Annotated in this window: 101 protein-coding genes and 1 tRNA gene (2 of these 102 cut by a window edge); 48 read left to right on the top strand and 54 right to left on the bottom strand. The window is 65.9% G+C overall.

What is annotated here, in order from left to right; translation table 11 throughout:
• Nucleotides 1-212, bottom strand: the beginning of a protein-coding gene (locus tag WQQ_RS13445; protein WP_007185753.1) for a hypothetical protein. Its footprint begins 415 nt before the window's first position; the window shows 212 of its 627 coding nt (coding positions 1-212); its start codon is at nt 210-212; the stop codon falls past the left edge of the window.
• On the opposite strand from WQQ_RS13445, the gene scpC reads away from it, so the two are divergent.
• On the top strand, nt 211-1,737 hold the full coding sequence (gene scpC / locus WQQ_RS13450; RefSeq protein WP_007185752.1) for a succinyl-CoA:acetate CoA-transferase ScpC: 1,527 nt from the start codon (nt 211-213) through the stop codon (nt 1,735-1,737). The genes WQQ_RS13445 and scpC overlap by 2 nt on opposite strands.
• 105 nt (nt 1,738-1,842) lie before the next feature.
• Here scpC and WQQ_RS13455 read toward each other — a convergent pair whose 3' ends face one another.
• The 7 genes from WQQ_RS13455 to WQQ_RS13485 form a co-directional block, all read right to left on the bottom strand.
• The gene (locus WQQ_RS13455) at nt 1,843-2,616 is read right to left on the bottom strand and encodes a lysophospholipid acyltransferase family protein (protein ID WP_050997690.1); all 774 of its coding nucleotides are present in this window, start codon (nt 2,614-2,616) and stop codon (nt 1,843-1,845) included.
• The gene (locus tag WQQ_RS13460; protein ID WP_083844551.1) at nt 2,616-3,425 is read right to left on the bottom strand and encodes a GNAT family N-acetyltransferase; all 810 of its coding nucleotides are present in this window, start codon (nt 3,423-3,425) and stop codon (nt 2,616-2,618) included. Before WQQ_RS13460 ends, WQQ_RS13455 begins: the two co-directional genes overlap by 1 nt.
• 132 nt (nt 3,426-3,557) lie before the next feature.
• Nucleotides 3,558-6,068 carry a glucans biosynthesis glucosyltransferase MdoH gene (gene mdoH / locus WQQ_RS13465; protein ID WP_007185757.1) on the bottom strand — a complete coding sequence of 837 codons (2,511 nt, stop codon included), beginning with the start codon at nt 6,066-6,068 and terminating at the stop codon, nt 3,558-3,560.
• 94 nt (nt 6,069-6,162) lie between these two features.
• Nucleotides 6,163-7,683, bottom strand: coding sequence for a glucan biosynthesis protein G (locus WQQ_RS13470; protein ID WP_040454454.1), 1,521 nt, complete (start codon nt 7,681-7,683; stop codon nt 6,163-6,165).
• 93 nt (nt 7,684-7,776) lie between these two features.
• On the bottom strand, nt 7,777-9,051 hold the full coding sequence (locus WQQ_RS13475; protein WP_040454140.1) for a bifunctional diguanylate cyclase/phosphodiesterase: 1,275 nt from the start codon (nt 9,049-9,051) through the stop codon (nt 7,777-7,779).
• A gap of 197 nt (nt 9,052-9,248) precedes the next feature.
• Nucleotides 9,249-11,840, bottom strand: a complete 2,592-nt coding sequence (gene mutS, locus WQQ_RS13480; protein WP_007185760.1) for a DNA mismatch repair protein MutS — start codon at nt 11,838-11,840, stop codon at nt 9,249-9,251.
• A gap of 52 nt (nt 11,841-11,892) precedes the next feature.
• The gene (locus tag WQQ_RS13485) at nt 11,893-12,426 is read right to left on the bottom strand and encodes a hypothetical protein (protein ID WP_007185761.1); all 534 of its coding nucleotides are present in this window, start codon (nt 12,424-12,426) and stop codon (nt 11,893-11,895) included.
• 188 nt (nt 12,427-12,614) lie between these two features.
• Here WQQ_RS13485 and WQQ_RS13490 point away from each other — a divergent pair, with 188 nt between their 5' ends.
• Entirely contained in the window at nt 12,615-17,492 is a 4,878-nt protein-coding gene (locus WQQ_RS13490; protein ID WP_157534690.1) for an NAD-glutamate dehydrogenase, read from the top strand.
• A gap of 256 nt (nt 17,493-17,748) precedes the next feature.
• A complete protein-coding gene (locus WQQ_RS13495; protein WP_007185763.1) occupies nt 17,749-18,069 on the top strand; it encodes a 2Fe-2S iron-sulfur cluster-binding family protein in 321 nt (106 codons plus the stop codon).
• Between the two features lie 103 nt (nt 18,070-18,172).
• Here WQQ_RS13495 and WQQ_RS13500 read toward each other — a convergent pair whose 3' ends face one another.
• Nucleotides 18,173-18,658: an SET domain-containing protein gene (locus WQQ_RS13500; protein ID WP_007185764.1), complete on the bottom strand. Its 486-nt coding sequence runs from the start codon at nt 18,656-18,658 to the stop codon at nt 18,173-18,175.
• A gap of 114 nt (nt 18,659-18,772) precedes the next feature.
• Between WQQ_RS13500 and WQQ_RS13505 the strand changes: the two genes are divergently transcribed.
• A complete protein-coding gene (locus tag WQQ_RS13505; RefSeq protein ID WP_007185765.1) occupies nt 18,773-19,663 on the top strand; it encodes a LysR family transcriptional regulator in 891 nt (296 codons plus the stop codon).
• Nucleotides 19,664-19,754: 91 nt separating this feature from the next.
• On the opposite strand, the gene WQQ_RS13510 is transcribed toward WQQ_RS13505, so the two are convergent.
• Nucleotides 19,755-20,216, bottom strand: a complete 462-nt coding sequence (locus tag WQQ_RS13510) for a flavodoxin family protein (RefSeq protein ID WP_007185766.1) — start codon at nt 20,214-20,216, stop codon at nt 19,755-19,757.
• Between the two features lie 8 nt (nt 20,217-20,224).
• The gene (locus tag WQQ_RS13515) at nt 20,225-21,046 is read right to left on the bottom strand and encodes a D-hexose-6-phosphate mutarotase (RefSeq protein ID WP_007185767.1); all 822 of its coding nucleotides are present in this window, start codon (nt 21,044-21,046) and stop codon (nt 20,225-20,227) included.
• A 177-nt stretch (nt 21,047-21,223) separates the two neighbouring features.
• Here WQQ_RS13515 and WQQ_RS13520 point away from each other — a divergent pair, with 177 nt between their 5' ends.
• From WQQ_RS13520 to purL, 4 genes are all read left to right on the top strand, one after another.
• On the top strand, nt 21,224-23,293 hold the full coding sequence (locus tag WQQ_RS13520) for a pilus assembly protein TadG-related protein (protein ID WP_007185768.1): 2,070 nt from the start codon (nt 21,224-21,226) through the stop codon (nt 23,291-23,293).
• 70 nt (nt 23,294-23,363) lie between these two features.
• Nucleotides 23,364-23,699, top strand: coding sequence for a DUF1820 family protein (locus tag WQQ_RS13525; protein WP_007185769.1), 336 nt, complete (start codon nt 23,364-23,366; stop codon nt 23,697-23,699).
• Entirely contained in the window at nt 23,696-24,472 is a 777-nt protein-coding gene (locus WQQ_RS13530) for an MBL fold metallo-hydrolase (protein WP_007185770.1), read from the top strand. Before WQQ_RS13525 ends, WQQ_RS13530 begins: the two co-directional genes overlap by 4 nt.
• A gap of 76 nt (nt 24,473-24,548) precedes the next feature.
• Entirely contained in the window at nt 24,549-28,376 is a 3,828-nt protein-coding gene (purL, locus tag WQQ_RS13535) for a phosphoribosylformylglycinamidine synthase (protein ID WP_040454457.1), read from the top strand.
• Nucleotides 28,377-28,446: 70 nt separating this feature from the next.
• Here purL and WQQ_RS13540 read toward each other — a convergent pair whose 3' ends face one another.
• From WQQ_RS13540 to WQQ_RS13565, 6 genes are all read right to left on the bottom strand, one after another.
• Complete coding sequence (locus WQQ_RS13540; RefSeq protein ID WP_237715061.1) at nt 28,447-29,259, bottom strand: MlaA family lipoprotein; 813 nt, start codon at nt 29,257-29,259, stop codon at nt 28,447-28,449.
• Between the two features lie 34 nt (nt 29,260-29,293).
• Nucleotides 29,294-29,551, bottom strand: a complete 258-nt coding sequence (locus WQQ_RS13545; protein ID WP_007185773.1) for an STAS domain-containing protein — start codon at nt 29,549-29,551, stop codon at nt 29,294-29,296.
• Nucleotides 29,551-30,192: an MlaC/ttg2D family ABC transporter substrate-binding protein gene (locus tag WQQ_RS13550; protein ID WP_007185774.1), complete on the bottom strand. Its 642-nt coding sequence runs from the start codon at nt 30,190-30,192 to the stop codon at nt 29,551-29,553. Before WQQ_RS13550 ends, WQQ_RS13545 begins: the two co-directional genes overlap by 1 nt.
• On the bottom strand, nt 30,189-30,731 hold the full coding sequence (gene mlaD, locus WQQ_RS13555; RefSeq protein ID WP_007185775.1) for an outer membrane lipid asymmetry maintenance protein MlaD: 543 nt from the start codon (nt 30,729-30,731) through the stop codon (nt 30,189-30,191). Before mlaD ends, WQQ_RS13550 begins: the two co-directional genes overlap by 4 nt.
• Before the next feature lie 203 nt (nt 30,732-30,934).
• Nucleotides 30,935-31,702, bottom strand: a complete 768-nt coding sequence (gene mlaE / locus WQQ_RS13560; protein ID WP_007185776.1) for a lipid asymmetry maintenance ABC transporter permease subunit MlaE — start codon at nt 31,700-31,702, stop codon at nt 30,935-30,937.
• A complete protein-coding gene (locus tag WQQ_RS13565; protein ID WP_040454144.1) occupies nt 31,699-32,523 on the bottom strand; it encodes an ABC transporter ATP-binding protein in 825 nt (274 codons plus the stop codon). The genes mlaE and WQQ_RS13565 overlap by 4 nt, the downstream gene beginning before the upstream one ends.
• A 110-nt stretch (nt 32,524-32,633) precedes the next feature.
• On the opposite strand from WQQ_RS13565, the gene WQQ_RS13570 reads away from it, so the two are divergent.
• Complete coding sequence (locus WQQ_RS13570; protein ID WP_007185778.1) at nt 32,634-32,876, top strand: hypothetical protein; 243 nt, start codon at nt 32,634-32,636, stop codon at nt 32,874-32,876.
• A 14-nt stretch (nt 32,877-32,890) separates the two neighbouring features.
• Here WQQ_RS13570 and lipB read toward each other — a convergent pair whose 3' ends face one another.
• From lipB to WQQ_RS13615, 9 genes are all read right to left on the bottom strand, one after another.
• Nucleotides 32,891-33,538, bottom strand: coding sequence for a lipoyl(octanoyl) transferase LipB (gene lipB / locus WQQ_RS13575; RefSeq protein ID WP_040454461.1), 648 nt, complete (start codon nt 33,536-33,538; stop codon nt 32,891-32,893).
• Nucleotides 33,539-33,560: 22 nt separating this feature from the next.
• Nucleotides 33,561-34,715 (bottom strand): D-alanyl-D-alanine carboxypeptidase family protein, encoded by a 1,155-nt coding sequence (locus WQQ_RS13580; protein WP_007185780.1) that lies wholly within the window; start codon nt 34,713-34,715, stop codon nt 33,561-33,563.
• Nucleotides 34,716-34,834: 119 nt separating this feature from the next.
• The gene (locus WQQ_RS13585) at nt 34,835-35,731 is read right to left on the bottom strand and encodes a septal ring lytic transglycosylase RlpA family protein (protein ID WP_007185781.1); all 897 of its coding nucleotides are present in this window, start codon (nt 35,729-35,731) and stop codon (nt 34,835-34,837) included.
• Entirely contained in the window at nt 35,731-36,762 is a 1,032-nt protein-coding gene (locus WQQ_RS13590) for a lytic murein transglycosylase (RefSeq protein ID WP_007185782.1), read from the bottom strand. The genes WQQ_RS13585 and WQQ_RS13590 overlap by 1 nt, the downstream gene beginning before the upstream one ends.
• Nucleotides 36,762-37,898, bottom strand: a complete 1,137-nt coding sequence (rodA, locus tag WQQ_RS13595; protein WP_007185783.1) for a rod shape-determining protein RodA — start codon at nt 37,896-37,898, stop codon at nt 36,762-36,764. The genes WQQ_RS13590 and rodA overlap by 1 nt, the downstream gene beginning before the upstream one ends.
• On the bottom strand, nt 37,895-39,916 hold the full coding sequence (mrdA, locus tag WQQ_RS13600; protein ID WP_007185785.1) for a penicillin-binding protein 2: 2,022 nt from the start codon (nt 39,914-39,916) through the stop codon (nt 37,895-37,897). Before mrdA ends, rodA begins: the two co-directional genes overlap by 4 nt.
• Before the next feature lie 68 nt (nt 39,917-39,984).
• Nucleotides 39,985-40,479, bottom strand: coding sequence for a rod shape-determining protein MreD (gene mreD / locus WQQ_RS13605; protein WP_007185786.1), 495 nt, complete (start codon nt 40,477-40,479; stop codon nt 39,985-39,987).
• Nucleotides 40,479-41,591, bottom strand: a complete 1,113-nt coding sequence (gene mreC, locus WQQ_RS13610) for a rod shape-determining protein MreC (protein ID WP_007185787.1) — start codon at nt 41,589-41,591, stop codon at nt 40,479-40,481. Before mreC ends, mreD begins: the two co-directional genes overlap by 1 nt.
• Nucleotides 41,592-41,786: 195 nt before the next feature.
• Entirely contained in the window at nt 41,787-42,824 is a 1,038-nt protein-coding gene (locus WQQ_RS13615) for a rod shape-determining protein (RefSeq protein ID WP_007185788.1), read from the bottom strand.
• A gap of 196 nt (nt 42,825-43,020) precedes the next feature.
• Here WQQ_RS13615 and gatC point away from each other — a divergent pair, with 196 nt between their 5' ends.
• From gatC to hslO, 4 genes are all read left to right on the top strand, one after another.
• A complete protein-coding gene (gatC, locus tag WQQ_RS13620; protein WP_007185789.1) occupies nt 43,021-43,308 on the top strand; it encodes an Asp-tRNA(Asn)/Glu-tRNA(Gln) amidotransferase subunit GatC in 288 nt (95 codons plus the stop codon).
• A gap of 85 nt (nt 43,309-43,393) precedes the next feature.
• Complete coding sequence (gene gatA / locus WQQ_RS13625; protein ID WP_007185790.1) at nt 43,394-44,848, top strand: Asp-tRNA(Asn)/Glu-tRNA(Gln) amidotransferase subunit GatA; 1,455 nt, start codon at nt 43,394-43,396, stop codon at nt 44,846-44,848.
• 12 nt (nt 44,849-44,860) lie between these two features.
• Nucleotides 44,861-46,318, top strand: coding sequence for an Asp-tRNA(Asn)/Glu-tRNA(Gln) amidotransferase subunit GatB (gatB, locus tag WQQ_RS13630; RefSeq protein WP_007185791.1), 1,458 nt, complete (start codon nt 44,861-44,863; stop codon nt 46,316-46,318).
• A 234-nt stretch (nt 46,319-46,552) separates the two neighbouring features.
• On the top strand, nt 46,553-47,434 hold the full coding sequence (gene hslO, locus WQQ_RS13635; RefSeq protein WP_007185792.1) for an Hsp33 family molecular chaperone HslO: 882 nt from the start codon (nt 46,553-46,555) through the stop codon (nt 47,432-47,434).
• A gap of 3 nt (nt 47,435-47,437) precedes the next feature.
• Here hslO and WQQ_RS13640 read toward each other — a convergent pair whose 3' ends face one another.
• On the bottom strand, nt 47,438-47,833 hold the full coding sequence (locus WQQ_RS13640; RefSeq protein ID WP_007185793.1) for an SET domain-containing protein: 396 nt from the start codon (nt 47,831-47,833) through the stop codon (nt 47,438-47,440).
• The gene (locus WQQ_RS13645; RefSeq protein WP_007185794.1) at nt 47,833-48,390 is read right to left on the bottom strand and encodes an SET domain-containing protein; all 558 of its coding nucleotides are present in this window, start codon (nt 48,388-48,390) and stop codon (nt 47,833-47,835) included. The genes WQQ_RS13640 and WQQ_RS13645 overlap by 1 nt, the downstream gene beginning before the upstream one ends.
• 36 nt (nt 48,391-48,426) lie before the next feature.
• Here WQQ_RS13645 and WQQ_RS13650 point away from each other — a divergent pair, with 36 nt between their 5' ends.
• The 8 genes from WQQ_RS13650 to WQQ_RS13685 all read left to right on the top strand — a co-directional run bounded on the left by WQQ_RS13650 (nt 48,427) and on the right by WQQ_RS13685 (nt 57,083).
• On the top strand, nt 48,427-49,215 hold the full coding sequence (locus tag WQQ_RS13650) for a DUF1295 domain-containing protein (RefSeq protein WP_237715062.1): 789 nt from the start codon (nt 48,427-48,429) through the stop codon (nt 49,213-49,215).
• Nucleotides 49,216-49,252: 37 nt separating this feature from the next.
• Nucleotides 49,253-50,293: an SAM-dependent methyltransferase gene (locus WQQ_RS13655; RefSeq protein WP_007185796.1), complete on the top strand. Its 1,041-nt coding sequence runs from the start codon at nt 49,253-49,255 to the stop codon at nt 50,291-50,293.
• A gap of 10 nt (nt 50,294-50,303) precedes the next feature.
• Nucleotides 50,304-51,074, top strand: a complete 771-nt coding sequence (locus WQQ_RS13660; protein ID WP_007185797.1) for a hypothetical protein — start codon at nt 50,304-50,306, stop codon at nt 51,072-51,074.
• Between the two features lie 24 nt (nt 51,075-51,098).
• Nucleotides 51,099-52,409 (top strand): thioredoxin family protein, encoded by a 1,311-nt coding sequence (locus WQQ_RS13665; RefSeq protein ID WP_083844555.1) that lies wholly within the window; start codon nt 51,099-51,101, stop codon nt 52,407-52,409.
• Nucleotides 52,410-52,598: 189 nt separating this feature from the next.
• A complete protein-coding gene (purU, locus tag WQQ_RS13670; protein WP_007185799.1) occupies nt 52,599-53,468 on the top strand; it encodes a formyltetrahydrofolate deformylase in 870 nt (289 codons plus the stop codon).
• Nucleotides 53,465-53,938, top strand: a complete 474-nt coding sequence (locus WQQ_RS13675) for a DUF4442 domain-containing protein (RefSeq protein ID WP_007185800.1) — start codon at nt 53,465-53,467, stop codon at nt 53,936-53,938. The genes purU and WQQ_RS13675 overlap by 4 nt, the downstream gene beginning before the upstream one ends.
• An 81-nt stretch (nt 53,939-54,019) precedes the next feature.
• Nucleotides 54,020-55,120, top strand: a complete 1,101-nt coding sequence (locus WQQ_RS13680) for an SMP-30/gluconolactonase/LRE family protein (RefSeq protein WP_007185801.1) — start codon at nt 54,020-54,022, stop codon at nt 55,118-55,120.
• A 106-nt stretch (nt 55,121-55,226) separates the two neighbouring features.
• Nucleotides 55,227-57,083, top strand: coding sequence for an amidase (locus tag WQQ_RS13685; protein ID WP_007185802.1), 1,857 nt, complete (start codon nt 55,227-55,229; stop codon nt 57,081-57,083).
• 710 nt (nt 57,084-57,793) lie between these two features.
• Here WQQ_RS13685 and WQQ_RS13695 read toward each other — a convergent pair.
• The 8 genes from WQQ_RS13695 to WQQ_RS13730 form a co-directional block, all read right to left on the bottom strand.
• Nucleotides 57,794-59,209: an ATP-binding protein gene (locus WQQ_RS13695; RefSeq protein WP_237715063.1), complete on the bottom strand. Its 1,416-nt coding sequence runs from the start codon at nt 59,207-59,209 to the stop codon at nt 57,794-57,796.
• Between the two features lie 31 nt (nt 59,210-59,240).
• Nucleotides 59,241-59,939 (bottom strand): response regulator transcription factor, encoded by a 699-nt coding sequence (locus WQQ_RS13700; protein ID WP_007185804.1) that lies wholly within the window; start codon nt 59,937-59,939, stop codon nt 59,241-59,243.
• Nucleotides 59,940-59,979: 40 nt separating this feature from the next.
• Nucleotides 59,980-60,270 (bottom strand): hypothetical protein, encoded by a 291-nt coding sequence (locus WQQ_RS13705; protein WP_040454150.1) that lies wholly within the window; start codon nt 60,268-60,270, stop codon nt 59,980-59,982.
• Between the two features lie 36 nt (nt 60,271-60,306).
• Nucleotides 60,307-60,975 (bottom strand): glycine zipper 2TM domain-containing protein, encoded by a 669-nt coding sequence (locus WQQ_RS13710; RefSeq protein ID WP_007185806.1) that lies wholly within the window; start codon nt 60,973-60,975, stop codon nt 60,307-60,309.
• A gap of 132 nt (nt 60,976-61,107) precedes the next feature.
• A complete protein-coding gene (locus tag WQQ_RS13715; RefSeq protein ID WP_007185807.1) occupies nt 61,108-62,475 on the bottom strand; it encodes a DUF1329 domain-containing protein in 1,368 nt (455 codons plus the stop codon).
• Nucleotides 62,476-62,524: 49 nt separating this feature from the next.
• Nucleotides 62,525-63,628 (bottom strand): M48 family metallopeptidase, encoded by a 1,104-nt coding sequence (locus tag WQQ_RS13720; protein ID WP_007185808.1) that lies wholly within the window; start codon nt 63,626-63,628, stop codon nt 62,525-62,527.
• Between the two features lie 8 nt (nt 63,629-63,636).
• Nucleotides 63,637-64,452, bottom strand: a complete 816-nt coding sequence (locus tag WQQ_RS13725; protein ID WP_007185809.1) for a TIGR00266 family protein — start codon at nt 64,450-64,452, stop codon at nt 63,637-63,639.
• Between the two features lie 44 nt (nt 64,453-64,496).
• Nucleotides 64,497-65,132, bottom strand: coding sequence for a TetR/AcrR family transcriptional regulator (locus WQQ_RS13730; protein ID WP_007185810.1), 636 nt, complete (start codon nt 65,130-65,132; stop codon nt 64,497-64,499).
• Nucleotides 65,133-65,283: 151 nt separating this feature from the next.
• On the opposite strand from WQQ_RS13730, the gene WQQ_RS13735 reads away from it, so the two are divergent.
• The 3 genes from WQQ_RS13735 to WQQ_RS13745 all read left to right on the top strand — a co-directional run bounded on the left by WQQ_RS13735 (nt 65,284) and on the right by WQQ_RS13745 (nt 68,869).
• Nucleotides 65,284-67,014: a vWA domain-containing protein gene (locus tag WQQ_RS13735; RefSeq protein WP_007185811.1), complete on the top strand. Its 1,731-nt coding sequence runs from the start codon at nt 65,284-65,286 to the stop codon at nt 67,012-67,014.
• Between the two features lie 108 nt (nt 67,015-67,122).
• Nucleotides 67,123-67,641, top strand: coding sequence for a sigma-70 family RNA polymerase sigma factor (locus WQQ_RS13740; RefSeq protein ID WP_007185812.1), 519 nt, complete (start codon nt 67,123-67,125; stop codon nt 67,639-67,641).
• Nucleotides 67,631-68,869, top strand: a complete 1,239-nt coding sequence (locus WQQ_RS13745; protein ID WP_007185813.1) for a hypothetical protein — start codon at nt 67,631-67,633, stop codon at nt 68,867-68,869. The genes WQQ_RS13740 and WQQ_RS13745 overlap by 11 nt, the downstream gene beginning before the upstream one ends.
• A gap of 12 nt (nt 68,870-68,881) precedes the next feature.
• Here WQQ_RS13745 and WQQ_RS13750 read toward each other — a convergent pair whose 3' ends face one another.
• Genes WQQ_RS13750 through pspA form a run of 3 tightly spaced genes read right to left on the bottom strand, consistent with a single transcriptional unit; the run spans nt 68,882 to nt 70,258 of the window.
• A complete protein-coding gene (locus tag WQQ_RS13750; RefSeq protein WP_007185814.1) occupies nt 68,882-69,301 on the bottom strand; it encodes a PspC domain-containing protein in 420 nt (139 codons plus the stop codon).
• The gene (gene pspB, locus WQQ_RS13755) at nt 69,294-69,518 is read right to left on the bottom strand and encodes an envelope stress response membrane protein PspB (RefSeq protein ID WP_007185815.1); all 225 of its coding nucleotides are present in this window, start codon (nt 69,516-69,518) and stop codon (nt 69,294-69,296) included. Before pspB ends, WQQ_RS13750 begins: the two co-directional genes overlap by 8 nt.
• Nucleotides 69,519-69,571: 53 nt before the next feature.
• Nucleotides 69,572-70,258 carry a phage shock protein PspA gene (gene pspA, locus WQQ_RS13760; RefSeq protein WP_007185816.1) on the bottom strand — a complete coding sequence of 229 codons (687 nt, stop codon included), beginning with the start codon at nt 70,256-70,258 and terminating at the stop codon, nt 69,572-69,574.
• Nucleotides 70,259-70,485: 227 nt separating this feature from the next.
• Here pspA and pspF point away from each other — a divergent pair, with 227 nt between their 5' ends.
• Both pspF and WQQ_RS13770 read left to right on the top strand, forming a co-directional pair.
• Nucleotides 70,486-71,538: a phage shock protein operon transcriptional activator gene (gene pspF / locus WQQ_RS13765; protein WP_007185817.1), complete on the top strand. Its 1,053-nt coding sequence runs from the start codon at nt 70,486-70,488 to the stop codon at nt 71,536-71,538.
• A gap of 101 nt (nt 71,539-71,639) precedes the next feature.
• Nucleotides 71,640-72,533: an alpha/beta fold hydrolase gene (locus WQQ_RS13770; RefSeq protein WP_157534691.1), complete on the top strand. Its 894-nt coding sequence runs from the start codon at nt 71,640-71,642 to the stop codon at nt 72,531-72,533.
• 103 nt (nt 72,534-72,636) lie between these two features.
• On the opposite strand, the gene WQQ_RS13775 is transcribed toward WQQ_RS13770, so the two are convergent.
• The 3 genes from WQQ_RS13775 to WQQ_RS13785 all read right to left on the bottom strand — a co-directional run bounded on the left by WQQ_RS13775 (nt 72,637) and on the right by WQQ_RS13785 (nt 78,431).
• Nucleotides 72,637-73,233, bottom strand: coding sequence for a DUF6438 domain-containing protein (locus WQQ_RS13775; protein ID WP_007185819.1), 597 nt, complete (start codon nt 73,231-73,233; stop codon nt 72,637-72,639).
• A 96-nt stretch (nt 73,234-73,329) separates the two neighbouring features.
• Nucleotides 73,330-77,652, bottom strand: coding sequence for a M36 family metallopeptidase (locus tag WQQ_RS13780; RefSeq protein ID WP_007185820.1), 4,323 nt, complete (start codon nt 77,650-77,652; stop codon nt 73,330-73,332).
• A 215-nt stretch (nt 77,653-77,867) separates the two neighbouring features.
• On the bottom strand, nt 77,868-78,431 hold the full coding sequence (locus WQQ_RS13785) for a TetR family transcriptional regulator (protein WP_237715076.1): 564 nt from the start codon (nt 78,429-78,431) through the stop codon (nt 77,868-77,870).
• Between the two features lie 268 nt (nt 78,432-78,699).
• Here WQQ_RS13785 and WQQ_RS13790 point away from each other — a divergent pair, with 268 nt between their 5' ends.
• The 10 genes from WQQ_RS13790 (at nt 78,700) to WQQ_RS13835 (ending at nt 89,263) form a co-directional block, all read left to right on the top strand.
• Nucleotides 78,700-79,818 carry a ferredoxin reductase gene (locus WQQ_RS13790; protein ID WP_007185822.1) on the top strand — a complete coding sequence of 373 codons (1,119 nt, stop codon included), beginning with the start codon at nt 78,700-78,702 and terminating at the stop codon, nt 79,816-79,818.
• A gap of 20 nt (nt 79,819-79,838) precedes the next feature.
• Nucleotides 79,839-80,921, top strand: a complete 1,083-nt coding sequence (locus WQQ_RS13795) for a fatty acid desaturase family protein (RefSeq protein WP_007185823.1) — start codon at nt 79,839-79,841, stop codon at nt 80,919-80,921.
• Nucleotides 80,922-80,945: 24 nt separating this feature from the next.
• The gene (locus WQQ_RS13800; RefSeq protein ID WP_007185824.1) at nt 80,946-81,164 is read left to right on the top strand and encodes a hypothetical protein; all 219 of its coding nucleotides are present in this window, start codon (nt 80,946-80,948) and stop codon (nt 81,162-81,164) included.
• Between the two features lie 287 nt (nt 81,165-81,451).
• Entirely contained in the window at nt 81,452-83,860 is a 2,409-nt protein-coding gene (locus WQQ_RS13805) for a catecholate siderophore receptor Fiu (RefSeq protein ID WP_040454157.1), read from the top strand.
• A gap of 70 nt (nt 83,861-83,930) precedes the next feature.
• Nucleotides 83,931-84,611, top strand: a complete 681-nt coding sequence (locus WQQ_RS13810; protein ID WP_040454159.1) for a Fe2+-dependent dioxygenase — start codon at nt 83,931-83,933, stop codon at nt 84,609-84,611.
• 35 nt (nt 84,612-84,646) lie between these two features.
• Nucleotides 84,647-85,273, top strand: a complete 627-nt coding sequence (locus WQQ_RS13815) for a PepSY-associated TM helix domain-containing protein (RefSeq protein ID WP_040454485.1) — start codon at nt 84,647-84,649, stop codon at nt 85,271-85,273.
• 41 nt (nt 85,274-85,314) lie between these two features.
• A complete protein-coding gene (locus WQQ_RS13820) occupies nt 85,315-85,899 on the top strand; it encodes a DUF2271 domain-containing protein (RefSeq protein ID WP_040454487.1) in 585 nt (194 codons plus the stop codon).
• 34 nt (nt 85,900-85,933) lie between these two features.
• A complete protein-coding gene (locus WQQ_RS13825; protein WP_007185829.1) occupies nt 85,934-86,767 on the top strand; it encodes a DUF4198 domain-containing protein in 834 nt (277 codons plus the stop codon).
• A gap of 45 nt (nt 86,768-86,812) precedes the next feature.
• The gene (locus WQQ_RS13830) at nt 86,813-87,829 is read left to right on the top strand and encodes an FAD:protein FMN transferase (protein ID WP_007185830.1); all 1,017 of its coding nucleotides are present in this window, start codon (nt 86,813-86,815) and stop codon (nt 87,827-87,829) included.
• A gap of 114 nt (nt 87,830-87,943) precedes the next feature.
• On the top strand, nt 87,944-89,263 hold the full coding sequence (locus WQQ_RS13835) for a sulfite reductase subunit alpha (protein ID WP_040454491.1): 1,320 nt from the start codon (nt 87,944-87,946) through the stop codon (nt 89,261-89,263).
• A 132-nt stretch (nt 89,264-89,395) separates the two neighbouring features.
• On the opposite strand, the gene WQQ_RS13840 is transcribed toward WQQ_RS13835, so the two are convergent.
• Genes WQQ_RS13840 through WQQ_RS13850 form a run of 3 tightly spaced genes read right to left on the bottom strand, consistent with a single transcriptional unit; the run spans nt 89,396 to nt 91,308 of the window.
• Nucleotides 89,396-89,860: an ExbD/TolR family protein gene (locus WQQ_RS13840; RefSeq protein ID WP_007185832.1), complete on the bottom strand. Its 465-nt coding sequence runs from the start codon at nt 89,858-89,860 to the stop codon at nt 89,396-89,398.
• A gap of 12 nt (nt 89,861-89,872) precedes the next feature.
• Nucleotides 89,873-90,601, bottom strand: coding sequence for a MotA/TolQ/ExbB proton channel family protein (locus WQQ_RS13845; protein ID WP_007185833.1), 729 nt, complete (start codon nt 90,599-90,601; stop codon nt 89,873-89,875).
• Between the two features lie 29 nt (nt 90,602-90,630).
• Entirely contained in the window at nt 90,631-91,308 is a 678-nt protein-coding gene (locus WQQ_RS13850; RefSeq protein ID WP_007185834.1) for an energy transducer TonB, read from the bottom strand.
• Between the two features lie 201 nt (nt 91,309-91,509).
• Here WQQ_RS13850 and WQQ_RS13855 point away from each other — a divergent pair, with 201 nt between their 5' ends.
• Nucleotides 91,510-93,081: a long-chain-fatty-acid--CoA ligase gene (locus WQQ_RS13855; protein WP_007185835.1), complete on the top strand. Its 1,572-nt coding sequence runs from the start codon at nt 91,510-91,512 to the stop codon at nt 93,079-93,081.
• Nucleotides 93,082-93,108: 27 nt separating this feature from the next.
• On the opposite strand, the gene WQQ_RS13860 is transcribed toward WQQ_RS13855, so the two are convergent.
• The 3 genes from WQQ_RS13860 to flgA form a co-directional block, all read right to left on the bottom strand.
• Nucleotides 93,109-93,501: a hypothetical protein gene (locus WQQ_RS13860; protein ID WP_007185836.1), complete on the bottom strand. Its 393-nt coding sequence runs from the start codon at nt 93,499-93,501 to the stop codon at nt 93,109-93,111.
• Between the two features lie 8 nt (nt 93,502-93,509).
• Complete coding sequence (flgM, locus tag WQQ_RS13865) at nt 93,510-93,824, bottom strand: flagellar biosynthesis anti-sigma factor FlgM (RefSeq protein ID WP_050997693.1); 315 nt, start codon at nt 93,822-93,824, stop codon at nt 93,510-93,512.
• A 253-nt stretch (nt 93,825-94,077) separates the two neighbouring features.
• The gene (flgA, locus tag WQQ_RS13870) at nt 94,078-94,767 is read right to left on the bottom strand and encodes a flagellar basal body P-ring formation chaperone FlgA (RefSeq protein ID WP_007185839.1); all 690 of its coding nucleotides are present in this window, start codon (nt 94,765-94,767) and stop codon (nt 94,078-94,080) included.
• A 219-nt stretch (nt 94,768-94,986) separates the two neighbouring features.
• Between flgA and WQQ_RS13875 the strand changes: the two genes are divergently transcribed.
• Genes WQQ_RS13875 through WQQ_RS13900 form a run of 6 tightly spaced genes read left to right on the top strand, consistent with a single transcriptional unit; the run spans nt 94,987 to nt 99,515 of the window.
• On the top strand, nt 94,987-95,919 hold the full coding sequence (locus WQQ_RS13875; protein WP_007185840.1) for a chemotaxis protein: 933 nt from the start codon (nt 94,987-94,989) through the stop codon (nt 95,917-95,919).
• 57 nt (nt 95,920-95,976) lie between these two features.
• Nucleotides 95,977-96,378, top strand: a complete 402-nt coding sequence (gene flgB / locus WQQ_RS13880; protein ID WP_007185841.1) for a flagellar basal body rod protein FlgB — start codon at nt 95,977-95,979, stop codon at nt 96,376-96,378.
• A 1-nt stretch (nt 96,379) separates the two neighbouring features.
• Nucleotides 96,380-96,787: a flagellar basal body rod protein FlgC gene (flgC, locus tag WQQ_RS13885; RefSeq protein ID WP_007185842.1), complete on the top strand. Its 408-nt coding sequence runs from the start codon at nt 96,380-96,382 to the stop codon at nt 96,785-96,787.
• A gap of 19 nt (nt 96,788-96,806) precedes the next feature.
• Entirely contained in the window at nt 96,807-97,481 is a 675-nt protein-coding gene (locus tag WQQ_RS13890; protein WP_007185843.1) for a flagellar hook assembly protein FlgD, read from the top strand.
• A gap of 52 nt (nt 97,482-97,533) precedes the next feature.
• On the top strand, nt 97,534-98,754 hold the full coding sequence (gene flgE / locus WQQ_RS13895; protein WP_007185844.1) for a flagellar hook protein FlgE: 1,221 nt from the start codon (nt 97,534-97,536) through the stop codon (nt 98,752-98,754).
• A gap of 23 nt (nt 98,755-98,777) precedes the next feature.
• Entirely contained in the window at nt 98,778-99,515 is a 738-nt protein-coding gene (locus WQQ_RS13900) for a flagellar basal body rod protein FlgF (RefSeq protein ID WP_007185845.1), read from the top strand.
• 308 nt (nt 99,516-99,823) lie between these two features.
• Here WQQ_RS13900 and WQQ_RS13905 read toward each other — a convergent pair whose 3' ends face one another.
• Nucleotides 99,824-100,768, bottom strand: a complete 945-nt coding sequence (locus WQQ_RS13905) for a hypothetical protein (RefSeq protein ID WP_007185846.1) — start codon at nt 100,766-100,768, stop codon at nt 99,824-99,826.
• A gap of 437 nt (nt 100,769-101,205) precedes the next feature.
• Between WQQ_RS13905 and glgC the strand changes: the two genes are divergently transcribed.
• Nucleotides 101,206-102,477, top strand: a complete 1,272-nt coding sequence (glgC, locus tag WQQ_RS13910) for a glucose-1-phosphate adenylyltransferase (protein WP_040454497.1) — start codon at nt 101,206-101,208, stop codon at nt 102,475-102,477.
• Nucleotides 102,478-102,530: 53 nt separating this feature from the next.
• Here the strand turns inward: glgC and WQQ_RS13915 are convergent, their stop codons facing one another.
• From WQQ_RS13915 to WQQ_RS13935, 5 genes are all read right to left on the bottom strand, one after another.
• A complete protein-coding gene (locus tag WQQ_RS13915) occupies nt 102,531-103,616 on the bottom strand; it encodes a phytase (protein ID WP_007185848.1) in 1,086 nt (361 codons plus the stop codon).
• Nucleotides 103,617-103,618: 2 nt separating this feature from the next.
• Nucleotides 103,619-106,426: a TonB-dependent receptor gene (locus WQQ_RS13920; protein WP_007185850.1), complete on the bottom strand. Its 2,808-nt coding sequence runs from the start codon at nt 106,424-106,426 to the stop codon at nt 103,619-103,621.
• A gap of 172 nt (nt 106,427-106,598) precedes the next feature.
• Nucleotides 106,599-106,943: a hypothetical protein gene (locus tag WQQ_RS13925; RefSeq protein WP_007185851.1), complete on the bottom strand. Its 345-nt coding sequence runs from the start codon at nt 106,941-106,943 to the stop codon at nt 106,599-106,601.
• 169 nt (nt 106,944-107,112) lie between these two features.
• The gene (locus WQQ_RS13930) at nt 107,113-107,874 is read right to left on the bottom strand and encodes an ABC transporter permease (protein ID WP_040454499.1); all 762 of its coding nucleotides are present in this window, start codon (nt 107,872-107,874) and stop codon (nt 107,113-107,115) included.
• Between the two features lie 2 nt (nt 107,875-107,876).
• The gene (locus tag WQQ_RS13935; RefSeq protein ID WP_007185853.1) at nt 107,877-108,839 is read right to left on the bottom strand and encodes an ABC transporter ATP-binding protein; all 963 of its coding nucleotides are present in this window, start codon (nt 108,837-108,839) and stop codon (nt 107,877-107,879) included.
• Between the two features lie 232 nt (nt 108,840-109,071).
• On the opposite strand from WQQ_RS13935, the gene mltA reads away from it, so the two are divergent.
• From mltA to tssG, 4 genes are all read left to right on the top strand, one after another.
• Nucleotides 109,072-110,943, top strand: a complete 1,872-nt coding sequence (mltA, locus tag WQQ_RS13940; RefSeq protein WP_007185855.1) for a murein transglycosylase A — start codon at nt 109,072-109,074, stop codon at nt 110,941-110,943.
• A 130-nt stretch (nt 110,944-111,073) separates the two neighbouring features.
• Nucleotides 111,074-111,148 (top strand) — tRNA-Arg (locus tag WQQ_RS13945).
• Between the two features lie 273 nt (nt 111,149-111,421).
• Nucleotides 111,422-113,257: a type VI secretion system baseplate subunit TssF gene (gene tssF / locus WQQ_RS13950; protein WP_007185856.1), complete on the top strand. Its 1,836-nt coding sequence runs from the start codon at nt 111,422-111,424 to the stop codon at nt 113,255-113,257.
• Nucleotides 113,258-113,444: 187 nt separating this feature from the next.
• Nucleotides 113,445-113,994: the 5' portion of a type VI secretion system baseplate subunit TssG gene (gene tssG / locus WQQ_RS13955; RefSeq protein WP_007185858.1), read on the top strand. Its footprint extends 545 nt past the window's final position; 550 of the gene's 1,095 nt are visible here — the first part of the coding sequence; it begins with the start codon at nt 113,445-113,447; its stop codon lies beyond the right edge, outside the window.

Consider the following 113,994-nt stretch of genomic DNA (forward strand, 5'->3'; position numbering starts at 1 on the left):
ACCTCGTCGGATTGGTAGAGCTTCAGGCCCAGGGGCCGATAGACGAAACCCGCCGCAGACGCGCTCGAGAAACAGAGCGCGAGCAGCAGCATCCAAAACACCGAACGAGGCCTCAAAGCGAAACGATGAAGACCTAGACCAAAGTGGGCTACCACCTCATGGATGCGCGGCCGAACATCGCGGTCTTCGTTTTTGTCGTCCGGAGCCGGCATGTATCTCGATCGCATCAAGAATCCTTCCTTGTGGGCCAAAGTGGTGTCGGCCGAAAGCGCGGCCCAGCTCATCAAGGACGGCATGACCGTGGGCATGAGCGGCTTTACGCGTGCAGGTGAAGCCAAAGCCGTGCCGATGGCGCTGGCCGAACGCGCGCGTCACGATCCGGTCGGCATCACATTGATCACCGGCGCCTCGCTCGGCAACGATCTCGACCGCACGCTCGGCGAAGCCGGCGTGATCAAGCGCCGCATGCCGTTCCAGGCCGATCCGGGCCTGCGCAAGCTCATCAACGACGGCAAGGTCATGTTCGTCGATCAGCATCTGTCCGAAACGGTCGAGATGCTGCGCTCGGGCCAGATCGGGCCGATCGACGTCGCCATCGTCGAAGCCGTCGCGATCAAGGAGAACGGCGAGATCGTGCCGACGACCTCGGTCGGCAACTCGGCCACATTCGCGCTGCTCGCGAACAAGATCATCGTCGAGCTCAACATCGGCCACAGCGCCTCGCTCGAAGGCCTGCACGACATCTACATTCCGACGCGTCGTCCGTATCGCGAGCCGATTCCGGTCACCTCGCCGCAATCGCGCGCCGGTTTGCCGTTCATTCCGGTGGATATTTCGCGCATCGCCGCGATCGTCATCACCGACCGTCCGGATTCCTGCGCGAGCGTCAGCGATCCCGATGAAGGCACGGCCGCGATCGCGGGCCATCTGACCGAATTCCTCGGTTACGAGGTCAACAAGGGCCGTCTCGGCCTGAGCCTCGCGCCGCTGCAGGCCGGCATCGGCTCGATCGCGAACGCGGTCATGCACGGATTCATCGACAGCCGCTTCAACAACCTGAGCATGTATTCCGAAGTGCTGCAGGACAGCACCTTCGATCTGTTCGACTCGGGCAAGCTCACGTTCGCCTCGGGCTCGTCGATCACGCTGTCGCAGGCCAAGATGGACGTGCTCAAGAATCTGGAGCGCTACAAGAGCCGGCTGATCCTGCGTCCGCAGGAAATCTCGAACCATCCCGAAGTGATCCGCCGCCTCGGCCTGATCGCGATCAACACCGCGCTAGAGGCCGATCTCTACGGCAACGTGAATTCCACGCACGTGTCCGGCACGCACATGATGAACGGCGTCGGCGGCTCGGGCGATTTCGCGCGCAACGCCTACCTGTCGGTGTTCGTGACCAAGTCAATGGCCAAGGACGGACGCATTTCGTCGATCGTGCCGATGGTCACGCACGTCGATCACTGCGAGCACGACGTCGACCTGATCGTCACCGAACACGGCCTGGCCGATCTGCGTGGGCTCGCACCGCGCGAGCGCGCGCCGCTGATCATCGAGAACTGCGTCGATCCGAGCTACCGCGCGCTGCTGTCCGATTACTTCAAGGATGCGTTGAAGCTCGGCGGCCAGACCCCGCACGTGCTCGACAAGGCCTTCTTCATGCACGCCGCGTATCGCGACAGCGGCAGCATGCTGCCGCAGCTCGCGAAGCCGAAAGCCAAGGCGGCAGTCGCGGCTTGATGGGATGCAGGGTGGGCTGGCCGAAGGCGCAAGCCGCCGTTTGCACGCCGACCGAGGCTCCATCGGTGGGTGACGTCGCGGCGCGGCTACGCCACTGACATCGGCTTACGCAGCCAGGCGGCGCCCAAGCGCGACTTGCGGCTTTGCGCTGGCCGGCGCAAGCAAGGCCTTCTCGATCACAGTGCGCGTCGCGGCTGCGAGCCCATCGCGCTCAAGCGCACCGGCCGGAATCGCCGGCAGATAGAACACATCGGCTTCGAGTCCCGGATTGCGCAGCAGCTCGACGATGTTGTCGAACAGCACGTCCTCGCCGACGTAGGGGGCGATGTTGCGCCCGTCCGCAGCGAGCCCGTAGCGGATCGCCACCGGCTGCACCGGGCGATTCGATTCGATCGCCGCGGCGAACAGGCGCGAGTGAAACGGCAGCACCGATTCGCCGGTCGTCGTCGTGCCTTCGGGGAACAGCGTGAGGCTGCCGCCGCCTTGCAGGTACGGCACGAGCTGGGTGATCAGCGGACGGCTGCCGCCACGTCCACGCTTGAGATAGAACGTGCCGGCCGCGGTCGCGAGCGAGCCGACGATGGGCCAATGGCGCACTTCGGATTTCGACACGAAACGCGTGCGCTCGCACGAAGCGATGAGGCAGATGTCGAGCCAGGACACATGGTTCGACACCGTGAGATGCCCGGCATCGACCGGCTGCCCGTGAATGCGGATGCGCAGATCGAAGATCGTGAACAGTCGCTGATTCCACCACTGCGTGAGCGGCTCAGGCCGGATGCGACCGCGCGCCAGGCCGACTGCGCCGACCAGCAGCATGCCGAGCAGCAGGTGCGCTACGAGCCGCACGCAGCGCAAGGCCAGAAGCACCTGCGCCATCAGGCGTGACCGACCACGGTCTGGGCGGGCTGGATACCGAGGAAGTGACGCGCGTAGCGCGGGCAGATGTCCGACACGTTGAGCAGCATGAATACGTCGGCGCAGTTGAAGTCGCGATCCCAGTAGGCTTCGCCGCAGGCTTTCGCGCCGAGGCTCACGTAGGCCTTGAGCAATGGCGGCATCTTCGCTTTCTGCGCGGGCGTGCCGTCCGGCAGCGGCAGCGGATAAAGCGGACGCACGCGCTGGTAGCCCGGCGCCATGTACTTGTCCTGCACCTGGCGCAGGATCGAATGTGCCTGCGCGCCCCCGTCTTCCAGGCCGATGCTCGCGCAGCCGAACAGATAGTCGAAGCCGTGCTGGGTGAAGAAGGCTGCGAGTCCCTGCCACAGCGTGGCGATCACCGCGCCGCTGCGAAACTCCAGGTCGACGCAGGTGCGGCCGATCTCCATCACGCGGCCCGGCAATGAATCGATCATCGACAGATCGAACTCCGAACCCGAGTAGAAGCCACCCGCGCGCACGGCCTGATCGTCGGTGAGGATGCGCGTGCAGGCCACCATGCGACCGCTCGCCGCTTCGCGCACGATCAGGTGGCGGCAGTAAGCGTCGTATTCGTCGCGGTCGGCCAGATCGTCGCCCCCCTCGATCTGTGCGCCCAGTTCGCCCGCAAAGATGCGATAGCGCAGCTGCTGGCTTTCGAGAATCTCATCTGCGGTGGTCGCAAAGCTCACCACGAAGCGCGCTTCAACCCGCGGCTGCTCGTTACGAACGATCACCGGGGACACGACGGAACTCAGGATGGACGACATGGAATGCTCCGCAATCTACTGCGGCGCACTCTATGGATGGGAGGTTGAGGCGACATGAACGTGCCGTGACGCTTTGTTGACATTGCGGCCTGCTCTGCAAAGTGCAGCAGCGAGCCGGGCGACTGCGCGTGCTCAGCCCGCCTTGGCCACCGGCCACACGCGCTCCGCCGTCGGCGTCGTCCAGATCCGGGTATGCAGCCTCGACAGCGAGATCGGATCGGACAGCAACAGGTTGCGATGGTTGTTGCTGATCTTGTCGGGGCCTTCGGAGACGGCGGTTTCGATGAGCTGGTCGCGCAGCTCGCGTGCCTGGGCCGGCAGGCGCAGGCGCGGAATGCCTTCGGCGGCGAGCGCCGCGTTGAGCACCGGATCGACCACCGCCTCGACGAAGCCCGGGTTGTGGCGGCGGTTGCGGCGCAGGGCCAGGCGCATCCAGCGCAGCTCGCGCGGGGCCAGCGATTCTTCCGGAATCAGGAACAGGCGCTTGTCACGCAGCCAGCGCCCCGGCCGGACGCGGGACGACCAGACCGACAGCGGAATCGCCAGGATCATCGAGCCGACCACGGGCAGCAGCCACCACAGGAATTCGGGCTGCAGCCAGTAGACGAAGCTGGCCCAGACCAGGCCGAGCACGGTGCCGCCCCAGTGATTGGTGAAGGCGTCGCTCCAGTGCGTTTCGGCATCGTCGCGCGGCGGCGACTTCCAGCTGATCGCCACGCCGAGCAGGCCGAGCGTGACGAACTTGGCGTGGAACAGCATGCGGATCGGGGCCAGCGCGGCCGAGAACAGCGATTCGAACACCACGCTGAAGAGCAGGCGGATCGGCCCGCCGAAGCCGCGCCACTGGCTCGGCTTGAGAATGAACAGCAGCGCGGCGAGCAGCTTGGGCAGCCAGAGCAGGGTCGCGGTGGCGCCGAACAGGCGCGCGGCCCATTCCGGATGCCATTCGGGCCAGTTCGGGAACATCTGGTAGGGCTGGCTGAAGTAGACCGGCTCGGACAGCACGTTTACGGCCAGCAGCGCGGTCGACAGCACCAAAAACAGGAACCACAGCGGCGCCGACAGGTAGGCCATGACGCCGGTCATGAACACCGCGCGATGCGCCGGATGCAGGCCGCGCGTCAAAAACAGCCGGAAATTCATCAGGTTGCCCTGACACCAGCGGCGATCGCGCTTGAGCTCGTCGAGCAGGGTCGGAGGCATCTCCTCCCACGAGCCGGGCAGGTCGTAGGCGATCCAGACGCTCCAGCCGGCGCGGCGCATCAGGGCGGCTTCGACGAAGTCATGCGAGAGGATTTCGCCCGACATCGAGCCCTTGCCGGGCAGCTTCGACAGCGCGCAATGCCGCATGAACGGCGCCACGCGCAGGATCGCGTTGTGGCCCCAGTAGTGGCTTTCGCCGAGCTGCCAGAAATGCAGGCCGGCGGTGAACAGCGGGCCGTAGACGCGCGTGGCGAACTGCTGGATGCGCGCGTACATGGTGTCGCGGCCGGCGGCCCAGGGCGCGGACTGGATGATGCCGGCCGACGGATGCGCTTCCATCAGCTGGGTCAGGCGCACGAGGCAATCGCCCGACATCACCGAGTCGGCGTCGAGCACGATCATGTAGTTGAAGCGGCTGCCCCAGCGGCGGCACCAGTCGGCGACGTTGCCGGACTTGCGGCGGATGCGGTGCGTGCGCCGGCGATAGTGGATGTGATCGAAGCCGTTGACCTCGCGGCACATGGTCAGCCAGGCCTGCAGCTCGGCGACGCGCGTATCCGCGTCGTAGGTGTCGGACAGGATGAAGAACTCGAAATGCTTGAGCTTGCCGGTGCGCGCGAGGCTGTCGTAGGTGGCGCGCACGCCGGCCATCACGCGCGGCACATCCTCGTTGCAGATCGGTACCAGGATCGCGGTCTTGGTTTCGGGCGCGATCGGCTGGTCGATCGGCGTGGTGCCGTTGATCGAGTATCGGTCGCGCCCGACGAGCAGGCACCAGAAGCCCATCAGCGCGGTCCAGAAGCCGGCCCCGACCCAGGCGAACAGGATCGCGTAGAGCACCAGGATGATCATTTCGAGCCAGTGGCTGCCGTGATACGGCAGCACGGCGGTCATCAGATAGACCGCGAGATAGGTCTGGCCGAGCACGAAGCCGAGCAGGATCAGCCGGCGGAACAGGCCCGCCCACTGCCAGCGGCCGACCGGATCGGGCGCATCGGGTTTGACGTCCTCGTCGAACTCCTGCCGCGAGACCAGGCGGCCGCGACGGCCGAAGCTGGCACGCCACCAGCGCTTGAACGGGTTGTTCGCCCACGGCCGCGGCTTCATGAAGGCGCGTTCGATCGGCGGCATCGTGTGCAGGCGCGTGCGGCCGTGATTGTCGGTCTGCACCACCTGGGCGATCTGCCCGTCCTGGCGCTCGCCGTGGTTCTCGGGCCAGAGCTGCGACAGGCGCTGCGGCATCGACTGCCAGGCCGGGTCGGCGGTGTCTTCGGCCGGCGCGCGGCTCATCTCGCGATGCAGCTGGGCCCAGGGTTCGGGGCTGGCCAGGGCGTCGGCGAGCAGGCGCTCACGGCGCTCGGCCGACAGGCGCAGCTTTTCGACGTAGGCCTGCAGGCGGCCGGACTGAGGAGCGGGGGCTGAAATATGAGCGTCGTTCACGGGCTTATTGTGCGGCAGCGCAACATGAATCGTCTGGCTCTCTTTTGGGAACCCTGGGTTCGGACGGCCTCAGGCAAGGCCCGTTGCGTGGCCGCTAGGGCGCGAGAATGTAGCTCCAGGTCTCGGAAATCGATTCCTGGTCGCGGCGCAGAAACGCGCGCATCTCGACCGGCTTCTCGGGGTCGATGCGGCGGAAGCGGAACGACAGCCGCCAGCCGCCGGTGGCCTCGTTCGGGCTCACCTGGCGTTCGAGCAGCTCGCCGTTGTCCGACAGCCACAGGCCCGGGAACACCTTCGAATCCTTGTCCAGGCCCTTGAGGCTCGGGCCTTCGAAGTCGACCATCATGCGAATGGTGTTGTCGGCCTCCTTGGTCCAGCCGTGGCCGCGGCGCGACTGCGTGACCCAGCTGGTCGGCGGGGCGGTGAGGTCGTCGCGCTGGAACGAGACCGCATACGACACGTTCATCGAATCGCCCGGCTTGGGCGGATGATCCGAGACCCAGTACGCCACGACGTTGTCGTTGGTCTCGTCGGGCGATGGAATCTGCACGAGCTCGACGCGGCCTTCGCCCCAGTTGCCGCGCGGCATCACCCAGGCGCTCGGCCGCAGGTCGTAGCGCGCTTCGAGGTCTTCGTAGCTGCTGAACGCGCGGTCGCGCTGCATCAGGCCGAAGCCCTTCGGATTGGTGGTCGAGAAGCTCGTCACGAGCAGCCGGCGCGGGTTCGACAGCGGGCGCCAGATCCATTCGTCCGAACCCGTGTTGACGAGCAGGCCGTCGGAATCGTGCACCTCGGGGCGGTAGTCCTCGATCTGCGGGCGCTGGTTCTCGCCGAAGAAGAACATGCTCGTGAGCGGGGCGATGCCGATCTTGTCGATCTTCTCGCGCGGGAAGATGCGCGCATCGACATTCATGACCGTGGTGTCGCCGGGTTTGAGCTCGAAGCGGTAGGCGCCGGTCACGCGGCGCGAGTCGAGCAGGGCGTAGATGACCAGATGGTCGTCCTTCGCGCTCGGCCAGGACAGCCAGAACTCGGTGAAATACGGAAATTCCTCGCCCGACAGCTGCGCCGTGTCGACGGCCAGGCCGCGAGCCGACAGGCCGTAGCGCTGGCCCTTGCCGAGGCCGCGGAAGTAGCTCGCCCCCTGGAAAACGAGCACCTCGTCCTTGTAGTCGGCCTTGTTGACGTTGGCATGCACGCGAAAGCCCGCGAAGCCGACGTCCTTGAGCTTGGTCGGATCGAGCTGCTTGTTGTTGCCGTAGTCGAAATCCGCCGCATTGAACGACAGCGGGTTGATCCCTCCGCTGCCGATCACGTTGATCTTGACCGGCAGGTTGTAGACCCCGCCCGGATGGAAGAACTGCACCTCGAACGGCAGCTTGCGGTTGCGCCAGAGCGCTCTGTCGGGCTTGAAGCGGATGTCGCGAACCTGGTCGTAGCCGAGTTCGGCGAGCTCGCGCGGCAGCGTGTTCTCGGGCTTCTTGTAGGGCTGTTCGGCGAGCGCCTTCGCGCGCAGGGCCACGTCGTCCAGGCCGAAGGCGAAGGCCGGCATGACCGCCACGGCACAAATCCATGCGAGAAGCCGGCCCGCGACTGCGGGCTTCCGATACGACATGTTGGGTTCCATGAACTGAAGGCGGACGCGACGACGCGACAGTTTACGAAACCAAGCTGAACAATGCCGCCAGGGCGTTCCGCGCCGACCGGATCAGCGCATCGCGACACGCCGCTCGACCATCACCAGGTCGATGAACGTCTCGGGCGTCACCGCCGGATAGAACAGCCAGCCCTGCGCGTAATCGAAGCCGATGTCCTGCAGCACCGCGAGCTTGGCGGCCTCGTCGACGAACTCGGCGACCGTGGTCTTGCCGGTGGCGCGGGCCACCTGGTAGATGGCCCGCACGATCTTCTCGGACACCGAGCTCGTCGCCAGCTCGCGAATGAAGCGGCCGTCGATCTTGACCTCGTCGACCGGCAGCGTATGCAGGTAGCCGAACGAGCACAGGCCGGCGCCGAAGTCGTCGAGCGAGAAGCGGCAGCCGAGCCGGTTGAATTCGAGAATGGCCTCGGCCGCCACGTTCAGGTGCTTGATCGCGGCGGTTTCGGTGATCTCGATGCTGAGCTTGCCGGGCGGCACATGCGCGTGTCGCACCTCGTCGTAGAGCTGGGTCATGAACAGGCCGTCGATGAACGACGAGGCCGACAGGTTGAACGAGACCGAATCGAGGCGCTCGAGCACCGGACGGTGGTCGTCGATCCAGTTGAGCAGACGGCGCGAGGAGAATTCGTCGAGCTCGGTCGACAGGCCATGCAGCTCCAGCGATTCGATCATGCCGGGCGGCGGCGGCGACCAGCTGTTCGGCCCGCGCTCGATACGCAGCAGGAACTCGGCCTTGGCGATGCGCGGCGTGCGATTGCGGATGTCGATCAGCGGCTGCGGATGCAACGACAGCGAATCGCTCTCGAGCAGGCGGCGGAACTCGCTGACGGCGTCGGAGTTGGCTCGCATCTGCGGCAATGGCTGGCTGCCGTTGTGGAAATGGATCTGGTTGAGCCCGCGCCGCTTGGCCTGTTCGCAGGAGTCTTCGGCATGGGCGAGCAGCACGGGCCATTCGTAAGGGCGGCGCAGCGGCACCACCCCGATCGACACCGCGAGCGAGCTGGCGCCATGGCTGCCGGTGTACGACAGCGTGGTCAGCGCATCGCGCAGGCCCTTGGCTTCCTCGGCCGCCTGCTGTGCGTGATCGAGTGTCTTGATGGCGACGAATTCGTCACTCCAGAGCCGTGTCGACAATCCATCGCGACCGGCCCATCCCTTGAGGCAGCGGGCGACGTCGGCCACGAGTTGATCGGCCACGTGCGGCGAGGCCAGGCGATTGACCGAACGCAGCTGGCAGAGGTCGATGTAGAAGAGCGCAGCGGCCGTCGGAGCGCTCCAGCACTCCACGGATTGCAGCAGTTTTGCGTAGCCGGAACTGTTCATTGCCAGGTGAAGGCGCAAGGATTCAGAACCGGTATCGACCGTGCGGGATGAAGCTTGAGCGCCCATTTTGCATTCGCCATCGAAGCGCGCTCGATGGCAGGAGAGGGCGGGTCAGCGGCGCAGCCGCGTATCCCGCCTTCGCGGGCAGGCAACGATCAGGGCCTATGCGATCGCGCGCCTGCCGGGTCTACGACCGCTCATTTCTTGAGCAGCGCACGGAGCCGATAAAGACTGTCGAGGGCCTGCCGCGGCGTGAGCTGGTCGGGGTCGAGTTCGCGCAGCAGCTGCACGAGCTCGGGCGGAACCTCGGGCGCGAACAGGTTCATCTGCGGCGCCGCGGCGGCGCTCGCCGGCCGGCTCTTGGGCTGCTGCTCGAGCTCGCTCAGATAAGCGCGCGCCTTGCCGACGACGGCCGGCGGCAGGCCCGCGAGCGCGGCTACCTGCAGGCCGTAGCTGCGATTCGCCGGTCCGGCCTTGACCTGGTGCAGGAACACCAGCTTGCTCGTCGGCCCGCTGCCGAACTCGACCGCGTCGAGATGCACGTTGGCGATGCCGGGCAGCGCTCCGGCGAGTTCGGTGAGCTCGAAGTAATGCGTCGCGAACAAGGTGTAGCTGCCGACCGCCGTCGCCAGATACTCGGAGCAGGCGCGCGCGAGCGACAGGCCGTCGTAGGTCGAGGTGCCGCGGCCGACCTCGTCCATCAGTACCAGTGAGCAGCGCGTCGCGTTGTGCAGGATGTTGGCGGTCTCGCTCATCTCGACCATGAAAGTCGACTGGCCGGAGGCCAGATCGTCGGCCGCGCCGATGCGCGTGAAGATGCGATCGACCGGGCCGATGCAGGCGCTGTCGGCCGGCACGAAGCTGCCGGCGTGCGCGAGCAGCACGATCAGCGCGGTCTGCCGCATGTAGGTGCTCTTGCCGCCCATGTTCGGACCGGTGATCACGAGCTGGCGCGTGCTCGCGTCGAGGCACAGGCCATTGGCGACGAAGGCCGAGCCGATCATGCGCTCGACCACCGGATGACGGCCGGCGTGGATTTCAAGCCGGTCTTCGGTGACCAGTTCGGGGCGCTTGAGATTGAGCGTGATCGAGCGCTCGGCGAGCGTGCCGAGCACATCGAGCTCGGCGAGCGCGCGTGCGGTGACCTGCAGCGGACGCAACTGCTCGTTGAGCTTGTCGAGCAGGGCATCGTAGAGCAGCTTTTCGCGCGCGAGCGCGCGATCACGTGCCGACAGCACCTGATCCTCGAAGCGCTTGAGCTCCTCGGTGATGTAGCGCTCGTAGTTGGTCAGCGTCTGCCGGCGCGAGTAATGCGCCGGGATCTTGGCCGCGTGCGTCTTGCCGATCTCGATGTAGAAACCGTGCACGCGGTTGTAGCCGACCTTGAGCGTCTCGATGCCGGTGGCCGCGCGTTCGCGCTGCTCCATCTGCATCAAAAAGCCGTCGGCGTTCTCGGACAGCTGGCGCAGGGTGTCGAGATCGGCGTCGTAGCCGCTGCGGAAGATGCCGCCGTCCTTGATCGTCAGCGGCGGCTGCTCGTGAATGGCGAGCGCGAGCTCCGCCGCGAGCGCCTCGTGCGGAGCCAGTGCGGCGCGCAGGGCGACCAGGCGCGGCGCTTCGAGATCGGCGATTTCCTCGACCAGCGCCGGCAGCAGCGCGAGCGTGTCGCGCAGGCCGGCGAGATCGCGCGGACGTGCCGACCGCAGCGCGCAGCGGGCGAGGATGCGTTCGAGATCGCTGACGTTGCGCAGCCGGTCGCGCAGCGCCGACAGCAGGCGATTGTCGCGCTCGTGGTCGAGCAGGTTGGCGATCGCATCGAAGCGGCCGGTGAGCTCGTTGCGATCGCGCAGCGGCCGCAGCAGCCAGCGCGCGAGTTCGCGGCTGCCCATGGCGGTGACGTTGGAATCGAAGACGTGCAGCAGGCTCAGCTCGAACTCGCCCGACAGGCGGCGATCGATCTCCAGATTGCGCCGCGTCGCCGGATCGAGGATCAGGGTTTCGTCGGGCTGTTCGAGGCGCAGGCCGGTCAGGTGCGGCGTCAGCGCCTTCTGGGTTTCTTGCACATAGGCGAGCAGGGCGCCGGCCGCGCCGATCGCCGCGTCGAGGCCTTCGACGCCGAAGCCGCGCAGATCCTGGGTGCCGAACTGCGTGGTCAGCTGCCGGTAGGCCGAGGCCGGATCGAAATGCCAGATCGGGCGCGACAGCGAGCCCAGGCCCAGCTCGGGCAGCGCCTCGCCACCGTCGGCGACGAGCAGCTCGCTGGGCCGCAGCCGGTGCAGCTCGGCGCGCAGATCGGCCTCGCTGCTGGTCTGCAGCACGCAGAAGCGCCCCGACGACAGCTCCAGCCAGGCGCAGCCGTAGAACTCGCGCTGGCGGTGGATGGCCACGAGCAGGTTCTGCGCGCGCGGGTCGAGCAGGCTGTCGTCGGTCGCCGTTCCGGGCGTGACGATGCGCGTGACTTCGCGCTTCACTGGCCCTTTTTCCGCGCCTACTTCGCCGACCTGCTCGGCGATCGCGGCCGATTCGCCGGCCTTGATGAGCCTCGCGAGGTATTGCTCCAGCGCATGCGCGGGCACGCCGGCCATCACCACCGGCGCGCCGGCCGATTCGCCGCGCTGGGTCAGCGTGATGTTGAGCAGCCGCGCGGCCTTGCGCGCGTCCTCGTAGAACAGCTCGTAGAAATCGCCCATGCGGAACAGCACGAGCGTGTCCGGAAACTCCGCCTTGATCGCGAAGTATTGCTGCATGGACGGGGTGTGGACGGGCGCCGACGGCGAAGCGGCCTTCATCGGGGCAGGATCACAGCGATGGAGATCAACGGAATCTTTCTCGGTTTGCGCTTCAGTGCACGGGCTGCGGCTGCTGCTTCTGCAGCAAGGCGCGCAAAGCCCAGAACAGCAGCAAGGGCGCGATGAACAGGCCGAAGCTGATCACGCGGCGGCCGGTGCCCTGCGGAGCCCAGGTGTGGCAAGGGATTTCGAAATCGAGTTGCGGCAGGTGCTTGGGAATGCCGGTGATGCAGAAATCGTTGGTCTGCGAGAGCTGCTCGCCGGTGACCAGGGTGCAGTCCAGGCAGGCCTGCTGGTAGACCGGCGGGGCGAGCTCCGGAAAGATCGCGCGCGACTGACCTTCGGTATTGACGTGATAGAAGATGCCTTCGGGGTCGCGCATGATGAGGCCGGCGCCCGGGACCACCGACAGGTCGTTGATGCGCTCGCGCATGTTGGCCGCGATCGGCGTGGCCAGGAACCAGCTCGCATATCCCCAGCCGGTCAGCGCAAGCCAGAAGATCAGGCGTCCGTAGGCGAAGCCGCGCGCCGTGGTGATCTGCATCGCCCGCAGCCGCAGCGGTTGCCGGGAAATCATGCGAGCCATAGGACGTTCAGTTAAGGATCGTGGTCGATTCAATAATTATAGACAGCGCGCCTGGATTTCCGCCCGAGATGCAAGTTGCGCATGGAGCTCGGGGCTGTAGGGAAGATGGACTAGGATGCGCGCGTGTTGAACAACGACCAACCGCCTAAATGCGCAGCGTTCCGCGCATCGCCGCCGCGGAGAACCCGATGAACGATCTCAGGAACCCTGCCGCGGAAGCTCAGCGGCCTTTCGTAGATTCCGACCAGGACAGCGGCAAGGAGCAGGAGCAGCTGCTCGCCCAGCTCGAATCACGCTCGCAAGGGCGCCCCGATTTTCCCGAGCGTCCGCAGACCAACGGCCTGCTGCGCAGCTTCTACGACACTTCATCGCTCGATGCGCTCAAGGCCCGGGCGCCCGAGCAGCTCATCGACATCGCGCTGCGCCAGTGGGCCTGGGCGCAGCCTCGCGTCGCCGGTGAGCTCAAGCTGCGCGTGTTGCCGCCGGCCGAAGGCGGTTCGCTACTCGCCGCGGTCGAGACCTGCGTCGACGACATGCCGTTTCTCGTCGACACCGTCGGCATCGCGATTCGCGAGGCCGGGGTTTCGATCGACTGGGGCGTGCATCCGATCCTGCCGCTGGTACGCGACGCTTCCGGGCGTATTCAAAGCATCGGCGCGAGCGCCGACAGCCAGCTCGAATCGTGGATCCACATGGAGTTCGAGCCGCTGCCGAACGCCCAGGCCTACGCCGGGCTCGAGCGCAAGCTGCGCGCTGCGCTCGACGACCTGCGCTCGGCGATGGTCGATACCAGGGCCATGCGCGAAAAGGCGCTGAGCCTGGCCGATGGCCTCGAGAATCTGCCGCCGAACGCCGACGCGGACGAATTCGCCGAAGGCCGCGCATTCCTGCGCTGGCTCGCGGACGGACACTTCACGTTCCTCGGCTACGCGGAGACGCGCCAGGCGCCGGCGGGCGAGGGCAAGTCCCAGCTCATTCAAGTCGACGAAGCCTCGCTGGGCCTGTCGCGCGCGGGCCAGCGTTATGCCGATACCGCGGCGCTCATCGCGCCGAAGGCCGAGCTCGACAAGTACGCCGATTCGCCGCGCCTGATCGTCGTCACCAAGGCCAATCGCAAGGCCGCGATTCACCTCGACGATTACATGGACGTGATCTCGGTGAAGCAGTACCGCAGCGACGGCAGCGTCGCCGGCACCTGCCGCTTCGTCGGCTTCTTCGCATCCGACGTCTACATCGACCGTCCGCGCACGATCCCACTGATTCGCCGCAAGACCGATTACGTGCTGCGCCATTCGCGCATCGGCGAGGACACGCACAGCGGCAAGCTGCTGCGCGAGATCATGCATCTGATGCCGCGCGACGAGCTGTTCCAGAGCAGCGAGCAGGAGCTCTATCGCACCGTCATGGGCATTCGCGCCCTGCGCGATCGGCATCAGCTCAAGCTGTTTCTGCGCCGCGATCGTTATGGCCGTTTCTATTCGTGCCTGATCTATCTGCCGCGCGATCGCTATTCGCGCGAACTGCGCGATCGCATCGGCGCCGAGCTCATGAGGATGCTCGGCGGCGTGTCGGTCGATCGCCATGTCGATTCGCTGCGCGGCACGATGTCGCGCGTGCGCTACGTGGTGCGCACGCCCGCGGGCACCGATACGCCGATCAGCGTCGAGCAGATCGAGCAGCGACTCATCGCGGTGACACGATCGTGGCGCGAGCAGTTGCGTGAGGTGCTCGCCCGGCATCTCGGTGCGCGCAGCAGCGAAGTCTTCGCCGCCTGGTCCGAAGCGTTTCCGCTGTCGTACACCGACAGCGTTTCGCCCGAAGACGCCGAGGCCGATCTCGAGTATCTGCTCAAGCTCAGCGAACAGCAGCCGCTGTTGCCGCGCCTGATTTTCGACACCGACGGCAATGCGCCGGGTTCGAGCGCCACCGCGAGTGCGACGCGACTGAAGCTCTATGCACGCCAAAGTTCGCTCGCCTTGTCGGACATTCTGCCGACGCTCGAAAACTTCGGTCTGCGCGTGGTGCGGCAGGATCCGACCGAGGTGCAGCCCAAGAACGAAGCGGCGTTCTGGATCCAGGAATTCATCATCGAAGCACCGGCTTCGAGCCTGTCGGCTCCGGTGCAGAAGGCCAACTTCGAACAGGCCTTGTTGCAGACGTTCATCGGTGAAACCGAGAACGACGGGCTCAACCGTCTGGTGCTCGCATCAGGACTCGATTCGCGCCAGGTCGCCTGCGTGCGCGCGCTCGCCAAGTACGTAAACCAGATCGGCCTGCCTTACGGCCGATCGGACATCGAGCAGTTGCTCGCCGGGCAGCCGAGCATCGCGCGCATGATCGTGCGCCTGTTCGAATCGCGCTTCGATCCGCGCCTGCAGGCCGACCAGCGCCAGTCCGATGAAATCCGCTACGCGCAGGAGATCGAAGCCGCGCTCGATGGCGTGTCGAGCCTTGATACCGATCGCGTGCTGCGCGCGCTGCTGTCGGTCGTGCACGCCGGTCTGCGCACCAACTTCTATCAGGTGACGAGCGACGGCAAGCCCAAGTCCTACATCAGCATCAAGCTCGATCCGAGCAAGATTCCGGAGCTGCCGTTCCCGCGTCCGATGTTCGAAATCTGGGTCTATTCGCCCGAGGTCGAAGGCGTGCATCTGCGCGGCGGGCGCGTGGCGCGCGGCGGCTTGCGCTGGAGCGATCGGCGCGAAGATTTCCGCACCGAAGTGCTGGGCCTCATGAAGGCGCAGATGGTGAAGAACGCGGTCATCGTGCCGGTGGGCGCCAAGGGCGGTTTCGTCGTCAAGCGCCCGGTCGACGCGAGCAATCGCGAAGCCTGGATGGCGCAGGGCATCGAGTGCTACAAGACGTTTTTGCGCGGCCTGCTCGACATCACCGACAACCGCGTCGGCGATGCGATCCACGCGCCGCGCGACGTGGTGAGGCTCGACGAGGACGATCCTTATCTGGTCGTCGCGGCCGACAAGGGCACCGCGAGTTTCTCCGATATCGCCAACAGCATCTCGGCCGACTATGACTTCTGGCTCGGCGATGCCTTCGCCTCGGGCGGCAGCGTCGGCTACGACCACAAGAAGATGGGCATCACCGCCAAGGGCGCCTGGGAATCGGTCAAGCGTCATTTCCGTGAGATCGACATCGACATCCAGAGCCAGCCGTTCACCGTCGTCGGCATCGGCGACATGTCGGGCGACGTGTTCGGCAACGGCATGTTGCTCTCGCGCAAGATTCGCCTGATCGCGGCCTTCGATCATCGTCACGTGTTCCTCGATCCGAATCCGGACGAGGAGAGGAGCTTCGACGAGCGCGCGCGCCTGTTCGCGCTGCCGCGCAGTTCCTGGGCCGATTACGACACCAGCCTGATTTCCGAAGGCGGTGGCGTGTTTGCGCGTTCGGCCAAGCACATCAAGCTGTCGCCGCAGACGCAGGCCGCGCTCGGTGTCGAGCGCAGCACGTACACGCCGGCGGAGCTCATCAACGCGATCCTGAAGGCGCCGGTCGATCTGCTCTGGAATGGCGGCATCGGCACCTACGTGAAAAGCGAGCACCAGAGCCACGTCGAGGTGCGCGATCGCGCCAACGATGCGATTCGCGTCAATGGCCGCGAGCTGCGCGCCAGGGTCGTCGGCGAAGGCGGCAACCTCGGCTTCACGCAATCGGGACGCATCGAATACGCCTTGCATGGTGGACGCATCAATACCGATGCGATCGACAACGCGGGCGGCGTGCATTGCTCGGATCGCGAGGTCAACATCAAGATTCCGCTCAATCGTCTGATGAGCGAGGGCCAGCTCACGCGCGAGGAGCGTGATCCCTTGCTCGCCGCAATGACCGACGACGTCGCCCGCTTCGTGCTGCGCGACAACTATGTGCAGTCGGCCGGCATCAGCATGATGGAGCGCGAAGCCGCTGCGCGGCTCGACGAGCACGTCGGGCTCATGCGCATGCTCGAGCGGGACGGCCTGCTCAATCGCTCGATCGAATTCCTGCCCGACGAAGAAACGCTCAAGGAGCGTCGCACCGAAGGCCGCGGACTCACGCGTCCGGAGCTGGCGGTGCTCGTCGCGTACGCCAAGGTCTCACTGAACGCAGCGGCGCTCGATTCCGACCTCGCGGACGATCCGTTCTTCGAGCGCGATCTGCTCGACAATTTCCCGCGCCTGCTCGTGCATCACTATCGCGATGCGCTCGTGCATCACCGGCTGAAGCGCGAAATCATCGCGACGATCCTGTCGAACGCGGTGGTCAATCGCATGGGCATCGCGTTCGCGCATCACATGTCCGCCGATCACGGCGTGGCCGCCGCGGCGGTGCTCAAGGCCTACGCGGCCGCGCACGAAATCTTCGACGGCGATCGCTACTGGACGGCGATCGAGGCACTCGACAACCGCGTGGGCACGAGCGTCCAGTACCGCCTGATGCAGCGCGCGGCCGGCCTGCTCAAGCATGCGACCGGCTGGATCGTCGGCGCCCGGCTCGGCGAGCGCTTCGGCGTCGGCGCCCTCGTGAGCCGCTATCGCGACGCGGTATCCGAACTCGATCGCGCGCTACCCGAGCCGCTGTCGCCGAGCTATCGCGAAGAATGGGATCGCGCAGTCGCCGCGACGATGGCCGAAGGGATCGAAGAAGGCCAGGCTCGCTCGCTCGCGAACACGCGCGTGCTCGGCAGCGCGCTCGACATCGCCGATCTTGCGGCCGAAGCCAAGGTCAGCCTGGGCGAGGCGGCGGCGGTGTACTTCCAGAGCGGCGAGCGCCTGCGCATGCCTTGGCTGCATTCGTCGATCCTCGCACTCAAGGCCGGCGGCAGCTGGCAGGCGCTCGCGCGCACCAATTTGCGCGACGATGCGTATCGCATCCATCGACGCCTCGCAGGCCAGATCCTGCGCCAGGGCGGCGATACGCCCGAGGCCCGCATCGAAGCCTGGATCGCGGCCAACGAGCGTCCGGTGCGCTTCGCGCTGAACCGGCTGTCGGAGCTGCAGGCCAGCGGCCACTCGGACTTCCAGGCGCTCGCCGTCGCCGTACGCGAGCTGCGCAAGCTGCGCACGCTCTGAAGGCGTGAGGCGTGAGGCCCGCTTTTGCGCCTCATCCCTCGCGAGAGCGGCGCCGGTCTAACCCGAATCCACTGGCCGGGCGGGCGCTCGTCTGTCGGTCCGGCGGTCAGCAGGGTTACAATGCCCGGCCGCGTAGCGAGCCGGCGCCTGCTCTGCAGGGTCATACGGCCGGCCGCGGCGTCCCAAGCCAAGCCGCCCGACACCACACCGCCACGGCGGCTGGGCGGGCATTTCCCAGCGAACCGCCAGAACCGCCATGCCCAAGATTGTCTTCATCGAACACAACGGAACCCATCACGTCGTCGACGCCCCGGTGGGCAAGTCCCTGATGCAGGTTGCAGTCGACAACATGGTCCCCGGCATCGTCGGTGATTGCGGTGGCTGCTGCAGCTGCGCCACCTGCCACGGCTACATCGAGGGCGAGTGGGCCGACAAGCTGCCGCCGAAGCAGGAAGACGAAGAGATGATGCTCGACGGCGCGCTCGAAGTGCTGCCGACCAGCCGCCTGACCTGCCAAGTCTTCATCAAGGAAGAATATGACGGCCTGACCGTGAAGCTGCCGGCCAGCCAGTTCTGACCGAAGCTTGCTGATACAGGGCTCACCGGCTGTTGCATGAAGGCGGTTGAGCCGGGCCTCGGGTCGCCAAGCGGCATCCGGATGGATGCCACAGGCTCCGGCTTTACTTCTTCTTGGCCTGCTTGGACTTGAGCATCGTGCCCGTGCAGTTGGGGCTGCCGCAGCGGCAGGCCCAGATCTTCTTGAGGCGCGCCGTGTGGCGCACCTCGAGCGTGATGCCGTAGTCGTAGGTCAGCTCTTCACCGCGCTTGATCTCGCGCAAGGTCTCGATGACCACTCGATCCTTTTTCCGGTCGCCGTTCTGGTTCTCGTAGAGCACGGCCTGGCAGTTCGGGTCGCAGCTGTGGTTGATCCAGCGCGCATCGTTGCCGCGCGTATTGGCATCGAGGATGTACTGCTCGTTGAGTGTGAAGAGGAAGGTATGGCCGGTTTCGCCGCCATCGCCGTACTGCTCGTCGGCTTCGTCGTGGGTCAGCAACTTTCCCCTGTACTGGATCACTTGGGTGTCTGCGGCGAGCTTGCGGCGCGCGAAGACGCCGGTGCCGTGAATGGGGGAGCGACGGGCGACGATGGGGGAGGCTGCGGTCATGGAAGTCGGAGTTTGAAAGGTCTATTGTGCGAACTGAGGGGAGCGATCGTGCAAGCATCGGTCCAGATGCCGGCATAATGTGCGGCTAAAGTTTTAAGCGTCCGAAAAAACATTATGGAGTTGTATCAGCTCAGAAGCTTCGTGGCCGTCGCCGAGATGCGCCACCTCACGCGTGCTGCTGAGAAGCTGCACATCAGCCAGCCTGCGCTCTCTGCGCAGATCAGGGCGCTGGAGGATACCTTTTCCGTGGCCCTGTTCGAGCGCACCCCCGCGGGCATGGTGCTCACTGCGGCGGGCCGGCGCCTTCTGCCACTGGCCGAAAAGGTCCTGTCCGCTGCGCAGGCCATGCGCAACGAGGCGCGCGCGATCAAGGGCGAAATCGGCGGCATCGTGCGTGTCGGTACGGTATCGGACCCGGACTTCATTCGCGTCGCCCCGTTCATGAGCGCCACCGTGCGCCGCTATCCGCTCGTCGAAATCGAGTTCCACCATGTGGTGACCGGCGAAGCCTTCGAAATGGTGCGCGACGGCGGGCTCGACGCGAGCTTCTATTACGGCGAACTCGCGCATTCCGATGTCGCCTCGGTGACCTTGCGCGAGGTGATCTTCCGCGTCGTCGTGCCGAGCGGCTGGAAGGACAGGCTCGTCAAGGGCAGCTTCGAAGAACTCGCGGCCCAGCCCTGGGTCATCCCGCCGCCGATCAGCGCGCACAACGAAATGATCCGCGGCCTGTTCAAGCGCCACGGGCTCAAGCCTTCGCGCGTGGTCGAGGCCGATCACGAGGCGGTGATCAGTTCGCTGGCGATCTCGGGCGTGGGCGTTGCGCTGATGCGCGAGGAAAAGGCGCTCGAACGCGCACGCACCGGCGAGATCATGCTCTGGGGCGACGTGCGGCTGCCGACGCAGCTGCGCTTCATCTACGCCAAGGAGCGCGAGGAAGACCCGATCATCCGCGCCATGGTCAATCTCGTGCGCGAAGTCTGGTCGCCGGGGCCGACGCCTTAGAAGCTGGGAGACGGGAGACGCAACGACGGATGATCTTCCGTCATGGCGCTCGGCGTTCGGCTACCACTTCGTTTCTGCGGTTTCCCATGCTTCAGAAAATCCCGCAGCTCAAGCCCGCCGCCATAAGCTGGCCGATCTCGCGCGCCTGCGCGAGCTGCGCCTCGGTCTGCTCGCCGATCGCGACCAGCGGTGCGGCCACCGCATTCCAGCCGTAGCCGGTGGCGATGCGCTCGATCGCGCGTACCGCGCCGCTGCCGTCGTTGCCCGCGCTGACGAGTAGCGCATACGGCAGGCCGATGCGCTTGCCCTCGCAGGGGTAATAGGTGCGGTCGAGGAAATCCTTCACCGCTCCGCTCATGTAGCCGAAATTCTCGGGCGTGCCGATCAGCAGACCCGTGCAGGCCATCAGGTCGTCGACGCCGGTTTCGAGCGCCAGGCGCAGCTCGATCTCCACCTCGTCCGCGAGCTCGGACGCGCCTTCGATGGCCGCGTCGACGAGTTGGCGCGTGCGCCCGGTCTGGGTGCTGTAGACGATCAGCAGGCGCGGCTTCATGCGCCGATTCAGCGCTCGGCGACGAGGCGCTGCGAGCCGCTCCAGCGCTGGCCGGGCTGCAGCGTCACCGGGCGCCCGACCGTGGCCGCTTCGATGCAGAGCATGCGGCGGAAGCCTTCGGCCTCCAGGTCGGCGAGGGCGGCCCCGCGCTCGGCTCCGGGGTTCCAGACCACGGTGTCGACGAAGCCGCTTTGCTCGATGCGCAGGCGCCGTTCGCCGTCGCGCAGTCGCAGGCTCGCGGGCGCGTCGAAATAGATGCGATCGACTTCCCCGGCGATCGCCAGGCTTGCCGCGGCCTCGTCGAATTCGCGCGTGCCCTGGGTGGAATCGCGATAGCGCAGGCCCTGCAGCCCTTCGATGCGCACATCGCCGATCTCGCCGACGCGCAGATAACTGTGCAACGCGGCGGTGAAGGTCTGCGACTGCGAGTCGGTGTTCTCGACGCTCAGCTCGATCAGCAACTCGCGGTCTGCGAGCGTGACGGCGAGCTCGCAGGTGAAGCGATGCGGCCAGAGCGCGAGCGTCTGCGCGTCGGATTGCAGCTGCCAGCGCGCCGAGTGCGCCTGCTGCTCGATCAGCTGCCAGTGCCGGTTGCGCGCGAAGCCGTGCTTGGGCAGCGGCCCTTCGCCGGCGAACTGCGGAAAGATCACCGGCACGCCGCCGCGAATGGCGACGCCGTCCGCGAAGATCGAGCGCTCGCTCAGGAACAGGCGCTCGTCACCGGCCGTTGGACTCCAGCTCAGCACGTGCGCGCCCTGTGGATCGATGGCGGCGCTGGCGCCGGAGGCATGCGCCAGGACGACCGGCGTGCGGGAGAGGGTGGCGTTCATAAGCCCGGATAGTGAGGCAGCGCGGATCGGGCGCTCAAGCCCGGGCCGTTGGCCGACCGAGCTGAACCGGTCGTCGGAAACCGACGAACGCGTCACGGACGCTGAACTGAAATAAGCTCGCCGAGCGGCGCCTGCCGAAGCGGCGCGGTCGTCAGAGAGCGCGGGTCGGGAGACGTCATGGGCAGGAAGCACGCCATAAGCCAGCATAGATTCAAGCCGAGGTTCGATCGCCGCCGATTGCAGCGCGGCGCGGTCGCGATCTGGGTGGGGGTTTCGATCGTGGCGTTCATCGCCGCGACCTTTCTGTCGATCGACGTGGGTCGGCTGTATTTCACGCAGCGGAACCTGCAGAAGACGGCGACTTTGGCGGCAATCTCGGCCGCGCAGATTGCGAGTGGCTGCACGAATGGCGACGGCATTCGTGTCGATCCGGATCAGATGTTTTCCCAAGTGCAGGCCTTGATCGTGGCCAACGGCGGGCAGGCGGGCTGGTTGAGTGGTTTCAATGGCTTTGAGGCGATTGAAGTGGGCCAAACGCGCACCAACAGCGCGGGTATCCGGGCTTTTCAGGCGCTGCCGGCGGGCGACGAGCGCATCAACTCGGTCCGCGTGAATTTACAGCGTCCAGCTCCGACCTCCTTCGTTCCGTCGATACTGACGAATGGTGGCGCTACCCTGAAAGCTTCGAGCACCGCCGAACAACGCGTTCTGGGCTCTTTCTACATCGGCTCGGGTTTGGCAGATCTCGATGCTGGCCTGCTGAACGCGTTGCTGGGCGCGCTGTTGGGCAGCAATATCAATCTGTCTCTAGCTGATTTCCGTTCGTTGGCTGCTACGCAAGTCACGCTCGGAGCGCTCGCCACGGCGTTGAATGTTCGAGTTACCGATCTCTCGAATCTGACTGAGCTTGGACTCGATGCGCCCTTGCTGCCTAACTTGCTCGGCGGACTGGTGGGCGGGCTCGGCAACACGGCCAGCGGCGCAGTGAGCGGCTTGCTGCAACAACTTGCAGGAGCAGCACGCAACGAAACCGTTCCTCTTGGCGTGTTGCTCGGGCCGCTGACCGATGTCGCGGGCAACGTCCCTTTCATCAATTTGCTGGACCTCATCATGGCGCTCGGCACTGCTGCCACTGCCGATGGTGACCCCTATGCGAATCCGATCGTGGTGCCGCTGAATGTCGATGTGCCGGGTGTTGCAAAGGTGTCGATATTCCTAAAGGTGCTGGAGCCGCCGCAGTTCGGTGTCGGAGCGCCTGGGGCGACGGCGAAAACTGCGCAGGTCAAGCTGGCAGTTCGAATCGAAGCGGGCCAGTTGCTGCAAAGCCTTAGCGCATTCGTGAACCAAGCGCTAGCAGGCTTGCTCAATATTCTCACCGGGGCACTACGCCTGCTGACCTTGGGATTGGTCGATATCCGGACTACCGGGCCTACCCTTATTCCCAACCTGAACCTAGGGGTGGACGTTAACGTTGCGCAGGCTGCTGCGCGGCTCGATGAAATAGCCTGCCCAACTGCGACTCGACCTTATCCGGTAGCGCGTCTTAGCGTTAGTCCAGCCGTGGCTACTGTGCACATCGGTAGCTTTATTGGGACTCCAAGTACCAATCCCTCGACGATTCCGCAGCTCGATTTGAACGGAACCCATTTCGATGTTTTGCATTTGGGGCTAACGGCGCAGGGCTTGCTAGGTTTCCTCGGTGGGCTCAACGTCGATGTAGGGTTGGATTTGACATGTGTTTCCGTGGGCGGCGCCTGTAATGGCCCCAGTGCACCGTCGACTGGCCCGTTTCTCCCGTTGCCTAATGATGTGGACAGCTTCGAATACGTAACCATCGGAGATAATCCGATATCGCGGACACGGTCAGCGTATTACCAGGCCGACGGAGTGCCACCGGCGGCGGAGGTCGCGGGTGTGAACCCGCAGACTGTGGGAACCGACCCTGCCGTAGCCGTCCGATTGGGCTTGGGGACACCTATCGTGACTTCCAACGGCGGATTTCTGGGGGGGCTGGGTGCGCTACTCAATGATTTGGTTGAGGGTTTGCTAGGACTGGTCAATCCCTTGCTCAATCTTGTTAACGGATTGCTCGCCAGTCTGGTGACGCCATTGTTGAACCTGCTCGGGATTCAACTTGGTCAGGCCACCGTGATCATGGACGCAGTCAGCGTCGATAGACCTGCCCGTGTCTCGAATTGCCTGCCGGGTGCTACGACAGGTGGGCGCGTTTGCCCGTTGCCTGATTAGAGGCGTTGCACCGGCAAGGCGCTCGCACAATAATTGCGCGGCCTTCATTCAATGAATTATCACAACGCGCATGACCGTCTCCCGCCTCTACCGCGTCAGCTTCCACAACCAGGGCCAGGTCTACGAGGTCTATGCGAAGCAGGTCAGCCATGGCGGCATGCCGGGTTTCGTCGAGGTCGAGAAACTCGTTTTCGGTGAGCGCACGACGGTGGTCGTCGATCCGGGTGAGGAGAAGCTCAAGACCGAGTTCGAGAACGTGGAGCGCTTCTACGTTCCGCTGCATGCGGTGATCCGCATCGACGAGGTCAGCAAGCAGGGGCCGGCGCGCATCGTCGCGGGCGGAGGCGGCGACTCCAAGGTCACGCCGTTTCCGTTGTACATGAACCAGGATCACTCCAAGAAGTGAGCGCTTCGGGGCTGCGCTTCGCTTCGCTCGGCTCGGGCAGCAAAGGCAACGGCACGCTCGTCGAAGCCGGCGGAACGCGCCTGTTGATCGATTGCGGCTTCCAGCTGCGCGAGACCGAGGCCCGGCTCGAGCGCCTCGGCATCGAGGCCGCGTCGCTGGCCGGCATCCTCGTCACCCATGAGCACGGCGATCACCTCGGCGGCGTCGGCCGGCTGGCCCGTCGCTACGGGCTCACGGTGTATCTGACCACCGGCACTTCGCTGGCCTGGAAAGATTCCCAGGTCGAGGCGGTGCAGATCATCAATCCGCACCAGGGCTTTTCGATCGGCGCGATCGAGGTCCAGCCGTATCCGGTGCCGCACGATGCGCGCGAACCCTGCCAGTACGTGCTGAATCACGCCGGGCTCAAGCTCGGCATCCTGTCCGACGCCGGCCACGTGACTGCGCACATGCGCGAGGTGCTCAGCGGCTGCGATGCGCTGATGCTCGAATGCAATCACGACCTGCACAGCCTGAGCTCGGGGCCGTATCCGTACAGTCTCAAGCAGCGCGTTGGCGGCTCGCGCGGGCACCTCAACAACGCGCAGTCGGCCGACTTGCTGCGCAGCATCGACTGCTCGCGCCTGCAGCACCTCGTGCTCACGCACCTGTCGGAAACCAACAATACGCCCGAGCTCGCGCTCGCCGCGGCCTGCGAGGCCCTGCAGCGGTCGGCCGACTGGATCGTCTGCGCGGAGCAGGAGGGCGGGCTGGGCTGGAGGGCGTTGTACTAAAGCCCAATTTGGAGGTCGACGTGAGACAATGCCGCCCTTCTTTCACGCGCCTTCTTGCGCAGGATCGACGATGCCTTTGCTCGTGTTGCCCGGCACCGCCAGCCTTTCCTCCTTCCGTCTCAACCGCCTGCTCGACGATCTGCGTCCGCAACTGCCCGCGCTGAGCGGCTTGCAGGTGCTGGATTTCTATCTCGTCGATGCCGACGATGCGCCGCTCGCCGAACTGCGCCAGCTCGTCGGACCGGGGCCTGATGCGTTTCCGGCTTCCAGGCTCACGCGCTTCGTGGTGCCGCGCGTCGGCACGCTGTCGCCCTGGGCCTCGAAGGCCACCGACATCGCGCGCGTCTGCGGGCTTTCCGGTGTGCGGCGCATCGAGCGCGGGCGCGCTTACCTGTTCGAAGGCCTCGGCGAATTGCCGGCCTCCGCGCTCAAAGTCCTGCACGATCCGATGACCGAATCGGTGCTCGACAGCACCGAAGCCCTGCAGCACGTCTTCGATGTGCCCGAGCGCCGCCCGTTGCGCACGGTCGACGTGCTCGCGCAGGGCGCCAGGGCACTCGAAATCGCCAACGGCGAATGGGGCCTGGCGCTGTCGGCCGACGAAATCGCCTACCTCGCCAAGCACTACCTCGATGCGGGCAAGAACCCGACCGACGCCGAACTGATGATGTTCGCGCAGGTGAACTCCGAGCACTGCCGGCACAAGATCTTTAACGCCGAATTCACCGTCGACGGCGAGACGCAGCCGCACTCGCTGTTCGGCATGATCCGCATGACGCACGCGGCGACGCCGGGCGGCGTGCTGTCGGCGTACAGCGACAACTCGGCGGTCGTCGAAGGGCACACGGCGATGCGCCTGTTCGCCGACGCCGACCACGTCTATCGCGGGCATGACGAGCCCGTGCACATCCTCATGAAGGTGGAGACGCACAACCACCCGACGGGCATTTCGCCGCATCCGGGCGCCGCCACTGGTGCGGGCGGCGAGATTCGCGACGAGGCGGCGACCGGCACCGGCTCGCGGCCCAAGGCCGGCCTGGCCGGTTTCACCGTCGCCAACCTGCGCATTCCGGGTTTCGAGCAGCCCTGGGAAGCGCCGCTGTCGCGTCCGACGCGCATGGCGTCGGCGCTCGACATCATGATTGAGGCGCCGCTCGGCGCGGCCGCGTACAACAACGAATTCGGCCGGCCGAACCTCAACGGTTATTTCCGCAGCTTCGAGGCGATCACGCCCGACGGCCGCAATCGCGGCTATCACAAGCCCATCATGATCGCGGGCGGCTACGGCAACATCCGCGCGCAGCACGTGCAGAAGCGCGAAGTGGTCGAAGGCGCACCGCTGATCGTGCTCGGTGGCCCGGCGATGCTGATCGGCCTCGGCGGCGGCGCCGCAAGCTCGATGGCCACCGGCAGCAGCCACGAGGCGCTCGACTTCGCCTCCGTGCAGCGTGCCAACCCCGAACTCGAACGCCGCTGCCAGGAAGTCATCGACGCCTGCTGGGCGCTCGGCGACGACAATCCGATCCTGTCGATCCACGACGTCGGCGCGGGCGGCATCAGCAACGCGCTGCCCGAACTCGTGCACGCGGACGATCGCGGCGGGCTGTTCCAGCTGCGCGACGTGCTCGCGGCCGATCCGTCGCTGTCGCCGATGGAAATCTGGTGCAACGAATCGCAGGAGCGCTACGTCATCGCGCTCAAGCCCGATGGCCTCGACATGCTGGCCCGCGCCTGCGAGCGCGAGCGTTGCCCGTATGCGGTGGTCGGCACCGCCACCGCGCGTCGCCAGCTGGTCGTCGAAGACGCGCTGAGCGGCCAGCCGCCGGTCGACATGCCGATGCCCGTGCTGCTCGGCAAGCCGCCGCGCATGCAGCGCAGCTCGCGCCGCGAAACGCCGGTCACCGAGCCGCTCGTCACCGCGAACCTCGATCTGAACGAAGCCGCGCGCCGCCTGCTGCAGTTGCCGGGCATCGCCTCCAAGCAGTTCCTGATCACGATCGGCGATCGCACGGTCGGCGGCCTGACGGTGCGCGACCAGATGGTCGGTCCCTGGCAGGTGCCGGTGGCCGATTGCGCGGTCACCGCGACCGGTTTCGAAGCCACCACGGGCGAGGCGATGGCGATGGGCGAGCGCCCGCTGCTCGCGCTGCTCGACGCGGGGGCCAGCTCGCGCATGGCGGTCGGCGAGGCGATCACCAACATCGCTTCGGCCAGCATCGCCCAGCTTTCCGACGTGCGCCTGTCCGCCAACTGGATGGCGGCTTGCGGCCAGGGCGACGAGGACGCGCGCCTGTTCGATGCGGTGAAGGCGATCGGCGAAGAGCTTTGCCCCAAGCTCGGCATCGCGATTCCGGTCGGCAAGGATTCGCTGTCGATGAAGGCGGTCTGGAGCGAGGACGGCAAGCCGCAGACGCAGACCGCGCCGGTGTCCGCGATCATCTCGGCCTTCGCGCCGGTGGCCGACGTGCGCAAGACGCTCACGCCGCAGCTGCGCCTTGACGCGGGCGCCACGCGCCTGCTGCTGATCGACCTCGGCAACCGCAAGAACCGCCTCGGCGGCTCGGCGCTCGCGCAGGTTTACGGGCAGGTCGGCCAGACGCCGCCCGACCTCGATCACCCCGAGCAGCTCATCACCGCGTTCGACCTGATCCAGTACCTCAACGGCAAGGGCCAGATTCTGGCGCTGCACGACCGCTCGGACGGCGGCCTGTTTGTCACGCTCGCCGAGATGGCGTTCGCCGGGCACTGCGGCTTCACCGCCGATCTCGGCTTCGGCGAAGCCGCGGCCGCGCTGTTCAGCGAGGAACTCGGCTGGGTGCTGCAGGTGCGCGAGTCCGACGCCGAAGCGATCGTGCGTCGCGGCAAGGCGGCGGGCGTGGCGATCACCGACATCGGTCCGGTTGAAGCGAGCGATACGCTGAGCTTCACGCGTAACGGCGAGCTGCTGCTGTCGGCCAAGCGCAGCGAGCTGCACAAGCTCTGGGCCGAGACCAGCCACCGCATCGCGCTGCTGCGCGACAACCCCGATTGCGTGCGCGAGGAATTCGACGCGGTCGGCGAGCCCAGTGATCCGGGCCTGTCGATGTCGCTGAGCTTCGATGTCGATGCCGCGCCAGCGGTGTTCACCGCCAAACCCAAGGTCGCGATCCTGCGCGAGCAGGGCGTCAACGGGCACATCGAAATGGCCTACGCGTTCAACGCGGCCGGTTTCGAATCCGTCGACGTGCACATGTCCGACGTGCTTGAAGGCCGCGTCTCGCTGGCCGGCTTCACGGGCCTGGCGGCCTGCGGCGGCTTCTCGTACGGCGACGTGCTCGGCGCGGGCCAGGGCTGGGCCAAGACCATCCTGTTTTCGCAGCGCGGTCGCGACGAGTTCGCACGCTTTCTGGCCGATCCGCGCAAGTTCGCGCTCGGCGTCTGCAACGGCTGCCAGATGTTCGCCGCGCTCAAGGACATCGTGCCGGGCGCCGCGGCCTGGCCGGCGTTCCGGCGCAACCGCAGCGAGCAGTTCGAGGCGCGCTGGTCGCTCGTCGAGGTGCTGCAGAGCAAGTCCATCCTGTTCGACGGCATGGCCGGATCAAAGCTGCCGATCGCGGTCGCGCACGGCGAAGGCCGCGCGGTGTTCGACGCCGAGGGCGATCTGGCCAGGCTCAAGGCCGCCGGCCAGCTCGCGATGCGCTATCTCGACCACCAGGGCCGTGTCACGACGAGCTACCCGTTCAACCCGAACGGTTCGCCTGAGGGCATCACCTCGGTCTGCAACGACGACGGCCGCGTGACGATCCTGATGCCGCACGCCGAGCGCACGATCCACGGTGTGACGGGCTCCTGGTGGCCCCAGGCCTTCGCAGGCAAGACGCCGTGGTTCCGCATGTTCCAGAACGCGCGGAAGTGGGTGGGCTGAGCTCCCCCGCGCAGCCAACAAAAAGCCGGCGCGGGGCCGGCTTTTTGTTGTGCCTCGGTCGGGTCGAAACCTATGGCGCCGGTGCCGGCGACGCGGTGGGCACCGTGGCCGCAGGTTCGTCGGCCGGAACGGCGGTCGCGTCCTCTTCCTCTTCGTCGTCGAAATCCATGTCTTCGGCCGGCGGATTGCCGTCGTAGACGAGCGCGCGACGGCGCTCGAGATAGGCGGTGCGGAAAAAGACGTAAGGATCGAGCTGCTCGTTGATCAGATTGTCGGGACCGAGCAGCTTGGATCGGTCGTCGACCACCTCGACACCCTTCAACGCGATGCGCTCGGGCCAGGTCACGTTATCGGTGTATTGCAGAATCTCGGTCCAGTTGTCGCCGACCGTGCCGACCAGATCGCGATTGGTGGTGGGGCCTAGCAGCGGCAACATCAGATACCAGCCCTGACCAACGCCCCAGCGCCCGAAGGTCTGACCCAGATCCTCGTTGTTGAGCGGCAGTCCCTGGCCGGTGGCCACGTCGATGAAGCCGGCGAGGCCGATGGTGGTATTGAGAATGAAGCGCAGTGTGTCCTTGCCGGTCTGCTTGAACTTGGCCTGCAGCAGATCATTGATGATGGTCGTCGGGTAGAACAGATTGTCGAAGAAGTTGCTGACGCCCTTGCGCGCCGTCGCCGGCAGTACCTTGGTGTAGCCGACCGCCACCGGACGCAGCACGTACTGGTCGGCTTTCTGGTTGAACGTGAAGATCGGCCGATTGATGCGTTCGAGCGGATCGGACGGATCGTAGGTGGGCGAATGCGCGCAGCCGGTCAGCGCGAGCGTCACGAGCATCAGCGCCGCGAGTCGGCGAACAGTCCCCTGCAACATGCTTTGCATCGAATCCCCCAATCTTCGTGTTCCAGCGTCGCGGTCAGACGATCGCGAAAACCTCGTCGAGCTCGAAGAAGCGCAGCAGGCCGCGCGCTTGTTCGTTGGCGTTGACGATCTCGAGCTTCTGCGCGCCCTGGGTGTTGCGGCGTGCGAGCTCCAGCAAAAAAGCCGCGCCCGCGCTGTCGATGCGCGGACAACGGCTCATGTCGATGCGAGTGCCCTGCAGCTTGGGCAGATTGCCGAGCTGCAAAGACATCGAGCCCAGGCTCAGTTCGCCTTCGATGACTGCGGTCGACATCAGGGCTTGGCCTCGGCCGGAGGGGCGACGACCTGCTGGCCGGATTCGAGCTTCTGGATCACCGCATCGAGGCTCGAAGCCTTGATCTGCGCGGCCACCTGGCTACGAAAACTGGTGACCAGCGAAATATTCTCGACCTTGATGTCGACGACCTTCCAGTCGGCGCCGACCGGCTTCTGGCGCATGTCGAAGGCCACCGCGACCGGCGGCGCGTCCGGACGGATCAGCTTGGTATTGACGGTGGCGCGGTCGGAACCGTCGGCGATCTTGGCCGGCTGGACCTCGGCCTTCACGCTGTCCGCGTACTGCAGCAGCGCATCGGCATAGGAATTGATCAGCATCTTCTTGAACGCGCTTTCGAAGCGCGTGCGCTGGTCGGGCGTGGCGGTGCGGTAATTCTGCGCGAGGATGGTTTGGGCAATGTACTTGGTGTCGAAGTACTGCGTCACGCGCGAATCCACCATCTGGTAGAAGGCGGGCTTGTCGGTCTGGTACTTGGCCTTGTTTTCCGAAATGTCGGTCTGCAAGGAACCTTGCGCGGACTTGATGACCTCGTCCGGAGCGGTCGGCGCAGCAACGGCGGCCACCGCGATCGAGGCGGCCGAAAACAGTAGGGACAATCGTGCGAACAGCGGCTTCATGGTTTGGCTCCTGCGGGCGCGGCACCCGGCTTGATGGAATCCGCGAGTTTGCCGATGGCATCCGCGAGCTTGTCGTCCTTGGGGCCGGCCTGGTTGGCCAGGAACTGCCCGATCAGGTTTTCTAGCACCAGTGCGCTCTGCGTCAGCTGAATCTTGCTGCCCTGCTTGAGCACGTCTTCGGAACCACCGGGCTCGAAGCCGAGGTACTGCTCGCCTAGCAAACCGGCGGTCAGGATCTTGACGTTCGAATCTTCTGGAAGGTTGTTGTAGGTCTGCGAAATATCGATGGCGACGTCGGCCTGGAACGTCTGCGGATTGATCTTGATCTCGCGAACCCGGCCGATCTTCACCCCTGCCATGGTCGCCGCGGCGCCCGGCTTCAGGCCTCCGATGTTGTCGAAGGTCGCGGTGACCCGGTAGACCGCATCGCCATTGCCGACGCTGTCCAGGCTGGCGACGCGAAAGGTCATGACGAACACGGCCGCCACGCCGAGGCAGACGAAGAAACCAACCACGATTTCGAGAGCTCTTGATTGCATGAAGCTTTCCTTCGCTACGCCAGTGCGGATTTTGTTATTGAAGCGGCCGGCGTCTTGCTGAACGTACCGGCCGCGTATGTTGAGAGGGTACCTTGCGAAATGGGGTGGAACGCCGCCCCCGGAGCGCTGAGTACGGCTGGGTCATCGGTTCGGCGAGCTTGCGAACGCTTGGGTGTCTGAAAGTTCACCATGAGCGCGCCGAATCACTTGAACATGAATGCGGTGAGGATGAAGTTCAACGCCAGGATGGCCAGCGAAGACACCACCACCGTCGAAGTCGTGGCCCGCGAAACGCCTTCGGCGTTCGGCGTAGCCGTGTAGCCCTGATAGACCGCGATCCAGCTCACCGTGAAGCCGAACACCACGGTCTTGAGCAGGCTCTGCCAGATGTCCTTGGTCTCGACCGAGCCGCGGATCGCCGACCAGTAGCTGCCCGCATCGACGCCCAGCAGCTCGACGCCGATCGCATGGCCGCCGGCGACGCCGATCGCCATGACTTCGAAGATCATCGTCAGCAATGGCAGCGCGATGAGCCCGGCCAGAAAGCGCGGGGCGACGATGCGCTCGATCGGGTCGATCGCCATCATCTCCATCGCCGACAGCTGGTCGGTGGCGCGCATGAGGCCGAGTTCGGCCGCCAGCGAGGAGCCCGCGCGGCCCGCGAACAGCAAGGCCGTCACCACCGGGCCGAGCTCGCGGATCACCACCAGCGCGACGAACACACCGAGCGATTCCGAGGCGCCGAAGCGCGACAGCGTGCGATAGCCCTGCAGCGCCAGCACCATGCCGATGAACACGCCCGAGATCACGATGATGATCAGCGAGAGCACGCCGAGCATGTAGAGCTGGCGCGTGATCAGGCCGGGCTTGAGCAGCGACTTCGGCAGCGAGGCCAGCACCGACGACAGGAAGAACATCGAGCGCCCGAGCCCGGCGAAGAACTCGGAGATGACCTGGAACAGCTTGCTCATCGACGGCCTCCGAGCAGATCGTCGGCATAGGTCGCCGCGGCCTTGTACTGGAACGCGATCGGCCCATCGGGCTCGCCCTTGAGGAACTGCTGCACGAAGGCCGAATCCGAAGCGCGGATCTGGTCCGGCGTGCCCTGGCCGAGCACCTTGCCGCCCGATACCACGTAGGCGTAATCGGCGATCGAGAGCACCTCGTTGATGTCGTGCGAGACCACCACGGAGGTCAGCCCCAGCGACTGGTTGAGCGTGCGGATCAGGCGAATCAGCACGCCCATGCTGATCGGGTCTTGCCCCGTGAACGGCTCGTCGTACATGACCATGTCGGGATCGAGCGCGATGGCGCGCGCGAGCGCGGCGCGGCGTGACATGCCACCCGAGAGCTGGTCCGGATACAGGTCGCGCGCTCCGCGCAGGCCGACGGCCTGCAGCTTCATGAGCACCAGGTCGCGAATCATCGAGGCCGGCAGCTGGGTGTGTTCCTGCAGCGGATAGGCCACGTTCTCGAACACGGTCAGATCGGTCAGCAGCGCGCCGTTCTGGAACAGCAGGCCCATGCGCTTGCGCAGCGTGTAGAGATCGCGGCGGCCGAGCTTGTGCACGTCGGTGCCGTCGAATTCGACGGTGCCGGCGCTCGGGCGCCACTGGCCGCCGATCAGGCGCAGCAGCGTGGTCTTGCCGGTGCCCGAAGGACCGAGAATGGCGGTGACCTTGCCGCGCGCGATGTCGACGTCGATCCCCTGATAGATCGCGCGGCTTCCTTGCTTGAAGTGCACGCCACGGCAACGCACCAGCACATCGGTTGGAGCTGTAGTCGAGTTCATCGCGTTCTTAGGTTTCGAGGCCGTGGGCGTTCGCGGTCACTGGTCGGTCACGCTGGCCCGTTAAGCGGCGTATTGTAGGTTGATTACCGCTTTCACGTGAGAAACGCTCCATGGATCCCGCCATACGCTTTGCGGCAGTTGGCGTTTGCCTGACCTCGCTGAGCCTGGCCGCCTGCACGTCCAGACCGCGCAATGAGGCAGTCGCCAAGGCCGATCGACCCCCGGCCTGCAAGCTCACACGCAACGTGCAGGCGGCCGGTCCACAGTCCGCAGGGCACCCGCCGCGCTGCGCCGACAGCCTTGATGCGGGCAAGCTGCCGGCGAGCGCGATTGCGCCGATCATGCTGCCGTAAAACTGAGCGGCAACTTAGCTTTGCTCTGCGTCTGCCCGCGTGGTGGCGAGTTCGGCGATCAGGCTGTCGGTCAGATCGCGACGCACCTGGTCGATGCCAGGCCCGCCGAGTTCGCGCACTTGCGTCACGCGTAGCCCTTTGTATCCGCAGGGATCGATGCGCGTGAACGGCTCGAGGTCCATGTCGGTATTGAGCGCCAGGCCGTGATAGCTGCGCCCCCGGCTCACGCGCAGGCCGAGTGAGGCGATCTTGGAGCGAACGCCGTCGATGTCGACATAAACCCCGCGCGCATCCGGATCGCCGTAAGCCGCGATGCCGTAGCGGGCGAGCGTCGCGATCACCGCGCTTTCGATGCGCTCGACCAGCGAACGCACGCCGTAACCGAGGCGGTGCAGGTCGACCAGTACGTAGACCACGATCTGTCCGGGCCCATGGTACGTCGCCTGGCCGCCGCGATTGCTGCGGACCACCGGGATCTCGCCCGGAGCGAGCAGGTGTTCATCGCGGCCGGACTGGCCCTGCGTGAACACCGGCGGATGTTCGAGCACCCAGAGTTCGTCGGGTGTTTCGGATGTGCGCGATTCGGTGAAATCGCGCATCGCCTGCACGGTGCGCTCGTAGTCCGAGAGCCCGTCCAGGCGCCGGATCAGCGGCGCCTGGATTTCGTCACCATTGCCGGCGATCTCAGCCACCACCCGCCCACCACAGACGGATCGAATCGATCAGGCGCGTGAACAGCCCGCCTTCCGGCACCGCCTTGAGCGCGACCAGCGGCTCGCTGCGGATCAGCTTGCCGTCGAGGCTGATGGCGATGCTGCCGACGACCGCGCCCGGCGCGATCGGGGCGATGGCCTGGGCGGTGATCTGCGGCTGCATCTGGATGCGCTCCTTGGCCCCGCGCGGCAGGCTCAGCGAGATCGGCTGCAGGGTTCCCACCGGCACGCTGTCCTCCGTGCCCTTGTAGGCCGTCACCGTGCTGACCGGATTGTTCGGGCCGAGCAGGGTGGCGGTTTCGAAGAAGCGGAAGCCGTAGTTGAGCAGTTCGAGGCTGGCCTGTTCGCGGTACGCCCAGGTCTTGGCGCCCATCACCGCGACGATCAGGCGGCGGCCGTTGCGGTTGGCCGAGGACAGCAGGCAGTAACCGGCAGCGTTGGTGTGGCCGGTCTTGATGCCGTCGACGCTCGGATCCTTGGTCAGCAGGCCGTTGCGGTTCGGCTGCGGCTTGGCGATCTTGTACTTGAACTCCTTCTCCGCGTAGATCTTGTAGTCCTCGGGGAAGTCGCGGATCAGCGCACGGCCCAGCAGCGCGAGGTCGCGCGCGGTGGTGTAGTGATCCGGGTCGGGCAGGCCGCTGGCGTCGACGAAGTGGCTGTTCTTGAGGCCGAGCTTGGCGGCGTACTGGTTCATCAGTTCGGCGAAGGCCGACTCGCTGCCGGCGATGTGCTCGGACAGCGCGATGCTCGCGTCGTTGCCGCTCGCGATGATGATGCCGCGCAGCAGGTCGATGATCTTCACGCGGCTGCCGACGTCGAGGAACATGCGCGATTCGGACGAATCCTTGCCCTGTCTCCAGGCCTTCTCGCTGATCAGCGCCTCGTCGTCATAATGCAGCCGGCCCTTCTTGATCTCGTCGAAGGCGACGTAGGTCGTCATGACCTTGGTGATGCTTGCCGGCTCGACGCGCGCGTCGGGCTCGCTGGCCGCTAGCAGGTCGCCACTCGCGTAGTCGATGACCGCGTAGGACTTGGCGTCGATGGTCGGCGGTTCGGGAATCTTGTCGAGCTGCGCGTGGGCGCAGAGCGGAGCGGTCAGCAGGGCGGCGAGGAGAAATTTCTTCATTGATCCGGGCGTGTGGCGGGAGAAAGGCGCTTGGACGCAGGCCGCTTCAACGGACCCTGCAAGCGCTCGGATGTGCGGCGACGGCGCGTCGCCGGCGGTTCGAAATTTTAACGCAAGGCTCAGTAGTGAACCGGGATCGAGGCGAAGCCGCCCGCTCCGAGCCTGCTCTTGGCGGCCTTGAGCCTGGGCTCGTCGGCGAACGGCCCGACGATCACGCGGTGGATCGGCCGGTCTTGGAAAACACCCTGGCGCACTTCGGCGTTCTTGAGTCCGATCTTGTGAATCTCCTTGAGCAAGGCATTCGCGTTGACCGGATCGGAATAGGCACCGACCTGCAGATAGTTCGAGCCCGAGGCGGTGGCCGGCTGCGCGAGCTCTTCGAGCGTACCGACCGGCGGCGGCAGCGGCTCGCCGGGCACGATGGCCTCGAGCTCGACCATCGCCGGGCCGCCGAGCAGATCGAGCTTGGTCGCGGCCGCGTAGGACAGGTCGATCACCCGCTCCTTGTGGAACGGCCCTCGATCGTTGATGCGCACGACCACGCTCTTGCCGTTGGTCAGGTTGGTGACGCGCGCATAGGTCGGCAGCGGCAGCGTCTTGTGCGCGGCCGTCATCTTGAACATGTCGAAGGGCTCGCCGCTGCTGGTCTTGCGACCCTGGAACTTGCGGCCATACCACGAGGCCAGGCCCATTTCGCGGAAGCCGCGCGCCGAATCGAGCGGGCGATAGGTTTCGCCGAAGACCTCGTAGCTCTCGGGGTTGCCGTAACGGCTCTTGGGTTCGGGCTGCGGAACCGCGTCGGGCAGCTCGGCGAGGTTCGGCGGAATGTCGGCCTTGGCGGGCGGGCCGTCGACGAGGATCGGCGGCTTCGCCGGCTCGGCCGGAACCACGCGCGATTTGGTCGGGGCGGGGCGCGTGGTCTGGCGCGTCGGGCCCGGAGCGCAGGCGCCGAGGGCCAGCACACTCAGCAGCAGCGACAGGTTTCGCAGGGTGCGTGAAAAGGCGGCAGGCGGCATCAGGGACTCTGCTGATCGAGCCGCGCGGCCTCGGCCGTCATCGCGCTCGCCAGCTGGCTCACGGTCATGGCGTAGAACACGCGCGGGTTGTAGGTCATCACCGAGTAGAAGTTCGGCAGCGCGATCCAGTATTCCTTGTTCGGCGAGCCGGCCGGATCGAGCTGCAGTTCGAGCAGGCCCACGGCCATGTCGGCCGGCAGCTTGACCGCGGGGATCACGCCGGCCTGCTGGAGGTCGCGCACCCGGTAGGCGACGTTCTTGCCGTTGCGCTCGATACGCCCGTCGAGCGGACCCTTGAGGGTGGCCGGAACGATCAGCGGCTCGCCGCGACGCCAGGCCAGCTGCGGGCGGTAGTCGTTGAAGTAGCGCGCGATGCTGCCGATCGCATCGGCCACGCTCCACAGATCGCGCTTGCCGTCACCGTCGAAATCGACCGCGAGCTTGCGGTAGTTGCTCGGCATGAACTGCGCCCAGCCCATCGCCCCGGCGTACGAGCCCTTGAGCGACTCGGGCGCGAAGCCGAAATCGCGGCAGAACACGAAGTACTCGGTCAGCTCGCTGAAGAAGAAGGCGCTGCGTGTGGGATGATCGAAGCCTTGCGTGGCCAGCGCATCGAGCACCCGGGCGCCGCCGGTGATGCGCCCGAAATTGGTTTCGAGCCCGAGCACGCCGGCGATCACGCCGGGCGGAACCCCGTATTCCATCTCGGCGCGCGCGAGCAGCTCGCGGTTGTCGAGCATGAACTGGGCGCCGCGCTTGATGCGCAGGGCATCGACGCGCTTGGTCGAATAGGTGCTCCAGGTTTCGGTGCGCTCGGGTGCTTTCTGCTCGGCTTCGATCAGCGACGGAATCGTCTGCGCGCTGACCAGCGCCTGCTGCACCTGCGCGAGTTCGGCCGCCGAAAATCCGTACTGGGTCGACAGCACCTTGAGCAGGTTCGCCGCCTGCGGATGTCGGGAATAGTCCGCCGATGCGCCTGTGGCGATCGTCAGGCCGACGAAAAAAGTGAGGCGACGCAGTCCTTTGCGCATCAGCTGGCGAGCAGTTTCCGATGGGTTTGTATGGACATGAGCATACCGAAGCCGGCCAGCATGCTCACCATCGAGGTGCCGCCGTAGCTCACCAGTGGCAGCGGAACGCCCACCACGGGCAGCAGGCCGATGACCATGCCCATGTTGATGAAGACGTAGACGAAGAAGGTCAGCGACAGCGCCCCGGCGAGTAATCTCTGGAAGGTGTCCTGGGCGCGGAACGCGATGTAGAGCCCGCGGCCGACGATGGCCAGGTACAGCCCGAGCAGGAACATCACGCCCATCAGCCCGAGTTCTTCGGAGTACACCGCGAAGATGAAGTCGGTGTGCGATTCGGGCAGAAAGTCGAGCTTGGCCTGGGTGCCGTTGAGCCAGCCCTTGCCGAACAGCCCGCCCGAGCCGATCGCGATCTTGCTCTGGGTGATGTGGTAGCCGGTGCCGAGCGGATCGGATTCCGGGTCCAGGAAGGTCAGCACGCGCTGGCGCTGGTAGTCGTGCAGGCGTGTCCACAGCACCGGGGCCGCGGCGGCGATCGCGCCGATCGCGCCGAGGATCCAGCGATAGCCCAGGCCGCCGAAGAACAGCGCGAAGCCACCGGCCGCGAGGATCAGCATGCTGGTGCCGAGGTCGGGCTGCACCGCGACCAGCCCGGTCGGAGCGCCGATCATGATCAGCGTCAGCGCAATGGTCTTGACGCTCGGCGGCAGCGGCTGGCCGTGCAGGAAGCTCGCCACCGCGAGCGGCATCGCGAGCTTCATGAACTCGGCCGGCTGGAAGCGGATGAAGCCGAAATCGAGCCAGCGCTGGGCGCCCTTGGCGTGGTCGCCGAGCAGCAGCGTCAATACCAGCAGCAGAGCCGAGAAGCCGTAGAACCACGGCGCCATCGCGCGGTACATCTCGGGCGTCGCCTGGGCCGCGATCGCCATCACGCCCATGCCGAGCAGCAGGCGCTCGGCCTGGTTGACGACCTGCGGCATCGAATGTCCCGAGGCCGAATACAGCACCACCAGCCCGACCATCGAGGTGACAAACAGCAAGGTCATCAGCCAGAGGTCGATGTGCAGGCGGCCGAACCATTCCGACAGCCCGGGCTGCGGCGGACGCGACGAGGTCAGCGGTTGCAGAAGAGGGTTCATTGGACGGTCGGGTTGGCGCCGGATGCGGGGGCGGCGGGAGCCGGAGGGACGATGTCGTCCTCCTCCTCGCCATCCGGATTCGACGGCGCGCTGCCCGGAGGCAGCGGCGGTGCGGCGACCGCCGGCGTCGGCGTGCCCGCCGCGGAGCCCGGAGGACGATAGCGGATTTCGCCGAGCAGGTACTGATCCATGATCTGCCGTGCCACCGGGCCGGCCACCGAAGCCCCGTGGCCGCCATGCTCGGCGATCAGGCCCACCGCGATCTGCGGGTTGTCGGCCGGCGCGAAGGCGATGAACAGGGCGTGGTCGCGCAGGTGCAGCGGCAGCGATTCCTGTGTCGGGGCCACTTTTTCGTCCTGCTTGAGGCCGGCGACCTGGGCCGAGCCGGACTTGCCGGCCACCGTGTACGGGGCGTCCTTGAACACCGAGAAGCCGGTTCCGCCCTGGGTCTGCGTGACCTGCTGCATCGCATAGACCACGGTTTCCCAGTCGGCCTTGTGCTTGTTGAGGATCGGGTCGAGCGGTTCGGGCGCGATCTCGCGGGTTTCGAGCGTGATCGGGTCCTGGATTCCGCGCACCAGATGCGGCCTGAAGCCGCCGCCGCGCATCGCCATGCGCGCGGTGATCTGGGCGAGCTGCATCGGCGTCACGCTCATGTAGCCCTGGCCGATGCCGACGTTGAGCGTCTCGCCCGGATACCAGCCCTCCTTGCGCACCCGCTGCTTCCACTCGCGCGAGGGCAGCAGGCCGCCTTTTTCGAGCGGCAGGTCGATCTCGGTCGAACGGCCGAGCCCGAACTGGTCGAGGAAGCTGTGGATGCGATCGATGCCGAGGTTGATCGCGACGTTGTAGAAGTAGATGTCGCAGGAGCGCGCGACCGCGCCGGCCATGTCGAGCGAGCCGTGGCCCGAGCGGCGCCAGCAGCGGTACTTGCGCGAGGAATTCGGCAGCGACATCTGGCCGCCGCAGAACTCATGGTGATGGGCGTCGACGACGTCGTATTCGAGCCCGGCCAGCGCCATGAACGGCTTGATCGTCGAACCCGGCGGATAGGTGCCCTGCAGCGCCCGGTTGTAGAGCGGCCGCGCCGGGTCGGCCAGCAGCGCCTTGTAGGTCTTGGCGTCGATGCCTTCGCCGAACAGGTGCGGATTGAAGCCCGGCTTGGACACCATGGCGATGACCTCGCCGTTGCGCGGATCGATCGCGATCACCGCGCCGTTGTAGTCGCCGAGCGCGGTTTCGGCGACCAGCTGCACCTTGGCGTCGAGCGACAGCACCAGGTTGCGGCCCGGCGTGCCCTGCTGGTAATCGAGCTCGCGCAGCGGCCGGCCATAGGCGTTGGCCTCGATGACCTTGGCGCCCGGCTCGCCGCGCAGCTCGTTCTCGTGCGACTTCTCGATGCCGACCTTGCCGATCTGCGACAGCCCGCGGTACGAGGCTTCGGCGACGCCCTTGTATTCGTCTTCGGTGATGCCGCCGACGTAGCCGACCACGTGCGCGGCGGTGCCGGCCAACGGATAGCTGCGCGTGAGGCCGGCGGTGACGTCGACGCCGTCGAAGTCGTAGCGATTGACCTCGAAGCGGGCGACTTCTTCCAGCGAAAGATTGGTGCGCAGCGGCACGCCCCGGTAGCGCGGCGACTTGCGCACGCGATCCTTGAAGCGGGCGATTTCGGTGTCGTCCAGGTGCACGAGCTTGGACAGGCGCTTGAGCGTGTCGTCGAGCTTGCCGGTGATCTGCTCGGGCACGATCTCGAGCACAAAGGCCGGCGTGTTCTGCGCGAGCACCGCGCCGTTGCGGTCGTAGATCAGCCCGCGCACCGGCGCCACCGCCGACAGCCGCATGCGGTTCTGGTCGGCGCGCGTGGCGTAGTAGTCCTGTTGCAGCACCTGCAGGTTGAACAGGCGGAACAGCAGCAGCGCGGCCATCGCAAGGCAGGCGATGGCCGCCACCAGCGTGCGCGCGCCGAAGGTCTGCTTCTCGCGGTAGAGATCCTTGATCTTGTCGTGACGACTCATGTGTCCCGTGCCGTCACCGACGATGGCTTAGACGATGCCTGCATCGACCGTGTCGAACCCCTCGGGGTTCATTCTTCCTGGCGCCGGTTGCGACGACGCACGTAGCTGTCGATCAGCGCGTAGATCAGCGGCCAGAACATGGTGGTGGCGATCACCGGCATCCAGCGCAGCCACGGGTCGGAGCGGTGATGGGCGACGCCGTCGATCCAGAACATCAGGAAGGCGTAGAGCGCCCACAGCGGAATCAGCCCGACCGTCGATTGCCAGAGCGGGAACATGGCGAACAGGCCACGCAGCTTGATGACCAGATAGGTCAGCAGCACGAATCCGAGCGCATGCTGGCCGAACACCGCGTTGAGCAGCACGTCGAGCACGATGCCGAACAGGAACGCGGCGAGCAGCACCGGCACGCGCGGCTCCGACAGCGCCCAGTACGACAGCACGAGCGGAATCCACAGCGGACGGAACGGGGCGATGCTCTCGGGCAGGCCGACCAGTTGCAGCATCAGGGCCAGCAGCAGGCTGACCCAAAAGCCCAGATGGGGAGCGGTACGGCTGCTCATCAGCGCGGATTCGCCGCCGGTTTCTTAGTGTCCTGTTGCGCAGGTGCAGGAGGCGTCGCTGCGGGTGTGGGCTTGCCCGGTGCCGCGGTCGCCGGAGCTGCGGGGCTGGTCGCCCCCGGGGCCGGCGATTGAGGCTGAGGCGCGACGGAGGGGGCGGCTTCGGGTTTTGCCGGTGCCGGCCTGACGTGCACCGGTTCGATGCTTTCGCGCGCGATCGGCTCGGGCTTGCCGGCGTCGGGCAGCGTGACGAGCGTTTCGCCGTCGGTTTCGCGGTTCTCGCTCCAGACCAGCAATGCCTGCCGGCCCTGGTTGAGCTTGGCGGTCGGGTAGGCGAGCGCCTCTTTGAAATGTTCGCCCGGGTTGTGCTTGACCTCGTAGACGCGCGCCACCGGATAGCCGGCCGGGAAGCGACCGCCGAGCGCCGACGACACCAGCAGATCGCCCTTCTGGATGTCCGCGTTGCCGGGCAGAAACGGCAGCCGCAGCGCCTGGCCGTCGCCGACGCCGACCGCGATGGTCTGCAGCCCGGTGCGATTGTTCTCCACCGGAATGCCATGGTCCGGATCGGTGATCAGCAGGCCCACGGACGTGGTGGGGTTGACCTGCACGATCTGCCCCATGACGCCGCTCGCATCGACCAGCGCCTGCCCGCGGTAGACGCGGTCGCGCGCACCCTTGTTGAGCGTGATCTGGTGTGCATACGGGTCTTGGTTGGCCGCGATGATCTCGGTGATCAGCACCGATTCCTGCAACGCCTTGGCCGAGGCGAGCAGCTCGCGGATGCGGCGGTTCTCGGTCTCGAGCGCATCGAACTTCTGCAGCTGGGCTTCGAGTTCGAGCTGGCGGTTGCGCAGCCGGGCGTTTTCCTCGGCGAGCAGCTCGCGGCTGTCGAAATAGCTCGTGGCGTCCTGCAGGTGCTGGGGTGTCGAGGCGACCCAGAGCAGCGGGGCGAGCGCCCAGGCCAGGGTTTCGCGGGTCGATTCGAGGCGGTCGGTCCGGAAGTCGGCGAAGATCAGGCCGCCGCAGATCAGCAGCAGAGCGAAGGCCCGCAGGCCCAGACCCGGTCCCCGAGGGAACAGATGGTCACGATGGTCGACGCTCAGGGTGTTCAAAGCTCGCGCCTTCCGCAATTTTGTACAACAAGTAATAACTGCCGCGCAGCATAGTCGCAGCTTTCCGCCGATGGCAACGTGGTTTTGCCATCGGCCACCCTCTCATGTGACGAGCGGTTCGGCAGACCGTCGGTTTTGTGATTATTTTGCAGATAAAAAAACGAACGCAACAGCAAAATCACATCCGTGCGGGCATCAGTCGAGGTTGTAGAAGTCGCCCTGGCGATCGAGCATGTCGAGCACCATACCGCCGCCACGCGCCACGCAGGTCAGCGGATCGTCGGCGATGATCACGGGCAGGCCGGTTTCCTCGGAGATCAGCTTGTCGAGGTCGCGCAGCAGGGCGCCACCACCGGTCAGCACGATGCCGCGCTCGGCGACGTCGGAGCCGAGTTCCGGCGGCGTGCGCTCGAGCGCCTGCTTCACGGCCTTGACGATGCCGGCCAGCGGCTCCTGCAGGGCGTCGAGGATCTCGTTGGAGTTCATCGTGAAGTTACGCGGCACGCCAGCGGCCAGGTGGCGGCCGACGACATCGATTTCCTGCACTTCGTGGCCCGGGAAGGCGGTGCCGATTTCCTGCTTGATGCGCTCGGCGGTCGATTCGCCGATCAGCATGTTGTACTGGCGGCGCACGTACGAAACGATGGCCTCGTCGAATTTGTCGCCGCCGATGCGGACGGATTCGGCGTAGACGATGCCGTTGAGGGAGATGACCGCGACTTCCGAGGTTCCGCCGCCGATGTCGACGACCATCGAGCCGCGGGCGTCGCCGATCGGGATGCCGGCGCCGAGCGCGGCGGCGATCGGCTCCTCGATCACGTAGACCTTGCGAGCGCCCGCGTTCTCGACCGATTCACGGATCGCGCGGCGCTCGACCTGTGTCGAGCCGTAAGGCACGCAGACCACCACGCGCGTCATCGGCCGCATCATGCGGCCCTTCTGCACCTTGCGGATGAAGTGCTGCAGCATCTTCTCCGTGACGGTGTAGTCGGCGATCACGCCGTCGCGCAGCGGGCGGATGGTGCTGATGTTGGTCGGGGTGCGACCGAGCATCTTCTTTGCATCGATGCCGACGGCCTCGATCTTCTTGGCTCCGCGAGCGTCGAGGCGAATGGCGACGACCGAAGGCTCGTTGAGCACGATGCCTTCGTCGCGAACGTAGACCAGGGTATTGGCCGTACCGAGATCGATGGAGAGGTCGTTGACGAATAGGCGGCGGACGGCGTCGAACATCGGCAGGGTCGGCTTGTTTGGAAGAACGTTGGAATCGGTGATCAGGGGCCTGCAGCGGGGCAGGGCCCAAGCATCCTTGCTTATTGGAACGGCCGGAAGCGATCAGGTGATCGACGATCCGATCAAGTAAGATTGCGACGAGCGCAGCACTATAAACGAAGTTGAAATTTATACCACGGAAACCAGATCCCCAACGATGAGCCTCAGTGCAGATCAAATCCGTCAGGTCGCGCATCTCGCGCGCCTGGAACTCAAGCCCGGACAGACCGAGGCTTACGCGCAGCAGCTATCGAACATCATGGCGCTGGTCGATCAGCTTTCGAAGGTCGACGCCTCGCAGGTCCCGCCGATGGCGCATCCGCTCGACATGCATCAGCGCCTGCGTCCGGACGTGGTCACCGCACCGAACCTGCGCGAGCAGTTCCAGGCTATCGCCCCGGCTACCGAGAACGGGCTCTACCTCGTTCCCAAGGTCATCGAGTAATTCCGTGAGGCGTCAGGCCTGAGGAGTGAGGCGTCGCTGCCCTCCTGACGCCTTACGCCTCACCCTCACCCCTCACGGAAAAAGCATGCACACGCTTTCAATCTCCGAACTGTCGGCTGGCCTTCGCGCCAAGCGATTTTCGTCGCGCGAGCTCACGCTGCACTTTCTCAAGCGTATCGAAACGCTTGATCCGCAACTGAATAGTCTGATTACCGTCACCGCCGAGCGCGCCCTGGCGCAGGCCGATGCCGCCGATGCGCGGCTGGCGTCGGGCGATGCCACCGAGCTGACCGGCATCCCGCTCATCCAGAAGGACATCTTCTGCACCTTGGGCGTGCGCACCTCGTGCGCCTCGAAGATGCTCGACAAGTTCATCGCGCCGTACGACGCGACCATCGTCGAGAAGCTCGATGCGGCCGGCATGGTCATGCTCGGCAAGGCCAACATGGACGAGTTCGCGATGGGCTCGTCGAACGAAACCAGCTGGTACGGGCCGGTCAAGAACCCCTGGGACACGCAACGCGTGCCGGGCGGCTCGTCGGGCGGTTCGGTCGCCGCGGTTGCCGCGGGCCTCGCGCCGATCGCCACCGCGACCGACACCGGCGGCTCGATCCGCCAGCCCGCCGCGCTGACCAACCTGACCGGCATCAAGCCGACCTACGGCCGCGTTTCGCGCTACGGCATGATCGCCTTCGCCTCGAGCCTCGACCAGGCCGGCGTCGTCGCCCGCTCGGCCGAGGACTGCGCCGGCGTGCTGCAGGCGATGTCGGGCTTCGACGTGCGCGACTCGACCAGCGTCGACCGTCCGGTCGACGACTACGTGTCGGCTCTGGGCCGTGACATCAAGGGCCTGCGCATCGGCCTGCCGAAGGAATACTTCGCCGAGGGCCTGGCGCCGTCGAGCCGCGAGCGCATCGACCAGGCGATCGAGACCTTCAAGAAGCTCGGTGCCACGTTCACGGAAATCTCGCTACCCAATTCGCCGCTGTCGGTGCCGACCTATTACGTCGTCGCGCCGGCCGAGGCGAGCTCCAATCTCGCGCGCTTCGACGGCGTGCGCTTCGGCCACCGCGCCGAGGGCGTGAAGTCGCTCGAAGAGCTCTACAAGCGCAGCCGCGGCGAAGGCTTCGGCAGTGAGGTGCAGCGCCGCATCATGATCGGCACCTACGTGCTGAGCCACGGCTACTACGACGCCTACTACCTGCAGGCGCAGAAGGTTCGCCGGCTCATCTACGAGGATTTCCGCCGCGCTTTCGAGTCCGTGGACCTCGTGCTCGGCCCGACCGCGACCGACGTCGCCTTCAAGCTCGGCGAGAAATCCGACGATCCGGTGTCGATGTACCTCAACGACATCTACACGATCGCGGCCAACCTCGCGGGCATTCCGGCCATGTCGCTGGGCTGCGGCTTCGTCGACGGCCTGCCGGTCGGCCTGCAGCTGATGGGCAATTTCTTCGACGAGGGACGCCTGCTCAACGCGGCGCACCAGTATCAGCAGGCGACCGACTGGCACCAGCAGTCGCCGGCAGCGTTCAAGTAAGGGGCAACAGCAATGGGAGTCAATGAAATTCGGGAAGGCTGGGAGGCCGTCATCGGCCTCGAAGTGCACTGCCAGCTCAGCACGAAATCGAAGATCTTCTCGGGCGCGGCGACCGCTTATGGTGCCGACGTCAATACGCAGGCCGATCCGGTCACGCTCGGTTTTCCGGGCGTGCTGCCGGTGCTCAATGCCGACGCGGTGCAGATGGCGGTCAAGTTCGGCCTGTCGGTCGACGCTCAGATCGCCGAGCGCTGCGTGTTCGCGCGCAAGCATTATTTCTATCCGGACCTGCCGAAGGGCTACCAGATTTCGCAGTACGAGCTGCCGATCGTGTTCAACGGACATCTCGACGTCGAGCTCGGCGAGGGCATCGCCAAGCGTATCGGCATCACGCGTGCGCACCTGGAAGAGGACGCCGGCAAGTCGCTGCACGAGAACTTCGTCGGCGTGACCGGCATCGATCTCAACCGCGCCGGAACGCCGCTGATCGAGATCGTCTCGGAGCCGGACATCCGCACCGCGGCCGAGGCGGTGGCGTATCTGAAGAAGCTGCACCAGCTCGTCGTCTACCTGGGCATCTGCGACGGCAACATGCAGGAAGGCAGCTTCCGCTGCGACGCCAACGTCTCTGTGCGCCGCAAGGGCGCCGAGAAGTTCGGTACGCGCACCGAGACCAAGAACGTCAACAGCTTCCGCTACGTCGAGAAGGCCATCGAGTACGAGATCGAGCGCCAGATCGAGGTGATCGAGTCGGGCGGCAAGATCGTGCAGGAGACGCGCCTGTTCAACCCGGATACGGGCGAGACGCGTTCGATGCGCACCAAGGAAGACGCCAACGACTACCGCTACTTTCCGGATCCGGACCTGCTGCCGGTGGTGGTGACCACCGCCGACATCGAGCGCATCCGCGACGCGATGCCCGAGCTGCCCGAAGCCAAGCGCAACCGCTTCGTCGAGCAGTACGGCCTGCCGAAGTACGACGCCGGCGTGCTGACCGCCGAGGCCGCGCTCGCCGATTACTACGAAGCCGTGGTGAAGGCCTCGAAGGCCGACGCCAAGATCTGCGCGAACTGGGTCATCGGCGATCTGCTGGGCCTGCTCAACAAGCAAGGCCTGACGCTCGAGACCTCGCCGGTTTCCGCCGCCGCGCTGGCCGGGCTGGTCGCGCGCATCGCCGACAAGACCATCAGCGGCAAGATCGCCAAGGAAGTGTTCGAGGCGATGTTCGCGGGCGAGGGCAGCGCCGACGAGATCATCAAGGCCAAGGGCCTGGTGCAGATCACCGACGAAGGCGCGATCGCCGCGGCGATCGACGAGATCATCGCCAAGAACCCGGGCCAGGTCGCGGAATATCGCGGCGGCAAGGACAAGCTGTTCGGCTTCTTCGTCGGTCAGGCGATGAAGGCGACGCAGGGCAAGGCGAATCCCGAAGCCTTGAACCGGCTGCTCAAGGAAAAGCTGGCGGGCTGAGAAAGCGGTGAATCGGCTGCTGCGCTCGGCATCTCGCACGAGGCGGTGCTCGAAATCCTCACGTACTGCCCGTACGCTCCGCCGATGGCTTACCGGCGAGTGACACAGAGTCACTCGCCGGCCGGGACCATCGCCCTGTGCTCCGTCCTCGCGCGACCTGCCTCCGCTCGCAACGCTGATTCGCCGCTTTCTTGAGTTCAGCCTTTATCGGTCGCGCCCGCTAAACTGCGCCGCATGACCATCAAGAACCCGCTGCTGAGCTACGCCTTCGACAACCACGTCGCCCACGGGGCGATCGTGCATATCGATGAGGGCGTCGCCGACTTCTTTTCGCACCGCTCGCATTCCGCCGATGTTGCCAGGCTCATGCGCGAGGCGATGGCGGCGATGCCGCTGCTCGCCACGCACCTGCGCTTCGAAGGGCGCATCAACCTGCAGTTCCAGGGCGACCGCCGCATGGAGCTGCTGGTTTCGCAGATCGACCATCACCTCAACGTGCGCACGATGGCCAAGGGTCCGGCCGATCTTTCGGGCGGATTCACCGAGCTGCTCTACGGCGGCATTCTCGCGCTGATGCTCGAGCCCAACGCCGACAACGTGCCGGCGAGCCAGGCCATCGTGCTGATCGAAGGCGAATCGCTTTCGCAGGCGCTCGAAGGCTATTTCACGCGCTCGGAGCAGCTGCCGACGCTGCTCAGGCTCGCGGTGCGCGGAGACAAGCTCGCCGGCTTCATGCTGCAGCGCATGCCGCTCGAAAGCGCCAACGGCAACGAGGCGGATTGGGAGCATCTGCTGACGCTCGCCTCGACGCTCGGCGACGACGAGCTGCTCGACACCGACGGCGAAACGATCCTGCGCCGGCTGTTTGCCGAGGATCCGGTGCGCAGCTTCGAGCCGCGCTCGGTGGAAGTGATCTGCCGCTGCAGCCGCGCGGGCATCTCGCGCATGCTGCTGTCGCTCGGCCAGCAGGAAGTCGACGAGATTTTGCAGGAGCAGGGCAAGGTTAGCGTGACCTGCGAGTTCTGCGGGCAGGAGCACGTGTTCACGCCGCACCAGGCGCACGAGCTGTTCAAGGCGGCGGACGAGTCGGGGCCGGATTCCGAAATCCGGCACTAGCGGTCAGCGCAACTCGAATTCGCAGTCCTCGGGCTCGCAGAAATCGCGGTAGTCGCAGGTCAGCTCGCTACCGGCGGGCAGGTCGCGCGCGGCGACGTATTCGTTGCGCTCGGCGATCCAGAGCGTCGAAGGCTGATCGGCGTGGTTCATGTAGCGGGAGTCGTCGGCGCAGTAGTACATCGCGCCCGTGAGCCGGGCCTCGCCGCGTCCGCGGAAGCTGTAGCGCAGCACGCTCTCGCGCATGGGCTCGGGCAGGGCGCGCACTTCGGCATCGGACATCACCATCACGAAGCGCCAGTCGTAGCGGTAGACCGGCTCGCCGGCGCGCAGATCGCGCGCGCAGTACAGGCCCAGGCCTTCGATCGGGCTGCGGTCGACGTAATGCGCGACCAGCAGCATCAGCCGCGCCTCGCCGCGAGTTCGCGCGTGATGAACGGCAGCACGCCGATTTCGGCGATCAGGTGCCGCTGCACGGCCTCGGGCAGGCGATCGAAGTCTTCGATCACGCCGCGGCAGTTCATCGACCTGCATCCACATTCCAAAGTCCACGAATTGTCTTCCAGCATGGTCGTGGAATAGTCGAAGCTGATCTGCTCGTCCCGGGCGATCTCGCGGACGGCGCGCAGTTCGAGATCGGCCGTGAGTCCGCCATTCGGATCGCAGGAGTGATTGCAGAACACATGAGGCTCGTCGAGCAGCACATAGCGGTCGAGGTCGACCTGCAGCGGATAGCCGGGCGTGAAACCCAGGGCATCGAGCTCGTCGCCCGTGTAGCGTCGTCCGGTGAACCGCAGCACGGTCTCGCCCTTGGCGAACGGCCGCGCCGCGTAAACGCCGCGGCCGTAACGCGCCGGGGCGACGTAAACCCCGCTGTCGGTGGCACCGTCGGTTCCGCGGTGGGTGTCGGGGTGGGCTGCGGACGGGCTTTCAGCGCTACGCAAGGGCAGGTCTGACATGGATGGCGTCGACGATTGGCAGCGGGAGATCGAGGAATGAGCAGGGACATTATGGGGGCTTTCGGCGTCGCGGTGATCATCGTGATCGCGGCCAAGACCATCGCCTGGCTGGTACAGAAAAAGCTGCGCAATGCCGGGCTCGTCGATGCGATCTGGGCCTGGACGCTCGGCCTGCTCGCGGCGTTCTACGCGGCCATCGGCCCTGGCGATTCGTCGCTGCGCCTGGCGCTCGCACTGATGGGCGCGACCTGGGGCGGGCGGCTCGGCACCCATCTGTTCATCCGCAACTGGGGCCAGCCCGAAGATTTCCGCTACGCCCACTTTCGCCAGAAATGGGGCGACAAGGCCGACTTCAACATGTTCTGGTTCTTCCAGTTCCAGAACGTCTTCACCTTGCTGCTCTCGTCGATGGCCTTCGTTCCGGTGGCCTGGCGGGCCGATGCGCCGCCGGCGGTCTGCTGGCTGCTCGCGGCCGTGATCTGGCTGGCGTCGATCGTCGGCGAAGGCATTGCCGATACGCAGATGGAACGCTTCCGCGCCGACCCGCGAAACAAGGGAAAGGTCTGTCGCGACGGGCTCTGGCGCTATTCGCGGCACCCGAACTACTTCTTCGAATGCCTGCACTGGCTGGCCTACGTTCCGCTCGCGATCGGCGCGCCCTGGGGCTGGATCAGCCTCGGCGCTCCGTTGCTGATGGCCTGGATGCTCACCAAGCTCTCGGGCATGCCGATGCTCGAAGACGAGATGGCCAGGCGCAAGCCCGGCTACGCGGAGTACAGGCGCACGACCAGCGCGCTGGTTCCGCTGCCGCCGAAGTCTTCCTGATTTTCATTGCTTCATCACCGACAAGAAAAAACAGCGAATGAACGTCATCGATTTATGCGAGCGCGGCTTGATTCCCGATACGCTCACGCGCCTGGGCATGCGCCAGCTGATGCGCCGCCGCCTGAGCGACGAAGCCGCTCACGACGGCGAGCTGCGCTCGCGCCGCTTCAACGAGTTTCTGAGCGAGCTGCGCGCGAGCCCGATCGCGATCAATACGCAGGACGCCAACACGCAGCACTACGAAGTGCCCGCCGAATTCTTTCACCTGCACCTCGGGCCGCGTCTCAAGTATTCGTGCTGTTTTTACCCGAGCGGGCGCGAGACGCTCGCGCAGGCCGAAGAGCACATGCTCGCGCTCTACGCGCAGCGCGCAGGCCTCGTCGATGGCCAGCGCATTCTCGATCTCGGCTGCGGCTGGGGTTCGCTGTCGCTGTGGCTCGCCGAGCGGTATCCCAATTCGCAGATCGTCGGCCTTTCGAATTCACATGGGCAGCGCGAGTTCATCGAGCGGCGTGCGCGCGTGCTCGGCCTCGGCAACCTGCGCATCGTCACCGGCAACATCGTCGAGTTCGAATTTCCGGCCGCCGGCATCGAGGCCGGCTTCGATCGCGTGATCTCGATCGAAATGTTCGAGCACATGAAGAACTACGGCCTGCTGCTCGCCAAGATCGCGCGCTGGCTCAAGGCCGAAGGCAAGCTGTTCGTGCACATCTTCGCGCACAAGCTGCTGGCCTATCACTTCGAAGTGCAGGGACAAAGCGACTGGATGAGCCAGTATTTCTTCACCGGAGGCACGATGCCGTCGGAGAATCTGCTGCTGAATTTCCAGGACGATTTGCGCATCGAGCAGCAGTGGTGGGTCGACGGCCGCCACTACGAGAAAACCTCCAATCACTGGCTCGCCGGCATGGATGCGCAGAAGGATGAGATCCTGCGCGTGTTCGCCCCGACTTATGGCGATCGGTCGGCGCTCTGGTTCGCGCGCTGGCGCATGTTTTACATGGCCGTGGCCGAATTGTTCGGCTACGCCGATGGCAACGAATGGGGCGTTGCGCACTATCGTTTCGCCAAGAGATAAGGAGCGTCTCATGAGAACCCTGCTCGCCGTCCTGCTGGCTGCCGTCAGCACGTTCGCATTCGCGCAGCCGCCGCAGCCGAATGCGAAATCGGAGCGCTTCTACGGCTACGCCTACGATCTCAAGAGCGGCCGCTATCTCTACACCGAAGTGCACGAGCAGATCGTCGAGCAAGGCCGCTGGGTGCGCGGGAGCATTCGCTACTTCGATGCGAAGAACCGGCTCATGGGCAGCAAGACGCTCGATTTTTCGCGTAATCCGTTTGTCCCGGTCTACGGTTTCGAGCTGCCGCCGCAAGGCTTCTCCGAAGCGATCCTGTCGGTCGAAGGCGACCGTGTGCAGATGCGCAAGACCAAGAAGGGCAAGACCGAAAACAAGGCAATCGACATCGGCCCCGACACAGCGGCCGACTCGGGTTTCCACAACTATCTGCTCGCGCATTTCGACGATCTGATGCAGCGCAAGCCGTTCGCGTTTCGCTTCGTCGTCGCGGGCAATCTCGATGCGTACAGCTTCCGCGCCAAGCGCATCGAGGATGGCGAGTTCGAAGGCCGCGCGGCCGCGCGCTTCGTCGTCGAACCCGATTCGGTGCTGCGCTGGCTCGTCGATCCGCTGCAGCTGAGCTACGACCCGGTTTCTAAGAAGCTGCTGGAATATCGAGGAATCTCGAACGTCCATGATCCGGCCACCGGCAAGGCCTACAATGCGCGCATCGTGTACCCCGCCGAACCGCCCGCAGACGCGCCCAAACCGTTGCCTGCGCTGAGCGATTCCGGGGGCTAATCCCGAATCTTCGGTGACCCTTCGATGAGCCTTCTATCGCTACGCCCCCTGTTGCTGTTCGCGCTGCTCGCAATCGGCAGCGCCCATGCCCAAGGCACCGAAAAACCCGACACGCCGACGCTCGACGCCGCGCTCAAGACGGCGGTCGAGCGCAAGTCGCCCGTGCTCGTCGATTTTCACGCGCCCTGGTGCTACTCCTGCTATTTCATGGCCAAGCACGTGCTCGTCGGCCCGAAGTGGGAGGCTGTCGAACGCAAGACCGTGGTCGTCGAGCTCGACGCCGACAGTCCCGAAGGCGCGTACTGGAAGACGCTCTGGGGCGTGAAGGCGCTGCCGAGCTACGTGATCCTGAAGCCCGATGGCGCCGAACTCGGGCGCATCCTCGCCGAGCAGCGCCAGGACGAGTTCTTCGCCCAGGTCGACGAGATCCTCCAGCGCAGCTCCACGCTCGACGATCTCAAGGCGGCTGCGGCCAAGCCCAAGGGCCTCAAGGCGGCGCGCGAAGCGCTGGACACCTATCACGCGCGCTACGACGCGAGCGGACTGGCCTGGTATGCGAGCCTGCCCGAGGCCCAGCGCAAAACCTATGACGCCGATGCGGGCGTACAGCTGCTGCTCGCCCGGCTCGAGTTGCTGCGTGCCTCCAAGGCCGTTGATGCGCAGGCCTGCGCCGCGGTCGCTCCGCAGGTGCTCGCGGGCGATCTGGGCTGCGAGCGTCCGTACGAGCTCGGCCGCTGGGACAGCTGCACGCAATCGCAGCCGGCCGGGCAGCGTAAGACGGTGTTCGAAAGCCAGCTCGCGCCGATGCAGAAGCTCGTCGACGAGCGCGTGTTCGGCAAGGCTGCGCTGTGCGCCGACCAGCGCAGCGCCGTGCTCGGCCTGAATGACGTCTACGCCGGCCTCGGCCGCAAGGCCGAAGGCGAGGCGGTGCTGCGCAAGGCCGCCGACGCGCTCGCCAGGCAATCGGCCAAGCTCGGCAGTGATCGCAACCTCGCCGACAACTGGCGCGTCTACCTCGAAGTGCTGCACGACGACGCCGGACTCGACGCGCTCTATCCCAAGCTCATCGCCGCGTACCCGGACGACTACGTCTACGCCTATCGTTACGGTCGCAACCTCGTCGAGCGCGGCGAGCCGGCCAAGGCGCTGCCGTATCTCGAGCAGGCGGCCGCCAAGGCCTACGGCCAGAACCGGCTCAACGTCGCGGCCCAGCGGGTGAAGGCGCTCAAGGCGCTCAAGCGCGAGCCCGAGGCCCGGAAAGTCGTCGCCGAGGCGCTCAAGGCCAACGGCCCGTGGTTCCCGGAAGACGCAGCCAAGCTCAAGGCGCTGCTGTAAGTGTTTTTACGCAGGGTGGGTTAGTGGCGCAGCCGCGTAAGCCACCGTCGATACGGCCGAAGCATGGCGGGTTACGCGCTCCGCGCTAACCCGCCCTACGGGCTGATCTGCCTTCGCGTTCGGCATCAGGCTTGCGCATTACCGGCCGCGCCGGTCCAATACGCGCCCCGCCGTCAACGCCGATTCGCCGTGACCAGCCAGCCTGAAACCACCGCCCGCCTGCTCGTGACCTGTCCCGACAGGCCCGGCATCGTCTCCGCGGTGACCACTTTTTTGTATCACCACGGCGTCAACATCACCGAGCTCGACCAGCATTCGTCGGACCCGAGCGGCGGCAAATTCTTCCTGCGGCTCGAATTCCAGACGCCCGACCTCGACGTCTCGGGCGAGGCGCTCAAGCGCGCATTCGGCGAAGTGGTGGGCCAGCGCTTCGAGATGGACTGGCGCATCAATTTCGCGGCCGACAAGCCGCGCATGGCGATCCTCGTCTCCAAGCACGACCACGCGCTCATGGAGCTGCTCTGGCGCTATGCGCGCGGCGAGCTGCGCGTGGAGATTCCGCTCGTGATCTCGAACCACCCGGACCTGCGCGCCGCGGTCGAAGGCTTCGGCGTGCCGTTCAAGCACATCGCGTTCTCGGCCGAGACGCAGCAGGCGGCCGAAGCCGAGATGCTCGCGGCGCTGGACGGCCAGTGCGATTTCGTCGTGCTCGCGCGCTACATGCGCATTCTCTCGGGCGAGTTCGTGAAGTACTACACGAGCCGCATCGTCAACATCCACCACTCGTTCCTGCCGGCGTTTCCGGGCGGCGATCCGTATCAGCAGGCCTACACGCACGGCGTGAAGCTGATCGGCGCGACCGCGCATTACGTGACGGCCGAACTCGACCAGGGACCGATCATCGAGCAGGACACGGCGCGCGTTTCGCATCGCCACTCGGTGGACGATCTCAAGCGCCTCGGCCGCGACATGGAGCGCCAAGTGCTCGCCCGCGCGGTGCGCTGGCATGTCGAGGATCGCATCATCGTGTATGGAAACAAGACGGTGGTGTTCTCGTGAGTTTTAGAGAAAAGCTCTTCAGCAATCCCAAGCTGTTCAAGCGGGTGATGTCGCTGTACCCGCCGTTTCTCGGCGCCGGCGTGCGCGTGACGCACGTGGCAGACGATTTCTCCGAAGTCGTCGTCGAGCTGCGCATGAACCCGTTCAATCGCAACGCCTTCGGCACGCACTTCGGTGGCAGCCTCTACGCGATGACCGATCCGTTCTTCGCGCTGATGATGTTCGCGCGGCTCGGCAAGGGCTATCTGGTCTGGGACAAGTCCGCGCAGATCGATTTCGTGCGTCCCGGAACCGGTGTGGTGACGGCCAGCTTCAGGCTCAGCGAGGAGCAGTTCGCCGAAGCGCGCGCAGCGACTCAGGGCGGCGACAAGTTCGAGCCGGTCTATCAGGTCGAGGTCAAGGACGCCAAGGGCAAGGTCGTGGCGCGCGTGAACAAGACGCTGTACATCCGCCTGCGCAAGGAACGGTAGGGGCTCGGGTCGCGCTGGACGCGGCCTGACGAGGCTCTCAGAATCGGCCCACGATCGGGCGATCGCCCAGGGAGAGCCGACATGAAAATCTTCAAGGGCGCGCTGGCCGTGCTCGTGCTGTTGATCGGGTATCTGCTGCTTTGGCCCGTGGACGTCGACCCGGTGGCCTGGACGCCGACGCCGCCTCCGCCGCCGACTCAGGGCGACCAGCTGCGCTCGGTGCAGCGCATCGGCACCGCGCTCGACGGTCCCGAAGGCATCGCCTTCGATGCGAATGGCCTGCTCTACGCGGGCACCGCCGACGGGCGCCTGCTGCGCATCGACGCCAGCAAGGGCGAATGCCAGGTGCTCGACAGCACCGGCGGACGGCCGCTGGGGCTTGCGGTTGCGGACGATGGCGGCCTGTTCATCGCCGATGCGCGACGCGGCCTGCTCAAGCTCGATGCGGCCGGTAATCTGAGCGTGCTCGCGAGCTCGGCCGAAGGCGTCGATTTCGGCTTCACCGACGATGTCGACGTGAGCCGCGACGGCCTCGTCTACTTCACCGACGCGTCGAGCAAGTTCCACTACGGCGAGCAGCTCGACGACGTGATCGAGCACGGTCGCCATGGGCGCTTGCTGCGCTTCGATCCGACGAAGAACGAAACCGAAGTCCTGTTGCAGCAACTGCCGTTCGCGAACGGCGTCGCGCTCGGGCCCGATCAGCAATCGCTGGTCGTCGTCGAGATGTCCGAATACCGGCTCACGCGCTACTGGATCGCGGGCGAGAAGGCCGGTCAGCGTGAAGTGTTCGCCGACAATCTGCCGGGCTTCGCGGACAACCTGAGCTTCAACGGGCGCGATCGCTACTGGGTCGCCATCTACGGGCCGCGCGATGCGACGCTCGATTCGCTGCTGCCGAACGCCTTCGCGCGCAAGATCATCGCGCGCCTGCCGGGCTTTCTGCGGCCCAAGCCCAAGCACGAGGCGCATGTGATGGGCTTCGATCTCGACGGCAAGCTCGTTGCCGACTGGGTGTATTCGGACGCCGATGCCTATGCGCCGATCACGAGTGTCGAGGAGCGTGACGGCTGGCTCTATCTCGGCAGCCTGGAGGCGCAAAGCCTCGGCCGCATCCGGCTCGAGGACGCGCTGTCCGGCCAGTCCAAGGCGCCCGAGCCGGCGATGGCGATCGATTGCTGAGACGATCGCCGCAAAAACCCAATTCGCTGTCGTTCGCGCGAAGGCGGGAATCCAGAGTTTGTCGGAGCATCGGGGGCTCCGCATTCGCCTACCGGGACGTTCTCCGATGAACTTCGACGACTACCGCCGCCACGATGCCACCGCGCTCGCCGAACTCGTCGCGAGCGGGCAGGTGAGCGCCGCCGACCTGCTCGCCACCGCACAGGCCCGGCTCGAAGCCGTCGAACCGCGGATCAACGCGGTGCCGATCCGCATGGCCGAGCAGGCGCGGCGGCAGCTCGCAGAAGGCCTGTCGGGCCCATTCGCCGGCGTGCCGTTTCTGATCAAGGACATCGCCCAGGATTACGCGGGCGTGCCGACGACGATGGGCTCGCGCGCGCTGCGCGATTTCAAGCCCGCGCAACACGCCGAAGTCACGCGCCGCTTTCTCGAGGCCGGTCTCGTCGTGTTCGGCAAGACCAGCACTCCCGAACTCGCGCTCAAGGGGCGCACCGAGCCGCTGCGCTGGGGCGCGACGCGCAACCCCTGGGATTTGCAGCGCACGCCGGGCGGCTCGTCGGGCGGAGCGGCCGCGGCGGTGGCGGCCGGCATCGTGCCGATGGCTGGCGCCAACGACGGCGGCGGGTCCATTCGCATTCCGGCCGCATGTTGCGGGCTGTTCGGGCTGCGGCCCTCGCGCGGCCGCGTGCCCTGCGGCCCCGGTGCCGGCGAAATCTGGGAGGGCGCTTCGAGCGACCTGGTGGTGTCGCGCAGCGTGCGGGACAGCGCGCGCATGCTCGATGCGCTGCAAGGCCCCGACATCGGCGCGCCGTTTCACATCGAAGCGCCGCGGGGATCGTATGCGCAGAACGCGCAGCAGGAGCCCGGCAGGCTGCGCATCGCGGTGTGCACGCGTTCCCCGCTGGGCCTGCCGGTGGATGCGCAAATCGTCGCGGCGATCGAAGAGACCGCCAGGCTGCTCGAGTCGCTCGGCCACAGCGTCGAAGCCGCGGAGCCCGAGATCGACGGCATGGGGCTCGCCAAGGCCTACCTGACGCTCTACTTCGGCCAGGTCGCGGCGACGGTCGCCGAAATCAGAACGCTCACGGGTGCGAGCGAGTCCGAATTCGAAGCCGAAACGCGCACGCTCGCCTTGCTCGGCCGCAGCATCAGCGCCGGCGAATACGTGGCGCGCAGGCGCGACTGGAATCTCTACGCGCGCTCGCTCGGCCGCTTCTTCGAAGACTTCGACCTGTACCTGACGCCGACGCTCGCGAGCCTGCCGCTGCCGATCGGCAGCGATGCCTTGCCGCGCTGGCAGCAAGTCGCGCTGGGGCCGATTCTGGGCCTGGGTCTCGGCAAGTTCTTGCTCAAGACCGGCATCGTCGACGAACTCGCGGTCGAAAGCCTCCGGCATGTGCCGTTCACGCAGCTGGCCAACCTCACCGGCACGCCGGCGATGTCGGTGCCGCTGCACTGGAGTCGCGAGAGCCTGCCGATCGGCAGCCAGTTCATCGCGCCGTTCGGGCGTGAGGATCGTTTGCTGCAGCTGGCCGGGCAGCTCGAGCGTGCGATGCCTTGGTTCGATAGAACGCCGGGAGACGAGAGACGGGGAACGGGGGACGCATGGAAGAGTGCGCGCGATCTGGACCGGCTTGCAGATGATGAGGCGCCTTCGGCTTCAACGTCTCCCGTCTCCCGTCTCCCGGCTTCAAAGCGTCGACTTGAAGAAACTCCACGCGATCTCGCCGGAATCGACGTCGAGATTGGTGCCGCCGAGCGTGTAGGCGATCACCGGCCGCACGATCGCCAGGCCCGGCCAGACGTGCCCCGAGTTGGCGAACACGTATTGCTCCGAATGCGTGCCGCCGCGGCAGCCGCCGCGCACGCGCTTCTCGACGCTGTCGCTGATCCGGGTCACCGTCGTCTGGCGCGAACAGCCGGCGCGGTCGGCCCAGAACGCGAAGCTCGCATCGGCCGATAGCAGTGCGGGCTGCGCTTCGCCGCGCTTGACCACGCCTTCGCCCTGGCCGGCGAACGGAATGATCGGGTCCTTGACGCCATTCATCGCGAGCCAGGGCAGGGCGCTCGTCGAGCGGCAGGCGCGCGCCTGAGCGGCGGGCAAATTCGAGATCACGCTCGCGCCCGCTCGCAGCAAATCGCCGGCTTCGCAGGCCAGGTGCATGACCATGAAGCCGCCGTTCGAAGCGCCGATCGCGAACACCGCGCGCGGATCGCCGCCTTCGTTGAGCACCAGCGATTGCACGACGTCGCGTAGGAATTGCACGTCGTTCGCGGTCGAGGCCTTGTCGCCGGCGATGGTGCTGCCGCGGCCATCGTTCCAGTGCTTGTCGATGCCCTGCGGTGCGACGAGCATGAAGCCTTCGCGCTGGGCGAGCGTCGGCAGGCTGGTCTGGCGCCAGACCTCTTCGGCGGTCTGCGTGCCGCCGTGCAGCAACAGCACGATCGGCAGCTGCTTGCGCGCCGCGGCCGGTTTCTGCACCCAGTATTCGCGCTGCAGACCACCCGAGACGATCCGGCGCGCCTGCGCGGTTTGCCAATCGCCCTTGGCCGGCAAGCGCCCGGCCGCGTCGTGGGCCTCGATCATGCGCGGTACGCGGGCGGCGAGACAGCCGCTCAGCAAGGCCGTACCGATCACCCAGAGCGCGAGTCGGGACAGGCGCTTGATCGCCATCAGCCCGGAAGCCGCAGCGTGACCTTGCCGCCGCCCCAGTCGGAGCGGCCGAGGTCGATCTGGCCATCGTAGGCGACCACGAGATCGTAGACCGCGGCTAGGCCGATGCCCTGGCCCGGAATCTTCATGTCGGCGCGCACGCCGCGTTCGAGCAACTCTTCGGCGTCCTCGGGAAAGCCCGGGCCGTCGTCGCAGACTTCGATGAACGAGGTGCGGCCGGTGACCTGCACGCTGAGCCGGACGCGCCCGTTGCCGTATTTGGCCGCGTTGTCGAGCAGGTTGCCGATCAGCTCGAACAGGTCGCCGCTCTCGGCCCTCACACGGGTGTTCGGATCGACGTCGATGTCGATCTGCACGTTGCGGCTCGCGTAGACCTTGGACACCGCGCTCGCGAGCTTCTCGGCGAGCGGGCGGATCAGCACGGGCTCGGCCAGCGTGCGACGCCCGGCCGCTGCGGCCTTGCGCAGCTGGTAGCCGGTGATCTGCTGCATCGACTGCACCTGCTCGCGCAGCGTGTGACGCATCGGATCGGTGATCTGCGGCTCGTCGACGATCCCTTGCACGACCGCTAGCGGAGTCTTGAGGCTGTGCGCGAGATCGCCGAGCGCGTTGCGATAGCGCGTCTGCTGGTTGCGCTCGTTCTGGATCATCGCGTTGAGCCCCTGCGTGAGCGGGCGCAACTCGTCCGGATATTCGGACTGGATTTCGGGCTGATGGCCCATTTCGATGCGACGCAGCTCGAGGATGAGCCGGCGCAGCGGCGACAAGCCCCATTGCAGTGTGAGTACCTGCACGCCGAGCAGGCCGAGGCTGCAGACCGCAAGCCAGGTCCACAGTGCGCGACGATAAGCCTGCAGCTGGGCGCGGAAGCTCGAGGCGTCCTCGATTACCATCACCGTGTAGCGGCGCGGATCGTCGGACTGATCGATCCAGCGCAGACCGAAACTCATCGCGAAGGCGTCTGGATTCTTGAGATGCTCGAAATGCCATTCGTTGACGCCGGGCATGGTCGGGGCCGCCGGAATGTCACCAAAGGCCACCGAGCGCCAGACCGGAATGCCGCTCTCGTTATAGAGCACGGCCTGCAGGCTCGACGCCGAACTCGTGAGCCGCTGGTCGGGCACCTTGGAGGTGGAGATGCTGAGCTCCCCGGCCGGATTCGGCGCGGTGGCGGCGATCAGCGAATAGACGATGCTCTCGAGCTTGTCTTCCTGTGCCTGCCTCGCGCTTTCGCCGAAGGCGCTTTCGAGCGCCAGGCCGGTGAGCACGAAAAACGCGGCCAGGACCAGCGAGGCCGCGAGCAGCAGGCGGGTGCGCAGGGAACGCGGGCGCAGCAAGCCGCGAGCCTCGCGCGGCGACAAGACCCGGCCACCGAGCCGGGTCTTGTGCGCCGGCGAGGCTCGCCGGGATTCCAAGTCAGGAGCTACGCCCACCCAGCCCTCGGGCTCAGGTCTGGGCTTCTACGGTGGCTCCGCGCGGCAGATCCCAGCGGTAGCCGGAGCCGCGCAGCGTCGTGATCGGATTGAGCGTGGCTTCGGGGTCGAGCTTGCTGCGCAGGCGGCGGATGAAGACTTCGATCACGTTGCTGTCGCGCTCTTCGTCTTCGGCGTAGAGATGCTCGGCGAGCGTCGCTTTCGACACCACCTGGCCGGCATGCAGGATCAGGTATTCGAGCACCTTGTATTCGTAGGCGGTCAGGTCGACGCTCTGGCCGTGCACGAACACCGTCTTGGCAGTGGTGTCGACCGCGATCGGGCCGCATTCGAGCATCGGCTGGGCCCAACCCCCCGAGCGGCGCAGCAGGGCGCGCACGCGCGCCAGCAGCTCCTCGCGATGGAAAGGCTTGACCAGGTAGTCGTCGGCGCCCGCTTCGAGGCCTTCGACCTTGGTCTGCCAGCCGTCGCGGGCGGTCAGGATCAGGATCGGGAACTGGCGGCCGGCCTTGCGCGCTCGGCGAATGATCTCCACGCCGCTGATGCCCGGCAGGCCGAGATCGACGATGGCGATATCGACCGGATATTCCTCGGCCATGTACAGGCCGTTCTCACCGTCGCCTGCGACATCGACGGCAAAGCCCTCGTCGGCGAAGTACTGGGAAACCAGGCCGCGCAGGTGCGGATCATCTTCAATGACGAGAGCTCGCATTTATTTCCCTTTCTGTCTTTGCAATATCAAATGGCCCGGGTCAGCTGCCCGGTACGAAGACCACTCGAACGTCGCCGTTCTTCAATAGTTTGACTCGATAACCGTCGGCACCGCGGTCGACCGTCAGCACCCGGCCACCGCCGTTCTGCTGCTGGGCGACGCGGGCGGCGTCCGACGGCGAGAGTCGCTCGCGCTGTGCTTCGCCGCCGCTGATCAATCCATCCGGAGCCAGACGCCCGTTGCCCAGGGCATCGAACGCCCGAGCCTCGGCGGCGCAGAGCCCGCAGAGGGCGAGGCACAGCACGGCAATGGAGCGTTTCGACGAGGTCATGTGCAGATGATGACTACGAAGCCCTCGCTTCCGATCTCAGTACCGAGCCGGCCGCACGTCCACGTTCACCGCGATCCGGTTGCCCGGGTCGTAGGGCATGGTCGTGTGATACACATTGCCGTTGTAGCGGTAGGTGACGTCGTAGCCTTCGACCCGATCTTCGAAGCGACGATCGTCGATGGTCTGGCAACGGGTTTCGTAACCGGTGCGCATGGCAGCCGGGCGGCGATATTCGCCTGCATGGCTACCAAGGCCGGCACCGACCACGGCGCCGATGCCGGTGGCCACCGCGCGGCCGCTGCCGCCACCGATCTGATGGCCGGCGACGCCGCCAATGATGCCGCCGAGAATCGCACCGGCCGCATTGTTGCCGGCAACCGGCGCGGGCTCGCGATACGTCACCTGCTCGTCCCAGCACTGCTGACGCGGCTGGCTGACGGCGACCTGGCGAATGATGGGACGCGAGCTGACCACCTGCGCGAAATCGGTGCTGCTCGAATAGGCGCCGTTGTATTCGTTGCCGTATTGGGCGCCGTAGGCGCGATCGTCATAACGCTCGTACGACTGGCCGTAGTCACGATCGTCGTAGCGATCGCGATTGCCCGCAGCGGCGGGAAGGGACGCAAAAACACCGGCGACCGCCGCAGCGATCGTCAGGTATTGGGTGGGGAACGCACGAGCCCGGGAAGGCATGAGGTCACGCATTGTCTGCTCTCCTGTGAGCATCCAGCTGCCGCAAAGACGGCTAGCTTGGCGCGACTCTAGGCCGTTCAGCTTAATTAGGCCTTAACTTTTTTGTAGCGTTTTCTAAACCTTAGCGGCGACTCGAACGATCGGTCAGCGCCCATTGGCGGTCGAGGTGGCGAAGCGCTTGAGATTGTTGGGCGAGAAATAGCCGGCGTTGGCCCACCAGTCGTATTCGATGGTCTTCTTCTCTTCGTTGGTCAGGTTGATGACCACGTAGCGCCGCGATTGCAGGTCGTAATGCACCTGTACGCCGTTGACCATCACCGGCACGTTGGCGAAGTTGATCGCATGCGATTCGGCCGTGCGCCAGAACTGGTTGCGCTCGTCGTAGATGTCCTGCGCGAGCACGATCCAGCTGTCCTCGTCGAGGTAGAACACACGCCGCTTGTAGCGATGGCTGGTTCCGGCCTTGACGTTGGCCTCGATCACCCAGACGCGGTGCAGCTCGTAGCGCGCGAGATCCTGGTTGATGTGCCCGGCCTTGATGATGTCCTTGTACTTGAGCTGGTCGCTGTAGAGGCGATAGCTGTTGTACGGGACGAGCATCTCCTGCTTGCCGATCAGCTTGATCGTGTAGCGATCGAGCGGGCCGTTGAACATGTCGACCTGGTCGTGCGTCATCAGGCCGTCCTGCAAGGGATTGTCGTAGCCGACTTCGCCGATGCGGCGCGAACGGCCCTGGCCCTGGTTGTAGACCCAGACGCCGGTGATCTCCTTGATGCGGTCTAGCGGCACGTGCAGCAAGGTGGCCTCGCCAGCCTTGCTGGCCGGGGCGACGGTCTTGGTGAACAGATAGAGGTTCTGGTTGCCGAGTTTCTCGGGCGTTCCCTTGGGATCGTTGTAGGCGTAGGCGAGTTCGATATAGCTGCGCTCGACCACATAGTCGCCGCTCGGCGCGGTGATGGCCGAATTGACGTAGCCGCGAAAGCCGCGCGTGTTGTAGCGCATGATGTGATTCCACATCACCTCGGTGCCGTTCTTCGGAATCGGGAACGGGTAGCCGGCCGCCGCGCAGCAGAAGCCATAGCCGCTGTCGGTCAGTTCGACCGCCGTCGCGTTCTTCTTCGTCGCCTCGTAGAACCAGGCCGGATACGAGGCGTTCCGATGCGTCGGATACACCGGCATCTTGTAATCGTCGAAGGTCCTGAACAGCTGGCGGTGCCCCTCGCTGAGCAGGCTTTCGTACTGAGAGAGGTTTGCCCGCGTGATCGTGTAGAGCGGCTTCTCGCTCGCGTACGGGTTGTCTCCGCGCTGCATCTGCGCCTGTTCGAGCGGCTTCCATGGCGGAATCGTGCCGTCTGCGTTGCCCGCGGCTTCGGCGCCGATCGGCGTGAGCTTGCCGCCCAGTTCGGCGGCCTCGTCCGGCGAGACCTTGGCGAACGCGGAGCCGCAGCAGAGCGCGGCGCTGGCGATCGTCGTCAGCAGCGGCAGCCACCATGCGCCTCTCATTGCGTCCATTGCTTCTCCTCGGCACCGCTCGCGGGCGGACTGTGGCCGAGGCTGCACCTCAAGACCCGAGGCTGGACTGAACGGCCGGCCAATCGATGGCCAGCGGCCGACGAGGGGTGCTCGGCAATTGCCCGATGCGCTCGCGCAGCCTGGCGATGCGTTCCGGCGTGGTCGGGTGGCTCGCGAGCCAGGCCGGCGGCGCCTGGCCCTTGGACTCGGCGTCGAGCTTGGCGAACAGCCGCAGCATGCCGTCCGGATCGATGCCGGCCCTGGCGAGGCGTTGCAGGCCGAGTTCGTCGGCCTCGCGTTCGCTGTCGCGCGAAAAGCTCAGGCTGCTGAGCTGGCCGGCCGCGCTTCCGGCAATGCCGAAATCGCCGATCACGGCCGCGACGGCGAGCCGCAGGCCGGCTTCGCGCAGCATCGCGCGCAGGCTGTGGCGTTGCTCGACGTGCTCGATCTCATGTGCGATGACGCCTGCGAGTTCGTCGGCGCTGTCGGCCGCCAGGATCAGGCCGCTGTGCACGACGACGATGCCGCCCGGAATCGCGAAGGCGTTGAGCGTGGGATCGCGCACGACGTGCCAGCGAAACGGATATGCCGAGCCTTCGGACAGGCGAGCGCCGATGGCTTCGAGCGCCGCGTTCGCCGGCGTGTCGGTGATGAGATCGAGCCCAGCCTTCTGCTGATCGAAGAACCAGTCGCCGAGCTTCACTTCCTGTTGCAGTGGAACGAAGCCCGCGAGCCAGCCGCTCAGCGGGCGCGCGGCCACAAACAGCGCGACGAGCAACAGCAGCGGCAGCGCGAGCCAGAGCCCGATCGCGGACAGCCCAAGCCCGCGCCGCATCGAGCCGCGTCGCCTGCTCGCGAGCAGGCCGGCGACGGCCTCGCGCAGCCCGGCCGGCGGCTCGTGTTCGATCGCGGCGATCGCGGCCGCATCGTCGAACAGCAGCGCCCAGTGCCGATCGCCCTCGCTCCAGCTCAGCTGCCAGTGCTTGCCGTCGAAACCGGCGTAGCGCAGTTGCAGCTGGCTGTTGGTCGGCGCGAGGTGGCGGCCGTCCTCGGTGGTGATGCGCAGGCCGATGTCGTCCATCGCCGCAAAGACCGCGCTGCCCGCGGCCGGCTGCTCGGGGCCGAACAGCCGGCCCGGGATCGAAAGCAGCACGGAATGGATTACTCGTCGTCGCCGAGCAGGCCGCCGAGCAGCCCGCCGCCGACCACGCCGGCGCCGAGCATCGAGCCCTCGTCGCGGCTACGCCCACCCATCGCCGGGGCGGCCATGACGATGCGATTCGCCATGCGCGACAGCGGCAGCGACTGCAGCCAGACCGTGCCGGGGCCCTGCAGCACCGCGTAGAACAGGCCTTCGCCCGAGAACAGGGCCGACTTGAGCTTGCCGACGTACTGGATGTCGTAGCTGACCGTCTGCGTCAGCGCGACGATGCAGCCGGTATCCACGCGCAGGGTTTCGCCGGGGCGCAGGTCGCGCTTGTAGAGCGTGCCGCCGGCGTGCACGAAGGCCAGGCCGTCGCCGTCGAGGCGCTGCATGATGAAGCCTTCGCCGCCGAACAGGCCCACGCCGAGCTTGCGCTGGAAGGCGATGCCGAGCGACACGCCCTTGGCCGCGCACAGGAAGGCGTCTTTCTGGCAGATCAGCGTGCCGCCGACGTCGGGCAGCAGCACCGGAACGATGGTGCCCGGGTAGGGCGCGGCGAACGACACCTTGCGCTTGCCCTGGCCCTGGTTCGAGAACACGGTGGTGAACAGGCTCTCGCCGGTCACGAGCCGCTTGCCGGCTCCGGCAAGCTTGCCCCAGAAGCCCTTTTCCTGCGCCGAGCCGTCGCCGAACACGGTGTCCATGACGATGCCGTCTTCCATGAACATCATCGCCCCGGCTTCGCCGACCGCGGCTTCGCCCGGGTCGAGCTCAACCTCGACGAACTGCATGTCGTGGCCGTAGATCTTGTAGTCGATGATGTCCATCGCCATCGGTGTTTCTCCGTTCTGGAACCGCGTCTTGATTGGGCTTGCGCTCAGAGCAGCCTGGCGAGCTTCTGCAGCGCTTCGGGCCGCGCGTAGGCCCTGAACAGCGTGCGCGCGAGCACCGTGGTGGTTTGATGCACTTCGTCGGGCGTCTGGTTGCGTAGCGCCAGGATCGCGGCTTCGAGCAGCGAGATCATCGCCCGCGACATCGGCTCCAGGGCGTCGCCGAGATCGAAGCTGCCCTGGCTGGCGCCCAGGGCGAGCACCTCGCGCACCGCGGCCTGGGCGCGGGCTTCGAAGTTGCGCTGGGCTTCGGCCAGGCGCACGGTTTCGGGCGTCGACGGCACCAGCCAGTAGCCGGCGACTCCGTTCTCGACGCGCGGATCGCGCAGCATGCGTTCGAAGCCCTGGAACAGCGTGATCACGCCGAGCATCGCGTCCTGCTGCGCCTGCATCGGGCTGATCACGTGCTCTTCGAAGATCGCGTGCAGCCGGTGCAGGCAGACCAGGAACAGGTCTTCCTTACCTTCGAAATGCCAGTACATCGCGCCCTTGGAGAGCCCCGAGGCCGCGGCGATATCGCCGATCGACACGCCTTCGTAGCCGTGACGGCCGAACAGTTCGAAGGCGCGATCCTGGATGGTCTTGAGCGTGTCGAACTGCGCGTGAGCGGGCTTGCGCGGCATCGGTCAGTACGGAGCGGGCGATAAGAGCAGGGACGCGATTATGCCAGCTGGCCGTTGGCGGCTCGCGCCGCACAAACATTTTTATGTGCGGCTAACCCCATTCGGCGAAGCGCCTCGTTTACAGCATCGAGTCCATGTTCCGGAGTTTTCCATGCTGCAACGATCCCTGCTGTCGGCCGGCGTCGCCGCCCTGGTGCTGTTCGCCGGTTGCTCGAGCTATTCGCAGAAGCCCGAGGCGGTCGAGCCGCTGCCGGCTCCGCCGTCACCGCCTGTTGCGACATCGGAGCCGGCGTCCGCCGCCGCCGACGCTCTGGCAGCCAATGCGATGAGCCAACGGCGCTTCGCCGCCGAATCGATGGCCAAGAGCGCCCGCACGATGGCGGTGATGCCGCAACCCGCGTATCCGGCGCCGATGCCGTCGGCCGAGTCGCGCGAGCGTTACGAAAAGCTCGACGCCAACCCGGTGCAGCGCGTCGCCGAGCATCCGGTGTCGACCTTCAGTGTCGACGTCGACACCGGCAGCTACGCCAACCTGCGCCGCTTCCTGCGCGGGGGCCAACTGCCGCCGAAGGACGCGGTGCGCGCCGAGGAACTCATCAACTATCTCGACTACGGCTACGAGGCTCCGCGCGATCGCGATACGCCGTTCGGACTGATCACCGAAATCGGCCCGACGCCGTGGAATCCGAAGACGCGTCTGCTGCACGTCGGCATCCAGGGCTGGGTTCCGCCCGGCGAGCGTCCGGCCGCCAACCTCGTGTTCCTCGTCGACACCTCGGGCTCGATGCAGAGCGCCGACAAGCTGCCGCTGGTGATCGCCTCGCTCAAGCTGCTGACCGCCAAGCTGCGCGCCCAGGATCGCGTCAGCCTGGTGACGTACTCGGGGCAGACGCAGGTGGTGCTCGAACCGACGCCGGGCGATCGGCGCGACAAGATCGCCGCGGCGCTCGAACGCCTGCAGGCCGGCGGCGGAACCAACGGCGGCGCAGGCCTGGAACTCGCGTATTCGATGGCGCGGCAGGGCTACATCGACAACGGCGTGAACCGCGTGCTGGTCGCCACCGACGGTGATTTCAACCTCGGCGTGACGAGCTTCGACGCGCTGCTGCAGCGCGTCCAGCAGCAGCGCAAGAGCGGCGTCGCGCTGACCACGCTCGGCTTCGGCACCGGCAACTACAACGAGCAGCTCATGGAGCGGCTCGCCGATGCGGGCGACGGCAATTACGCCTACATCGATTCGCTGTCCGAAGCGCAGAAAGTGCTCGTGCGCGAAGCCGGCGCCACGCTCACGACGATTGCGCGCGACGTGAAGATCCAGCTCGAATTCAATCCGGCGCTGGTCGCCGAATATCGCCTGATCGGCTACGAGAACCGCCAGCTGCGCCGCGAGGATTTTTCCAACGACCAGATCGACGCGGGCGACATCGGCGCGGGTCATCGCGTCACCGCGCTCTACGAGATCGCGCTCGCAGGCGAGGGCGGCGAGCGCATCGAGGCCTTGCGTTACGGTGCCGATTCCAGCGCCGCGCCAGGCAAGAGCGGCGAGCTCGCGCATCTGCGCCTGCGCTACAAAAGGCCGCAGGACGGCCAGCGGGCGCAGAGCCGTCTGATCGAGCGCGCTTTGACGCGCCATGACGTCGTGACGTCGCTGGCGTCGACGAGCCCGGCGTTCCGGCTGTCGGCCGCGGTCGCGGGCTTCGGCCAGCTGTTGCGCGGCTCCGAGTACCTGCAGGGCTTCGACTACACTGCGGTCGAGACGCTGGCCCGCAATGCGCGCGGCGCGGACGCCAACGGCGAAGTCGGCGAATTCATGCAGCTCGTGCAACTCGCCGACAGCCTGACGCCGCGCCAGAGTGCGCGCGCCGATCTGCCTGGAGAGTGATCGCTGCCCCCGATCGATGCCGCCGCCGAGCATGACGATGAGCTTGCGTCGGTCGAAGCCGATGCGCGCTCGCGTGCCGTCGATTCCGGCCCGACGGACGAAGCGCTGATGCTGCGTTACCGAGAAGGCGACGTGGCGGCGTTTCGGCTGCTGTATGGCCGGCATCGCGGCGGTGTCTATCGTTACCTGCTGCGGGGTTGCGGCCAGGAGGATCAGGCTGCGGAACTGTTCCAGGATGTCTGGGCCAATGTCGTGCGCTCGCGCGAACGCTACGAAGCCAAGGCGCGCTTTGCCACCTGGCTCTACACGCTCGCGCATCATCGGCTGATCGATCATGTGCGGGCCCGCAAACCGGTTACCGAAGCGCTCGACGACGACACGCCGATCGCCGCGCCATCGCAGCAGCAGCCCGATGCGCAGGCCGAAGCGGCGTCGCAGCGTGTGCGTTTGTTGCAGGAGCTGTCGCGCCTGCCGCTGGAACAGCGGCAGGCGTTCCTGATGAAGGAGGAAGGCGGACTGAGCCTGGAAGAAATCGCCCAGGCCACCGGTGTGGGACGTGAAACCGTGAAGAGCCGACTGCGTTACGCATTGGCCCGACTGCGCGAGGCGCTGACCGATGTCCTCTGATCCGCAGCTGCCGAGCGACGACGAGATCGATGCTGAGATCGAGGCCTGCCTGCGCGGAAACGATGCGCTGTCGAAGGCGTATCGCGCTGCCAAGCGCGAGCAGCCTGCGCGCGAAATCGACGAGGCCGTGCTCGCGTTCGCGCAGCAGGCCGTGCGCCCGCGTCGCAGCCTGCGGCATCGCTGGCGGGCGCCGCTGGCGCTCGCGGCCGTGCTCGTGCTGGGTTTGGGGCTCGTTCTGAATCTCTGGCGCGAGCCTGAAGTGCGTGGGCCTGCGTCGGCCAAGCCTTCTGCCGTGCTGGCGCCGGAGCCTGTGGCCGAAAGCGCGGCCGTCGATGAATCTGCCGTTGCGAGTGAAGCGTTCGCGCAGGGAAAAATAGCGCAAGAAGAACAGCTCGCAAAAAAGCAGGCGCGGCAGCGCGCGGAGCAGCACATGCACCAAGAACAAATGCAGCGCGAAGCCGAGCGTGCGGAATCGACAGGCGAGCGCGATCAGCGGCGAGCACAGATGGCGCGTGAAACGGCTCAGCGCAACGCGATGCAGGATGCCGCGCCGGCTGGTGTCGAAGCTTTGCCGCCCGCTCCGCCGCCACCCGCAGCGGCGCCTGCGCCGCCGGCGATGTCCGTTGCTCCGCGTGCGGCTTTCGCGCCCGACTCGGCGTCGCGTGCGACACCGCTCGCGAAGGCCGAACGCGAAGCCTTGCCGACTCAAGCGCTCGGCGCTACGCCGAACATGAAACAGAAGAACGCGCTCGTTTCATCGGGCTGGACATCGGCGCGCTTCGACGGCTTCGAACTCGGAACCGCAACGCGAGCCGATGTCGTCGCTCGCTACGGCGAGCCGGAATCACGGGGTGTTTCGGAGACGGATGATGCATCGGCCCCTGCACCGCGCCTGCATTACGACGCTTATCCGGTCCTGCCCGGAATCGACGGCCTCACCGAGTTCTACTACGAGCCGGTCAGCCAGCGCCTGCTCGGCGTTCGCGTGATTCTGAGCAAGCCGATGCCGGCGCAGCCGCTCGTCGATCAGCTTGGCTGGAGCGAGCCCGCGCAATCGCGCGAGTGGACGCATCCGCCTTGCGAAAGCGTGCTCGAGACGAAGCCGAATGCAGCGCCTGAAACAGAAGCGCCGCACTACGGGGTGTACCCGCAGCGCGGCGCTTACTTGTTCCAACCCGCCGGCCTGGTCGAGCAGATCGTCTACGAAGCCGAGTGCTCCTGGCCTTGAACGACGTCGGCCTCAGGCGCCGAGCTTGCGCAGCTCGCGGCGCAGCTCGTAGTCGTTCGAGGTCACGCACTCTTCCATGTTGCTGAGGCGCTGTTCGAGGCGAGTGAAGCGCGCCTTGATGTCGCCCGAGCTCGGCGGCGAATAACGGCCGCGGCGCGATTCGTAGCGGCTGCTGCTGCCCGCGTAAGGCTCGTGCGATCCATCGTCGCCGCTCGGCGCCGGCCCCTTGTCCTCTTCCATCACGTACCAGAGCACGCCGTAGACGAGCAGGATCGGAAAGCCGCCGCCGAAGATCAGCGTGAGCACGGCGAGCGCGCGGATCAGCCGGACGTTCCAGTCGAGATACGAGGCGATGCCGGCGCAGACGCCGCCGACGTAGCCATCGGCCGGATAGCGGCGGAAGTTGGACATGCGCGACGAAAACTTAGCCATGATGACGATTTCTCCAGTTGGGAGCTTCCGCATCGAGGATTTTCTCGAGTGCTTCGATGCGTTGCTCCATGCGTTCGGCGATGCGCAGCAGGTCGGCGTTGTCGACCTGCGCAGTTTCACTTTGCTGATTCTTGCGGCGCGATCTGCGGTCGATGAACCACAGCACCATGCCGGGCAGGATCACGAACAGACAGATGATGGCAAGCAAATCTTCCACGTAAGGATTCCCCCTGACTCCCTGATGTGAACCAAGCTGTAAGCAAGCGCCCCTTACGGCTGCGGTTCGTTCGTCGGCGTGGACGACTTGCCGAGCTTGGCGCGCAGCTTGGTCAGCTCGTCCTCGACCTTGTCGCTGGCGGCGAGTTGCGCGAACTCGTCGGACAGCGAACGCGTGCCGAGATCATAGGCTTCGAGCTCCGCTTCCATGCGATCGATCTTGCCTTCGTAGGCGTCCATCTTGGCCATCGCGTCCTGCATCTTGCCGTCGTTGATCGTCGACTTCACGCGCAAGCGCGAGTTGATCGACTGCGAGCGCAGCACGATGCTCTTCTGGCGTGCCCGCGCGTCGGCGAGCTTGGCCTTGAGCTTGCCGGTGTCTTCGTCGAGCTTGCCGATCTCTTCCTCGACGTGAGCGAGCTCCTTGTCGTAGAGCGCCAACTGTTCGATCGCGCGATTCTTGGCGGCGAGCGCTCCGCGGGCGAGGTCTTCGCGGTCCTTGGTCAGCGCGAGCTCGGCCTTGCCCGCCCAGTCGTCGGCTTCGATCTGCAACTGCGTGAGCAGGCGCTGCAGCTCTTTCTTGCGCGCGATCGTGCGCACCGAGGTCGAACGCACTTCGACGAGGGTGTCTTCCATCTCCTGGATGATCAGGCGAACCAGCTTCGAAGGATCTTCGGCCTTGTCGAGCATGGCGTGGATGTTGGAGTTGATGACGTCTGAAAGGCGGGAAAAGATGCCCATGGTTTCTAAGCTCCGGGGTGCTTCAAGGATGATACGGATTCGTTTGACCCCTTCCGTATTGCCAGCCCTGTGCCAAATTCAGTGGGCGGATCAACTCTCTGAATTGAATGACTTTAATCGAAATAACGCAGCGCCGGCGACTGTTGGAATGCGTCAGAATTCCCACGCTGTGGTAGAACGCGCCATCTGTTGAGCATAATCGTCAAAAAGACCTTCCAGGACCGCCCATGGCGCTGCGCGATGCTCCGGACCCCATCATCGGGCAGTCCGATAACTTTCTGGCCGTACTCGAAAAAGTGTCGCGCGTGGCGCCGCTTGCCAAGCCGGTGCTGATCATCGGCGAGCGCGGCTCGGGCAAGGAGCTCATCGCCGCGCGCCTGCACTTCCTGTCCGAGCGCTGGCAGCGGCCTTACGTGAAGTTCAACTGCGCGGCGCTCAACGAGGAGCTGCTCGAATCCGAGCTGTTCGGCCATGTCGCCGGCGCGTACACGGGCGCTACGCGGGCGCGCATCGGGCGCTTCGAGCTCGCCCACGGCGGCACGCTGTTTCTCGACGAGCTCGCGAGCATGAGCCTGCGCCTGCAGGAGAAGCTGCTGCGGGTGATCGAGTACGGCGAGTTCGAGCGCCTGGGTTCGTCCGAAACCATCAGCGTCGACGTGCGCCTGGTCGGAGCCGCCAACCAGGATCTGCCGGCGCTCGCGCAGCTCGGGCGCTTTCGCGAGGACTTGCTCGATCGCCTGAGCTTCGACGTCGTCACGGTGCCGCCGCTGCGCGAGCGTCGCGAAGACATTCTGCTGCTGGCCCAGCGCTTCGCCGAGAACATGGCCAAGGAGCTCGACCGCGAGTATTTCGCGGGCTTTTCGCCGGCCGCCGAGCGCCAGCTGCTCGCCTACGAATGGCCCGGCAACGTGCGCGAGCTGCGCAACGTCGTCGAGCGTGCGGTGTATCGGCTGGAGAACGCGCGGCGCGTGATCGAGCAGATGGAGTTCGATCCGTTCGCCTCGCCGTATCGGCCCAAGAGCGTGCTGCCGAGTACGCAGGCGAGTGTGGTTGCGCATGCTGCGCCGTCCGCCGCACCGGCGAAACCGGAGGTGGACTCGATGCCGAACTTCCCGCTCGATTTCGAGCATGAAGTCGCCGAGTTCGAAACGCGCCTGCTCAAGGGCGCGCTGGACGCGGCACGCTACAACCAGAAGAAGGCGGCCGAGCTGCTCGGCCTGACGTATCACCAGTATCGTGGGCAGCTGCGCAAGTACGGGCTGCTGCGCGCCGAAGAATGAGCCGAAACGCTGACCAAGCTCCGCGACGCGCGTTCGCTCGCCACGCTCGATCAGCGTTTCACCGACAAGGAAGCGTGATGAATGCGTTGATGACTCCGTTGATGATGATTGTGCGATCCGGCGAGATCGATCTGGCCGTCTATCGCTGGCCGCACTCGGCCGAAAAACCCACGCTCGTGCTCGTGCACGGCTACCCGGATTCGGCTTCGGTCTGGGACGGCCTCGCGAACGAGCTCGGCGATCGCTTCAACGTCGTCGCCTACGACGTGCGCGGAGCCGGGCGCTCCGGCAAGCCCAAGCCGGTATCGGCCTATGCGCTGCCGCAACTCGTCGCCGACCTGAAGGCGGTGATCGATGCGGTGAGCCCTGCGCAGCCGGTGCATCTGGTCGGCCACGACTGGGGCTCGATCCAGGCCTGGGAAGCGGTGGTCGACGACACGCTGCGCTCGCGCATCGCCTCGTACACGACCATCTCGGGCCCGAGCCTCGATCACGCCGGGCACTGGCTCGCCGAGCGCCTGCGCAGCAAGGAGCCCGCGAGGATCAAGCAGGCCTTGAGGCAGCTCGCGCATTCCTGGTACATCGGGCTGTTCCAGCTTCCGCTGATCGCGCCGACGCTTTGGCGCAGCGGCCTGGCGAAGCACTGGACCTCGTGGCTGGCCTGGCGCGAAGGCGTCAGCACAACGCCGAGCGCGACGCAGGCGAGCGATGGCGCGACCGGCGTGAAGCTGTACCGCGCGAACGTGCGCGGCCGGCTCGGCAAGGCCCGGCCACGCGCGACCGATCTGCCGGTGCAGTTGATCGTGCCGCTGCGCGATGCCTACGTGCTGCCCGATCTGACCGAGGATTTGCAGCGCTGGGCGCCGCGGCTATGGCGTCGCGAGATCGATGCGGGGCATTGGGTTCAACTGAGCCATCCGCACGAGATCGCGAGCTGGATCGCGGAATTCGCTGGCTTCGTCGATGGCCGGCAGTACAACGAGTACAGCGAATAACGGACCGAGCCGGGCATCGGAAATCGGCGAAAGCCAAACCGGCTGTCGCCGTTCCGCCTTCACGATTTCCGTCTCCCGTCTCCCGTCTCCCGTCTCCCGGCTTTCAATACATCGGCCGCTTGCTGACCCACGCTCCGCTGTCGACCGTCATGTCGACGAGGTTCTCGAGCTCGACGAGCTTGCGCGGAGCGCCCGGGCAACCGCCATAGCGCACGGACTGCGTCGGCTCGCCGGCGTCCAGCCTCGCGGTCAGCGTCACCGTGGGCTGATCGGTGCGCGGGGTGCCACATTGCTTGCTGCCCGGCATGTAGCGGCCCGCGATCGGCGGCAGTTCGATCGCGAGCGTCTGCAGCAGGCGGCCGAGCCGCTTCGGATCGATCTGCGCCTCGCGCTGGCCGCCGACGGCGGTGTGCGCGCGGCCCGTGAAGATCACCTGTCCGTCCGAGCGGATCACGATCGAATACGAAGGGCAGGCGAAGCCGCAGCCCGATCGATCCAGCCGAATCACCTCGCCATCGGCCAGGCCATCCTGCGAGGCGAAGCGCGGGGCGCGGCCGATCGGCGGCGCGCCGGCTGGCGGAGCCGGGCGATCGGGCGGAGCGGGCAGTGATTTTTTCGTTGCCGGTTCGCTCTGGCACGACGAGACGAACAGCAGCAGCGATACCAAGCTCAGCGAGCGGAGAGTGGTCTGGATCGTCATGGCCGCATTGCAGCACGCGTTCGCGGCGATGACCAGCGCAAAAAAAAGGGGAGCCGAAGCTCCCCTTTTCGTTACCGCGTTACCGCATCGTCGCCGTCAATGGCGTGTGATGCGGCGACGGGCGCCGAACGCCGCCAGACCAGCCAGGATCAGCAACCAGTCGAAGCTGCCGCCCTTCTTGATCGGCTGGAATACGTCGACCGTGAAGGTGCTCGACGTCTGGCCACCCTCGGGATCGGTGACGGTCAGGCGGAACACATAGATGCCCGCCTTGCTCGTCGTCGCGCTCGCCGTCGTGCCGGTGGCGCCGCCGATCGACAGCGGCTCCGGACCGGACACCTGCGACCACTGGTAGGTCAGCGCGCCGTCGACGTCGCTCGCGGTGGCGTTCAGCACGATCTCGTTGCCGACGCTCAGACGCGGCGGGCCGGAGATGCTGATCGTTGCGGGCGAGTTGACGTTGGTGACCGTGACCGTGACCGAGCCGGTATCGGTGAACTGACCGTCACTGACCGTGAGCGAGAACGTCAGGTTGGTGTTGACCGCGATGTTGGGTGCGGCGAAGCGTGCGGTGGCCGTATTGGCGCCGCTGAGCGTCACGGCCGGGCCCGCCGTCTGCGTCCACGCATAGGTCACGCCGGCGAGGCCGTTGCGATCCTGTGCGCCACCCGCGAGCGTGATGGTGGCCTGCGTCAGCGAGCCCGCAACGCGTTCGGGCGCGCTGAAGTTCGCCGGAACCACGACTTCCACCGGATAGTTGGCGGTGCCGTTCGCCACCACTTCGCCGAACGGCGGATTGGCGTTGCCGGTGAAGCGGAAGTTGTCGATGAACCAGCCGAACTCGCCGGTGAGGATGTCCGAGGCCGCGCGGAAGCGGAAGCGGACAGTCTTGCCGGCCAGGCTGGTGCCGAAGCTCACGGTCGAGGTCGAGAAGAAATCCTGGCTGTAATCGGCGAAGCCTTCGCGGCCGTTCTCCTCGTCGAACGCGAGCACCAGGCCGTTGTAGCCGCCTACGGTGAAGTTGCCACCGGCTGCGGTCACGTCGACCCAGGTCTGGCCACCATCTTGGCTGACTTCGAGCACACCGCCGTCGTAGCTGACCGGCGTGCCATCGCCGAGCGAGCCGGCGTATTCGAACTGGTAGTAGTGATCGAAGCTGAAGGTGAAGGCGGCGCTTCCGACCTTGATCGGCGGCGAGACCAGCACGGCGTCGGAGGCGAGCTCGTTGTCCGGGATGTACCAGCCCAGGCCCGATCCGAAGAACGAATCGCCATCGACGATGCCCCAGTTGCCGACGTCCGGATGGCCGCTCAGCAGCTGCACGCCCCAGTCGTATTCCGAGGCCAGCGGGCTCTCGACGTCGTCGGACTCGAAGGCCCGCGGCTGCACGTCATAGTTCACCGACAGCGAGGCGGTGACCGCATCGGGCTCGACCACCGCGTCGGCCGAGGCGCCCACCTGCGGGAAGTCCAGCGTGAGGCTGACGGTTTGCGCGAGCGTGGCGCTGGTGAGCGTGATCGGGAAGCTCACGCTGCTGTTGCCGTTCGCATCGACCGCCGGGAACGTCACCGTCGCCGGCTTCGTCAGGTTGCCGACGGCGGTCAGGTTGGCCGTCACCGCATTGCTCAGGTCACGCGTGCCGTTGCTGTGGATGCTGACCGTGACCTGCGCGGTTTCGCCCGCATCGAGAATGCCGTCTGCGTCGTTGTCGGTGGTGATGTCGATCGAATAGTCGGTGACTTCGAACGAAGCCGCGAGCGCAACATAGCTCTCGCGCACGCCGGCGTTGTCGGTATCGAGGCGATACGGCGCGATGGCGCCGACGCCCATGCCCATCTTCGCGAACGCGGTGGCGGCCAGTTCGAAATCGGCCTGGTCGGTCGCCAAAGCCGCAGCCAGAATGCCGTCGCGCGCTTCGAGGAAGGTCGGAGCGAACGGCGTCATCTTGAGGCCGGCGATGACGTACTTCTTGAAGCGATCCTGAGCCTCGGCGAAGTCGTAGCGAGAGTCGTTGAGCAGGGCCACGTAGAACGTCCACAGCGTGTTGGCCCAGATTTCACCGGAGTTGTGCACTTCGGCGTTGTCCGCTCCATCCTGGCCGAACGCCAGCGGGACGCCGGCCGGAAGCTCGACGCCGTTCTCGATGTGCTGGAACGTCATCGGGAACACGTCCGGGTTCACCGAATACGGTGCGCGGCGAATGCCGAAGTAGGCACTGCCGGTGGAGTAGGTCGCCGTCGAATAGGCGCCGCCGAAGTTGGCGTTGCCCGCGATCGCGTCATCGCCTTCGTGCACCGTCAGCAGCAGCGCGGCGACGTCGGACCAGCCTTCGCCCATGCCGCGGCCCTGCGTGTTGACGAGGCCGAAGCCGTCGTTGACGAGGCGGTTGCTCACGTAGTGGAAGAACTCGTGGGCGACGATGCCGTTGTCCACCGTGCCGTCGTAGTCGGACTCGGTCGGAATGCTCGCGCTGGCCACCACGGTGCCGCCGGAAATGGCAGTCTTGAGCGTGGTGCCGTCGGCCTGGCTGACGCTGATCGTGCCGATGGTCGGGCTTGCCAGCGTGTCGTCGCCGCCGAGGCCGGGCGCTTCGCCGGCCGCGTTGTTGGCGATGATCACGCCGACCGCGCCAGCGGCTTGCGCATTGAGCGTCTTGAGCTGGAAGCTGCAGGCGCCGCGATCGATGACCGCGATCTTGCCCGTCACCGCCGCGGTATTGGCGAGTGCCGCGCAGCCGTTGGCCGGCGTGGTGGTGGTGAGGCTGCCCGTGAAGCTGAAATTGGTCGGGCCGAACGAAGCGGTGCCGACATCGAACTCGCCGAGTGCCGGCGAGGTGACGTTGAGGCCCAGGGTGACCGCGCCATCGAACAGGTACATCTGCATCGTCGGCGACTCGCCGTCGGCCGGTGTGCTCATGTTGGCGTTGTTGCGGCCGCCCCAGTCCTGCGCCTGCGCCAGGATCGGGTCGCCCTCCTCGCCACCGCGGCCGTAGTTGCTGGCCTGGGCGTTGCCGGCGGCTTCGTCGAAGCCGGCGTCGTACCAGTAATCGTGCAGCCAGTTGTTCATGTAGAACAGGTTGACGATCGCGTTGCGGCGGGCCGAATCGGTGATCGGGCTGTCGCCGGCCTGGTAGCTGTAATCGAACAGGCCCGGTGCGGTGACGCTGGCGCGGTAGTCGCCGAGGTCCTTGTCGAGCCCGCCGGTGTCGAAGTTGGGGTCTTCACCGGGCTTGCCGGCCAGGTCGATGTACGCGTCGACGTTGTTGCCGACGGTCTCGGTGGCGCCGGCCGTGAGCCAGGGATCACCGGTGGAGATCGGGCCGTGGTCGATCGTCACCAGATTGCTCGGCACCGGCGTGCGCGGCGGATCGAAGTTCGGGTCGAGCGTGGTCAGCGGAGTGGTCGGGAAATCGCTGCCGAGCGGGCTGTCGTAGGGGCGGTTTTCGCCGGTGCTGTCGGCCCAGGTGCGATAGGTGAAGGCTTCGTATTCGGTGAGGTTCTTGCGGAACAGCACCTCGCCGGTCGCGGCCGACACCACGTAGCCGTAGGAAAAGCTGCCGCGTTCCTTGGGCGAGGCGGTCGCGAGCTCGACGTACCAGGCCGGAACGAGCTCGTCGCCGAGCGGATAGAGCACCTGCTTGCCGCGCGGCGAGCCGTGCAGCCCCAGCTTGCCGGGCGCCTTGATGGTGGGCGCGCGCAGCAGCGTGTAGGCGCCTTTCTGCCCGAGCGTCTGCAGCGAGCCCGCCGAGACGCTGCCGCCCAGATTCGAGAAGGCCTTGGACACGGCCTGGGCGACGCTCAGATCGAACGACGCGGCCTGGCGCTTGGCGATGCCGTGCGAGCCACCATCGCTCTTCTGCGGTGCGAAATAACCCGAAGCCGCGACCGGCTTCATGTTGCGATCCATCATCACGCTGATCTGGCGGCCGAACACGTCGATGCCGTCCTGCGTCTGCTGGAAGCGCGCGATCTTGGGCCCGCCATGGGTTTCGTGCTGCTCGATCAGGCGAGCGTTCTGGAGCGCGGCCTTGCTCAGGCCGAGCTTGGAGGAATTGAGCGACAGGAAGGCGCGGGCACCGGTTTCGAGGCGCTGGCCGGCCTTGAGCGGAGTCAGCGGCGTGGCCTGCGCCTGGGCGTTGGACCAGACGAAGGTGTCGACGCCGAGGTGACCGTCCGATTCGTTGCGCAGCGTCGGCTGGCTGGCCATCTTGATCTGCGGCTGCAGCTCTTTTCTGGCTTTGGGAGCCTGGGCGGCGCTGATGCGCTGCGGTCGGTTCAGCGACTTCGAACTCGTCGAAGGGGCCTTGCGGGCGAGGCTGGCATCGAAGTTTGCGTGTTTGGAGTAAATCGGCTGAGTGGCGGACGCAGCAGTCGCGCCTGCCAGCGCCGCTACCGCGGCGCACAGAACTAGCTTTTTCATTACGGCTCCCTTGACCTTGATTTGCCGCGCAAGCGGTTTTCAGCGCGTGTCCCAGCCACGCGCAGGACACTTTTATACCGCGCCGTTCAACGGCTGGAATGAAGGCTTTTCCTAGGTCCAAAGCGAGGGAAATGTAGGAAAAACCCGCGCTGCATTGCAGCATCGGTGCAGGCTGCAATCAGGCGCGCCGGCCTGCTTGCAAACTGAGACTCGGTTCAGCGCGGCGGCTGCGAGCGCCAAGCCGGAATGCCGAGCGTCATGAACACGAGCTGTTTCTCGGCCCGGCGAATGATGTCGGCCTCGGCGTCGGGCCGTTGCGGCGCATCGAGGATGTCTTCGGCGATCGAAACCATGGCGTTGACCATCAGGCTCGCGAGCATCTGCAGGTCTTCGGTAGCCCAGCGATCGAGCAACGGAAAGCGCGCGAGGTCGGTCGACAGCTCGGCCGCGAACAGCCGGATCTCGCGACGAATCGCCTCGCGCAGGCTCGCGTAGCCGCCGTAGCGCTCGCGTGCGATGAAGCCGAAGTGCCGGCGATGCGCGTGCACGTGCTTCACGAGCAGCTCCACCGAGCTCGTGATGATGCGATCGGTCGGCAGGCCTTCGCTGCGCACCGAGCGGATCATGCGGCGCAGCGTCTCGAACGATTCGGCGACGAGGTCGAGCCCGAGTTCTTCCATCGTCGCGTAGTGCCGATAGAACGCGGTCGGCACCACCCCGGCTTCGCGCGTAACTTCGCGCAGGCTCAGGCCGCTGAAGCTGCGATCGCCCTCGACCATGCGCAACGCCGCCTCCTGCAAGGCTTGGCGCGTTCGCGTGCCGCGACCTTCCCGGGCGCTCTGGAGATCCCCGAGTTGCTCTGTGATCGATCGTTCACTCATTACAAACTTGGCGGGCGCGGCCCATGCGGTTCTGGTCATCGAAGTATAGGCGGTCTGGGGAGCCGAAAGGGGCACTTTCCGAATTGAAAGTGAACAAGTGTTGACATTCTAAATCAGGCTGATTTAGTTTGTGCACAGTCGTTCACTTTATGTATTGGGAGTATCCATGTTCGCCTCGCCCAAGCTCGCCTCGCCGGCCTCCGGAATCTGGATGCGCGGTCTCGACCGCCTGCTCAAGTCGGAAGTCGCCGCCACGCTGACGGCGCCGCACGGCGTCGAGCGCTTCATCGAGCAGTGGAATCCGCTGTGGTCGGTCGATCAGGTGAAGGCGCGCATCGTCGGCGTGCAGCGGCCGACCGAGGACGCGGTGGTGCTGCGCCTGCGGCCGAACCGGCATTGGACGGGGTTTCGCGCCGGTCAGTACGTGCGCGTCGGCGTCGAGGTCGATGGCGTGCGGCTGACGCGCTGCTATTCGCTCTCCGAAGCGCCCGGCAGCGCGGATGGAAGCCTGGAGATCGCGGTGCGCAAGCAGGGACGCGTGTCGTCCTGGCTGTTCGAGCGCGCACAGGTCGGCCAGGTGCTGACGCTGTCGCAGGCCGAAGGCGACTTCGTGCTGCCGGCAGTCGAATCTCCGCTGCTGCTGATCGCGGGCGGCAGCGGCATCACGCCGGTACTGTCGTTGCTGCGCAGCCTGCTGAGCCGTCATCGCAGCGAGCCGGTGGCGGTGCTCTATTACGTGCGCAATCGCGAGCAGGGCTTGTTCGTGCAGGAATTGCAGCGCATCGCCGAACTGCGTCCGCAGTGGACGATTCGCATCGTCGAGACGCGCGTCGGTACGGCTTCGCGTCATTTCGAAGCCTCGCAATTGCAGGCGCTCGGTGAAACCTTCGCGCAGGCGATGACCTATGTCTGCGGCCCGGCCGCGCTGATCGATGCGGTCGAACTCGCGATGCAGCAACAGGGACGCAGCGAGCAACTGCGCTACGAGCGCTTCGTCGCCGCGAGCAAGCCGGCCGCTGCGCCGGGCTCCGCGAACGGCGATCTGATTTTTTCGCGCAGCGAGCGCTACGTCGCCAACGACGGCCGCAGCCTGCTCGATCAGGCCGAAGCCGCCGGCCTGCGACCGGACGCCGGCTGCCGCATGGGCATTTGCCACAGCTGCCTGTGCCGCAAGACCTCGGGCCGCGTGCGCGATCTGCGCAACGGCACGCTCTCCGACGAGGGCGAGCAGGACATCCAGCTTTGCGTGAGCGCCGCCGTCGGCGACGTCACGCTCGATCTTTGATTTTGACGAGGACGCTTGCCATGACGACCCAGAAGACGATGACCGCGGAACAATTGCAGGCTTTCGGCGAGGAGCTCGATGCGATCCGCAATCGCGTGATCGCCGATCTCGGCTCGCGCGATGTCGACTACATTCGCGGCGTGATCCGCCTGCAGCGCAACCTCGAGATCGCGGGCCGTGGCCTGCTGTGGCTCGGCTTTCTGCCGCCGGCCTGGATCGCGGGCGTCGCCGCGCTGTCGGTCGCCAAGATCCTCGACAACATGGAGATCGGCCACAACATCATGCATGGCCAGTACGACTTCGCGCGCGATCCGGCGCTGAGTTCCAAGAGCTTCGACTGGGACAACGCCTGCCCGGGCGAGCAGTGGAAGCATTCGCACAACGTCATGCACCACACGTACACCAACGTGCTCGGCGTCGATCGCGACGTGGGCTACGGCATCCTGCGCATGGACCCGGCGCAGGCCTGGCATCCGAAGTATCTCGGCAATCCGCTGTATGCGTTCCTGCTCGCAGTGCTGTTCCAGTACGGCGTGGCCGTGCACGACGCCGAGGTCGACCAGATCGTCGAAGGCAAGAAAAGCTGGCGTGATTCGGTGCCGATCCTGCGCGGCATCTGGAAGAAGACGCGTCGCCAGTGGCTCAAGGATTACCTGCTGTTTCCGGCGCTGTCGGGCCCGTTCGCGCTGTTCACGTTCGCGGGCAATGCGAGCGCCAACCTGATCCGCAACGTCTGGGCGTTCACGATCATCTTCTGCGGGCACTTTCCGGACGGCGTCGAAACCTTCGAAAAGTCCACGCTCGACAACGAAACGCGTGGCGCCTGGTATCGCCGCCAGCTGCTCGGCAGCGCCAACATCGAAGGCGGCAAGCTGCTGCATCTGATGAGCGGCAACCTGAGCCACCAGATCGAGCATCACCTGTTCCCCGATCTGCCGGCGCACCGCTATGGTGAGATCGCGGTCGAAGTGCGCGAGATCTGCGAACGCTACGGCCTGCCGTACAACACCGGCTCGCTCGGCGAGCAGTTCGGCAGCGTGGTCAAGCGCATCCTGACGTTGGCGCTGCCGCCGCGGTCTGCGATGCTGCCGGCCCAGGCCTGATCGGGCCGCCGACGAGAAGACTTCATGCCGAGCCGTTTGGAACTGTTCAAGGACGTACTGCAGGTGGCCGTCGAATCCGGAGCCGAGCGCGTCGGCCGCGTCACCGGCGTCATCACCGGCGCGGTGCGCGATGTGACGCGCGAGGTCGGCGGCTGGGCCAGCGACGTGTTCGAGGTCGTCGAGGCCGCGCAGAAGGCGGAAAGCGGCAAGGGCAAGGCGGCGGCCGAAACCGACCCGGACTGACCGGGTCGCGCATCTCTGGGACGAAGAACCCGGCCTCGCGCCGGGTTTTTCATGTCCGAAGTTCACCCCGATGTGGGCGGCCTCGTTCCGGGCATGAAACGGCGGCCAGAGGAGGCGTGGAGGGCATTTGTAAAGTTCTGTAACGAAAATGCAGCCCATTTTTACTCGATAATGATTCTCATGTAGAATCGTATTCGTTTGTAAGAGGGGCAGACGCTGCAACGGCAGACGTGCATAGCGCTCCGGTCATCGCCGGGCTGATAAATGATTCCACGGGGGTTTTACGCATGTTGAAGTTTCGTTTGAGGCCGCTGGCCGCAGCGGCGTTGGTCGTGTACGCGGTTCCGGGTTTTGCTCAGGAAGCTTCCGAAACTCCCGCCACCAACGAGCGCGCCGTGGCGCTGCCGCAGGTGAAGGTGGAGGACAAAGCGGAACAGACCTACAAGGCCGAAACGGTCTCTTCGCCCAAGTTCACCGAGCCGCTCGTCAACACGCCGCAGACGATCACCGTCATCAAGAAGGAGCTGTTGCAGGAGCGCGTCGCCACCACGTTGACCGAAGCGCTCCGCAACACCCCCGGCATCACGCTTCAGCAGGGTGAAAACGGCAACTCGACCAGCGGCGATGCGATCAGCATGCGCGGTTTCGATACCCAGAACAGCATCTTCATCGACAACGTCCGCGATCTCGGCACTGCCGTGCGCGACGTGTTCAACGTCGAGCAGATCGAGGTCGTCAAAGGCCCGTCCGGCGCGGACAACGGCCGCGGCGCGACGGCCGGCTACATCAATCTTTCGAGCAAGTTGCCGTCGGCCGAAGATTTCAAAGCCGGCACCGTGAGCTACGGCAGCGAGGATCGTCGCCGCGTTACGGCCGACCTCAACCAGACCCTCGGCGAGAAAACCGCCGTGCGTCTGAACCTCATGGGCCAGGACGGCGGCGTCGCCGGCCGCGATTTCATCGAACGCAAGAGCTGGGGCATCGCGCCTTCGGTTGCGTTCGGTCTCGGTACTGAAACGCGCTTCTATCTGTTCTCGCAGCACGTTCGGCAGGACAACACGCCCGATGGCGGTGTGACGACGCTCGGCTTGCCGGGCTACCGTTATCCGAACTCGGTTCCGCAGCCCATTCAACAGGTGGTTGATGCCGGCGGTGGTTTGGCCGCGCCTAATTCGAAGAACTACTACGGTTTCGCGCAAGACTTCGAAGACATCAAAGCCAATATGCTCACGGCGAAGTTCGAGCACGATCTGGCTCCAGGCTTCGTTGTGCGCAATACCGCCCGTTACGGCAAAAGCGAGCAGGAGCGCGTGCTGACGGGTATCAATGCCGCGACCATCACCAACGGGGCCTTCGGCCAGAACGCCGATCCGGCCGCCAACCCGCCGCGCCCGGAGCCCACGCCGCCACCCAACGGTCTCACGCTACGCAATCCGGAGGACATGACCGTCACGCGTTCGATTCAGGCCACCGGCCGTGTCAACGAGATCATGACCAACCAGACCAACCTGACCGGTACGTTCAAGACCGGCATCGTCGAGCACTCGCTCGGCGGCGGTGTGGAGTTCATCTACGAGCGTCAGTACACGCCGAGCTACGGCTTGGCGCCCGGAACGACGCAGCCTACCGAAGTCACGACCGCCAACCTGTACAACCCGGATCGCAACGTAACGCGGCTGGATTACGCCAAAACCGGCGGCTACACCGATGGCCAGACCATCACGACCGCCGCCTACCTGTTCGACACGCTGCACATCACCGATCGCTGGCTGATCAACGGCAGCCTGCGCTGGGAGCGCTACGAGACCGAAACCGAGGCCGTGACCGCTGCCGCCTCGGGCACTCCTCCCGCTTACGTCCTGACCGCCGTGCCGCGCATCGAAGCCGCCGACAATCTGCTGAGCTGGAAGGCCGGTGTGCTGTTCAAGCCGACGAGCATCAGCAGCGTCTACGCTTCGTATGCCAATTCGTATCAGCCGCCGGGTGGTGCGAACTTCTCGCTGTCCGCTACGGCCACCAACATCGCCAACCCGAATCTCGATCCGCAGGAGGCCGAGAACTACGAACTCGGCACCAAGTGGGATCTGTTCGGTGGCCGCCTGGCGGCGACGGCTGCTGTATTCCAGAGCACCAACAAGAATGAACTGGCGCGTGCGGGGGACAACCCCGACATCGTGATCCAGTACGGCAAGCGCGAAACCAAGGGCGTGGAACTTGCGCTGGTCGGCGAAGTGCTGCCGAACTGGAACGTGAGCGCGGGCATAACCAAGCAGAAGGCCGAAATCACGCAGGGCACTACCACGCCCGGTGCGACGCAGTCTGACGGAGCAGGCGCTCGCTTCACTCCGGAATGGAACGCCACTTTGTGGACCACTTATCGCCTGGTGCCATACAAGCTGACTTTCGGCGCCGGCGTGCAGTATGTGGATGACATGGTTCGCCAGGAAAATAACAATCCGAACGGCACCGTCAACGCGGCCAGCGGTCAGGTTGGGTACACCGGCATCTACAAGGTCAGCAGCTATACGCTCGTCGATGCCATGGTCACCTATGAAGCGACCAAGAACCTTTCGGTGCAGCTCAACGGCTACAACCTCTTCGACGAAGACTACGTGGCGGCGGTCAACAACGGCGGTTCGCGTTATCTCCCGGGGACGGCGCGTTCTTATCTCGTGAGCCTGAACGTCAAGTTCTGATCCTGTGGTATGAATGAAAGCCCCTCCAATTCCAGAGGGGCTTTCATTTCTTAGGTCTCAAGGTTTCGCCATGCTGCTTCATATTCCCAATGTTCTTTCGGCAGATCAGATTGCGCATATGCGCGGCGTGCTCGATCAAACCCAGTGGGAGGACGGGCGCGTCACGGCGGGGCCGCAGGCCGCGCAGGTCAAGCGCAATCTGCAGCTCACCGAAGAACATCCGGTGGCCCAGCAGCTCGGCGAGATCGTGCTCAAGGCGCTCGGGCGCAATGAAACCTTCTTGTCGGCCGCATTGCCGCACAAGGTTTTTCCGCCGCTGTTCAATTGCTACACCGGTGGCGGGCAATTCGGAATGCACGTCGATACGGCGGTGCGCGACGTGCGAACCAAAGGCCTGCGCGTACGCACCGATCTCTCGGGCACTTTGTTCCTGAGTGCTCCGGAGGAATACGACGGCGGCGAACTGGTGATGGAAGACACCTACGGAGCTCATGCGGCCAAGCTGCCGGCCGGGGATCTTGTCCTCTATCCATCGACCAGTCTGCACAAGGTCAATGCCGTTACGCGCGGCGCGCGCATAGCGAGCATCTTCTGGGTGCAGAGTCTGGTTCGCGAAGACTCGCAGCGGACCTTGTTGTTCGAAATGGATTCGGCGCTGCAAAAGCTCAACAAGACTTCGGCCGATCATGCCTCACTCGTCCAACTGACCGGCGTCTATCACAACCTGCTGCGCCGCTGGGCGGAGCTGTGAGCGGCGAGAGCGCATCGGCGTCGACCCACGGCGCCTTGGTCCGCAGCGCAAGACAGCAGGCGCGGCGCTCGTTCTGGCTGCGCCAGCTTACGCAGTGGCATTGGATCAGCGCGGCGATCAGCCTGATCGGCATGATCCTGTTCGCGGCCACCGGCATCACGCTCAATCACGCTTCGCAGATCAAGACTTCGCCGCAGGTCACCAAGCTGCATGGCGAACTGCCGATGGAGCTGCGCGCCCTGCTCGAGACACAGGCCGACGCGGGCGGCGCGCTGCCGGCGCTGCTGCTCGATTGGCTCGGCAAGGAGTGGTCGCTGCGCGGCGTCACGGGCAACCCCGAATGGTCGTCCGACGAGCTCTACGTTTCGATGCCGCGACCCGGCGGCGATGCCTGGCTCAGCGTCGACCTGGCCAGCGGCGAGATCGAGTACGAGCGCACCGATCGCGGCTGGATCTCGTATTTCAACGATCTGCACAAGGGCCGCAATTCGGGCCTGGTGTGGAGCTGGTTCCTCGATGTGTTTGCGGTCGCCTGCCTGATATTTTCGATCAGCGGTCTGTTCCTGTTGCAGCTGCACGCCAGACGCCGTGTCGGCACCTGGCCTTTCGTTGGCCTGGGCCTGCTGCTTCCGCTGCTTCTGGCCCTGCTGTTCATTCATTGACGTCATTTGATGCTACGAGCCCGACCATGAAATTGCCTTCCATGCGAACCCCTCTCTCCATCGCCGTCTGCGGGCTTTCGGCCGCGCCCGCGATGGCTGCCGATCTCGACGTCAGCGTGCAGATTCCGCAGCTCGACGTGGCCGAGTACCACCGTCCCTACGTCGCCGTCTGGCTCGAGCGCGAAGATCGCAGCGTCGCGAGCAACCTGGCGGTCTGGTACCAGCTCAAGCGCGGCGGCGGTCCGGGTGGGCCGGCCGCGGCTCCGGCGGGCGATGCGCCGAAGGGCCCGGGCGCGCAGGCCGGCGGCGGCGAAGGCGGAACCAAGTGGCTGCCCGATCTGCGCCAGTGGTGGCGCCGCACGGGACGTGAACTCTCGGTGCCGATCGACGGCGTGACCGGCGCGACGCGCCCGGTCGGCGAGCACAAGCTCAGCTTTTCCACCGGCAAGGCCCCGCTCGCCGAACTCGCGCCGGGCAAGTACAAGCTCGTCGTCGAAGCCGCGCGCGAAGACGGTGGCCGCGAACTCGTCGACATTCCGTTCGAATGGCCGGCGGCGGGCAAGCAGGAACTCAAGGCTGCCGGCAAGAGCGAGCTCGGCGCCATCACGCTGGCGATCAAGCCTTGAGCTGACGTTCGCAATCGATAGAGGAATCCACGACATGAAAAATCTGCTCAAGCATTTCACCGCCGGGCGCACGCTGGTCGCTGTCGCGCTGCTGCTGCCGATCGCCGCGCAGGCGCACAAGCCCTGGCTCGCGCCGTCCAAGACGACGCTGAGCGTCGGCCAGTGGGTCACCGTCGACGCCGGCGTCGCCACGCAGCCCTTCGTTCGCGATCACAATGCGCTGGCGCTCGACAACATGGTCATCACCGCGCCGGACGGCAGCACCGTGCAGCCCGAGAATCCTTCCAAGGGCAAGCTGCGCAGCAGCTTCGATCTGCAGCTGCAGCAGGCCGGCACGTACAAGATCGCGTTCGTGAACAGCAACGTCAGCGCGAGCTGGGAAGAAGACGGCAAGAACAAGCGCTGGCCACCGCGCGGTACGCCGTTTACTGCCGAAGGCTTCGCCAAGGAAGTGCCGAAGAAAGCCAAGAACCTCAAGGTCACGCAGATGAGCAGCACGCTCGCCACCTACGTGACGGCCGGCGCGCCGAACGACGGCGCGCTCAAGCCCGTCGGCAAGGGGTTGGAGCTCGTGCCGGTGACGGCGTTCACCGATCTCTACGTCGGCGAAGAAGCGACGTTCAAGCTGCTGCTCGACGGCAAGCCGGCTTCGGGAGTGGAGGTGGAAGTGATCGCAGACGGCGTGCGCTACCGCGACAGCATGGGTGAAGTGATCGTGAAGTCGGACGCGCAGGGCCTGCTCAAGCTCAACTTCACGCAGCCCGGCCTGCACTATCTGTCGGCCTCGGTTTCCGACAAGAACGCCGAGAAGCCCGCCACCGATCGCCGCACGAGCTACGCGGGCGTCTTCGACGTGCTGCCGCCCTGATCCGTTCGATGTCGCATGCGGCGCAATTGAAACTTTGAGTTCCTCGTGAGCCGCGTTCTGCTGCCGCCGCAGCTGTCCGCCGTCGCGCAGGCCGGTCCCGAAGCGGGATCGGTGGTGCGCCAGTTGCGCGGCGAGAGCATGGGCACGACCTGGAGCGTGTCGGTGTGCGCGCCACCCGAGCGGCTCGATGCCCTGCCGTTGCAGCGGCTGCTGCAGGCCGAGCTCGATGAGGTCGTCGAGCAGATGAGTCACTGGAAGCCCGACTCGCTGCTGTCGCGTTTCAACGACGCGCCTGCCGGCAGTACGCAGGTTTTGCCGGAAGCTTTCTTCGAGGTGCTGCGTTGCGCTTGCGAACTCGCACGCGCCAGCAACGGCGCCTACGATCCGGCCGCCGGCGCGCTCGTCGATGTCTGGGGCTTCGGCGCCAAACCGCGCGATGCGCTGCCGCCTTCGGCGCAGGAGATTCGCGAAGCGCTCGCACGCTGCGGCTGGCGGCGCCTGCGGCTCGACGAGCAGACGCGCTCGATCACGCAGCCCGGCGGTCTCGCGCTCGATCTGTCGTCGATCGCCAAGGGCTACGGCGTCGACCGGCTCTGCGAAGCCTTGCAGCGCCATGGCATCGCGCATCATCTCTGCGAAGTCGGTGGCGAGGTGCGCGGACAAGGCTGCAAGCCCGACGATCATCCGTGGTGGGTCACGCTCGAAGCCATTCCGGAGGCTCCGTTCGAGGCTCCGTGGCTGCTCGCGCTCGACGGCATCGCGGTCGCCACTTCGGGCGACTACCGTCGCTACTTCGAACAAGGCGAGCGCCGCTATGCGCACACGCTCGATCCGCGCAGCGGGTATCCGCTCAATCCGGCGCCCGCGGCCGTCAGCGTGGTGCATCCACGATGCATGCTTGCCGACGGCCTCGCCACCGTGCTGACCGCGCTCGGCCTGCAGGACGGCATGGCCTTCGCCGAGCGCGAAAACGTGGCCGCCTTGTTCGTCATGCGCAATGGCGCGAGCGGACGTTTCGATGAATATGCGAGCACGGCCTGGAGCCGGCTGCTCGAAGCTTGAGGTTTGCCAGGCGTGAAATTCGATAGAACGCAGGTCGGCACGACGATTCTGCTGCTGTTGCTCCTGATCGCCGCGATCGGCTTGTTCGGCCTGCAGCCCGGCGCTGCGCAGTGGATCGATCCGGGGCGCGAGCGCTGGCTCATCGCGCTCGGCGCCATCGCGCTGTATCTGCTGTTGTGCCTGGCCTTGTGGCGGCGTCGCCGCAAGGCGCATGAAGTCGCGTCCGATGCGAACTGGCTCGTCGTGTACGCGAGCCAGACCGGGCATGCGGAGCAGCTCGCCTGGCAGAGCGCGAAGGCGCTGCAGGCCGGCGGCGCGAGCGCCCGCGTGATCTCGATCCACGATCTCGATGCGCCGACCTTGCGTGCGGCGCCTCGCGCCTTGTTCGTCGCGAGCACGACGGGCGAAGGCGACCCGCCCGACGGCGCGCTGCGCTTCCTGCGCGAGGTGATGGCCCAGGACGCGCCGCTGGCGCTCGATTACGCCGTGCTCGCGCTCGGTGATCGCAGCTACAGCCAGTATTGCGGCTGGGGCCGCAGGCTCGATGCCTGGCTGCAGGAGCGCGGGGCGACGCCGCTGTTCGAGCGCATCGAAGTCGACAATGCGGATGCGATGGCGATCCAGAGCTGGCAGCAGCGCATCGAAGCGCTCGTCGGCGGCGAGCCGCTGGTCTGGAGCGAGCCCGAGTTCGAAAGCTGGACCTTGACCGAGCGTCGCGTGCTCAACGCCGGCAGCCTCGGGGCTCCGTGTTTTCACGTCGCGCTCGTCCCGCCCGCGAACACGCGCTGGCAGGCCGGCGACGTGCTCGCGGTGGAATTGCCGGTCGATCCGCCCGCGCAGCGTGATTACTCGATCGCCTCGATCGCAGCCGATGGTGCGGCGCATCTGCTGATCCGGCAGACGCGCAGGCCCGACGGCAGCATCGGCATCGGCTCCGGATTCCTGACGCAGCAGGCGTCGCTGCAATCCAGCGTGCGCGCGCGCGTGCGCCGCAATGCCACGTTTCATGCGCCGCTCGATGCGAGGCCGATGATCCTGGTCGGCAACGGAACCGGCATCGCCGGCTTGCGCGCCCTGCTCAAGGAGCGCATCGCCGCGCAGCACAAGGCCAACTGGCTGCTGTTCGGCGAGCGCCAGGCCGCGCACGATTTCCACTATCGCGACGAGCTGCTGAGCTGGCAATCGCAGGGCTCGCTGGCCGAACTCGATCTCGCGTTCTCGCGCGATGGCGCGCAGCGACGCTACGTGCAGGACGTGTTGCGCGAGCAGGCGCAGCGGCTGAGCGAATGGGTGGAGCAGGGCGCCGCGATCTACGTCTGCGGCAGCGCGCAGGGCATGGCGAGCGGCGTGCACGCCGCGCTCGTCGAGGTGCTCGGCGAAACACTGGTCGAGAAGCTGCGCGATGACGGCCGCTATCGGCGCGACGTCTACTGATCGCGGTTCTCGTCTCCTTCTCCCTCCGGCAGAGGTTGAGGGACTCTCACGGATAGTGAAGCCCGGCTATCACGGCACATCCCTCATCCGTCCCTTCGGGGCACCTTCTCCCGGAGGGAGAAGGCAAACGCATCAAGGCTGAACTTGTTGCGCGCCTTCGCCGGTTGCCGGCGCGCTGCCCGTTCCGCTCGGATCGGAGATGAAACCGATCTTGCTGACGCCGGCTTTCGAAGCCTCCGCCATCACCTGCGCGAGGATTTCGTAGCGCGTGTTGCGGTCGGCGCGAATGTGCAGCTCGGGCGAAGGCTCTTTCTGGCCGGCCTGCTGCAGGCGCGAGATCGCCTGATCGAGCGATACCGGCTGGCCGTCCCAGAAGATCTGCCCGGTTTCGTTGATCGCGAAGTCGATCTTGTCGGGCTCGGATTTGAGCACTTCGGAGCTCGCCTGCGGCAGGTTGATCTTCACCGCGTTGGTCAGCAGCGGGGCGGTGACGATGAAGATCACGAGCAGTACGAGCATTACGTCGATCAGCGGGACCATGTTGATCTCCGCCATCGGCGTTTTGTTGGGCGTGTGCCCGAAGCTTCCGAACGCCATCGCTCAGCTCCTTTAGTTGCCGGCCGTGGACTTGACCACGCGCACCGGCGGCGCGGCGACGAACTGCGCGCCGGTGGTCAGGAAGGCGTAGAGATCGTGTGCGAAGGTGTCGAGGCGCGCGAGCACCATGCGGTTCGAGCGCACCAGGAAGTTGTAGCCGAGGACCGCCGGAATGGCGACGCCGAGGCCGATGGCGGTCATGATCAGCGCTTCGCCGACCGGGCCGGCGACCTTGTCTAGCGAGCCCGAGCCGCTCATGCCGATCGCGAGCAGCGCGTGGTAGATGCCCCAGACCGTGCCGAACAGGCCCACGAACGGCGCGGTCGAGCCGACCGAAGCGAGCACGGTGAGGCCCGATTCCATCTTCGCGGTCTCCTCGTCGATCACCTTGCGGATCGTGCGCGTGAGGAACTCGGCCGCGCTGCCGGCCTCTTCGAGACGGCTCGCGCCGAAGCGCGCGTGGTGCTCGCGCGCGAAGATCGCGTGATGCGACAGATGCGAGAACGGCTCGTCGGCATGATGCTTGACGACCGCCTCCTGCACCTCGGTGAGATCCTTGGCGTTCCAGAAGAAGTTCAGGAAGCGCTCGCTGCGGCGGCGCTCGAGCGCCAGCCGAATGCTCTTGCTGACGATCAGATACCAGCTCGCCACCGACATCAGCACCAGCACGATGAGCAGGAATTTGGAGACGGCGTCGGATTGGCCGAGGAAGTGCTGAATGCCGAGGGATTGCGGTTCCATGACGTCGTTCTGGTTAGCGGATTGGCGGTTTAGTTGCGGGCAAGCGAGAAAACGATCGGGACGATCGCGATTCCGCGAACGGGCTTCTCGCCCATGCGCGACGGCGAGAACTTCCAGCGTTGTACCGCGCGGCGAGCCGCGTCGTCGAGTCGTGAGTAGCCGCTCGACTTGTCGACTTCCACGGTCAGCGCCTCACCGGTTTCGCTGACGAGCACGCGCAGCACCGCGGTGCCTTCCTCGTGCAGCCGCTTGGACATCGCCGGATAGGCCGGCGCCGGGTTCTGCAGATAGGCCATGTCGAAGCGCGGCGGCTCGGGCGCGGCTTCCTTGGGCGGCTCGGATTCGGAGGGCGGCGAATAGGCGGCGACCGGCTCGGCTTCGGCGGGCTCGTCGACGGGCGGGGGCGGGGCGATGATCGGATCGGCCACCGGCGTGGGCTTGGGCGAGGTCAGCAGCGGCTTGGGCTTGGGTTTCTCCACCGGCTTCGGTGGCGGTGGCGCGGGCGGCAGCGGCTCGGGCGGTTTCACCGGCTCGACCGGCTGGGTCAGCATGCTCACCGTCAGCACCTTCGGCTCCTCGACCGGCGGCGCGCTGTGCACCCAGTACAGCGCCGCGAACAGCGCAGCGGCATGCGCGCCGAGGACAGCGGCGAGCGACAGGCTGTTGAGCGGGCGATACGAAACAGAAGCGGCGGGCTGGGCGATCAACGCTGGGGAACCGACGGGTGTAACTGAGAATGATTCCCAAGTATAAGCAGTGGGGCCACTTAAATAAAGACAAGCATCCTCGAGGCATCGCATCATTCGCAGCGTTGAATGACGATCGGCCGACCCTGTCTCGGCCCAGAAGCGAAAAGCTCACCACCTGACAATCGAAGCAAGGCTCTACCGAGCTGAGGAGAGACGTAAATGGAACGCGCATTGACCCCGCTGGATTTCTTGCGCCGCGCCCGCAAGGTGCACGGAGCGCGCGAGGCCGTCGTCGACGAGAACGTCCGGCTCAGCTATTCGCAGTTCGGCGACCGCTGCGACCGCTGGAGCGCGACGCTGCAGCGCCTCGGCGTCGGTCAGGGCGACCGCGTCGCCACCATCGCGCCGAACACGCACCAGCATCTCGAGCAGTTCTACGCGGTGCCGCAGATCGGCGCCGTGATCGTGCCGATGAACTACCGGCTCACCGAAGAAGACTTCGTCTACATGGTCACGCACAGCGGCAGCAAGGTGCTCTGCGTGCATTCCGATTATCTGGACATGGTCGACCGCGTGCGCGACCGCATGGACTGCGTGCAGCATTTCGTCGCGCTCGAAGGCAGCAAGAGCGGCTGGCTGGATTACGCCAGCCTGGTCGAATCGAGCCCGGCCGATTTCGAGCGCGTCGAGATCCAGGAAACCGACCTGCTCTCGATCAACTACACGAGCGGCACGACGGCCCGTCCCAAGGGCGTGATGATCACGCATCGCAACGCCTGGATGAATTCCATCGCCACCATGGTCCACGTGCCGATGACGCCGGCGGAGCGCTACCTGTGGACCCTGCCGATGTTCCACGCCAACGGCTGGACCTTCACGTGGACGGTCACCGCGGCCGGCGGTGCGCACGTGTGCCTGCGCAAGGTCGATGCCTTGCAGATCTACCGGCTCTGCGAGGTCGAGCGCATCAGCATGCTCTGCGCGGCGCCGACGGTGCTGATCTCGATCGCCAACGGCCCGGCCGAAGAACGCGCACGCGTGAAGAAGGGCGTGCGTGTGCTGACCGCCGGCGCGCCGCCGGCCGCGGCGACCATCGAGACCATGGAGCAGGAGCTCGGCTGGACCATCACGCAGGTCTACGGCCTCACCGAGACCACGCCGTTCATCGCGATCTGCGAGGCGGTTCCGGAGCACGTCGGGCTCGGCGTGCGTGAGCGTGCGGTGATCAAGGCGCGGCAGGGCGTGGAGCTGATCGGCGCGGCCGAGCTGCGCGTGGTCGACGAGGCGATGAACGACGTGCCGCACGACGGCGAGACGATGGGCGAGATCGTCGCGCGCGGCAACGTGGTCATGAAGGGCTACTACCAGAACGAGGAAGCCACCGAGAAGGCCTTCGCGGGCGGCTGGTTCCACACCGGCGACGCGGCCGTGATCCATCCGGATGGCTACGTCGAGATTCGCGATCGCTTCAAGGACGTGATCATCAGCGGCGGCGAGAACATCTCGTCGATCGAAGTCGAGAGCGTGCTGCTGCGCCATCCGGCGGTGCTCGAAGTGGCGGTGGTCGGCATGCCGCATCCCAAGTGGGGCGAATCGCCGAACGCCTTCGTCGTGCTGCGTGCGGGCGCGCAGGCGACCGAGGACGAACTGATGGCCTATGCGCGGGACAACATGGCGCGCTTCAAGGCGCCGTCGAAGTTCCACCTCATTGCCGAACTGCCCAAGACCGCGACCGGCAAGATCCAGAAGTTCCAGCTGCGCGGCAGCCGGCCGGGCATCAGCGCGCAGTAGCGCGCGGCGACAGCCGGGCTGCGGAGCTCACACCGAAACGAGCGAGGTGGACAGCCCGCCGTAGCGCGTTTCGCCGCGCGCTCCGTAGCCTTCGCTGCGCACGCCCGGCAGCGTCGCGGGCTGCTGGGCCAGGTGCAGGTTCATCTGCATGCCGTTGGCCTTGTTCTGCGCCGCGCAGCGGCTCAGCAGCATCTCGAAATCCTGCAGCGGCAGATGCGTGGGCAGCGACTGCAGGCGCAGCAGGTTCTGCAGTTCGGCGAAGCCTTGCAGACGCGAGGCCTTCTCGCGGCTCAGCTGGAGCAGGGCCTGCGCATCGCGCGTGGCGACGGCGTGCTGCTCGGCGTCGAGCAGGTCGAGCATGCCGCGCAGGCTTTGCATGGCCCGGTCGAACAGCGTCTCGATCGGTGCGGACGTGTTCATCGCGCGTCTCAGGCCAGCGGCGGATTGGAGCCGAGCATCTTCGACGCGATGCGCTCCGGGTCGGCCTGGTAGCGGCCTTCGGCGATCGCGGCGCGCAGCGCGGCGACGCGCTGGCTGTCGAAAGCGGGCTCGCCGCCGATGGATTTCTCCAGGCTTTGCAATTGCATGGCGTCCCCCGTGATCCGCACCGTGTCGTCGCCGCGCGATCCGCTCGCCGAAGCCGGGGCCGCCGATGCGGTCGCCGGACGCGCCTGGCCGACGCGCTCGCCCGCGCCGGGCAGCATCGGCTTGATGCCGGAGGAGGAATCGATGGTGTTGCTCATGACCGGATCTCGAAAAGGCGTTGGGGCCGTCTGCAAGCCGTATCGGCGGATGGCGGCGGAACTTTAGGCGGCGTTACGCCGCGAGGAGTTGTTGCGGTCCCCTCTCCCGCGTGCGGGAGAGGGTGGCGCGACAGCGCCGGGTGAGGGAAGGCCCGGAGAGTGCGCCTTTGATCAAGCTGCCCTCTCTCCCCGCCTTCGGCGGGACTCTCTCCCGCAAGCGGGAGAGAGGAACGTCAACGGCACTGGCCAGCCGCTACAGCGGAACCTCCACCGATCCGTCCGCCAGCACGCGCCCCTGCACGAGCCGTCGCGAGCTCGTGTTCTCGACCGCGAGCCGATCGCCCGGGGCGGCGTCGGCCATCGCCTTGCCCTGGGCGCGGATTTCGAAGCTTCCGCTGCGCCCGACCAGGGTTACGGCTTCGCCGCGCTTGATCACCGTGGCCTTGGCGAGCGCGCCGGGCGTCAGCACCGCGCCAGCGGCGAGTGGACGCGACAGCACCAGGCCAGCGACCGCGGTCTGCTCGTCGACGTAGCCCTGGGGAAGCGTGGCGGTATCGCGGCGCTCGTTGCGCAGGTCGGCCGCGACCAGCATCGAGCCGGCCGGCAGGTTGCGCCTGGCCACGAGCACGTTTTGCGGCTGGCTCACGCGCACGGGCACGTAGAGCGTCCAGGACTGTGGCCCGGCGCAGCTGAGCGCGACGGTCCAGCGTGCGGTATTGCCGGCCTGGCCGCTGCGCGTTGCGTTCGGGGCGCTGGCGCAGGCCGGCAGCCGCACGCGCTCGTCGAGACGCTCGGCCGTTACCTCGGCGGCGCCGCCGAGCTGGGCGCGCACGTAGGCTTCGGCCGCAGCCTTGAGGCCCTCGACGGGCTGGAAGGCGGGTGGTGTCGCGGCCCAGGCCAGGCCCGGCAGCAACAGGCACGAGAGTAGGAGCGGGCAGCGCATCGGCGGCTCATCCGTTGATTTCGAACGGCTCGCCGGGGCAAGCGCCGTGCCCGCGATCGCGGAATGGGAAATCGGCGAGCTTGCCTTTAATGCAAGCCGGGCGCTCGGCACGTGCCCGGCGACGATGCCGCGCGACTCAGCGCATCGCCCGCATCAAGTTCGCGAGCCATCGGCCGATAGTGTCTGCAGACCGTTTCGACTGATGACCTGTGAGCGCCCATGGCCGCCGGACTGCTGGAACGCATCGAGGCACAAACCCAGCTGGCCGGTTTCAACCGGCTCGCGCTGCTGCTGTTCCGTCTCGACGGGCGTCAAATCTTTGGCATCAACGTACTCAAGGTGACGGCCGTGCAGCGGCGTCCGATGCTCACGCACATGGCGTCCTCGCATGCCTTCATCGCCGGCGTGGCCGAGGTGCGCGGGCAGGTGATTCCGGTCATCGACATGGCCCGCGCGCTCGACCGCGAAGGCGATGCGCAGGCCGCGCACCTGATCGTCTCCGAGTTCAACCGCAGCACGCAGGGCTTTCTCGTGCGTTCGGTCGAGCGCATCGTGCATGTCGACGTCGAGAAAGTGCGGCCCGCGCCGGAGGTCGAGCAGGGACCGAGCTACCTGACCGCGATCGCCGAGATCGGGGCGCAGCGCATCGAGATCATCGATGTCGAGCGCATCCTCGCCGAGGTGGTCGGCGACCTGCAGCAGGTGACGCGCGGCGCGTTCGATCCGGGCGCGATCGGCGCCGCGCTGCGCGGCCGCAAGGTGCTCGTCGTGGATGACTCGCGCGTCGCGCGTGCGCACATCGAGCGCGTGCTCGGCCAGCTCGGCATCGGCGCGATCGTCGTCAACGACGGCCGCCAAGCCCTGCAGGCCCTGCAGCGGCTCGCCGACGAGCCCGGCGGCCTGCACGACAAGCTGCTCATGGTGATCTCGGACGTCGAGATGCCCGACATGGACGGCTACCGGCTGACGACGGAAATCCGTCGGGACGCGCGGCTTGCGGGCCTGTTCGTGCTGCTGCATTCGTCGCTGTCGGGCACCTTCAACCAGGCCATGGTCAAGCGCGTCGGTGCCGACCAGTTCATTCCCAAGCTCAATGCGGACGAGCTCGCGCAAGGGATTCTGGCCCGGCTGGAGCTGTCGCAAGCCGCGTAAGCGAAGCCCTGGCACAGCGCTTGGAGTGATGCATCGTCATTCCCAGCGGAGCTCGCCATGGCGCTCGATCCACTCTTCGGCCTGCATTCGGCCGCGCTCGCGGTGCAGAAGCAGCGCATGGACGTGCTCGCAGGCAACATCGCCAATAGCGACACGCCCAACTTCAAGGCGCGCGACATCGATTTCGCGGCCACGCTCCGCGCGCAGCTCGGCGGCGGAGCGCAGGGCAACGAGGCGCTGCTGAAGACGCAAAGCACGCATCTCGATGCGCAATCGGGCGCGGACTCGCTGGCCGGCCTGGTCTGGCGCGTGCCCGTGCAGGGCAGCGTCGACGGCAACACCGTCGATACGCAGATCGAGCAATCCAGGTTCGCCGATGCGGCGCTGCATTACCAAGCCAGCCTCAACTTCATCGACGGCCGTGTGAAGGGCATGCTCACGGCCATCACGGGACAGTGACATGTCCTCGTTCCGCATCTTCGATATCACCGGCTCCGCGCTGTCCGCACAATCGGTCCGGCTCAACACGGTGGCGAGCAATCTCGCCAACGCCGACAGCGTCGCGGGCGATCCGTCGCAGGTTTATCGAGCGCACATGCCGGTGTTCAAGGCCGCGGCCGAACTCGGCGGCGAGAACACGCCGGGCGTGCGCGTGACCGATGTCGTGCAATCGCAGGCCGAGCCCGACAAGCGCTACGAACCCGGCCATCCGCTCGCCGATGCCGACGGCTACGTCTACGCGCCGAAGGTCAACGTGGTCGAGCAGATGGTCGACATGATCTCGGCTTCGCGCGCCTACCAAAGCAACGTCGAGCTCATGAACACCGCCAAGGATCTGGCCTTGCGCACGCTCTCGCTCGGACGCTGATCGTCATGGAGAACCTCGCATGAGCACGACCCCTCCGGTTGGCGGCAGCAACAGCGACTACTATTCGAGCCTCGGGCTTTCGTCGACTGCATCGGGCAAGAGCAGCTCGCTCGACCAGCAGGATTTTCTCAAGCTCATGACCGTGCAGATCCAGAACCAGGATCCGCTCAAGCCGATGGAGAACACCGAGTTCTTCAGCCAGATCGCGCAGTTCTCGACGGTCTCGGGCATCGACAAGCTGCAGACCGCGTTCTCCTCGCTCGCGACGCAGTTGTCGTCGAGCCAGTCGCTGCAGGCTGCCGCGCTGATCGGTCGCGAAGTGCTGGTCGAAAGCGGCGTCGGCGTGCTGGGCGACAACGGCCTGTCCGGAGCACTCGACATTCCGAGCAGCGGCCGTGTGAACCTGCAGATTCGCGATGCGAGTGGCGCCGTGGTGCGCACGATCGATCTCGGCACGCAGGCCGCGGGCCAGCTCGCCTTCAACTGGAACGGCAGCGATGCGCAAGGCAATGCGCTGCCGAGCGGGCTTTATCGAATCAGCGCGACGGTGTCGGGCAGCGGCGGCGCGTCGGTCGCGGCGACGACGTACGCGGTCGATCGGGTCAGCAGCGTCGCGCTCGGCCGCGATGGCCTCAACGTCGAACTCGCGGCGCTCGGCGAACTGCCGTTCTCCGGCGTGCTGCGCATCCAGTAAGTCATCAGGCCCGCTTCCACCCGACGTCATTTCCGTAACGGAGTCCAACCCCATGTCCTTCAACATCGCGCTCTCGGGCCTCAACGCGGCCACCGCCGATCTGGGCACCATTTCCAACAACATCGCCAATGCGAACACGACGGGTTTCAAGCAGTCGCGCACCGAGTTCGGCGATCTGTTCCGCCGATCGAGCTACGAAACCAACGGCGCGGCTTCGGGCGCCGGCGTGCAGGTGGCACGCGTCGCCCAGCAGTTCGATCAGGGCACCATCAACAACACCGGCAAGGCGCTCGACCTGGCGATCAGCGGCGATGGCTTCTTCACGCTGTCGGACAATGGTGCGCGTGTGTATTCGCGATCGGGCTCGTTCGGCACCGATCGCAGCGGCTACGTCGTCAATGCGGCCGGCCAGCGCCTGCAGGTGTATCCGCCGCAAGCCACCGGCACCACGTTCAACACCGGCCAGCTCGTCGACCTGCGGTTGTCGTCGAACACCAATCCGCCCGCGGCGACACGCAACATCGAAGCGGGCATCAACCTGCCTGCGAACGCGACGCCGCCGACCAGCAGCACGTTTTCGCCGACCGATTCCAACAGCTACAACAAGACCACGTCGATCACCGTCTACGATTCGCTCGGCTCTCCGCACACGGCGTCGCTGTATTTCGCCAAGACCGCGGACGCCGGAAGCTGGAACCTGTACACGACGATCGACGGCAACACGGTCGGCAATCCGGTCGCGCTGCAGTACGACTCCAGCGGCACGCTGACGACGCCGGCCAACGGCATCGCCACGCTCGATGCGATGCCGCTGTCCAACGGCGCATCGCCGCTGTCGCTGGCGCTCGACATCGGCTCCGCCACGCAGTACGGGGACAGTTTTTCGATCGGCACGCTCACGCAGGATGGTTACGCGACCGGTGAACTCGGCGGTTTGTCGGTGACCGAAGAAGGCATCGTGCAGGCGCGTTTCACCAACGGCCAGGTCACCAACGTCGGCCAGCTCGCGATGGCGAGCTTCGCCAATTCGCAGGGCTTGCAGGAGCTCGGCAATTCGTCCTGGGCCGAAACCTATGCGTCGGGGCAGGTGGTGCTCGGCGTCGCGGGTGGCCCCGGTTTCGGTGCCGTGCAGGCCGGCGCGCTCGAAGCGAGCAACGTCGATCTGACCGAGCAGCTCGTGAGCATGATGAGCGCGCAGCGCAACTATCAGGCGAACTCGCAGGTGATCTCGGCCACCGATCAGCTGTTGCAGCAGATCATGAACCTGCGTTGATGCGTTTCCGCTAGAGGCCTGCCATGGACAGAGCGCTATACGTCGGCATGACCGGTGCGATGCAGACCCTGCAGGCGCAAACGGTCAACAGCCAGAACCTCGCCAATGCCAGCACCACCGGCTTCAAGGCGCAGTTGCTGCAGGCGCAGGCGGTCGCAGTCGGCGGCGGGCTCGACAGCCGCGTCAACGTGCGCTCCGGCGAAGGCGGTTGGGATGCCAGCGGCGGCAGCTTGCAGCAGACCGGTCGCGATCTCGATATCGCGCTGCGCGATGGCGCCTGGCTCGCGGTGCAGGCGAGCGACGGCAGCGAGGCGTATACGCGGCGTGGCGATCTGCAGATCGATGCCTACGGCCAGCTCGTCACCGGGTCGGGGCAGCCGGTGCTCGGCGAGGGCGGACTCATGTCGATTCCGCCGGCGAGCTCGATCCACATCGCGGGCGACGGCACGGTGTCGATCGTGCCGCAGGGGCAGGGGCCCGAGGCCCAGGCCGTGATCGGCCGGCTCAAGGTGGTCGAGGGCACCGAGGCGCAATTGCAGCGTGGAGCCGACGGGCTCATGCGGGCGCGCCCGGGCGTGGTGCTGGACTCGGCTGCCGGCAACGTGGTGTCGAACGGGATGCTCGAAAGTTCGAACGTGAACCTGGCCGACACGATGGTGAACATGATTTCGCTGGCGCGGCAGTTCGAGTTGCAGACGCGGATCATGAAGACGACGGACGAGAATGCGCAGGCGGCGACGCAGGTGTTGCGGATGAGTTGAGGCGGGTGGGGATTCGCTCTGGTTTGGGTCTTTCGAAGGCGCGCTGACTTGCTTGTTCCTCTCTCCCGCGAGCGGGAGAGAGTCCCGCCGAAGGCGGGGAGTGAGGGAACACACCTTGTAAATTGCACACTGCCGAAGAGCGCTCCCTCACCCGGCGCTGACGCGCCACCCTCTCCCGCACGCGGGAGAGGGGACAGCAAGCCGCAGCGGCGATTTCTGCTGTTGCTGTTTGCTTTTGCCTCTGGGGCCCTGGTGACGCACCGAGCCAATCCGAGCAGGCCTCCGCGAAGCCCCCAGCAACCGCCCGCCTACCGAGCCTCCATCCAGGCCTTCCGGATCTTGCGCCCGCACAACACGCTGTCCCAGTACGCCCCAGCCCCCATCTTCTGCCGGGCCAGGATCCCGTAGGTCGTCTTGTCCTTCGAAATCCACGGATAGAACCCCATCGCGCCCGGGCTGCTGAACGCGCCATCGCCGATGCCGGGCGTGTCCTCGATCCAGTGATTGAGGCTGTAGTGCCAGGGCTCGCGGGCCGGTGATTCGGCGGCGCTCTCGCATTGCGTGCAGACCGGCTGGTAGCCGAGGAACTGCTTCAGCCGCAGCTGGCCCGAAATCACCTTGCGCAGGAAAGTCGCGAACTGGCTCGGGGTCGATTCCATGCCGCCGGCGAGCAGCGGCGTGCGGTAACTGAAGCCGATGTCCTTGCCGACGTAGCTCGTCACTTCGTCGGTGAGTTCGCGGGCGCTCAGGCGACCCAGGCCGAGCTGGCCCGCGAGGCGCTGGTCGTGGCCTCCGCCGTAGGCGAACTTGCCGATCAGCCCGCTGTCGCGCTCGCCGTTGGAACGCGAGCTCATGCAGGCATCGACGCTGCGCGAGAGCGCGCAGAACAAGGGATTGAACTTGGCATAGCCCGAGCGCATTTCGAGCGAGGCGACCTGCTCGGGCGTGGGCTGGTTGTTGCGGCCGATCTTCTCGAGCACGTAGGCGCCCCAGACGAACTTCGAGGCCGAGGCCACGCGCACGCTGGTGTCGGCCGTGTATTCGCCGCCGATCACGCCGCTGCCCTGCGGGCCGTTGACGTCGCCGATCTCCCAGTAGAAGTCGCCGAGCGAGCGGCACTGCGGGTCATCGGCGGCCACCGCCGCCGCAGCCTGCTGGCGGGCCTGGGGGCTTGCCGCCTGCGCCGGGCAGAGCGGGCCGGCGGCGAGCAGGGCGAGGAGCGGAAGCCATCGGGTCTGGGAGCGGACGTTCATGCATCTCCTTTCGTTGGAACGGTCAGGTGAGCCGCCGATGAGACGACCATCGACCATTACCCTCAATTAACACGGCGCTTGTGGAACTGTCTTGCATATTGCGTCCACGCGTCAGCCATCCGATTGCTGAGTGCGCTGTCCTCCGCCGCCGACACGAGGTCGGCACCCGGTCTCCGGAGCCCGTCATTCGCGCGTGTTTGGAAGGGACGATGGGGCTTTTCGACCATCGGCCGACTTAATCGCTCGTTTAGCCGGCGCCCGCCGCCAAAACGGCATCGCTCTTGCCTGGGCAAGCTCATATCGGTCTTTCAGAGCGCGATACAAGCCTCCGATTCGACAGGGAAGTTGTTCTTTACCGCAAGGAAAGCCGGGAGCGTATTGCCCAGATGAAGTTCGAACATCATGCTGCCAGCCTGGGCAGCTTTATCGAGGAAACCGTGCAATCGAATAGTGATCCGCGCTTTGTCAGCCGCCTCACCAAAAGTACGCTGGCCCTGGTCATGGCCGGCGGCCGGGGTTCCCGCCTCGGTCCGATGACCCAGTGGCGGGCCAAGCCCGCGGTACCGATAGCGGGCAAGTTCCGCATCATCGATTTCTCGCTCAGCAACTGCATCAACTCGGGCATCCGCCGCATCGGCGTGCTCACGCAGTACAAGAGCCATTCGCTGATCCAGCACGTCCAGAAGGCCTGGAACTTCCTCGGCGGCGAGTTCGGCGAGTTCGTCGAACTGTTGCCGGCGCAGCAGCGCATCGACGAGAACAGCTGGTACATGGGCACCGCCGACGCGGTGTACCAGAACATCGACATCATCCGTGCTCACGAGCCCAGCCACGTGCTGATCCTGGCCGGCGACCACGTCTACAAGATGGACTACGGCCGCATGCTCGCGCACCACGTCGAGAAGGGCGCGCAGATTTCGGTCGGCTGCGTCGAGGTGCCGGTCGAGGAGGCCACCGGCTTCGGCGTCATGCAGGTGGACAGCGACAGCCGCGTGGTCAAGTTCGCCGAGAAGCCCAAGAACCCCGAAGGCATGCCGGGCCGTCCGGACACCGCGCTGGCCTCGATGGGCATCTACATCTTCGACGCGGCCTATCTGCTCGAGCTGCTGACGCGCGACGCAGGCGCCACCATGTCGAGCCACGATTTCGGCCACGACATCATTCCGCACGCGATCAAGAACGATAAGGTCTACGCCTACGCGCTGCGCGACGTGCACGAGCCCGACAAGGCCGGCTACTGGCGCGACGTCGGCACCATCGACGCGTACTGGAAGGCCAACCTCGAGCTCTGCGACGTGGTGCCCGAGCTCAACCTCTATGACGAGGACTGGCCGATCTGGACGCACCAGAAGCAGACCCCGCCGGCCAAGTTCGTATTCGACGAAGAGGACATGCGCGGCTACGCGGTCAGCTCGATGGTCTCGGGCGGCGCGATCGTCTCGGGCGCCCAGGTCAAGAACTCGGTGCTGTTCACCAACGTCATCGTCGAACGCGGCAGCGTGGTCGAGGAGGCCGTGGTGCTGCCCAAGGTCAAGATCGGCCCCAACTGCAGGATCCGCAAGGCCGTCATCGACGAAGGCTGCGTGATTCCGGAAGGCACGGTGATCGGCTACGACGCCGAGGCCGACCGCAAGGCGTACACGATGTCGGCGGGTGGCGTGGTACTCGTCACGCCCGAAATGCTCGGACAGCCGCACATGGTGCGCTGAGCCGCCTGCGCTCTGCGCATCGAGAAAGTCCGCCATCGGCGGGCTTTCTCGTTTCAGCGCGCGGGCTCCATCTCGAGCCGCAGGCCCTGCACGACATCCACCCAGGACAGCAGCTTGAAGTTCTGCGCCTCGGGCGCGTTGTCTCCGTCCTGGGCGATGAACAGGCCTTGCGGGAAATCCGGGCCGAAATCGCCGAGCGCGAGCTCGATGCCATCGGTTTCCGAGGTGCCGTCGACGCCCTTGCCGTTGTCCGTGATCCGGAAGCGGCCGACCGGCGCGCCGTCTTCGAGCGCATAGACCGCGTATGACGAATCGCCCTGGCTCGATGCGACCAGATAGCCGCCGCGCTCGCCGACTGGCGCGAGCGCCAGGCCTTCGACATCGTCGACGAGCACGCGCTTGTCGACTTTCGCGAAAGGCTCGCCGCGGGTCGCGCCAGTGGGGCTCGCATCGAAGCGCCAGATGCCGACGTCTTCTTCGCCGACGTAGAGCATGCCCGTGCGATCGTCGACGACGCAGCCTTCGGACTGGCTCGCGAGCTGCAGTTCGCGCACCACGCTCGCGGCCGGCTGCGCGGCGGAGACATCGACCCGCAATTGAATGATGCGACCGCTCTTCTCGACCACGAACGCGAACAGCGCGCGATCGTTCGCACGCCGGTACAGGCAGAGCCCATAGGCTTCGCCGTTGCCCGCCGGCAGATTCGCAAGCTCCGTGAGTTTCTCGGTCTGCGGAGACAGCGCATAGAGCGCGAGCCTGGAATGCGTTTCGTCCGCGCGATCGCTCGCGGCGACGAGCACCGCATCGGCGCCGGCGATCTTGACGTCGCCGCGCAGATCGACGTTGTTGAGCCGCGACGAAGGCGCGAAGTCGCGCACCTGTCCATCGAGCCCGTAGACGTAGAGCCCGGCCTTCTTGTCGGTGGCGACGATCAGGCTCCTCGACGGATCGGCGGCGTTGCGCCAGATCGCCGGATCGTCGGCCGCGTCGTCGTGGGTCTTGACCGCGACGGTCTCGCGCACGGCGCCGATGCTCACGGTGCCCGCGATGGGCTCGATCGGGCCGCCGCTCGCGCAGGCGTAAAGTCCCAGGCTCAGCAGGGCCGACGGCAAGGCGCGCAGTGCAAACGAGGCGTTCATGCTCACTGTCCTTCCGCGGCGAAGCTGAAGCGCAGGCCGGCCTTGGCTGTCCACGAGTATTCCTCGAACTGCGAGAGGCGATCGCCACCGGCCGCGGTGCCGCGATAGGCGGCGCGGAACGGCTCGTCGCTCAGGTTGATGCCTTCGGCGAAAACCTGCAGCTGCGGCGTGATGCGATAGCGCGCGGTCAGATCGTACTGCAGGTGGCTCAGCACCCAGCGATCCTCGTCCGCGCCCGGAGACACTTCGTCGAGGTATTCGCTGCGATGCGTCGCCGCCAGACGCAGGCTGAAGCCGTGCTTCTCGTAGCCGAGCATGGCGTTGTAGACGGTCTTCGAGGTGCCCGGCAGCGCAATCTTGCGCTGGCCGTCTTCGGTATTGAACCGGCCTTCGGAATCGACGTAGGTGTAGTTCGCACCGACCAGCAATCCATCGAACGGCGCAGGCAGGAAGTCGAGCGCCTGCTGGTAGTTGAGCTCGACGCCGAATACCGTTGCCTTGTCGCCGTTGTCCGGCCGGCTCAGCTCATCGACGGGCGTGCCGTCATAGACAGTATCGCTGGCGTAGGTGGTGACGATGAAATCGTCGATCTGCTTGTAGAACGGTCCGACCTGCAGCACCGCGTTGCGGCCGAAATACCATTCGGCGGACAGATCGTAGTTCCAGGCCTTGTACGGATCGAGATCGGGATTGCCGAGTTCGGCCTCGTCGTTCTGCTCGACGAGGAAGCGCGGCGCCAGATCGGCCAGGTTCGGACGCACGAGGCTGCGGTAGACGCCGGCGCGCAGCACCACCTCGTCGCTCGCGTCGAAGCGGAGATTCAGGCTCGGCAGCACGTCGGTATAGCGGCGATCGCGCTTCTGCTCGGTTACGCTGACCTCGTCGTCTTCGGAGCGCTCGACCAGATTGCCGCGGATGTCGTCGCGCGTGTGCTCCACGCGCACGCCACCGACGAGCTTCCACTGCTGGGCGTCGAAGCTGCCCATGACGTAACCCGCGTAGATGTCCTCGCCGACCTTGTAGTCGGAGGAGTTCGAATCGAAGGCGCTGTCGGCTTCGTTGAGCACGAGATTGGCGCGATTGGCATTGAAGTAGCTGCGTGCGGCCGAATGCGCGACCGTGGGATTGATGCTCGCGAGCGCGTAGTCGACGCTCGTCTCGAGTCCGGCCAGCGTCGGCTTGTCGCCATCGACGACATCGTCGTAAGCATAGAGCCGCAAGTCGTAGGACTTGTCGCGGCTGCGCAGCTTGCCGCCGACCTTGAGCTGGGCGGTTCCGGCATCGAGATTGAAATCGCGCGCGATGTCGAAGCGCAGGCTGTTCTCGCGATCGACGCTCTTGCCGTGGTTGAGCTCGAACTTGTCGAACTCGTACTCCGCGGCATCGTTGAACAGCGCGGGGTCGGAAACGCCGAAGCCCGGCTTCAGGCCGTTGAGCCCGTTCGTCGTGACCGTCAGTTCGCCGGCGTCCTTGAAGTCGCGCTTGAAGTTCGAGTAGAGCGCGTTCGGCTCCTTCTCGTGTGCGCGCGAAGTGCTGGCCATGTAGTCGAACGTCCACGGACCCTTGTACGTCTTGCCGCCGGCGACGATCGAGTAGACGTCCTGCGTCTCCTTGCGATCCTTCATCTCGCGCTCGGCGCTGATCTCTCGTTCCTGGTCTTCATCGGAGGCGAATTCCGCGCTGCTGGCATCGCCGCCGACAGGATCGCCATCGAAGCCGAGAACCAGCCGCGAGCGATACTCCTGATCCTCGAAGGACGACACCAGCCCGCGCAGATACAAGTCGGTGCTCTCGCTTGCACGATAGTCGAGCGAGAGCGAGCCGCTGAGGCGCTTGCGGGTGACGTCGTAGTTGCGAAAATCAAACTCGTCCGCGTACGCGACACCGTCATCGGTCTGGTCCCAGCCGCTGGCTTCGACGCCTTCGGAGCCGAAGCGGCGATCGTAGTACGACAGGCCCGCAGCCACGCCGAGCCTGCCGCCGTAGACGTCGGAGAAATTCACCGAAGCCTTGGGCGACCACTGATCGGTCTGTTCGTTGTAGGCGCCTTCGACGGTGGCGCCGAAGAAACGGCCCTTGCGATCGAAAGCGCTGGTGGTGTTGATTTCGACCGAGCCGCCGATGGTGTCGCCGTCCATGTCCGGCGTGAGCGTCTTCTTGATCTCGATCGACTCGATCTGGTCGGACGAGATCGTGTCGAGCGGCATCGAGCGGTTGTCGGATTCGGGCGAGGGCACGCGCGCACCATTGACGGACACCGCGTTGAGGTTCGGGTCGAGGCCGCGCAGGACGATGAAGCGGCCTTCTCCCTGATCGTTCTGCACCGACATGCCCGGCACGCGGCGCAGCGATTCGGCGACGTTCTGGTCCGGGAACTGGCCGATGCCGTCGCGCGTGAGCACGCTCTGCACGCCGTCGGCCGCACGCTGGCGCGACAGCGCGCTGGCCTGGTTGGCGAACTGGCCGACGACGAGAATCTCGTCGACCGCGCCGATCTGGATATTCGCCTCGGTCGATGCGTCGCCGCCGATGTCGATCGGCAGTTCGACCGGATCGGCGCCGACGTAATTCGCGCGCAGCACGAAATGGCCGTTCGGCACGTCGGCGAAGCGGAAGCGCCCGTCGGGGCCCGATTGCGTGCGGCGACCGAGCTCGACGATCTCGATCTCGGCGCTGCGCAGCGATTTGACTCCGCTGGCGTCGCTCACGCGGCCGACGAGTTCGCCGGCGCTCGCGCTTGCGGACAGCACGCACCACACCGCGCCCGACGCCATGACCAGACGGCGTGGGTGCTTGGTCGACACTTCCATTTTGCGTATCCCCATGATCGAGACGATCGAAGGGCGCGCAGGCTAGGGAGCGCCTGTGTCAGTTCAATAAAGCGCGCGTGTCAGTTCGATGACGCGCAATGGCGACAGGGACTTGGGCGATGCGACGACGTCTCCGCTGCCGCGGTGTTCGGCTGAAGCTGGCGGCGGCCGCTCAGGCCGCCAGGCGGCGCGTGTCGGCCAGGCCCGGCAGCAGCGGCGGCATGAGCTCGTGCGGCGCGGCGGATTCGGCTTCGATCGGCGCCGGCAGGCTGCGGATGCAGTGTTCGCCGACGCTGCCGAGGTAGCAGTAGTAGTCGTCTTCGACGAGCAGGGTCACGAAGGCCTTGGCGCTCTCGAAGCGATCGATCGCCCGGTACAGCGCCTCCTCGGCAAGGCCTTGCTGGCGCCAGTCGCGTTCGAGGTCCGACAGGCGCAGACGGCTGCCGGCGCGCACCACCGCATGACGCTGAAAAATTCTCAGGATCGTCAGTTCGGACACAATCTGGTGATACAGCATCGGCACCCTCCGGTTGGTGTTCACCGCTGCGTACCGAGCAACAGCGGTGCCGTTTTTTGCGCCTGCCGCATCGCAGCGGCCGCATGCGGACGAACGGCGCGGCGTTCGGGGATAAGCGGTGTAAACCCGATTTCCCCTGTAGGCCGCGTCACATCGGGCGGCCCGCGTCTCAGACCTTGAGCCGGTATCCGGTCCGGAATATCCAGGCCAGCAGCACCAGGCACAGCAGCATGAAGGCTGCGGTCATGGTCAGGCTCAGGCCGATGCTCACGTCGGCCACGCCGTAGAAGCTCCAGCGGAATCCGTTGACGAGATAGACCACCGGGTTCAGCAGCGCCACCTTCTGCCAGAACGGCGGCAGCATGCTGATCGAGTAGAAGCTGCCGCCGAGGAAAGTCAGCGGCGTGACGATCAGCATCGGCACGATCTGCAGCTTCTCGAAACCGTCGGCCCAGACGCCGATGATGAAGCCGAACAGGCAGAAGGTCACCGAGATCAGCATCAGGAACAACACCATCCAGACCGGATGCTCGATGTGGTAGTCGACGAACAGGCGCGCGGTGGCGAGGATGATGAGCCCGAGCATCATCGACTTGGTGGCGGCCGCGCCGACGTAGCCGAGCAGCGTCTCGACCATCGAGATCGGCGCCGACAGCACCTCGTAGATGGTGCCCGTGAACTTGGGCATGTAGATGCCGAAGCTCGCGTTGGAAATGCTCTCGGTCAGCACCGACAGCATGATCAGGCCCGGCACGATGAAGGCGCCGTAGCTGACGCCGTCGATGTTGGCCATGCGCGAGCCGATCGCCGAGCCGAACACGATGAAGTACAGCGAGGTGGAGATCACCGGCGTGGCCAGGCTCTGGCCGAGCGTGCGGAACCAGCGCGACAGCTCGAAGCGGTAGATCGCGCGGATGGCGTAGGTGTTGATGCTCATGCTTTCTCCGCTGTGCGCTGCGACACCAGGCTCACGAAGATGTCTTCGAGCGAGCTCTCGTCGGTTCTCAGATCCTTGAAGTCGATGCCGCGCTCGCCGAGCTTGCGCATCAGCCGGGCGATGCCGCTGTCGTCCGCGGCGGCGTCGAAGCTGTAAGTGAGCTTGCCGCCGTCGGCCGACAGCTCCAGCGCCCAGTCGGCGAGCTCGGGCGGAATGCTCGCCAGCGGGCTTTGCAGCTTGAGCGTGAGCTGCTTCTTGCCGAGCTTCTGCATCAGGGTCTGCGTTTCTTCGACGAGCACGATCTGCCCGTGGTTGATCACGCCGATGCGATCGGCCATCTGCTCGGCTTCTTCGATGTAATGCGTGGTCAGGATGATGGTCACGCCGCGCTCGCGCAGGCCGCGCACGAGCTGCCACATGTCGCGGCGCAGCTCCACGTCGACGCCGGCCGTGGGCTCATCGAGGAACAGGATGTCCGGCTCGTGCGAAAGCGCCTTGGCGATCATCACGCGCCGCTTCATGCCGCCCGAGAGCTGCATGATCTTGCTGCCGCGCTTCTCCCACAGCGACAGGTCGCGCAGCACTTGCTCGACGAGCTTGTCGTTGCGCGGCTTGCCGAACAGGCCGCGGCTGAAACGCACGGTGTCCCAGACGGTTTCGAAGGCGTCGGTCGACAGCTCCTGCGGAACCAGGCCGATCAGGCTGCGGGCGGCGCGAAAGTCGCGCACCACGTCGTGGCCATCGGCCAGCACGGTGCCGGTGCTGGGCCGCGCGACGCCGCAGACGATGCTGATCAGAGTGGTCTTGCCGGCCCCGTTGGGACCGAGCAGGGCGAAGATCTCGCCGCGCCGGATCGACAGGTCCACGCCCTTGAGCGCCTGGAAGCCCGAGGCGTAAGTCTTGGTCAGCCCCGAGATCGAAATGATGGTCTCGGCGACGCCGGTATTGCCGGTGGTCATGCGGCTCCTTTTGTTCTTGCGCGGGCCGGTCGATCGCTCTGCCCGCTGGTCGGGGCTCTATGGAGACGATGCGGGCCGTTTAAAGGCCCGATCATACCCATGCTCGCCACGCCGGGCGCTCGCGGCGTGGCGTCAGCCGGCATGGAGGCCGAACGTCATAGGCCCTGCGGCGGATGGCGCCGGCCCGGAGGCAGGGCCCACACTTTTCGCTGCACAACAGCGGAGTGCGGCGATGAAAGTTCGCGTGCCCATCGGGTCTTTGGTCTTGCTGCGCCGGCTCGGCATCGGAGCGGCCGCGGCCGTGCTCGCGGCCTGCGCGTCCAACCCCCAGGCGCCGGCCGACGAAGACTGCAACTGCGGCTCGTCGGCCCCGGCTTCGGCCAAGGCGGCCGCAGCCGCATCCGCTCCCGCGGCGGCCGGCAAGGCGGCCGCGAGCGCGGCCCCGCCGGCGGAGACCGGCGCGGCGGACCAGCCCCAGCCGTTCGAGACGCGCTACGCCCGCTTCGAACCGGTGGCCTTCGCCGACGTGCCGGGCTGGAAGGACGACCCGCTGCACGAAGGCCTGGCGGCCTTTCGCCAGTCCTGCACCGCGCTGCGCAAGAAGCCGGTCTGGGGCGAGCTCTGCGAGCGCAGCGATGCGCTCGATACGGCGCAGCCGCTGGCCTGGCGCACGTTCTTCGAAAACAACTTCCGCGCCTGGTCGGTTCAGCAGCTCGATCGCACGCCGGACGGGCTCATCACCGGCTACTACGAGCCGCTGCTCAACGGCAGCCGCAACCCGAGCCCGCGATTCGCGTATCCGGTCTACGGCACGCCGTCGGACCTGCTGTTCGTCGAGGCCAAGTCGCTCACGGGCTCCGGGCGCCAGTGGTTTCGCAACGACGATCGCCTGCTGATTCCGGCGGTGCCGGGCGCCAAGGGCGCGCGCGAATATCTGGTGCAGCTCGGCGATACCGAGCCCGGCATTCGCGACAAGAAATACCGCGTGCGGGTCGACGAAAGCGGCACGCCCGCGATCGTGCCGTACTGGTCGAGGCAGGAGATCGAGAAGCGCGAGCTGCGCGCTCCGGTGTTCGCCTGGGTCGACGATCCGTATGCGCTCTACTCCTTGCAGGTGCAGGGCTCGGGCAAGATCAAGCTCACGAGCGGCGAAGTCGTTCGCGTGGGCTACGGCGAGCAGAACGGCTATCCGTTCCTGCCGCGCGGCAAGCCCGAAGACGCGGTGCTCGTCGCGAGCGCGGCGAAGACGCGCGGCCTGCAGATCGCGTCGTCGTCTGTGTCGACGGCCACAGCCGCGCCCGCCGGCGCCTCCGTAACGGCCCAGGACACGGCGCAGAACGCCGAGGTGGCCGACATCATCGCCAAGCTCAAGGGCAAGTCCTCGCCTGCTGCACGGACGGTGAGCGGTGCGCCGGCCGCTTCGGCTCCCCGGCCTGCGAAGCCCGCTGCTTCTGCGACTGCGAGCACCTCGAACAACGCGGGTGTTTCACCCGAAGTGGCGGCGATGATCGCGGCGCTCAAGAAGCCGGGCTCGGCAGCGCCTGCGACGGCCTCGTTCGCGCCTGCTGCTTCATCGATGCCTGCTGCTGCGAATGCAGCGGCCACGGCGACATTTGATGCCGACACGGCGAGCCTGCCGGCGGCTGCCGCGCCGAGACTGAGTCAGCTCACCGATATTCCCGACCCGAGCTACGTGTTCTTCCGGCGCATTCCGGACGGCCCGCAAGGTCCCCTCGGCGCGCTCGGTGTCTCGCTGACGGCGGGCCGTTCGATCGCGGTCGATCCGCGCACGACGCCGCTCGGCTACCCGGTGTTCCTGTCGACGGTGGGTGACGACGGTTCGCAGAAGCAGGGGCGGCTGATGTTCGCGCAGGACACCGGCGGTGCGATTCGCGGGCCGGTGCGTGCGGATTTCTTCTGGGGTTTCGGGCCGCGGGCGGGATCGCAGGCGGCGGCGATGAAGGATGCGGGAAGGATGTGGTTGCTGTTGCCGAAGGATTTGCAGATTGCGGCGGCGGATCCGGTGCGGACGCGTGGGGTGGGGGGCGCGGTGCGGGTGGCGGAGTGTGTGGTGGCGGATGCGGATAATTGTGTTGAGGAGTAGCGTCGTTCCACTCTGGGTGTGTTTGTGATCTGAGAGCTTTTGACCTCGCCGGTCGGGCCTTACTTTCTTTGCTCCTGCAAAGAAAGTAAGCAAAGAAAGCAGGCCCCGAAGTCCGCGCCCGTTCGTCGTTCTCCCCGTGGTTCAATGGATAGAACGGTCGCCTCCTAAGCGACAGATACAGGTTCGATTCCTGTCGGGGGGACCAAGGATGTTGCGTCGAAGCGTCGCCCCGAGCACGTGAGCAGCGCAGGGGACTTTCGCGCAGCGAAAGTGCGTCACCAGGGCCTGCTTTCTTTGCCTACTTTCTTTGCAGGAGCAAAGAAAGTAGGGCCCGACCGGCGAGGTCAAAAGCCCTCAGAGCCGCGCAGGCCCCACCGCGAAGCCAAACAAACAACGCACCACAAGTCATAGACCATCCGTCGGATAGTGACCGACTCCCCGTCTTCCTAGACTCGTCGCACCCCAGAGCGCCGACGACATGCTCGAAGACCTGCTTCCCCATTACGAAAACGAGCTCACGATCCTTCGCAAACTGTCGAAGGATTTCGCGCGCCGTTATCCGAAGATCGCGGGCCGCCTGATGCTCGAAGGCGAGGTCTGCGAAGACCCGCATGTCGAGCGCCTGATCGAATCGTTCGCGTTTCTCGCGGCCCGTATCCATCGCAAGCTCGACGACGAGTTTCCCGAAGTCACCGAAGCATTGCTGTCGGTGCTGTATCCGCATTTCCTGCGGCCGGTGCCGTCGATGTCGATCGCGCAGCTGTCGGCTGCGCCGGGCGCCGGAGTCGGCAGCCGTCAGCAGGTGCCGCGCGGCACGCAGCTGCTGTCACGACCGGTCAACGGCATGCCGGTGAAGTACCGCACCGCTTACGACGTCGACGTCTGGCCCGTGAGCGTGGTCGAGGCGCGTTGCGAGGCGCTCGAACGCTCGGCGTTTTCCGCGCGCTCGACATCCGCGGTGGCGATGCTGCGCATTCGCGTGCAGGCCGATCCGCAGGCGCAGCTCGCGCAACTCGGCATCGAGCGCTTGCGCTTCTACATCGACGGCGAAAGCCCGGTCGTGCATGCGCTCTACGAGCTGCTGCTGAACTCGGTGGAGCGCATCACGCTCGCTGCACCAGACAACGCCAAGATCGCGCCGCTCGAGTTGCCGGCCAGCTGCATCGCGAGCGTCGGCTTCTCGGCCGACGAAGCCCTGCTCGACTACGATCCGCGCTCGTTCGTCGGCTATCAGCTGATTCAGGAATACTTCGTCCTGCCCGAGAAATTCCTGTTCTTCGAAGTCTCCGGGCTCGATTTCTCGCGCTTCAAGAACGCGGTCGACCTGGTCTTCACGATCAAGCCGTTCGGTCGCCCGGAGCGCCTCGCGCGTCTCGAACAAAGCGTGGGCGCGGAAACCTTCCGGCTGCATTGCACGCCGATCGTCAACCTGTTCAAGCAGCAGGCCGAGCCGATCCAGATCACCCAGGAGCGTCACGAATATCCGGTGATTCCGGACGTGCGCCGCCCGCTTGGGCTCGAGGTGTATTCGATCGATTCGGTGCGCAAGTTCTCGCGCAGCCGCGAGCGCGAGGCCATCGTCGAATTCCAGCCGTTCTACTCGGTCAAGCACGGCGTCGAAGGCGAGGACGCGGCGAACCATTACTGGCTGTCGCGACGCGGGCCTTCGCCTCTGCCGAACGACGAAGGCACGCAGGTATCGATCGCGCTCGTCGATCGCGCGATGTCGCCCGCGACGCCGGCCGTGGAGACGCTGTCGCTGTCGCTGACCTGCACCAATCGCGATCTGCCGTCTTCGCTGCCGTTCGGTGGCAACGACAGTGCGCTGCAGATCGAAGAAGGCGGCGCGATCTCCATCGCGCGCCTGCTCAAGAAGCCGACCGCCACCTGGCGCGCACCGATGCGGCTCGCGAACCAGTGGCGGCTGATTTCGCATCTGGCGCTGAATCATCTGTCGATCGTCGACGGCGGCCGCGAGGCCCTGCTCGAGATCCTGAGCCTCTACAACTACGCGGATTCCGCGAGCCTGCGCAAGCAGATCGCCGGTATCGTCGAAGTGCACAGCCAGCCGTCTGTGACGCGCATCGGCCGCGCACCGCGCCAGGCCTTCGTGCGCGGCACCGATATCGAGATCAGCTTCGACGAAGATCAATACGTCGGTTCGGGCATCTACCTGCTCGCGTGCCTGCTCGATCAGTTTTTCGGCCTCTACTGCACGGGCAATTCGTACACGCGCCTGTCGGTGCGCTCGCGCCAGCGCGAAGAGCCGATCACCCAGTTCCCGCCGCGTGCGGGGGCTTTGCATTTGATCTAGTGACGATGACGATCGCACGCGACATCGCGTTTTTCCTCTCTCCCACGTGTGGGAGAGAGTCCCGCGTAGCGGGGAGTGAGGGAGCGCACGTCGGCCAGTGGGCCTCGTTCGAAGTTTGCTCCCTCACCCGGCGCTGTCGCGCCACCCTCACCCGCACGCGGGAGAGGGGACAGCAAGGGTCGCTTGAATGAACCCCGACCAGTTTCAATCCCCGCTGCAACGCCTGCAGGCCGAGCCGCAGCGCTTCGGCTTCTTCCAGGCCGTGCGCCTGCTGTATCGCGCCAGGAATTTCGGCTCGCGATCCGCATCGACCGACGTGGGGCCGTTGCGTTTCTCGGTGCCGCCTTCGCTCGCATTTCCGGCGAGTGAAATCCACGACCTGCAGGCTCCGGAAGCCGAAGAAGACACGCCGACCATGCAGGTCAACTTCTTCGGGCTGACCGGCCCGAGCGGCGTGCTGCCGCGCGCCTATACCGAATGGCTCATCGAGCGTCGCCAGCGCAACGACGCGGTGATGCGCGATTTCCTCGACATCTTCAACACGCGGCTGCTGAGCCTGTTCTGGCGCGCCTGGGCCAAGTACCGGGCCGACATCGGGCTGGAGTTCGGGCACGGCAACGGCATCCTGCGCTACGTGTTCCATCTTGTCGGCATGGGCACGACCAGCCTCAATCCGACTACGCCGAAGCGCATGCAGAACGCGGCGCTCGAAGCGTTGCCGACGCAGGCGCTCGGTT

Source organism: Hydrocarboniphaga effusa AP103 (assembly GCF_000271305.1).
In the GTDB taxonomy this organism is placed as follows: Bacteria; Pseudomonadota; Gammaproteobacteria; order Nevskiales; family Nevskiaceae; genus Hydrocarboniphaga; species Hydrocarboniphaga effusa.

Excerpts from the sequence above, each read along its gene's own strand:
- scpC (WP_007185752.1), top strand. The coding sequence starts at position 211 with ATGTATCTCGATCGCATCAAGAATCCTTCCTTGTGGGCCAAAGTGGTG.
- WQQ_RS13455 (WP_050997690.1), bottom strand. The coding sequence starts at position 2,616 with ATGGCGCAGGTGCTTCTGGCCTTGCGCTGCGTGCGGCTCGTAGCGCAC.
- WQQ_RS13460 (WP_083844551.1), bottom strand. The coding sequence starts at position 3,425 with ATGTCGTCCATCCTGAGTTCCGTCGTGTCCCCGGTGATCGTTCGTAAC.
- WQQ_RS13470 (WP_040454454.1), bottom strand. The coding sequence starts at position 7,683 with ATGTCGTATCGGAAGCCCGCAGTCGCGGGCCGGCTTCTCGCATGGATT.
- WQQ_RS13475 (WP_040454140.1), bottom strand. The coding sequence starts at position 9,051 with ATGAACAGTTCCGGCTACGCAAAACTGCTGCAATCCGTGGAGTGCTGG.
- mutS (WP_007185760.1), bottom strand. The coding sequence starts at position 11,840 with ATGAAGGCCGCTTCGCCGTCGGCGCCCGTCCACACCCCGTCCATGCAG.
- WQQ_RS13485 (WP_007185761.1), bottom strand. The coding sequence starts at position 12,426 with ATGGCTCGCATGATTTCCCGGCAACCGCTGCGGCTGCGGGCGATGCAG.
- WQQ_RS13490 (WP_157534690.1), top strand. The coding sequence starts at position 12,615 with ATGAACGATCTCAGGAACCCTGCCGCGGAAGCTCAGCGGCCTTTCGTA.
- WQQ_RS13495 (WP_007185763.1), top strand. The coding sequence starts at position 17,749 with ATGCCCAAGATTGTCTTCATCGAACACAACGGAACCCATCACGTCGTC.
- WQQ_RS13500 (WP_007185764.1), bottom strand. The coding sequence starts at position 18,658 with ATGACCGCAGCCTCCCCCATCGTCGCCCGTCGCTCCCCCATTCACGGC.
- WQQ_RS13505 (WP_007185765.1), top strand. The coding sequence starts at position 18,773 with ATGGAGTTGTATCAGCTCAGAAGCTTCGTGGCCGTCGCCGAGATGCGC.
- WQQ_RS13510 (WP_007185766.1), bottom strand. The coding sequence starts at position 20,216 with ATGAAGCCGCGCCTGCTGATCGTCTACAGCACCCAGACCGGGCGCACG.
- WQQ_RS13515 (WP_007185767.1), bottom strand. The coding sequence starts at position 21,046 with ATGAACGCCACCCTCTCCCGCACGCCGGTCGTCCTGGCGCATGCCTCC.
- WQQ_RS13520 (WP_007185768.1), top strand. The coding sequence starts at position 21,224 with ATGGGCAGGAAGCACGCCATAAGCCAGCATAGATTCAAGCCGAGGTTC.
- WQQ_RS13525 (WP_007185769.1), top strand. The coding sequence starts at position 23,364 with ATGACCGTCTCCCGCCTCTACCGCGTCAGCTTCCACAACCAGGGCCAG.
- WQQ_RS13540 (WP_237715061.1), bottom strand. The coding sequence starts at position 29,259 with ATGCAAAGCATGTTGCAGGGGACTGTTCGCCGACTCGCGGCGCTGATG.
- WQQ_RS13545 (WP_007185773.1), bottom strand. The coding sequence starts at position 29,551 with ATGTCGACCGCAGTCATCGAAGGCGAACTGAGCCTGGGCTCGATGTCT.
- WQQ_RS13550 (WP_007185774.1), bottom strand. The coding sequence starts at position 30,192 with ATGAAGCCGCTGTTCGCACGATTGTCCCTACTGTTTTCGGCCGCCTCG.
- mlaD (WP_007185775.1), bottom strand. The coding sequence starts at position 30,731 with ATGCAATCAAGAGCTCTCGAAATCGTGGTTGGTTTCTTCGTCTGCCTC.
- mlaE (WP_007185776.1), bottom strand. The coding sequence starts at position 31,702 with ATGAGCAAGCTGTTCCAGGTCATCTCCGAGTTCTTCGCCGGGCTCGGG.
- WQQ_RS13565 (WP_040454144.1), bottom strand. The coding sequence starts at position 32,523 with ATGAACTCGACTACAGCTCCAACCGATGTGCTGGTGCGTTGCCGTGGC.
- WQQ_RS13570 (WP_007185778.1), top strand. The coding sequence starts at position 32,634 with ATGGATCCCGCCATACGCTTTGCGGCAGTTGGCGTTTGCCTGACCTCG.
- WQQ_RS13580 (WP_007185780.1), bottom strand. The coding sequence starts at position 34,715 with ATGAAGAAATTTCTCCTCGCCGCCCTGCTGACCGCTCCGCTCTGCGCC.
- WQQ_RS13585 (WP_007185781.1), bottom strand. The coding sequence starts at position 35,731 with ATGCCGCCTGCCGCCTTTTCACGCACCCTGCGAAACCTGTCGCTGCTG.
- WQQ_RS13590 (WP_007185782.1), bottom strand. The coding sequence starts at position 36,762 with ATGCGCAAAGGACTGCGTCGCCTCACTTTTTTCGTCGGCCTGACGATC.
- rodA (WP_007185783.1), bottom strand. The coding sequence starts at position 37,898 with ATGAACCCTCTTCTGCAACCGCTGACCTCGTCGCGTCCGCCGCAGCCC.
- mrdA (WP_007185785.1), bottom strand. The coding sequence starts at position 39,916 with ATGAGTCGTCACGACAAGATCAAGGATCTCTACCGCGAGAAGCAGACC.
- mreD (WP_007185786.1), bottom strand. The coding sequence starts at position 40,479 with ATGAGCAGCCGTACCGCTCCCCATCTGGGCTTTTGGGTCAGCCTGCTG.
- WQQ_RS13615 (WP_007185788.1), bottom strand. The coding sequence starts at position 42,824 with ATGTTCGACGCCGTCCGCCGCCTATTCGTCAACGACCTCTCCATCGAT.
- gatC (WP_007185789.1), top strand. The coding sequence starts at position 43,021 with ATGAGCCTCAGTGCAGATCAAATCCGTCAGGTCGCGCATCTCGCGCGC.
- gatA (WP_007185790.1), top strand. The coding sequence starts at position 43,394 with ATGCACACGCTTTCAATCTCCGAACTGTCGGCTGGCCTTCGCGCCAAG.
- gatB (WP_007185791.1), top strand. The coding sequence starts at position 44,861 with ATGGGAGTCAATGAAATTCGGGAAGGCTGGGAGGCCGTCATCGGCCTC.
- hslO (WP_007185792.1), top strand. The coding sequence starts at position 46,553 with ATGACCATCAAGAACCCGCTGCTGAGCTACGCCTTCGACAACCACGTC.
- WQQ_RS13640 (WP_007185793.1), bottom strand. The coding sequence starts at position 47,833 with ATGCTGCTGGTCGCGCATTACGTCGACCGCAGCCCGATCGAAGGCCTG.
- WQQ_RS13645 (WP_007185794.1), bottom strand. The coding sequence starts at position 48,390 with ATGTCAGACCTGCCCTTGCGTAGCGCTGAAAGCCCGTCCGCAGCCCAC.
- WQQ_RS13650 (WP_237715062.1), top strand. The coding sequence starts at position 48,427 with ATGAGCAGGGACATTATGGGGGCTTTCGGCGTCGCGGTGATCATCGTG.
- WQQ_RS13655 (WP_007185796.1), top strand. The coding sequence starts at position 49,253 with ATGAACGTCATCGATTTATGCGAGCGCGGCTTGATTCCCGATACGCTC.
- WQQ_RS13660 (WP_007185797.1), top strand. The coding sequence starts at position 50,304 with ATGAGAACCCTGCTCGCCGTCCTGCTGGCTGCCGTCAGCACGTTCGCA.
- WQQ_RS13665 (WP_083844555.1), top strand. The coding sequence starts at position 51,099 with ATGAGCCTTCTATCGCTACGCCCCCTGTTGCTGTTCGCGCTGCTCGCA.
- WQQ_RS13680 (WP_007185801.1), top strand. The coding sequence starts at position 54,020 with ATGAAAATCTTCAAGGGCGCGCTGGCCGTGCTCGTGCTGTTGATCGGG.
- WQQ_RS13685 (WP_007185802.1), top strand. The coding sequence starts at position 55,227 with ATGAACTTCGACGACTACCGCCGCCACGATGCCACCGCGCTCGCCGAA.
- WQQ_RS13700 (WP_007185804.1), bottom strand. The coding sequence starts at position 59,939 with ATGCGAGCTCTCGTCATTGAAGATGATCCGCACCTGCGCGGCCTGGTT.
- WQQ_RS13705 (WP_040454150.1), bottom strand. The coding sequence starts at position 60,270 with ATGACCTCGTCGAAACGCTCCATTGCCGTGCTGTGCCTCGCCCTCTGC.
- WQQ_RS13710 (WP_007185806.1), bottom strand. The coding sequence starts at position 60,975 with ATGCGTGACCTCATGCCTTCCCGGGCTCGTGCGTTCCCCACCCAATAC.
- WQQ_RS13715 (WP_007185807.1), bottom strand. The coding sequence starts at position 62,475 with ATGGACGCAATGAGAGGCGCATGGTGGCTGCCGCTGCTGACGACGATC.
- WQQ_RS13725 (WP_007185809.1), bottom strand. The coding sequence starts at position 64,452 with ATGGCGATGGACATCATCGACTACAAGATCTACGGCCACGACATGCAG.
- WQQ_RS13730 (WP_007185810.1), bottom strand. The coding sequence starts at position 65,132 with ATGCCGCGCAAGCCCGCTCACGCGCAGTTCGACACGCTCAAGACCATC.
- WQQ_RS13735 (WP_007185811.1), top strand. The coding sequence starts at position 65,284 with ATGCTGCAACGATCCCTGCTGTCGGCCGGCGTCGCCGCCCTGGTGCTG.
- WQQ_RS13740 (WP_007185812.1), top strand. The coding sequence starts at position 67,123 with ATGCTGCGTTACCGAGAAGGCGACGTGGCGGCGTTTCGGCTGCTGTAT.
- WQQ_RS13745 (WP_007185813.1), top strand. The coding sequence starts at position 67,631 with ATGTCCTCTGATCCGCAGCTGCCGAGCGACGACGAGATCGATGCTGAG.
- WQQ_RS13750 (WP_007185814.1), bottom strand. The coding sequence starts at position 69,301 with ATGGCTAAGTTTTCGTCGCGCATGTCCAACTTCCGCCGCTATCCGGCC.
- pspA (WP_007185816.1), bottom strand. The coding sequence starts at position 70,258 with ATGGGCATCTTTTCCCGCCTTTCAGACGTCATCAACTCCAACATCCAC.
- pspF (WP_007185817.1), top strand. The coding sequence starts at position 70,486 with ATGGCGCTGCGCGATGCTCCGGACCCCATCATCGGGCAGTCCGATAAC.
- WQQ_RS13770 (WP_157534691.1), top strand. The coding sequence starts at position 71,640 with ATGATGATTGTGCGATCCGGCGAGATCGATCTGGCCGTCTATCGCTGG.
- WQQ_RS13775 (WP_007185819.1), bottom strand. The coding sequence starts at position 73,233 with ATGACGATCCAGACCACTCTCCGCTCGCTGAGCTTGGTATCGCTGCTG.
- WQQ_RS13780 (WP_007185820.1), bottom strand. The coding sequence starts at position 77,652 with ATGAAAAAGCTAGTTCTGTGCGCCGCGGTAGCGGCGCTGGCAGGCGCG.
- WQQ_RS13785 (WP_237715076.1), bottom strand. The coding sequence starts at position 78,431 with ATGGTCGAGGGCGATCGCAGCTTCAGCGGCCTGAGCCTGCGCGAAGTT.
- WQQ_RS13790 (WP_007185822.1), top strand. The coding sequence starts at position 78,700 with ATGTTCGCCTCGCCCAAGCTCGCCTCGCCGGCCTCCGGAATCTGGATG.
- WQQ_RS13795 (WP_007185823.1), top strand. The coding sequence starts at position 79,839 with ATGACGACCCAGAAGACGATGACCGCGGAACAATTGCAGGCTTTCGGC.
- WQQ_RS13800 (WP_007185824.1), top strand. The coding sequence starts at position 80,946 with ATGCCGAGCCGTTTGGAACTGTTCAAGGACGTACTGCAGGTGGCCGTC.
- WQQ_RS13805 (WP_040454157.1), top strand. The coding sequence starts at position 81,452 with ATGTTGAAGTTTCGTTTGAGGCCGCTGGCCGCAGCGGCGTTGGTCGTG.
- WQQ_RS13810 (WP_040454159.1), top strand. The coding sequence starts at position 83,931 with ATGCTGCTTCATATTCCCAATGTTCTTTCGGCAGATCAGATTGCGCAT.
- WQQ_RS13820 (WP_040454487.1), top strand. The coding sequence starts at position 85,315 with ATGCGAACCCCTCTCTCCATCGCCGTCTGCGGGCTTTCGGCCGCGCCC.
- WQQ_RS13825 (WP_007185829.1), top strand. The coding sequence starts at position 85,934 with ATGAAAAATCTGCTCAAGCATTTCACCGCCGGGCGCACGCTGGTCGCT.
- WQQ_RS13840 (WP_007185832.1), bottom strand. The coding sequence starts at position 89,860 with ATGGCGTTCGGAAGCTTCGGGCACACGCCCAACAAAACGCCGATGGCG.
- WQQ_RS13845 (WP_007185833.1), bottom strand. The coding sequence starts at position 90,601 with ATGGAACCGCAATCCCTCGGCATTCAGCACTTCCTCGGCCAATCCGAC.
- WQQ_RS13855 (WP_007185835.1), top strand. The coding sequence starts at position 91,510 with ATGGAACGCGCATTGACCCCGCTGGATTTCTTGCGCCGCGCCCGCAAG.
- WQQ_RS13860 (WP_007185836.1), bottom strand. The coding sequence starts at position 93,501 with ATGAACACGTCCGCACCGATCGAGACGCTGTTCGACCGGGCCATGCAA.
- flgM (WP_050997693.1), bottom strand. The coding sequence starts at position 93,824 with ATGAGCAACACCATCGATTCCTCCTCCGGCATCAAGCCGATGCTGCCC.
- flgA (WP_007185839.1), bottom strand. The coding sequence starts at position 94,767 with ATGCGCTGCCCGCTCCTACTCTCGTGCCTGTTGCTGCCGGGCCTGGCC.
- WQQ_RS13875 (WP_007185840.1), top strand. The coding sequence starts at position 94,987 with ATGGCCGCCGGACTGCTGGAACGCATCGAGGCACAAACCCAGCTGGCC.
- flgB (WP_007185841.1), top strand. The coding sequence starts at position 95,977 with ATGGCGCTCGATCCACTCTTCGGCCTGCATTCGGCCGCGCTCGCGGTG.
- flgC (WP_007185842.1), top strand. The coding sequence starts at position 96,380 with ATGTCCTCGTTCCGCATCTTCGATATCACCGGCTCCGCGCTGTCCGCA.
- WQQ_RS13890 (WP_007185843.1), top strand. The coding sequence starts at position 96,807 with ATGAGCACGACCCCTCCGGTTGGCGGCAGCAACAGCGACTACTATTCG.
- flgE (WP_007185844.1), top strand. The coding sequence starts at position 97,534 with ATGTCCTTCAACATCGCGCTCTCGGGCCTCAACGCGGCCACCGCCGAT.
- WQQ_RS13900 (WP_007185845.1), top strand. The coding sequence starts at position 98,778 with ATGGACAGAGCGCTATACGTCGGCATGACCGGTGCGATGCAGACCCTG.
- WQQ_RS13905 (WP_007185846.1), bottom strand. The coding sequence starts at position 100,768 with ATGAACGTCCGCTCCCAGACCCGATGGCTTCCGCTCCTCGCCCTGCTC.
- WQQ_RS13915 (WP_007185848.1), bottom strand. The coding sequence starts at position 103,616 with ATGAACGCCTCGTTTGCACTGCGCGCCTTGCCGTCGGCCCTGCTGAGC.
- WQQ_RS13920 (WP_007185850.1), bottom strand. The coding sequence starts at position 106,426 with ATGGAAGTGTCGACCAAGCACCCACGCCGTCTGGTCATGGCGTCGGGC.
- WQQ_RS13925 (WP_007185851.1), bottom strand. The coding sequence starts at position 106,943 with ATGCTGTATCACCAGATTGTGTCCGAACTGACGATCCTGAGAATTTTT.
- WQQ_RS13935 (WP_007185853.1), bottom strand. The coding sequence starts at position 108,839 with ATGACCACCGGCAATACCGGCGTCGCCGAGACCATCATTTCGATCTCG.
- mltA (WP_007185855.1), top strand. The coding sequence starts at position 109,072 with ATGAAAGTTCGCGTGCCCATCGGGTCTTTGGTCTTGCTGCGCCGGCTC.
- tssF (WP_007185856.1), top strand. The coding sequence starts at position 111,422 with ATGCTCGAAGACCTGCTTCCCCATTACGAAAACGAGCTCACGATCCTT.